At 53.4% G+C, this 115,343-nt stretch carries 108 protein-coding genes (2 of these 108 running past the window's edge); 71 read left to right on the top strand and 37 right to left on the bottom strand.

Annotation, left to right across the window (positions count from 1 at the left end; genetic code table 11):
* From K7H08_RS03250 to K7H08_RS03145, 22 genes are all read left to right on the top strand, one after another.
* A protein-coding gene (locus K7H08_RS03250) for a YfcC family protein (protein WP_198349195.1) crosses the window boundary here: on the top strand, positions 1-1,349 show its 3' portion. Its footprint begins 100 nt before the window's first position; the window shows 1,349 of its 1,449 coding nt (coding positions 101-1,449); its start codon lies off the left edge, out of view; its stop codon occupies positions 1,347-1,349.
* Between the two features lie 24 nt (positions 1,350-1,373).
* Positions 1,374-2,603 carry an arginine deiminase gene (locus tag K7H08_RS03245; RefSeq protein ID WP_231657171.1) on the top strand — a complete coding sequence of 410 codons (1,230 nt, stop codon included), beginning with the start codon at positions 1,374-1,376 and terminating at the stop codon, positions 2,601-2,603.
* Between the two features lie 18 nt (positions 2,604-2,621).
* Complete coding sequence (locus tag K7H08_RS03240; RefSeq protein ID WP_125749499.1) at positions 2,622-3,623, top strand: ornithine carbamoyltransferase; 1,002 nt, start codon at positions 2,622-2,624, stop codon at positions 3,621-3,623.
* On the top strand, positions 3,559-4,536 hold the full coding sequence (gene arcC, locus K7H08_RS03235; protein ID WP_442908333.1) for a carbamate kinase: 978 nt from the start codon (positions 3,559-3,561) through the stop codon (positions 4,534-4,536). The genes K7H08_RS03240 and arcC overlap by 65 nt, the downstream gene beginning before the upstream one ends.
* 9 nt (positions 4,537-4,545) lie before the next feature.
* Positions 4,546-5,946: a F0F1 ATP synthase subunit beta gene (gene atpD, locus K7H08_RS03230; protein ID WP_231657230.1), complete on the top strand. Its 1,401-nt coding sequence runs from the start codon at positions 4,546-4,548 to the stop codon at positions 5,944-5,946.
* Positions 5,943-6,356 carry a F0F1 ATP synthase subunit epsilon gene (locus K7H08_RS03225; RefSeq protein WP_089037525.1) on the top strand — a complete coding sequence of 138 codons (414 nt, stop codon included), beginning with the start codon at positions 5,943-5,945 and terminating at the stop codon, positions 6,354-6,356. Before atpD ends, K7H08_RS03225 begins: the two co-directional genes overlap by 4 nt.
* Positions 6,353-6,652 (top strand): AtpZ/AtpI family protein, encoded by a 300-nt coding sequence (locus tag K7H08_RS03220; RefSeq protein ID WP_089037526.1) that lies wholly within the window; start codon positions 6,353-6,355, stop codon positions 6,650-6,652. The genes K7H08_RS03225 and K7H08_RS03220 overlap by 4 nt, the downstream gene beginning before the upstream one ends.
* A complete protein-coding gene (locus tag K7H08_RS03215; RefSeq protein ID WP_231657170.1) occupies positions 6,633-6,944 on the top strand; it encodes a hypothetical protein in 312 nt (103 codons plus the stop codon). Before K7H08_RS03220 ends, K7H08_RS03215 begins: the two co-directional genes overlap by 20 nt.
* The gene (locus tag K7H08_RS03210; RefSeq protein WP_231657169.1) at positions 6,935-7,630 is read left to right on the top strand and encodes a F0F1 ATP synthase subunit A; all 696 of its coding nucleotides are present in this window, start codon (positions 6,935-6,937) and stop codon (positions 7,628-7,630) included. The genes K7H08_RS03215 and K7H08_RS03210 overlap by 10 nt, the downstream gene beginning before the upstream one ends.
* On the top strand, positions 7,627-7,914 hold the full coding sequence (locus K7H08_RS03205) for a F0F1 ATP synthase subunit C (protein WP_089037529.1): 288 nt from the start codon (positions 7,627-7,629) through the stop codon (positions 7,912-7,914). The genes K7H08_RS03210 and K7H08_RS03205 overlap by 4 nt, the downstream gene beginning before the upstream one ends.
* 3 nt (positions 7,915-7,917) lie before the next feature.
* Positions 7,918-8,691, top strand: coding sequence for a F0F1 ATP synthase subunit delta (locus K7H08_RS03200; RefSeq protein WP_231657168.1), 774 nt, complete (start codon positions 7,918-7,920; stop codon positions 8,689-8,691).
* Entirely contained in the window at positions 8,681-10,213 is a 1,533-nt protein-coding gene (locus K7H08_RS03195) for a F0F1 ATP synthase subunit alpha (RefSeq protein WP_231657167.1), read from the top strand. Before K7H08_RS03200 ends, K7H08_RS03195 begins: the two co-directional genes overlap by 11 nt.
* Entirely contained in the window at positions 10,197-11,087 is an 891-nt protein-coding gene (locus tag K7H08_RS03190; protein ID WP_231657166.1) for a F0F1 ATP synthase subunit gamma, read from the top strand. Before K7H08_RS03195 ends, K7H08_RS03190 begins: the two co-directional genes overlap by 17 nt.
* Positions 11,088-11,187: 100 nt before the next feature.
* Positions 11,188-12,087 (top strand): cation diffusion facilitator family transporter, encoded by a 900-nt coding sequence (locus tag K7H08_RS03185; RefSeq protein WP_231657165.1) that lies wholly within the window; start codon positions 11,188-11,190, stop codon positions 12,085-12,087.
* Between the two features lie 316 nt (positions 12,088-12,403).
* Positions 12,404-12,838, top strand: a complete 435-nt coding sequence (locus K7H08_RS03180; RefSeq protein WP_231657164.1) for a GNAT family N-acetyltransferase — start codon at positions 12,404-12,406, stop codon at positions 12,836-12,838.
* Positions 12,839-13,719: 881 nt separating this feature from the next.
* The gene (locus K7H08_RS03175) at positions 13,720-14,439 is read left to right on the top strand and encodes a hypothetical protein (protein ID WP_231657163.1); all 720 of its coding nucleotides are present in this window, start codon (positions 13,720-13,722) and stop codon (positions 14,437-14,439) included.
* 68 nt (positions 14,440-14,507) lie between these two features.
* Positions 14,508-14,996, top strand: coding sequence for a hypothetical protein (locus K7H08_RS03170; protein WP_231657162.1), 489 nt, complete (start codon positions 14,508-14,510; stop codon positions 14,994-14,996).
* 55 nt (positions 14,997-15,051) lie between these two features.
* The gene (locus tag K7H08_RS03165; RefSeq protein ID WP_231657161.1) at positions 15,052-15,684 is read left to right on the top strand and encodes a TRADD-N-associated membrane domain-containing protein; all 633 of its coding nucleotides are present in this window, start codon (positions 15,052-15,054) and stop codon (positions 15,682-15,684) included.
* A gap of 94 nt (positions 15,685-15,778) precedes the next feature.
* Positions 15,779-16,453 (top strand): hypothetical protein, encoded by a 675-nt coding sequence (locus tag K7H08_RS03160; RefSeq protein ID WP_231657160.1) that lies wholly within the window; start codon positions 15,779-15,781, stop codon positions 16,451-16,453.
* A gap of 93 nt (positions 16,454-16,546) precedes the next feature.
* The gene (locus tag K7H08_RS03155) at positions 16,547-17,188 is read left to right on the top strand and encodes a Shedu anti-phage system protein SduA domain-containing protein (RefSeq protein WP_231657159.1); all 642 of its coding nucleotides are present in this window, start codon (positions 16,547-16,549) and stop codon (positions 17,186-17,188) included.
* A 109-nt stretch (positions 17,189-17,297) separates the two neighbouring features.
* Positions 17,298-17,798 carry a hypothetical protein gene (locus K7H08_RS03150; RefSeq protein WP_231657158.1) on the top strand — a complete coding sequence of 167 codons (501 nt, stop codon included), beginning with the start codon at positions 17,298-17,300 and terminating at the stop codon, positions 17,796-17,798.
* Between the two features lie 408 nt (positions 17,799-18,206).
* Positions 18,207-18,686, top strand: a complete 480-nt coding sequence (locus K7H08_RS03145; RefSeq protein ID WP_095603245.1) for a CreA family protein — start codon at positions 18,207-18,209, stop codon at positions 18,684-18,686.
* 6 nt (positions 18,687-18,692) lie between these two features.
* Here K7H08_RS03145 and K7H08_RS03140 read toward each other — a convergent pair whose 3' ends face one another.
* Complete coding sequence (locus tag K7H08_RS03140; protein WP_231657157.1) at positions 18,693-19,271, bottom strand: CAP domain-containing protein; 579 nt, start codon at positions 19,269-19,271, stop codon at positions 18,693-18,695.
* A 387-nt stretch (positions 19,272-19,658) separates the two neighbouring features.
* On the opposite strand from K7H08_RS03140, the gene K7H08_RS03135 reads away from it, so the two are divergent.
* The 3 genes from K7H08_RS03135 (at position 19,659) to csiR (ending at position 23,352) form a co-directional block, all read left to right on the top strand.
* Entirely contained in the window at positions 19,659-21,104 is a 1,446-nt protein-coding gene (locus K7H08_RS03135) for an NAD-dependent succinate-semialdehyde dehydrogenase (protein WP_231657156.1), read from the top strand.
* A 40-nt stretch (positions 21,105-21,144) separates the two neighbouring features.
* Positions 21,145-22,416 (top strand): 4-aminobutyrate--2-oxoglutarate transaminase, encoded by a 1,272-nt coding sequence (gabT, locus tag K7H08_RS03130; RefSeq protein WP_120387353.1) that lies wholly within the window; start codon positions 21,145-21,147, stop codon positions 22,414-22,416.
* 225 nt (positions 22,417-22,641) lie between these two features.
* Entirely contained in the window at positions 22,642-23,352 is a 711-nt protein-coding gene (gene csiR / locus K7H08_RS03125) for a DNA-binding transcriptional regulator CsiR (protein WP_125749459.1), read from the top strand.
* Positions 23,353-23,449: 97 nt separating this feature from the next.
* Here csiR and K7H08_RS03120 read toward each other — a convergent pair whose 3' ends face one another.
* From K7H08_RS03120 to dctP, 3 genes are all read right to left on the bottom strand, one after another.
* On the bottom strand, positions 23,450-24,769 hold the full coding sequence (locus K7H08_RS03120) for a TRAP transporter large permease (protein WP_089037544.1): 1,320 nt from the start codon (positions 24,767-24,769) through the stop codon (positions 23,450-23,452).
* 128 nt (positions 24,770-24,897) lie between these two features.
* Positions 24,898-25,440, bottom strand: a complete 543-nt coding sequence (locus K7H08_RS03115; protein ID WP_038485821.1) for a TRAP transporter small permease subunit — start codon at positions 25,438-25,440, stop codon at positions 24,898-24,900.
* Entirely contained in the window at positions 25,433-26,452 is a 1,020-nt protein-coding gene (gene dctP, locus K7H08_RS03110) for a TRAP transporter substrate-binding protein DctP (protein ID WP_095603242.1), read from the bottom strand. Before dctP ends, K7H08_RS03115 begins: the two co-directional genes overlap by 8 nt.
* Positions 26,453-26,986: 534 nt before the next feature.
* On the opposite strand from dctP, the gene alr reads away from it, so the two are divergent.
* Entirely contained in the window at positions 26,987-28,240 is a 1,254-nt protein-coding gene (alr, locus tag K7H08_RS03105; RefSeq protein WP_231657155.1) for an alanine racemase, read from the top strand.
* 117 nt (positions 28,241-28,357) lie between these two features.
* On the opposite strand, the gene K7H08_RS03100 is transcribed toward alr, so the two are convergent.
* From K7H08_RS03100 to hutI, 5 genes are all read right to left on the bottom strand, one after another.
* Positions 28,358-29,704, bottom strand: coding sequence for a Na+/H+ antiporter family protein (locus tag K7H08_RS03100; RefSeq protein WP_231657154.1), 1,347 nt, complete (start codon positions 29,702-29,704; stop codon positions 28,358-28,360).
* Between the two features lie 75 nt (positions 29,705-29,779).
* Positions 29,780-31,330 (bottom strand): histidine ammonia-lyase, encoded by a 1,551-nt coding sequence (gene hutH, locus K7H08_RS03095; protein ID WP_231657229.1) that lies wholly within the window; start codon positions 31,328-31,330, stop codon positions 29,780-29,782.
* A 26-nt stretch (positions 31,331-31,356) separates the two neighbouring features.
* Positions 31,357-33,036: a urocanate hydratase gene (hutU, locus tag K7H08_RS03090; RefSeq protein ID WP_231657153.1), complete on the bottom strand. Its 1,680-nt coding sequence runs from the start codon at positions 33,034-33,036 to the stop codon at positions 31,357-31,359.
* A gap of 56 nt (positions 33,037-33,092) precedes the next feature.
* Positions 33,093-34,058, bottom strand: coding sequence for a formimidoylglutamase (hutG, locus tag K7H08_RS03085; protein ID WP_231657152.1), 966 nt, complete (start codon positions 34,056-34,058; stop codon positions 33,093-33,095).
* Positions 34,048-35,262, bottom strand: a complete 1,215-nt coding sequence (gene hutI, locus K7H08_RS03080) for an imidazolonepropionase (RefSeq protein WP_231657151.1) — start codon at positions 35,260-35,262, stop codon at positions 34,048-34,050. The genes hutG and hutI overlap by 11 nt, the downstream gene beginning before the upstream one ends.
* Before the next feature lie 341 nt (positions 35,263-35,603).
* Here hutI and K7H08_RS03075 point away from each other — a divergent pair, with 341 nt between their 5' ends.
* Entirely contained in the window at positions 35,604-36,926 is a 1,323-nt protein-coding gene (locus tag K7H08_RS03075) for a YjiH family protein (RefSeq protein WP_231657150.1), read from the top strand.
* Between the two features lie 34 nt (positions 36,927-36,960).
* On the opposite strand, the gene hutC is transcribed toward K7H08_RS03075, so the two are convergent.
* A complete protein-coding gene (gene hutC / locus K7H08_RS03070; protein WP_038485798.1) occupies positions 36,961-37,677 on the bottom strand; it encodes a histidine utilization repressor in 717 nt (238 codons plus the stop codon).
* 174 nt (positions 37,678-37,851) lie between these two features.
* Between hutC and K7H08_RS03065 the strand changes: the two genes are divergently transcribed.
* Both K7H08_RS03065 and K7H08_RS03060 read left to right on the top strand, forming a co-directional pair.
* Positions 37,852-38,823, top strand: a complete 972-nt coding sequence (locus K7H08_RS03065; protein ID WP_120386726.1) for a GlxA family transcriptional regulator — start codon at positions 37,852-37,854, stop codon at positions 38,821-38,823.
* A gap of 111 nt (positions 38,824-38,934) precedes the next feature.
* Complete coding sequence (locus K7H08_RS03060) at positions 38,935-39,882, top strand: ABC transporter substrate-binding protein (protein ID WP_038485792.1); 948 nt, start codon at positions 38,935-38,937, stop codon at positions 39,880-39,882.
* Here the strand turns inward: K7H08_RS03060 and K7H08_RS03055 are convergent.
* From K7H08_RS03055 to K7H08_RS03035, 5 genes are all read right to left on the bottom strand, one after another.
* Positions 39,873-40,706 (bottom strand): alpha/beta hydrolase, encoded by an 834-nt coding sequence (locus tag K7H08_RS03055; RefSeq protein ID WP_095603235.1) that lies wholly within the window; start codon positions 40,704-40,706, stop codon positions 39,873-39,875. The genes K7H08_RS03060 and K7H08_RS03055 overlap by 10 nt on opposite strands.
* Before the next feature lie 104 nt (positions 40,707-40,810).
* Positions 40,811-42,412: a BCCT family transporter gene (locus K7H08_RS03050; protein WP_038485786.1), complete on the bottom strand. Its 1,602-nt coding sequence runs from the start codon at positions 42,410-42,412 to the stop codon at positions 40,811-40,813.
* A 220-nt stretch (positions 42,413-42,632) separates the two neighbouring features.
* Complete coding sequence (locus tag K7H08_RS03045; protein WP_231657149.1) at positions 42,633-43,088, bottom strand: thioesterase family protein; 456 nt, start codon at positions 43,086-43,088, stop codon at positions 42,633-42,635.
* Entirely contained in the window at positions 43,088-44,044 is a 957-nt protein-coding gene (locus K7H08_RS03040) for an L-carnitine dehydrogenase (protein WP_038485780.1), read from the bottom strand. The genes K7H08_RS03045 and K7H08_RS03040 overlap by 1 nt, the downstream gene beginning before the upstream one ends.
* Positions 44,041-44,952 (bottom strand): 3-keto-5-aminohexanoate cleavage protein, encoded by a 912-nt coding sequence (locus tag K7H08_RS03035; protein WP_038485777.1) that lies wholly within the window; start codon positions 44,950-44,952, stop codon positions 44,041-44,043. The genes K7H08_RS03040 and K7H08_RS03035 overlap by 4 nt, the downstream gene beginning before the upstream one ends.
* 126 nt (positions 44,953-45,078) lie before the next feature.
* Between K7H08_RS03035 and K7H08_RS03030 the strand changes: the two genes are divergently transcribed.
* The 5 genes from K7H08_RS03030 (at position 45,079) to K7H08_RS03010 (ending at position 50,618) form a co-directional block, all read left to right on the top strand.
* Positions 45,079-46,575, top strand: a complete 1,497-nt coding sequence (locus K7H08_RS03030) for an amidase (protein ID WP_231657148.1) — start codon at positions 45,079-45,081, stop codon at positions 46,573-46,575.
* Positions 46,576-46,657: 82 nt separating this feature from the next.
* Positions 46,658-47,866, top strand: coding sequence for an amino acid deaminase (locus K7H08_RS03025; protein ID WP_231657147.1), 1,209 nt, complete (start codon positions 46,658-46,660; stop codon positions 47,864-47,866).
* Between the two features lie 89 nt (positions 47,867-47,955).
* A complete protein-coding gene (locus K7H08_RS03020; RefSeq protein ID WP_120386732.1) occupies positions 47,956-48,819 on the top strand; it encodes a methyltransferase domain-containing protein in 864 nt (287 codons plus the stop codon).
* The gene (locus tag K7H08_RS03015; protein WP_231657146.1) at positions 48,816-49,805 is read left to right on the top strand and encodes a methyltransferase; all 990 of its coding nucleotides are present in this window, start codon (positions 48,816-48,818) and stop codon (positions 49,803-49,805) included. The genes K7H08_RS03020 and K7H08_RS03015 overlap by 4 nt, the downstream gene beginning before the upstream one ends.
* Before the next feature lie 84 nt (positions 49,806-49,889).
* Positions 49,890-50,618: an SIMPL domain-containing protein gene (locus tag K7H08_RS03010; protein ID WP_193085710.1), complete on the top strand. Its 729-nt coding sequence runs from the start codon at positions 49,890-49,892 to the stop codon at positions 50,616-50,618.
* An 11-nt stretch (positions 50,619-50,629) separates the two neighbouring features.
* Here the strand turns inward: K7H08_RS03010 and greB are convergent, their stop codons facing one another.
* A complete protein-coding gene (gene greB / locus K7H08_RS03005; RefSeq protein WP_084183742.1) occupies positions 50,630-51,178 on the bottom strand; it encodes a transcription elongation factor GreB in 549 nt (182 codons plus the stop codon).
* A 178-nt stretch (positions 51,179-51,356) separates the two neighbouring features.
* Between greB and K7H08_RS03000 the strand changes: the two genes are divergently transcribed.
* The 6 genes from K7H08_RS03000 (at position 51,357) to cysN (ending at position 56,597) form a co-directional block, all read left to right on the top strand.
* Entirely contained in the window at positions 51,357-52,001 is a 645-nt protein-coding gene (locus tag K7H08_RS03000; protein WP_038485734.1) for a tetratricopeptide-like helical, read from the top strand.
* Between the two features lie 136 nt (positions 52,002-52,137).
* The gene (locus tag K7H08_RS02995; protein WP_198349156.1) at positions 52,138-52,824 is read left to right on the top strand and encodes an NUDIX domain-containing protein; all 687 of its coding nucleotides are present in this window, start codon (positions 52,138-52,140) and stop codon (positions 52,822-52,824) included.
* Between the two features lie 2 nt (positions 52,825-52,826).
* Positions 52,827-53,273: a DUF1249 domain-containing protein gene (locus K7H08_RS02990; protein ID WP_193061241.1), complete on the top strand. Its 447-nt coding sequence runs from the start codon at positions 52,827-52,829 to the stop codon at positions 53,271-53,273.
* Complete coding sequence (locus K7H08_RS02985; RefSeq protein ID WP_231657145.1) at positions 53,273-54,007, top strand: phosphodiesterase; 735 nt, start codon at positions 53,273-53,275, stop codon at positions 54,005-54,007. Before K7H08_RS02990 ends, K7H08_RS02985 begins: the two co-directional genes overlap by 1 nt.
* 178 nt (positions 54,008-54,185) lie before the next feature.
* Positions 54,186-55,145 (top strand): sulfate adenylyltransferase subunit CysD, encoded by a 960-nt coding sequence (gene cysD, locus K7H08_RS02980; RefSeq protein WP_089037579.1) that lies wholly within the window; start codon positions 54,186-54,188, stop codon positions 55,143-55,145.
* A gap of 12 nt (positions 55,146-55,157) precedes the next feature.
* Complete coding sequence (gene cysN, locus K7H08_RS02975) at positions 55,158-56,597, top strand: sulfate adenylyltransferase subunit CysN (protein ID WP_231657144.1); 1,440 nt, start codon at positions 55,158-55,160, stop codon at positions 56,595-56,597.
* 125 nt (positions 56,598-56,722) lie between these two features.
* Here the strand turns inward: cysN and K7H08_RS02970 are convergent, their stop codons facing one another.
* From K7H08_RS02970 to K7H08_RS02960, 3 genes are read right to left on the bottom strand one after another with little or no spacing between them, the layout of a single operon-like run.
* Positions 56,723-57,565, bottom strand: coding sequence for a substrate-binding domain-containing protein (locus tag K7H08_RS02970; RefSeq protein ID WP_231657143.1), 843 nt, complete (start codon positions 57,563-57,565; stop codon positions 56,723-56,725).
* A gap of 16 nt (positions 57,566-57,581) precedes the next feature.
* On the bottom strand, positions 57,582-58,328 hold the full coding sequence (locus K7H08_RS02965; RefSeq protein WP_193068148.1) for an ATP-binding cassette domain-containing protein: 747 nt from the start codon (positions 58,326-58,328) through the stop codon (positions 57,582-57,584).
* On the bottom strand, positions 58,325-59,029 hold the full coding sequence (locus tag K7H08_RS02960) for an ABC transporter permease (protein ID WP_231657142.1): 705 nt from the start codon (positions 59,027-59,029) through the stop codon (positions 58,325-58,327). Before K7H08_RS02960 ends, K7H08_RS02965 begins: the two co-directional genes overlap by 4 nt.
* Positions 59,030-59,192: 163 nt before the next feature.
* Between K7H08_RS02960 and K7H08_RS02955 the strand changes: the two genes are divergently transcribed.
* The 3 genes from K7H08_RS02955 to K7H08_RS02945 all read left to right on the top strand — a co-directional run bounded on the left by K7H08_RS02955 (position 59,193) and on the right by K7H08_RS02945 (position 62,132).
* Positions 59,193-60,080 carry a helix-turn-helix transcriptional regulator gene (locus K7H08_RS02955; RefSeq protein ID WP_231657141.1) on the top strand — a complete coding sequence of 296 codons (888 nt, stop codon included), beginning with the start codon at positions 59,193-59,195 and terminating at the stop codon, positions 60,078-60,080.
* 163 nt (positions 60,081-60,243) lie between these two features.
* Positions 60,244-61,362 (top strand): App1 family protein, encoded by a 1,119-nt coding sequence (locus tag K7H08_RS02950; protein ID WP_231657140.1) that lies wholly within the window; start codon positions 60,244-60,246, stop codon positions 61,360-61,362.
* 95 nt (positions 61,363-61,457) lie between these two features.
* Complete coding sequence (locus K7H08_RS02945; RefSeq protein WP_095603218.1) at positions 61,458-62,132, top strand: zinc metallopeptidase; 675 nt, start codon at positions 61,458-61,460, stop codon at positions 62,130-62,132.
* A gap of 93 nt (positions 62,133-62,225) precedes the next feature.
* On the opposite strand, the gene K7H08_RS02940 is transcribed toward K7H08_RS02945, so the two are convergent.
* The 3 genes from K7H08_RS02940 to cmoA all read right to left on the bottom strand — a co-directional run bounded on the left by K7H08_RS02940 (position 62,226) and on the right by cmoA (position 64,400).
* Entirely contained in the window at positions 62,226-62,474 is a 249-nt protein-coding gene (locus K7H08_RS02940; protein WP_231657139.1) for a GlsB/YeaQ/YmgE family stress response membrane protein, read from the bottom strand.
* A 167-nt stretch (positions 62,475-62,641) separates the two neighbouring features.
* Positions 62,642-63,655, bottom strand: a complete 1,014-nt coding sequence (gene cmoB, locus K7H08_RS02935) for a tRNA 5-methoxyuridine(34)/uridine 5-oxyacetic acid(34) synthase CmoB (protein ID WP_231657138.1) — start codon at positions 63,653-63,655, stop codon at positions 62,642-62,644.
* A 1-nt stretch (position 63,656) separates the two neighbouring features.
* Positions 63,657-64,400, bottom strand: coding sequence for a carboxy-S-adenosyl-L-methionine synthase CmoA (gene cmoA, locus K7H08_RS02930; RefSeq protein ID WP_038485692.1), 744 nt, complete (start codon positions 64,398-64,400; stop codon positions 63,657-63,659).
* Between the two features lie 114 nt (positions 64,401-64,514).
* On the opposite strand from cmoA, the gene pgi reads away from it, so the two are divergent.
* The 5 genes from pgi (at position 64,515) to serB (ending at position 73,986) form a co-directional block, all read left to right on the top strand.
* Positions 64,515-66,209, top strand: coding sequence for a glucose-6-phosphate isomerase (gene pgi / locus K7H08_RS02925; RefSeq protein ID WP_038485689.1), 1,695 nt, complete (start codon positions 64,515-64,517; stop codon positions 66,207-66,209).
* Between the two features lie 154 nt (positions 66,210-66,363).
* Complete coding sequence (gene parE / locus K7H08_RS02920; RefSeq protein WP_095603217.1) at positions 66,364-68,259, top strand: DNA topoisomerase IV subunit B; 1,896 nt, start codon at positions 66,364-66,366, stop codon at positions 68,257-68,259.
* A gap of 220 nt (positions 68,260-68,479) precedes the next feature.
* Positions 68,480-70,447, top strand: coding sequence for a methyl-accepting chemotaxis protein (locus tag K7H08_RS02915; RefSeq protein ID WP_231657137.1), 1,968 nt, complete (start codon positions 68,480-68,482; stop codon positions 70,445-70,447).
* Positions 70,448-70,521: 74 nt separating this feature from the next.
* Positions 70,522-72,777 (top strand): DNA topoisomerase IV subunit A, encoded by a 2,256-nt coding sequence (gene parC, locus K7H08_RS02910; protein WP_231657136.1) that lies wholly within the window; start codon positions 70,522-70,524, stop codon positions 72,775-72,777.
* 3 nt (positions 72,778-72,780) lie between these two features.
* Entirely contained in the window at positions 72,781-73,986 is a 1,206-nt protein-coding gene (gene serB, locus K7H08_RS02905; protein ID WP_038485677.1) for a phosphoserine phosphatase SerB, read from the top strand.
* A gap of 49 nt (positions 73,987-74,035) precedes the next feature.
* Here serB and K7H08_RS02900 read toward each other — a convergent pair whose 3' ends face one another.
* The 7 genes from K7H08_RS02900 to K7H08_RS02870 all read right to left on the bottom strand — a co-directional run bounded on the left by K7H08_RS02900 (position 74,036) and on the right by K7H08_RS02870 (position 80,856).
* Positions 74,036-74,869: a DUF6694 family lipoprotein gene (locus tag K7H08_RS02900; RefSeq protein ID WP_319618642.1), complete on the bottom strand. Its 834-nt coding sequence runs from the start codon at positions 74,867-74,869 to the stop codon at positions 74,036-74,038.
* Positions 74,870-75,012: 143 nt separating this feature from the next.
* Entirely contained in the window at positions 75,013-75,399 is a 387-nt protein-coding gene (locus K7H08_RS02895; RefSeq protein ID WP_038485670.1) for a Na+/H+ antiporter subunit G, read from the bottom strand.
* A gap of 28 nt (positions 75,400-75,427) precedes the next feature.
* Entirely contained in the window at positions 75,428-75,697 is a 270-nt protein-coding gene (locus K7H08_RS02890) for a K+/H+ antiporter subunit F (protein ID WP_038485667.1), read from the bottom strand.
* On the bottom strand, positions 75,691-76,188 hold the full coding sequence (locus K7H08_RS02885; protein WP_038485664.1) for a Na+/H+ antiporter subunit E: 498 nt from the start codon (positions 76,186-76,188) through the stop codon (positions 75,691-75,693). Before K7H08_RS02885 ends, K7H08_RS02890 begins: the two co-directional genes overlap by 7 nt.
* On the bottom strand, positions 76,185-77,696 hold the full coding sequence (locus tag K7H08_RS02880) for a monovalent cation/H+ antiporter subunit D (protein ID WP_231657135.1): 1,512 nt from the start codon (positions 77,694-77,696) through the stop codon (positions 76,185-76,187). The genes K7H08_RS02885 and K7H08_RS02880 overlap by 4 nt, the downstream gene beginning before the upstream one ends.
* A complete protein-coding gene (locus K7H08_RS02875) occupies positions 77,693-78,025 on the bottom strand; it encodes a Na+/H+ antiporter subunit C (protein ID WP_038485658.1) in 333 nt (110 codons plus the stop codon). Before K7H08_RS02875 ends, K7H08_RS02880 begins: the two co-directional genes overlap by 4 nt.
* On the bottom strand, positions 78,025-80,856 hold the full coding sequence (locus tag K7H08_RS02870) for a monovalent cation/H+ antiporter subunit A (RefSeq protein WP_038485655.1): 2,832 nt from the start codon (positions 80,854-80,856) through the stop codon (positions 78,025-78,027). Before K7H08_RS02870 ends, K7H08_RS02875 begins: the two co-directional genes overlap by 1 nt.
* A 159-nt stretch (positions 80,857-81,015) precedes the next feature.
* On the opposite strand from K7H08_RS02870, the gene K7H08_RS02865 reads away from it, so the two are divergent.
* Both K7H08_RS02865 and leuA read left to right on the top strand, forming a co-directional pair.
* On the top strand, positions 81,016-81,900 hold the full coding sequence (locus tag K7H08_RS02865) for an ion transporter (RefSeq protein WP_038485652.1): 885 nt from the start codon (positions 81,016-81,018) through the stop codon (positions 81,898-81,900).
* A gap of 16 nt (positions 81,901-81,916) precedes the next feature.
* On the top strand, positions 81,917-83,623 hold the full coding sequence (gene leuA, locus K7H08_RS02860) for a 2-isopropylmalate synthase (protein ID WP_231657134.1): 1,707 nt from the start codon (positions 81,917-81,919) through the stop codon (positions 83,621-83,623).
* 98 nt (positions 83,624-83,721) lie between these two features.
* On the opposite strand, the gene epmB is transcribed toward leuA, so the two are convergent.
* Positions 83,722-84,744, bottom strand: a complete 1,023-nt coding sequence (gene epmB / locus K7H08_RS02855; RefSeq protein WP_231657133.1) for an EF-P beta-lysylation protein EpmB — start codon at positions 84,742-84,744, stop codon at positions 83,722-83,724.
* Between the two features lie 119 nt (positions 84,745-84,863).
* Between epmB and efp the strand changes: the two genes are divergently transcribed.
* Together efp and epmA are read left to right on the top strand one after the other, a co-directional pair.
* Positions 84,864-85,430 carry an elongation factor P gene (gene efp, locus K7H08_RS02850; RefSeq protein ID WP_009721928.1) on the top strand — a complete coding sequence of 189 codons (567 nt, stop codon included), beginning with the start codon at positions 84,864-84,866 and terminating at the stop codon, positions 85,428-85,430.
* A gap of 147 nt (positions 85,431-85,577) precedes the next feature.
* Positions 85,578-86,558 carry an EF-P lysine aminoacylase EpmA gene (epmA, locus tag K7H08_RS02845; protein WP_231657132.1) on the top strand — a complete coding sequence of 327 codons (981 nt, stop codon included), beginning with the start codon at positions 85,578-85,580 and terminating at the stop codon, positions 86,556-86,558.
* 17 nt (positions 86,559-86,575) lie between these two features.
* On the opposite strand, the gene asd is transcribed toward epmA, so the two are convergent.
* The 3 genes from asd to rsgA are packed head-to-tail and all read right to left on the bottom strand — an operon-like array spanning position 86,576 to position 89,335.
* Positions 86,576-87,409 carry an archaetidylserine decarboxylase gene (gene asd / locus K7H08_RS02840; RefSeq protein ID WP_231657131.1) on the bottom strand — a complete coding sequence of 278 codons (834 nt, stop codon included), beginning with the start codon at positions 87,407-87,409 and terminating at the stop codon, positions 86,576-86,578.
* A gap of 10 nt (positions 87,410-87,419) precedes the next feature.
* Positions 87,420-88,262, bottom strand: coding sequence for a sulfurtransferase (locus K7H08_RS02835; protein ID WP_231657130.1), 843 nt, complete (start codon positions 88,260-88,262; stop codon positions 87,420-87,422).
* A gap of 53 nt (positions 88,263-88,315) precedes the next feature.
* Complete coding sequence (gene rsgA / locus K7H08_RS02830; RefSeq protein ID WP_038485630.1) at positions 88,316-89,335, bottom strand: small ribosomal subunit biogenesis GTPase RsgA; 1,020 nt, start codon at positions 89,333-89,335, stop codon at positions 88,316-88,318.
* A gap of 146 nt (positions 89,336-89,481) precedes the next feature.
* Here rsgA and orn point away from each other — a divergent pair, with 146 nt between their 5' ends.
* Positions 89,482-90,075, top strand: coding sequence for an oligoribonuclease (gene orn, locus K7H08_RS02825; protein WP_193061261.1), 594 nt, complete (start codon positions 89,482-89,484; stop codon positions 90,073-90,075).
* An 18-nt stretch (positions 90,076-90,093) separates the two neighbouring features.
* Here orn and queG read toward each other — a convergent pair whose 3' ends face one another.
* Positions 90,094-91,206, bottom strand: a complete 1,113-nt coding sequence (queG, locus tag K7H08_RS02820) for a tRNA epoxyqueuosine(34) reductase QueG (protein ID WP_038485624.1) — start codon at positions 91,204-91,206, stop codon at positions 90,094-90,096.
* Positions 91,207-91,301: 95 nt separating this feature from the next.
* Between queG and K7H08_RS02815 the strand changes: the two genes are divergently transcribed.
* From K7H08_RS02815 to K7H08_RS02765, 11 genes are all read left to right on the top strand, one after another.
* Positions 91,302-92,795, top strand: coding sequence for an NAD(P)H-hydrate dehydratase (locus K7H08_RS02815; protein ID WP_231657129.1), 1,494 nt, complete (start codon positions 91,302-91,304; stop codon positions 92,793-92,795).
* Positions 92,796-92,806: 11 nt separating this feature from the next.
* Positions 92,807-93,304 (top strand): tRNA (adenosine(37)-N6)-threonylcarbamoyltransferase complex ATPase subunit type 1 TsaE, encoded by a 498-nt coding sequence (gene tsaE / locus K7H08_RS02810; protein ID WP_231657128.1) that lies wholly within the window; start codon positions 92,807-92,809, stop codon positions 93,302-93,304.
* 50 nt (positions 93,305-93,354) lie between these two features.
* Positions 93,355-94,794, top strand: coding sequence for an N-acetylmuramoyl-L-alanine amidase (locus tag K7H08_RS02805; protein ID WP_051626579.1), 1,440 nt, complete (start codon positions 93,355-93,357; stop codon positions 94,792-94,794).
* 22 nt (positions 94,795-94,816) lie between these two features.
* Entirely contained in the window at positions 94,817-96,751 is a 1,935-nt protein-coding gene (mutL, locus tag K7H08_RS02800; protein WP_442908332.1) for a DNA mismatch repair endonuclease MutL, read from the top strand.
* Positions 96,752-96,793: 42 nt separating this feature from the next.
* Complete coding sequence (gene miaA, locus K7H08_RS02795) at positions 96,794-97,732, top strand: tRNA (adenosine(37)-N6)-dimethylallyltransferase MiaA (RefSeq protein WP_231657126.1); 939 nt, start codon at positions 96,794-96,796, stop codon at positions 97,730-97,732.
* Between the two features lie 151 nt (positions 97,733-97,883).
* A complete protein-coding gene (gene hfq, locus K7H08_RS02790) occupies positions 97,884-98,132 on the top strand; it encodes an RNA chaperone Hfq (RefSeq protein WP_009099947.1) in 249 nt (82 codons plus the stop codon).
* Between the two features lie 36 nt (positions 98,133-98,168).
* Positions 98,169-99,479 (top strand): ribosome rescue GTPase HflX, encoded by a 1,311-nt coding sequence (gene hflX, locus K7H08_RS02785; RefSeq protein ID WP_231657125.1) that lies wholly within the window; start codon positions 98,169-98,171, stop codon positions 99,477-99,479.
* 175 nt (positions 99,480-99,654) lie between these two features.
* Positions 99,655-100,917, top strand: coding sequence for an FtsH protease activity modulator HflK (gene hflK, locus K7H08_RS02780; RefSeq protein ID WP_231657124.1), 1,263 nt, complete (start codon positions 99,655-99,657; stop codon positions 100,915-100,917).
* Entirely contained in the window at positions 100,918-101,802 is an 885-nt protein-coding gene (hflC, locus tag K7H08_RS02775) for a protease modulator HflC (protein ID WP_089037614.1), read from the top strand.
* A gap of 199 nt (positions 101,803-102,001) precedes the next feature.
* Complete coding sequence (locus K7H08_RS02770) at positions 102,002-103,195, top strand: ATP phosphoribosyltransferase regulatory subunit (RefSeq protein ID WP_038485596.1); 1,194 nt, start codon at positions 102,002-102,004, stop codon at positions 103,193-103,195.
* Entirely contained in the window at positions 103,195-104,490 is a 1,296-nt protein-coding gene (locus K7H08_RS02765) for an adenylosuccinate synthase (RefSeq protein ID WP_038485594.1), read from the top strand. The genes K7H08_RS02770 and K7H08_RS02765 overlap by 1 nt, the downstream gene beginning before the upstream one ends.
* Before the next feature lie 131 nt (positions 104,491-104,621).
* Here K7H08_RS02765 and cobO read toward each other — a convergent pair whose 3' ends face one another.
* Complete coding sequence (cobO, locus tag K7H08_RS02760; protein ID WP_038485592.1) at positions 104,622-105,221, bottom strand: cob(I)yrinic acid a,c-diamide adenosyltransferase; 600 nt, start codon at positions 105,219-105,221, stop codon at positions 104,622-104,624.
* A 223-nt stretch (positions 105,222-105,444) separates the two neighbouring features.
* Here cobO and K7H08_RS02755 point away from each other — a divergent pair, with 223 nt between their 5' ends.
* The 4 genes from K7H08_RS02755 (at position 105,445) to K7H08_RS02740 (ending at position 110,426) form a co-directional block, all read left to right on the top strand.
* Complete coding sequence (locus tag K7H08_RS02755) at positions 105,445-105,930, top strand: YajQ family cyclic di-GMP-binding protein (RefSeq protein ID WP_038485589.1); 486 nt, start codon at positions 105,445-105,447, stop codon at positions 105,928-105,930.
* 84 nt (positions 105,931-106,014) lie between these two features.
* On the top strand, positions 106,015-108,645 hold the full coding sequence (pepN, locus tag K7H08_RS02750) for an aminopeptidase N (protein WP_231657123.1): 2,631 nt from the start codon (positions 106,015-106,017) through the stop codon (positions 108,643-108,645).
* Between the two features lie 39 nt (positions 108,646-108,684).
* Positions 108,685-109,644, top strand: a complete 960-nt coding sequence (gene yegS / locus K7H08_RS02745) for a lipid kinase YegS (protein WP_231657122.1) — start codon at positions 108,685-108,687, stop codon at positions 109,642-109,644.
* 41 nt (positions 109,645-109,685) lie between these two features.
* Entirely contained in the window at positions 109,686-110,426 is a 741-nt protein-coding gene (locus K7H08_RS02740) for a hypothetical protein (RefSeq protein WP_120386762.1), read from the top strand.
* 70 nt (positions 110,427-110,496) lie between these two features.
* Here the strand turns inward: K7H08_RS02740 and K7H08_RS02735 are convergent, their stop codons facing one another.
* Complete coding sequence (locus tag K7H08_RS02735) at positions 110,497-110,700, bottom strand: cold-shock protein (RefSeq protein ID WP_009721950.1); 204 nt, start codon at positions 110,698-110,700, stop codon at positions 110,497-110,499.
* A gap of 135 nt (positions 110,701-110,835) precedes the next feature.
* Here K7H08_RS02735 and K7H08_RS02730 point away from each other — a divergent pair, with 135 nt between their 5' ends.
* A complete protein-coding gene (locus K7H08_RS02730) occupies positions 110,836-111,492 on the top strand; it encodes a LysE family translocator (RefSeq protein WP_038485575.1) in 657 nt (218 codons plus the stop codon).
* A 33-nt stretch (positions 111,493-111,525) separates the two neighbouring features.
* Here the strand turns inward: K7H08_RS02730 and K7H08_RS02725 are convergent, their stop codons facing one another.
* On the bottom strand, positions 111,526-113,478 hold the full coding sequence (locus K7H08_RS02725) for a transglycosylase SLT domain-containing protein (protein ID WP_038485572.1): 1,953 nt from the start codon (positions 113,476-113,478) through the stop codon (positions 111,526-111,528).
* Between the two features lie 127 nt (positions 113,479-113,605).
* Here K7H08_RS02725 and K7H08_RS02720 point away from each other — a divergent pair, with 127 nt between their 5' ends.
* Positions 113,606-113,953, top strand: coding sequence for a YkvA family protein (locus K7H08_RS02720; RefSeq protein WP_038485568.1), 348 nt, complete (start codon positions 113,606-113,608; stop codon positions 113,951-113,953).
* A 102-nt stretch (positions 113,954-114,055) separates the two neighbouring features.
* On the top strand, positions 114,056-115,343 hold the 5' portion of the coding sequence (htpG, locus tag K7H08_RS02715) for a molecular chaperone HtpG (RefSeq protein ID WP_231657121.1). 617 nt of this gene lie beyond the right edge of the window; the window shows 1,288 of its 1,905 coding nt (coding positions 1-1,288); it begins with the start codon at positions 114,056-114,058; its stop codon lies beyond the right edge, outside the window.

Here is a 115,343-nt window from a genome sequence, read left to right as displayed (position 1 = left end):
CTGCTTTGACCTGGATTATTCCGGCCGGACAATATGATCGTGTCATGAATGAGGAGGTCGGGCGCGAAGTGGCCGTGCCCGGCACCTATCAAACCGTTGACCCCAATCCCCAGGGCGCGGTCGAGGTTATGCTGGCTCCCACCGCCGGGTTCTACGATCCGGACAGTTACGTGGCCAATGCCATTGATGTGGCGCTGTTCGTTTTGTTCCTGGGGGGCTTTCTGGGGGTAATGAACGCAACCGGCGCCATCGATACCGGTATTCGCAGTGCCATGAGACATTTGCAGGGCCACGAAATCTGGGTAATCCCTATCTTGATGACACTGTTCGCCCTGGGTGGAACGACTTATGGTATGGCGGAGGAAACACTCGCCTTCTACGCCATCCTGATACCGGTGATGCTGGTGGCTGGATACGACACTGTTACTGGTGTTGCCATTATTCTGCTCGGCGCCGGGATCGGTGTACTGGGCTCCACCATCAATCCCTTTGCCACCGTTATCGCGGCTAACGCCGCAGGCATACCGTTTACCGATGGTATCGTGCTGCGTTTTATCCTGCTGATTGGTGGCCTGCTGATCTGCATCGGTTATGTCATGCGCTATGCCCACCGTGTCAAAGCCGACTCCTCACGCTCGGTGGTGGCCAAGCAGTGGGACGCCCACCGTCAACTGTTTCTGCAAGGGCACGATGAAGAGAGCCATAGCGCAAGCCTGACCCGGACTCAGATCATTGCGCTGATTATCTTCGGACTGACTTTTGTCATCATGATTTGGGGCGTCTCCTCCCAGGGCTGGTGGATGGCGCGTATGGGAGCTCTGTTCTTTGGTGCTGCCATTGTGATTGGCCTCATTGCCCGGCTGGGCGAAAAGAAATTGACCGGTAGTTTCGTCGATGGCGCTCGGGATTTACTCGGAGTTGCACTGGTGGTGGGCCTCGCCCGTGGCATCGTGGTGATCATGGAGCAGGGTATGATTGCCGATACCATTCTGCACAGCGCAGAAACCTCGCTGGGTGGTCTGCCGGAGCTGGCGTTTATCAACCTCATGTTCTGGATTGAGGTCGGCATGAGTTTCTTCGTGCCGTCTTCCTCCGGGCTGGCCGTCCTATCCATGCCGATTCTGGCACCGCTGGCGGATTTCGCCAATGTGGGGCGCGATCTGGTAGTGACGGCTTTCCAGGCTGCCAACGGGCTGGTCAATCTAATCAACCCCACCTTTGCGGTGGTGGTTGGCGGACTTGCCATCGGGCGGGTGTCCTACGATCGCTGGCTCGCCTTTATCTGGCCTTTGCTGCTTATTCTGACCGTGTTTATCAGCGTGATTATCAGCATCGGGACACTGTTTTGAACACTGGTTAAAAGGAATTTTGTCATGTCGGAACAAACTCTTGGAGTGCACTCTGAAACCGGAACTCTGCGCCAGGTGATTGTCTGTCGGCCCGGGCTGGCCCATCGGCGGCTAACGCCGTCAAACTGCGACGCCCTGCTGTTTGATGATGTGTTCTGGGTTAAGCAGGCGCAAAAAGATCACGATGTGTTTGCCAATCTGATGCGCAGCAGGGGGACTGAGGTACTGGATGTCAATGAGCTACTGGCACAAACGCTGGAGATTCCCGAAGGACGGGGCTGGATTCTGGATCATCGGATTAACTGGAATCATATCGGCGTTGGCATGGTGTCGGATCTGCGGGCCTGGATGGACGAGCTGCCCGGTGGTGAGTTGGCGAAGTTTCTGATCGGAGGTCTTGAGGTAACGGATCTGCCTTTTGATTCGGCGGGGCTGTTTGGTAACCATCTCGGACCATTCGGATTTGTATTGCCTCCGCTGCCGAATTTCCTGTTTACCCGGGATAACAGTGCCTGGGTTTATGGCGGGGTAACACTGAACCCGATGCACTGGGCTGCCCGCCAGCCAGAAACCCTGCTGATGACCGCTATTTATAAATTTCACCCGAAATTTGCCGGCAAGGTGACGGTGCATTGGGGGGATCCGTTGCAAGACCATGGCCTAGCCACCCTGGAAGGCGGGGATATCATGCCACTAGGTAATCGCACGGTGCTGGTGGGCATGGGTGAGCGATCTTCGCCCCAGGCCATTGGTCAGCTGTCAAAGGCTCTGTTCGATGGCGGCATGGTCGATCGGGTGATTGCCTGCCAACTGCCCAAATCCCGCTCAGCCATGCACCTGGATACGGTATTCACCTTCTGTGGTGGCAACGTAGTGACGGCCTTCAAGGAGGTGGCGGATGCCGTGGTCTGCTATGACCTGAGGCCCGGCGAGGGTGGCAAAACATTGGCCTTTAAGCAGGATCGCCGACATCTGTTTGAGGTGGTGGCTGAGATTCTCGGGTTCCCGGCGCTGGAGGTTGTGCCCACGGGGGGGGATAGCCCGAAAGAGCGCGAGCGCGAACAGTGGAACGACGGTAACAACGTACTGGCACTTAGCCCCGGGGTGGTGGTGGGTTATGACCGCAACGACGATACCAATGCTGCGCTTGAAGCAGCGGGCATAGAAGTTCTGGCCATACCCGGCGCAGAGCTGGGCCGGGGCCGAGGCGGAGGGCGCTGCATGAGTTGCCCAACCATCAGGGATGCTGTCTGACTGCTAAGGAGAAGGTCCATGGCATTTAACCTCAAGAACCGACATTTTTTGACGCTGCGGGATTTTACGCCGCGCGAAATCAGTTTCCTGCTGAAGTTGTCCGCTGATCTTAAAACCGCCAAGTACGCCGGCACGGAGGTGCCAAGGCTGCAGGGCAAGGACATCGCGCTGATCTTCGAGAAGAATTCCACGCGAACCCGGGTCGGGTTCGAGGTGGCCGCCTATGACCAGGGTGCGCGAGTGACTTATCTGGGGCCCACTGGCACCCACATAGGCCACAAAGAATCGGTGAAAGACACCGCGCGGGTGCTTGGACGGGTCTACGATGCCATTGAGTATCGAGGTTTCGGGCAGTCGGTTGTGGAGGAGCTGGCGCAGTACGCTGGCGTGCCGATCTACAACGGTCTGACCAACGAGTTCCATCCGACCCAGATTTTGGCAGATTTACTAACCATGCAGGAGCATGTGGAAAAACCGTTGCGCGAGATAGCCTTTGTGTTTATCGGCGACGCCGCCAACAACATGGGCGATAGCTTGCTGATCGGTGGCGCCAAAATGGGTATGGACGTGCGGCTGTGCGCGCCTCAGGCCTGTTGGCCGAAACAGGTAGTGCAAGACGAGGCAAAGGCGCTGGCGGCGGAAACTGGAGCGCGCATCACCATCACCGATGATATTGACGCCGCCGTTGCCGGTGTCGACTTTGTTTATACCGATGTCTGGGTCTCGATGGGTGAACCACAAGAAAAGTGGGCCGAACGCATCAAGCTGCTGATGCCTTACCAAGTCAATGCGGCCCTGATGGCGAAAACCGGCAATCCTCGGGTGCGATTCATGCACTGTTTGCCAGCTTTCCATAACACCGAAACAGTGGTTGGCAAAGAGATTCAGGAGGCTCATGGCATTGATGCCATGGAGGTGACTGACGAAGTATTTGAAAGTCCGGCCTCCATTGTTTTTGATCAGGCCGAGAACCGGATGCATACCATCAAAGCCGTCCTCGTGGCGACCCTGGGAGACTGATATGTTGGTGGTCGCAGCTTTGGGCGGTAACGCTCTTCTGAAACGCAGCGAGCCGCTGACTGCGGTGGTTCAGCGCAACAATGTGAAAACGGCGGCACTGTCGCTGGCGGATATCGTTCGAGCCGGACACGACCTGGTGATTACCCATGGCAATGGGCCGCAAGTGGGGTTGCTGGCGTTGCAGGGCGCGTCCTACAAGCCGGATGAAGCCTACCCGCTGGATGTTCTGGGCGCGGAAACCGAAGGTATGATCGGCTATATGATCGAACAGGAACTGGAGAATGCACTGGAGCATGACCGGCCCGTCGCGACGCTGTTGACGCAAGTGGTGGTAGACCCGAAAGATCCGGCTTTTGCCAAACCGACCAAGTTTGTCGGGCCTGTCTATGAGCGCGAGGAAGCTGAGCGCCGGGCGGCTGGTGCGGGCTGGAGTATTGCGCCGGACGGTGACAAATGGCGGCGTGTGGTGCCCTCTCCCAAACCCCTCGAAATACCCGATCTGCGCGTGCTGCAGCTATTGCTGGAGCAGGGCGTGGTCGTGATCTGCACCGGCGGTGGCGGAATACCGGTGCTGCGGCAGGAAGACGGCAGCCTGATGGGCGTTGAAGCGGTCATCGATAAGGATGCCGCCAGCGCATTGTTGGCCAGAAAACTGGGGGCGGATGCGTTGCTCCTGTTGACCGATGTGGATGCAGTCTACCGAGACTTTGGCACCGATCAGGCGACACCGGTTTCCGCATTGACGGTGGCTGAGGCGCGAGCATTGGAATTACCTGCTGGCTCCATGGGCCCCAAACTGCGTGCCGCCTGTGAATTTGCTGAAGCAGGGGGGCTCAGCGGCATTGGCCGGCTGCAGGATGCCATTGCCATTCTTGAAGGATCGGCAGGCACGCGGGTGTCTACCGATGCATAGTACGTGATGATGACTCAACATGACGCCCACGACCGGGTCGAACCAGACAATGACACCGGGACTATTGTCGCCATTCGTGGGGGTGTCATCGATGTCAAGTTCGCGAAGCTGGTACCTGCTATCCGGGAGCTCTTGTATGTCGGGAAAACAGCCCTGGAGGTTGCCGGCCTTGAGGATAAGGGTATCGTTCGTTGCATGGCGCTGGGGCCGGTCAGGGGGCTAGGGCTAGGTATGTCGGTTCGGGCCACCGGCGCTCCGATCAGCGTGCCGGTCGGCGACGCTGTCCTGGGCCGCATGCTTAACGTGTTTGGTACGCCTATCGACCGCAAGCCCGCACCAGTGACGGTGGAGCGCCGCGCCATTCACCAAGCACCGCCACGGCTGGAAGATCGTGTCGTTCGCAGTAAAGTACTGGAGACCGGCATCAAGGCCATCGACCTACTGTCTCCCATCGAACGAGGCGGTAAGACTGGCCTGTTCGGTGGTGCTGGTGTGGGCAAGACCGTGCTGATCACCGAACTAATCAACAATACGGTGCAGCAATACAAGGGGGTGAGCCTATTTTGCGGCATCGGCGAACGTTCCCGTGAGGCGGAAGAACTCTACCGTGAAATGGGCGAGGCTGGCGTACTTGATAACACTGTCATGCTATTCGGGCAGATGAACGAGGCGCCAGGTGTGCGGTTTCTGATTGGCAAAACGGCTCTCACTATGGCGGAGTATTTCCGCGATGAGCAGCACCGAGATGTGTTGCTGCTGATCGACAATATTTTTCGCTTTGTCCAGGCGGGCTCTGAAGTATCTGGGCTGCTGGGTCGTATGCCCTCGCGGGTGGGCTATCAGCCGACCTTGGCGACCGAGCTGGCGGAGCTGGAAGAAAGAATCACCTCCACTCGCAGCGCAGCGATCACCTCGATCCAGGCCGTTTATGTGCCCGCCGACGATTTCACCGACCCAGCCGCTGCCCATATCTTCTCTCATCTTTCGGGCTCGGTCGTGTTGTCCCGTAAACGCGCCAGTGAAGGCTTGTATCCGGCCATTGATCCCCTGGCCTCGTCCTCAGTAATGCTCACGCCGTCGGTGGTGGGGCAGCGTCATTATGACATCGCTCGGGGCGTGCGCCGAACCCTGGCCGAATATGAGGAACTGCGCGATATCATCGCCATGCTGGGCATTGAAGAACTGTCAGCCGCTGACCGGGCAACCGTTGCCCGCGCTCGCCGGCTGGAGCGGTTCCTGACCCAACCCTTCTTCACCACGGCGGCCTTTACCGGTACCGAGGGACGACGCGTGACCACCGTTGAGACCCTAGAGGGTTGTGAAACCATCCTGAACCAGACCCATTTTGAGCGTAACGAAAGCGACTATTACATGATCGGCGCACTCTCCGATCTGGAGACGGTGGTATGAGCCAGTCAACCATGATGCAGGTGACCTTGAGACTGCCAGCCATGACCCTGCATCAGGGCCCGGCAAGTCGGCTGTTTGCCGTGGCGGAAAACGGTGCTTTCGGGATGCTGCCAAACCATATCGATTTCGTCACCGCCCTGGTGCCTTCGGTGTTAATCCTGACTCTAGCCGATGGTGAGGAGCAGATATTTGGCATCGACGAGGGGATACTGGTGAAAAAGGGCCATCAGGTCGAGATTGCTATCCGGCGAGGTGTCCAGGGAACGGATTTGGCCTCGCTGAAGGAAACCGTGCAAAGAAACTTTATTGAGGTAGATGAAGATGAGCGCGTGGCACGTTCCGCCCTGGCGCGTTTAGAGGCGGGCATGGTGCGGCGGTTTGCCGATCTGCAGCGACCCAAAACGCCATGACCAAGCCGCGAAAATCTCCGGTGGATGACATCGGCCGTCGTGCGAGACGTCTGAGAAAGGCACGGGAGGAGCCCGGTACGAGTCCCCTGCGGGGCCTGGGTGTATTCGGCATGATCGGCTGGTCGATCGCGGTACCCACCGTGGCAGGCGCCTTTTTTGGCCTGTGGCTTGATCGCAACATGCCGCAGGATTTTCAGTGGACCATTGCCTTGATTCTGGGTGGCGTAGCCCTCGGCGGCTTCATTGCCTGGGCCTGGGTCAGCAAGGAAAGCGGGAGTGACCGTAATGATGATTGATTGGCATGCTGTGATCATCGGCTTTGGCACCGGTGTTACCGTCAGTATCCTGTATTTCTTGGGCTTGGCACTGAGTGTCCGTCTGGCGCTGCGCCTGACACGCCCCGTCTCTTTCCTGCTGCCTAGTGCCGCGCTACGGATCGGCCTGCTGCTGTTGGCAGGCTGGCTGGTGACCGATGGGGGAACTCTGGGTTGGGCGTTCGCTGGTTATGTGTTGGCCTTCTTCATCGTACGTTTCACCGCCACCCTAATGGCCCGGTTACCCCGGGTGAAGGAGGCCAAATGCAACTGACACCCGACGAAACGACGGTCTTCACTCTCTGGGGCCTCGGTATTAATGAAACCATCGTCAACACTTGGATTCTCATGGCCTTGCTGACCGGCGCTTCGATCCTCGTGACCCGGAGACTACGGCCGGATGTACCGCCAAATCGCTGGCGAACCACCCTGGAAGTGATCGTCACCGGGATACAGAGGCAGATCGAGGAAATCTCGCCGCAGTCGTCTCGCCATGTCTTGTACTTTTCAGGCACGCTGTTTCTGTTCATTGCATTATCAAATTTACTACTCGTAGTGCCTGGCTTCACGCCGCCTACGGCTTCGCTCTCCACTACCGCCGCCCTGGCCTTGGCGGTGTTGATTGCCGTCCCGCTGTTTGGCATCACCCAACAGGGCATTCGCGGTTACCTGAGAACCTACATCCAACCATCGGTCATCATGCTGCCCTTCAACATCATCAGTGAGTTCTCTCGGGGCATTTCGCTGGCCATCCGCCTCTACGGCAACGTGATGAGCGGCGCGGTCATCGCCGGCATACTGCTCGGCGTGGCGCCGTTCTTCTTTCCCGTAGTGATGGACGTGCTGGGCCTGCTGACCGGTCTGATCCAGGCTTACATCTTCGCCATCCTAGCGACCGTCTATATCTCGTCGGCAACGGCCATTGTCAAGAAACCAGAAAACAAGGAGGAAGATCAATGACAGATGCAGCCTTTATTGCGGCCATTTCTATCTTCACTGCGGGATTGACAGTGTCGTTCGGCGCCCTTGGCCCGGCGCTGGGTGAAGGCCGCGCCGCAGCGGCCGCTCTTAACGCCATCGCTCAGCAGCCGGACTCGGCCTCCATGCTGTCGCGAACCCTGTTCGTGAGCCTAGCAATGATCGAATCTACCGCGATCTACTGTTTTGTGGTGGCGATGATCGTGCTGTTCGCCAACCCGTTCCTGGATCAGTTTATGCAAGCCACCCAAACGACAGCAGGCTAGGCCATGTCGATTGACTGGGTTACGGTTCTCGCTCAGATCGCCAATTTTCTGGTGCTGGTCTGGCTGCTCAAGCGTTTTCTTTACAAGCCTATTTTGAATGGCATCGATTCCCGCGAGGCCGAGATCGCGGAGCAGATGGGGGAGGCGGCACGCGCCCAGCAGAAGGCGGAAGCTGCTGAGGTGGATTTCGTAACACAGAAACAGCAGCTACTGGCCGATCAAACCGCTCTGGAGGCACAGGTTCGCCAGGAAGCTGAACAAAAGCGGAATGCCCTGTTGGTTGAGGCCCGGGAGACACTGGAGCAGGAACGGCTGGATTTGCAGGCGCACCTGGCGCGTGAGCAGGAACGCTTCACGACGGAGTTGTACAAAGCGAGTGCCGAAACGCTTTACCAACTGGCTAGCCGGGCGCTGCACGACTTGGCCGACGAACGTCTGGAGGCGCGCATTGCCCTACACGTCATCAGCCAGCTGGCGCCGCCGCTGTCGGAAGAGTTAGCCGCCGCGGCTAGCAATGCCGAAGGCGCAGTTGTCACCACTCATGCCCCGCTGCCGGAGGACGCACGGCAAGAGGTGGAAGCCGCTCTCCAGGGGTTAGTGCCCCGACTTCCCTTACGCTTTGCCACAGATGACAGTCAGTCCCCCGGGATGGTCCTGCGAATCGGCAGCATCCAGCTCGACTGGACGGTGGACAGCTATACCGACGAGCTGGTGGGTCTGCTGGAAGAGCGCCTAGCAAGTGGCGAGTCGGGCAGGGTGCACAATTATGGCGGATGAATCGCGGCTGCCTGGCGTACAGGGGTTTATCGACCTTCTGCTGGCCAGCTCGGCACCCTCGCCGGTACTGGACGAAGTAGGCACGGTGGCTGCAGTGGGGGATGGCATTGCGGTGGTAGCCGGGTTGGGGCGTGCCTTGGCGGATGAGCTGCTGGTGTTTGCCTCTGGGGTTCGCGGCGTGGTGCTGGATCTTGAGCCGGATCGGTTAGGGGTCGTTTTGCTAGGCCCTTCCGAGCAGGTGAGGGCCGGAGAGGATGTCTGGCGTACCCGCAAGGTAATCAGTGTGCCGGTGGGGCCGGGACTAATGGGACGTGTTGTCGATGCCACGGGCCAGCCCCTGGATGGCAAGGGCAAAGTGACCGCAGTGGCCGAACGACCAGTGGAAGCCCGGGCACCCGATATTCTCAGCCGTGCTGCTGTTAGCCGCCCCCTGGCGACCGGTCTCAAGGCGATCGATGCTGCGGTGCCTGTTGGTCTAGGGCAGCGAGAATTGATCATCGGTGATCGGCAGACAGGCAAGACGTCTATTGCCGTGGATACCATCCTTAATCAGGCCCGTTCAGAGGTCCTGAGTATCTATTGCGCCATCGGCCAGCGCGGGGATGCGGTTGCCAGAGTCATCGAAACGTTGAGGGAAAGCGGACAGATGGCGAAGACGATCGTGGTAGTTGCCGGTGATGAGAGCGCGCCAGGCCTTGCCTACATCGCCCCCTATGCGGCGATGACGATGGCGGAGTACTTCGCCGATCAAGCCCAGGATGTATTGGTCGTCTTCGATGACCTCACGCACCATGCACGGTCCTACCGTGAACTCTCGCTGCTGCTGCGGCGCCCGCCGGGACGCGAGGCATTTCCGGGGGACATCTTCTATGTGCATGCCCGGCTGCTCGAACGCGCCGGACAGTTCACCCCGGAGGCCGGAGGAGGTTCCATTACCGCCTTGCCCGTGGTGGAAACCCAGGCGGAAAATCTGTCGGCCTATATCCCGACCAACCTCATCTCGATCACCGACGGACAGATCTATCTGTCACCGCGGCTGGTGCGCAAAAACCAGTTCCCGGCAGTCGATCTCGGGGTGTCAGTTTCGCGGGTAGGCGGCAAGGCGCAGCACCGTGCGTTTCGGGAAGTTGCCGGTAACTTACGCGTCACCCTCTCCCAGTTCGAGGAGTTGGAAGACTTTGCCCGCTTTGGCACCCGGCTGGATGACGCCACCCGGGCGCGTCTGGTCCGAGGTACTGCGGTTCGGGCGGCTTTGCGTCAGCCTGAGCGGGACCCGATACCGGCGGTGGAGCAGCTAATGGTGTTGCTAGCGGCGATGGACGGCATGTTCGACGGGCTGTCGGAAGCCGAGGTGGTAGCTGCTATGGAAAGCGTCAGGGCGTCGGTGGGGGACACCTTGACAAGGATCGCAACGCGAATCGCCGATAACCTGCCTCTGGATGAGGATGACCGCGCTTCTCTGTTGAAGGTGGCACGTGCCGCCCTGAGTGTACCGGAGCACGGCCGTGACGCAGACACTTGAAGCCCTGACCCGCCGTGATGAGACGCTCACCAGCATTCGCGGGATCGTTCACACCATGAAGACCATCTCCGCCATCAATGCCATGCCCTATGAGCGTGCCGCCAGATCTATCGAGGCCTATCATCGGACGGTGCGAAGTGGGCTCAGAGCCTTTGTCGCCAGAACCGGCTCCATCGCCTTGCCACAAGCGGAACCTGTCGACACCATCGTGGTGGTGTTCGGTTCCGACCATGGTCTGTGCGGTAACTACAACGAGGTACTTGCCGAAAAGGTTCAGACCGAAATCGCGCCGCTAAAAGCAGCAACCTTGGGTGTTCGGATATTGTGTGTTGGCGCCCAGATGAATGATGCCCTGGCGGGGCAGGGGCTCAGTCCCGAAAGTGTTTTTTTGCCACCGGCCTCGGCGGATGGCATCGGACGCCTGGCGAGCAGCATCGTAACCCGGCTGGATGACATCGGGCACGGCGAGCCTCACAACCGGAAAGTCACGCTGGCCTTTACCCAGCGAGCCGGTCGCGGGCAGCACGAGCCGGTGCTGGTGCCGCTGTTACCCCTGGGGCAGGCGTTCCTGGCGGGGCTCGCCGACCGACCCTGGGAATCCCGCTCCCTGCCCGACTATTCAATGCCGCCACCCGAGCTGTTTGCCGCCTTGTTGCGCAGTCATATCTTCGCCAGTGTCTTTCGCGCCTCGGCGGAGGCCATGGTCACCGAAAATGCCGCACGGCTTGCCCTGATGCAGCAGGCAGAACAATCAGTAGACGACCGGCTGGACGAGGTCAAAGGGCAACTGAGGTCGGTTCGTCAGGATGACATCACCACTGAGCTGCTGGATGTCATCATTGGCTTCGAGGCGTTGCGCAGCAAGACGCGCTGAACCCAAGGCCATGAGTGCGGAGACCGATGCTACTGATGGTCAAGAAGGCTGTCACTGACGCATAAAGCCCCACACCCTTTACCCGCAAGGAAAAGAACTGATGGCTCACCATCACGATCATGCTCCCCGCAGTTTCGGCCGGGCGTTTACCATCGGGGTAACACTGAACCTGGCATTTGTGATAATCGAAGCTTTTTATGGCTGGAAAACTGGCTCCCTGGCCTTGCTGGCCGATGCGGCTCATAACCTGAGTGATGTAGGAGGGCTGCTGCTGGCCTGGGCTGCCTTTGGTGCGGCGCAATTGCAGCCTAATATGCGCCACAGCTATGGTTGGCGCAAAGGCTCCATCCTGGCCAGCTTTGTGAATGCGGTGGTCCTGCTGGTCGCTATGGGTTACTTAGCTTGGGAGGCCATTGATCGCTTGCAAATGCCGTCGCCAGTGGCCGCGGGTACCGTTATGGTGGTAGCCGGTATTGGGGTGGTGATCAATTCGGTGACCGCCTGGTTATTTCTGGCTGGCAGCAAAGGCGATCTGAATATACGAGGGGCCTTTCTGCATATGGCAGCCGATGCCCTGGTGTCCCTGGGTGTGGTGGTCGCTGGTGCTGCTTATCTTTGGCAGGGCTGGAGCTGGATTGATCCAGTCATGAGTCTGGTCATTGCACTGGTGGTGGTCGTCGGCACCTGGTCGCTGTTCCGCCGATCGCTGCATCTGCTCTTTGATGGTGTTCCCGAGGAAATTGATTTGGAGAAAGTACAAACGGAACTGCTGGAATTACCCGGCGTGGTATCCGTTCACGATCTCCACGTGTGGGCTATGAGCACAAGTGACAACGCCATCACCGCTCACTTGGTCATGGCAGACGGTGGAGTTAGCCATGACCAGCTGCTGGCGCTGGCGACAGATATGTTGCACGAACGTTTTGAAATCCGTCACACAGTGCTGCAACTGGAGGGCGAGGCCTATGCCGCAAATTGTCCCACCGCTTGCGGCTGTTAAGGGCGCCGCTAAGTCCCAAATCAGTTTAACGGTTTTGGCAAGAAGTGGTGGCAATGAAGCCGTGGCCGCGATGGCCTATCGACTGAATGAAACCATCTGCCAGTGATTCAAGTACACAGTTACCGACGCCCCCAGCCTCGATGACCTCGATAACGCCTAAGAATGACCTAGCTAGTGTATGACCAACGCCTCGCCTTTGTGCGGGGCGTTCGCATGCTAGGGCTAGGAATCCAAGCTCTGGCTGACGCCCACCCGTTCAAGCGGGAGAGACGCATGTGCTAATTTATAGCTATTATTGTTTTGGAGAAAAACAGCAATGGAAGTCACTATCGGTAATGATTCTGAGTTGATCAGGCTGGCTCAAGGTATTCGTTATCAGGTGTTTACACGTGAACAGCAGATTCCTGCAGAGCTGGAACTGGATGGACTGGATGAGAAATCATTCCACGCGCTGGTAACGGACAACGGTGAACCCATTGCAACGGCCCGGCTAACGGTGAAAGAAGACGGCTCTTCTACCATGGCCAGGATAGCGGTCAGTGAGGTATGTCGAGGAATGGGCGTCGCTTCAAAAGTTGTTCAGGCAATGATGCAATATGCCCAGGAGTTAGGTGTCACTTCCATTGAGATCCATGCCCACACTTACCTTAGAGATTACTACGAAAGGTTTGGATTTGAGTTCATCAAGGAAGTAGAAGTCGTTGGCGAACATCAACTGATTGAAATGCGGTATCAGACAGCGCATTCATAACCAAACATTCTCAAGGTCGCTCTATCGGCAGTTTTGACAGTCATAGGCGTTCGCCCTAACCGCGACCTACGGCGCGCTATCGCTTCGCAGCTCAGAAGATAAGATCCGTGGCCGCGAGTACACTGCGCTAAGCAAGGACGCTGCATCGGCGAAAGAAGCTGGTATGTGGCCAACTAATCGCCCCACACCGACCGCGACCCACGCCGCGCACTCGACACCCCGCCCCGCCCGTGCGCTAAATGTAGTGGTTTTTATGCACCCCTGTGCTCGCCGCCAAGCCGCGCCACTGCTGGGCTGGCTGGTGAAAAATGGGTGCATGAAAATCATGCGTTTTCATGCGGAGTTATGCACTTTCAACAGGCAAGAGGCAGAGAAATATTCTAAAGCCAGGCCACCGGCTGGCCGATAGTTTAGAAAGACATTCCTGATAAGACCCTGTAGAGCCGAAGCCTTCCGGCGCAGGATGGCCTAAAGTCGCAGCAGTACGGGTTGCACAGGCGTAAAGGAATAGGCAATACTGCTAAAAATAATTAAAGTTAAAATTGGGGTTTATGAGTATCAATTTACTTGCGGCCGGGGGGTGAAAATCACTAGCAATAGTAAGTGGTGCCGATGTCATCGTTTGATTACAGAAGCTAGTAGTTTTCTGTTCAGTGACCTGTCCACCCCAACTAGCAGCTGACATGCCAGGAAATGCAGTAGGCGCGCGAATTTTGGATATATATCCTAATTAAAATTAATATATTTAAAAATCATGGACTTAGAATAACCTAGCAGGCTGCATTTACCGGGAAAAAGTGCCAGCACGTTCATTCAATCATAGAGCGCGCCGTCTAATACGCTGTTACGTGTCCCATTAGATTAGAGCATGGAGTCTTGATTTGAAGTTTTCAGAAGATTTGCTGCGTGCCATCGCAAACTGGCAAAAAGGATGGAGGGAAGATCAATCAAGGCGGATTGAGCTATCTGAAAAGTTGTTGGAGTCCGCAAAGGGACTGGATCCGGCGTTTAAAAAAGTGCCTTCTATCTGCTACAGAAAACGCTTCCTGCATGAAGGGGAGCTCGTTGACATAATCCTCAAGGACGAAAAGAAGGAGGGTGTCGTTAGCTGGACCATAGACAAAGAGTTTGCTGAGCGATTCAAAGATCTTCAAAAAGAAGGGGCAGTCTCAGGGGCTATATTTGAACATCAGCCGCCAGATGAAGAGGTAGTTATTAATATCTGTGCGTTGTGGCAAAGTCAGGAATTTATAGAGGCGGCAAATAAATTTAAAGAGAATTATCCAGAAGATGCTAAGTCTTTATTTCACTTTAAAGATTCACAAGGTGAGGTTGTACTAACTTCGCCTCTTAAAGCATCGGAGATTATTGCCCTAACTGGTGCCTCTAGCCCATTTGATGATCTATGTGATCAAGCTGGGATACTGGAAAGCCAGAGAGATGACCTATTTAGAAAGCTGGTTCATGAAGGTCAACCACCTGGAGAGCTTAGATACACCTCTAGGGAAAGTGCTCAAAGAATTATTGATAATACAGTTCGTAAGATCTACGAGAAGGTCCAAGCTTATAAGGCCAATAATGCGGCTGCAAAAAACACGTAACAAGGCGCTGCTGTCGGACAAATTTTCGGCGTAGCTCCAAATTTGCCGCAGAGCGCGGCGTTAGGGAAATGATGGACACTCTTGAGAAATGGGCAGAGCGAGTTTACAGCGAGACCGACTTCGGCCGGAGTATTGCGACTTTTGTCTCCGGGGTAATCGGGCTGGTGGTATATCTTTTTAGTGATGATGTAGTGATAGCGGCGTTTTCCTCCCTCATCGCATTCCCGGTGTCCAGACTGATTTCCGCATCTTTGCATGAACGCTTTATGCGTAGTAGGGAAAGACGGATTGAAAGGCAAGAAGCCGAGAATGCCTATGACAGTCTTAGCGAAGAAGAGAAAGAGGTAGTACAGGCATTCGTTGGGGCTGGAGGATGCGTTCTAACCTGGACACAAGCTAACAATCTACCAATTTCAGGAAATGCTATTGATTCCTTGGTGCAGAGAGAGATGTTGTGGCCTTCAGTTACTGTAGATGGCATGCGGGAAACATTTAATCTCGACCCTATGTTGTTCACCATAGGGTTAGCGAAAAACAAAAGTAATGAGAGTCCCTAACAAGAAGGCCATGCACGCGACAAGCGCGTGATGGCAGCGTTATACGGATTGAAATATGTCGATATTGGATCAAGAATTTATCGGGTCAATTCTTGCTGGGATCACCGCCTCAATTGCCGCCGCGTCTCTATACGGTGCCCTTAAAGCCGGTGTGCTTAGAAAAATCCGGCTTGGAAGCTTTGAAATTGAAGGAAACAACAGTGATGTAATCGAGCTTAAGCGCGCCTTTGCCGAAGCGGCTGGGTCCGAAACGAAAGAAGTCCCTTTCGAAATCGAGCAGCTTGCTAACTATTACTCCCAGATTCTCGCGCAGTCGAAGATCAGTTTTTGGTTTAGTTTAATTTTCGCGTCTTTGGGATTTGCCGTAATTGTTGTTGCCGCGTTTCTATTCCAAGGTGTGGAAACCGGCTCTACAGTGGCTCAGTTCACAGCAGGTGTAATAATGGATGCAGTTGCAGGCCTTTTCTTTGTACAGTCACGCAACGCGCAAAAATCAATGGGTGATTTCTTCGACAAGCTTCGCAACGACAGAGCGCAAGCTGAATCGCGTGCAATTTGTGAAACCATTGAGAGCCCGGAAGCTAAAGACGCACTGCGAGTTCATTTGGCCCTTTATTACGCCGGAGTTGGCGGGCATGAAAGTATTGCTGACGGTATTACGGAAAATGTGTTCAAGAAATCCGTATAACTAATGCAGGCACGGCGACGCCCACTACATTGCGCCTTCGGCTCTATTCCAAGGGCGCGCATGCTGCAAGCGTTATACGTAAAGGTCGAGGATCGTGAAAGTTAGAAGTCTAATCAAAATCATAGAGGGCATAGACGGCGGTATTCACCTCACCTTCTTTCGTCCATCATTGTCGCTGCCATATGCGGCTAGAGACAAAGATCATGCAATAGAAGTAGCTCGCCGATTCTGCCTTGAAACCATCGAAAGAGAGGGGCGTCATTGGGTTGAGTCTTGGAAAGGCGGAGGGAAGAGCGTCAACTGCCCAGAAGGCTTTGTCAAACTACCCATTGATATGTGGTGCTGTAAGCTAACAGGCGAGGCCTGCAGTATCCAGGCCAGTATCAACCCTGAAGATGAATCAGAATTTAGGCGTGGCTGTCATGCTGATAGTGATAAGCAAGATAAAATCCTCAAAACGATACAAACAGGAAAATACGATGGTTTTCACCATGTTCCGGGTCGCTCTCTGTGTGTCGCTTGCGAGGAAAAGGGAGGAAAAAAAGAGTCATTTTATTATCACTTCCCTTGGGAGTTTGCGGAGTTGGATGTAGCTATCGGTCAAACGTACGAAGAAGCTATTAGGTTGCTATCTAGGAGCGGTGTATCTCGAAGTCACGTCATGTGCCCACTTTGTGCTTCATGCTGCTATGAAGTAGCAATGCGCTTCGATCCCGATCTAGATGGGCAGCTCAAGGTGCTGGAATTTGATGTATATTTCCGATCTTGAATCGCATAACAATTCGCGCCACCCGGACGCACTAAAGTGCACCGGTCTGCTCTGGCGTTAGGTCATTTTAGTGGTCTCAATTAAAAGGTGCATATGTCATTTGATGCAAAAGTAGTTAGGGCGCAACTTGATAGCGCTTTTGATAATGATTCGGAAGTTGAGTTACTTAGTATATTGAAGAAAAACTCATTTTTGTTTCACTCACTCTATGAGCGTAAATTTGGTATTCAACCAAACTTTTCCGAAGTTCCATTTGGGTCAAAGTTTAGATGTGACTTTTGCTGGTTAAATGATAATTCAGACGGCCCAGAGTGGGTGCTAGTGGAAATTGAGAAACCCAATATGAAGCTCTTTAATAAATCGGGAGATCCTTCATCGGCACTGAATCATGCAATTGAACAAGTTAAGTCTTGGGATAGGTACTTTCAGCAGCAACCAGCAGAAAAGAACAGAGTGTTTGGTGCTGTAAGTCGTTTCAGATATGTTCTTGTTGCAGGACGTAGAAGTGATTGGCAATCTAAAGAAGCTGCGCAGTGGCGAAGCCACCACAATGAATCGAGTAACATAGAAATACATAGTACGGATGTATTTTATGACGCAGTTGAACATTATGCTAAATTTAAAGATGGTTTTTGGAGTTTCGAGGAAAACCCTATATCGCTACCTGCGCGTAATTTGGAGTCTAATTGGTTACAATATGATTACATTGGGCGTTGGCGTAACCTACTGACCTAATAAGACGTTGAATACGTAACTATAAAAGTTGGTTAGGCTTTGCTTTGCTACACATTATAACCAACAATTTTAGTCCGCTTAACGTGGAGTTAGTTGCTATGAGGTATGAATGAGCTCATTAGAAAAAGATAAAAGTTATCGGGGGGCTTCGAGTCAGTTCTTTGTAGCTGGAGAGCTGTGCCGTCGTGGCTATGCTGCTGTTGTTACACTTGGCAATACGCCAAATACGGACGTACTTTGTAGCAACAGAGATGGAACAAAATTTGTCCACATACAGGTGAAGACCTTTGTGCCAGGGAGCAAGACGTGCAGCGTTGGGAAAAAGGCTGAGCGAATGTATGGATCAAATTTTTTCTGGGTTCTTGGAGGCATTCCTACACCATGCTCTGAGCTTCCATTTCGTTATTACATAGTCCCAAGCAATGAAATGGCGAGTAACGTTGCAGCGCGCCATCATGAATGGCTTTCAGCTCCCGGTAAAAAAGGACAGCAAAGAAAGGACAGCTCAGTTCGGGCAGTTGCTGTTAAAGAAGGCGCAGCATCATATTTCTGGAATGTGGCGGAATATGAAGGGCGCTGGGATTTAATTGAAGATGCGCTACGCAACTAACAATCGCAAACAGTGCGGCACTAAGGAATTGGGAGTAGCTTAGCTCCGCCCCTTTTGCGGCCTTATATCAGTGTTCACTAAAAGTATGCTTCTGGCAGTAAGCCGTCTATATGTGCCACAAATATAATTACTAGTGATTAATGATATTCAATGTAGGCTCTTCGGGCGTTGCAAGTAGGGGGGGATACGTAGTGGTATATTTTATTTTTTGAATTAATTTTTAGTTTTTTAAAATCATGGTGTTATATAGTTTTTTAGACTCCTGCCAGGTCCATAACCTCCCGCTTGATTCCTCCTTTGCCACCGCTTCCCATTTCGACATTCAGCCTTTCTTGACTGCCCCGGCTCTACCGGTATCAGGTATGCTCTTGGCTTGCCGTTTCTGCTGCACCTGCTAAGGACATTTCTATGCGTTTTTCTACACCGGTTGTTATTACGTCGCTTGTGATGATGTCTTCGTTGCTGCTGCCTACTTCGCTTTTGGCGCAGGATGCCCATATTGGCAGCGTGCGAACGGAGTTTAGGTTGATTGGCCCGAACAGTACGATTGAAGTGGAGCGCTTTGACGACCCAAAAGTACAGGGAATCTCCTGTTATCTCTCTTACTCTCAGGTGGGCGGGATTTCAGGTGCGGTAGGGCTTGCTGAGGAAGCTAGCGAGGCGAGCGTGGCTTGTCGGCAAACGGGAGAGATCGTCTTCGACCCTGATGAGGTAGACGAGCAAGAGGTCGTTTTTAACCAGCGCCGCTCTGCGTTGTTTAAGAATATGCGCGTGGTGCGCATGCACGATGCTGAAACCGAAACCTTTGTGTACTTAACTTACAGCACCAAGCTAGTGGATGGTTCACCAAAGAATGCGATTTCGGCGGTTCATTACGGTGGGTTTTAAGAAGGGTTAGCGGGGGTTCCCCAGCATCTGTGTCCAGAAGGTGGTATAGCGCGAATCAGCATTGCTGGCTTTGGCCATGCCCATTTCGGTGAAGGTGCCATTCATCATATTGCTGCAATGGCCTGGGCTCTCTAACCAGCCGTTTACCACGGCGGCGGCAGATGCGTGCCCAGCAGCAATATTTTCACCCAAGGCTTGCCACGTGTAGCCATGTTGATTAGCGCGTTGCTCAATTCCTGCGCCGTCAGTATCGGTATGGCTAACGTAGTCGTTGTTGGCCATGTCGCTGGCGTGCATTGCGGCAGCGGCCTCCAGTTGGCAGCTCCAGGTCAACGGGCTGACGGCTGGAAATGCTTGATCGCCACATTGACGGGCGTTGTTTCGTGCCTCGTTCACCAGCGTTAGCATTTCCTGTTGCAGCTCCGTCAGGCCACACGCGCTGTTGGTGCTGTCGCTATAAGGGCTGTCGCCGTGTGAATCACCAACGGCCTGCGTGCCGCTGCCTATCAACATCAGTGCTATCACGCTGAATAGTGCCCAGTGGGTAGGGCGCTTTAAGATGGGGTTAGTCGTTAAGTTGTTCATTTTCGCCGATGTAGGGGCGGCCTCTTTTTCAGATTGATTTTATCCGAAAGCGATACTCGATAAAGGCCTGCTTGCGGGTCGGAAATGGTGAGGCACGCGCCTTGATCGCTTTTTGTACCAATCCTGCCCGCAGCCTAGCTACCATTTTCGGTGTCATCCAACCCCACCGTCCAGTTTTTAGTGTATATGCTAAAAATATATTTTGACGTTTTTTATAAATGTAGATATTTTTGTTAGTCATTACGGTTGATGCTGCCTATCTGAAAATGAAGAAGCTGGCTCGCTAGTGCTTTCGGAAGTACAGGCAATGGCGTTGTAGCGAGTTCGTGGGAGGCGCGGCCAGCGTTTGAGAGCACGCTCTAATGTCATGGCAAAAAGGAAAACAAGATGAGTGAGTTACCCGATATTTTGATACCTGACGCATTTATTGGCGGAGAGTGGTGCGGTGCTGAAAAGCGCTTTGCGGTCACTAATCCGGCAAATGGTGAGCTATTAGCAGAAGTCCCTGACCTGGATGCGGATGGTGCACGAGCAGCGGTTGCCGCAGCGGAGGCAGCAGGGCCGGGCTGGAAAAAGCGTACTGCGAAAGAGCGTGCAACGCTGTTGCGCGCCTGGTTCGATGCCATCATGGCGCACCAAGAAGACCTGGCTCGGCTAATGACGTTGGAGCAGGGCAAGCCGCTGGCAGAATCCCGTGGTGAAGTGGCGTATGGCGCGTCATTTGTCGAGTTTTATGCCGAAGAGACCAAGCGCATGGCCGGTGAAACCTTGCCGGGCCATGGTGTTGATAAGCGCATTCTGGTGTTTCGCGAACCGATTGGCGTTGTGGCCGCCGTTACGCCCTGGAACTTCCCGCTGGCAATGATCACCCGTAAGTGCGCCCCCGCTTTAGCGGCAGGCTGTACGGTGGTTATCAAACCTGCAGAAGCAACGCCACTGACGGCGTTGGCGGTGGCGCGCTTGGCTGAACTTGCTGGCCTGCCCGCTGGGGTAATCAATGTGGTCACGGCTAGCCAGCCTGCGCCCATTGGCGAGGTGTTAACAACCGATCCGCGCGTGCGTAAGTTCTCTTTCACGGGCTCTACGCCGGTGGGTAAAAAGCTGCTTGCTCAGTGTGCCGGTACAGTCAAAAAAGTATCGTTGGAGTTAGGCGGTAACGCCCCTTTCATCGTGTTTGATGACGCCGACCTAGACGCCGCCGTTGAAGGGGCTGTTGCCTCCAAGTATCGCAACTCTGGCCAGACCTGTGTGTGTACCAACCGTTTCTTGGTGCAAAGCGGCGTTTACGAGGCATTTGTTGAGAAGTTTGCCAAGCGGGTGGCTGAACTGAACGTGGGCAATGGGCTGGATGATGGCGTCATGCAAGGCCCGTTGATCAATCAGGCTGCGGTCGAAAAGGTCGAGTCCCACATTGCTGATGCGCTGGAAAAGGGTGGGCGTTTGGTCTGTGGCGGCAAGCCTCACACGTTGGGCGGTACTTTCTTCGAACCCACGATTATTGCTGATGTGACCGACACCATGCGGGTTGCCCGTGAAGAGACGTTTGGTCCCTTGGCGCCTGTGTTCCGTTTCGAGACGGACGAAGAAGCCATTGCCATGGCGAATGCGACTGAGTTCGGGTTGGCAGCTTACTTCTATGCCCGTGACTACCGCAGAATTTGGCACGTAATGGAAGGGCTGGAGTACGGCATGGTGGCGGTTAACGAGGGCATTCTGTCTACCGAGCTAGCGCCCTTTGGTGGGGTGAAAGAGTCTGGGCTGGGCCGTGAAGGTTCACGTCATGGGCTTGATGAGTTTACTGAGTTGAAATACGTCTGTGTTGGCGGCCTATAAGCGATTTTCACTAATTAACTGAGGAATGCAGTAAATGAAGATGAGCAATGCACAGCTGAATGAGCTTAAACAGAAATATGTCGCTAATGGTGCCGCCAGCCCTGCAACGCAATTTGCGGACCGTGCTGAGAACGCGATTATCTGGGATGCGGATGGTAACCGTATTATTGATTTCGCGGGTGGTATTGGCGTGCTTAATATCGGCCATTGCCATCCCAAAGTCGTCGAAGCGGTTAGGGAGCAGTTGGGCCGGGTGATGCACACTTGCCAAACCGTTATTCCTTACGAAGGCTACGTGAAAGTCGCTGAAAAACTCAGTCAGCTCACGCCTGTGCGCGGCCATGGCAAAGTCATGCTGGTTAACTCCGGGGCTGAAGCGCTAGAGAATGCCGTTAAGATTGCGCGTGCCGCCACCGGCAAGAATAACGTGATCTGCTTCGATGGCGGCTACCATGGCCGTACCTTTATGACCATGGCAATGAACGGCAAAGTGGTGCCTTACTCGGCTGATTTCGGCAGCATGCCGGGGAATGTTTTCCGTGCGCCTTACCCCGTTCCGTTCCACGGGGTAAGCGAAGAAGACGCCATCCGCGGTCTTAAAATGACGCTGAAGACCGATGCCAACCCAAGAGATACCGCGGCTATCGTGATCGAGCCTGTGTTGGGTGAAGGCGGGTTCTATCCTGCACCGGCCAGTTTCCTTAAAGCGGTGCGTGAAATTTGCGACGAGCACGGCATGCTGATGATCGTCGATGAAGTTCAGTCTGGCTTTGGTCGTACCGGTAAGCTGTTTGCCATTGAACACAGTGGTGTTGAGCCTGACCTTATGACCATGGCTAAGAGTATGGCCGGTGGCATGCCGATTTCAGCCGTGGTGGGAACGGCTGAGCATATGGATGCGTGTGGCCCTAACTCGCTGGGTGGCACCTACTCAGGCAGTCCGGTTTCTTGTGCTGCCGTTTTAGCGGTGCTTGAAGTATTCGAAGAAGAAAAAATTCTTGAGAAGAGCCAAGCCTTAGGAGAGGTTCTGGGGCAGCGCTTTACCCAGTGGCAGCAGCGCTTTGCTTGTGTTGAAAACGTGCGTCACTTAGGTTCGATGGCGGCATTGGATATCGTTGCAGCTGATCAAACGCCCGACCCAGAACTCGCAGCGGCCATGTGCAAACGTGCCCGGGAGAAGGGGCTTATCCTGCTGTCGTGTGGGCTTTACGGCAATACGCTCCGCTTCTTGATGCCGGTCACTATTGAAGACAGCATCCTTGAAGAAGGTTTGACGATTGTTGAAGAATTGCTCGAAGAGCTTACAGCGTAATATCTAGCGTCTCATTGGTTAGTTAAGCGCCAATAGAAGCGTTTGTAGAGAGCGCTGATAAGTGTGCTGATATATAGAGAGTGTTGATAGAAGCCGGTGTAGCTAGTCTGCATCGGCTTTTTTTATTGCTTGTTGCACTTGTTATTGAGTGCGAGGGCGGAACACGTTCAAACAGCTGTTACAAGGTGTGCTATTATTTTGACCCACTTTGCAAAATGCATACTCATGAATTCATCTTTCTTCCCAGACGAAAAGGCGGATGCCAAGGAAAACTTGGGTATTCGTGCTTACAAGCTACTTAAAATAGATATTATTAAAGGCACTTTTCAGCCTGACGAAAAATTGCGCATGAGTGTGCTTAAAGCGCGCTATGACCTGGGTATTGGCCCTTTGCGAGAAGCACTTTCCCAGCTTGTTGCTGAGCATTTAGTGGTGGCAATTAGCCAGCGTGGCTATCGTGTAGCGCCCATGTCGCTCGCTGAGCTTAACGATATTTACGATGCCCGAGCGCAGGTTGAAGCGATGATGTTAGGGCTTGCAATCGAGCGCGGCGATGATGCCTGGGAAGCCAATATCCTGGCAAAGTCTTATCAATTAGCAAAGCTGACGGAAATGAACTCGCCAGAAGGGCTGTTAGATAGTTGGGATCGTCGGCATAGTGATTTTCACACCGCGATGGTGGTTGGCTGTAACTCTCCGCACTTGATGAAAGTGCGCGCTGGGCTGTTTGATAAAGTTCAGCGTTACCGCTTTTTGTGGCTTAAAGAAACCGTGTTTTCTGCTCAGGCCCTTGAAGAAAAGCGCCAAGAGCATGCCGCCTTAGTAGACGCCACCCTTGAGCGCCGCAAGGATGAAGCAGTGGCATTGATGCATGAACACTTGATGTCTCCTGTGCCGATTATTGCACAGGTGATGCGCCAACAAAGTGTCGCATAAGGCAAAAGAAGGCAGCGAATAAACGCTAAAAGAAAAGGCCCTAATCATTAGGGCCTTTTTAGTTGGGTTTCTGCCGATAGCCGTTTGATACGCTTGTTTAGAACAGTAAGTTTGGCAACCATAGCGCAATACTTGGGAATAGTACGATAATGGCTAATCCCACTATCTGTAGAGCAACATACGGCAGTGCTGAACGATAGATATCGACGATAGTAATGGACTTTGGCGCGACTGATCGCATATAGAACAGGTTATACCCAAAGGGCGGTGTCAGATAAGCGGACTGCATACTTATAATAAACAGCACCGCAAACCAAGTAGTATCGAACCCTAAATCACGTACGATTGGCACATAAAGCGGAATCGTGATGAACAGGATCGCAAAGTCATCGAGAAACATGCCCAGTGCAAAGAAGCTAATCAGCATGATGATGATGACGGTATAGGGCGACAGCGAGAAGTCATTAATAAAATCACTGACGATCATACCGGCGCCTAAGCCCATATAGATACGGCTAAAGAATACCGCGGCAATGGCAATCCAGAGCAACATACCGGTTATTTTGGCCGTGCTGAGCATCGCGTAGCGCAGCAGGCTCCAGTTAAGCCGACCTCTCAGCGCTGCAATAAGCATGGCACCGCCAGCCCCGACTGCAGAGGCTTCGGAAGGCGAGGTCACCCCTCCGATAATGCAGCCCAATACGGCAGTGACCAAAAGGCCAGGGGCAATAACATGGCGCAAAGACATCAGCTTTTCTTTGGCACTAAAGCGTTCTTCTACTGGCGCAGCGGGACCTAGAGAAGGGTTGATGCGGCAGCGTATCAATATATAGGCCATGTAAATAGCGGCAAGCATTAGGCCAGGCACTAAGCCAGCAGCAAATAGCTTTCCTACCGATTCACGGGCCAGAAACGCATAAACAATCATTAAGATGCTAGGTGGGATGAGAAAACCTAATGCCCCACCTGCCATGATAGTGCCGGTGACTAGCCGCTTGTGATAGCCCCGCTTGAGCATTGCCGGTAATGCAATGATCCCTAGGCTGACGGTAGCTGCCCCTGAGACTCCCGCCATGGCAGCGATAAGGGCGCAGATCAAAATGGTGCCAATTCCAAGCCCGCCAGGAAGGCTGCCCATCAGCTTATGCATCATCTCGAAAAGATCATCGGTAATACCGGAACGTTCCAGTACCAATCCCATAAAGATGAACAGCGGGAGGGCCACCAGGAGAAAGTTATCCATGGTGCTGTATGCCGACGATAGCAAGAAGTCCAAGCCACCAGGGCCAAACATCATGTAGGCACTTCCCATGCCCGATATCATCAACGCCCACGCTAGCGGAGCGCCTATTGCCATTAGGACGATCATGGAGAGAAACATGATCGCCGTAATTATCATGGGGTCTAAATTTAACATAGGGATACCCTTTGCATGGCATATCCACAAGGACGTGCCGGGGTGTGTCTCTTATTTTTCACGGTAAAACCACGTTGAAATAGAGCGAGGGTTAAGCAGCACTCTGTTTAAACAGAGTCGGGCTGTATTTAGTCAGCGTCGCTAATGTCGTCTCGCGGATCATCATAGGGAATGCCAAGTAAACGCACGATGGCCCTCACTAGCTCTGCTACGCTCTGCAGAATTAGCAATCCAACGGCAATTGGAATGGTCGCTTTTATCGGCCAAAGCGCTGGACGCCAAATGCTTCGGTTGGAATACTCACCAATTAGCCAGGAGCGGTGGGCAAATTCCACGGCCATGGTGAAAAATACGCTCAGCACCAAGATACCCAGTGAGAACACAATCACGTCACACAACGCCTGCATGCGGAAGGGCAGCAGGCGATAGATGACATCACTGCGCACGTGGCTTTGGTGGCGTAAGGTATAGCTGCCAGCCAGGATACTCAGCGCACCGAAGAACATCGTCGCTAGTTCGTGCCCCCACACAGTGGGGGCATTGAGTACATAGCGAGCGACTACTTCATAGAGCAGTACACCGATAATACCTAGCGTCAGCCAAGCGGTGACTCGTCCGACCCAGTCGGAAAGCCCATCCTGAAAGCGTAGATATCGGTTGATCTTACTCACTCAATCTTCCTTGCGCTTTGGCGTTGTTAATCAAGATTTCAACGGCTTGGGCATTTCGCTCAGAGCGTGCCGCCTCTTCTTCCCAAATCGGCAAAGATGCTTCGGCTAAGCGTTTTGAATCTTCTGCTGGCAGCGTGGCGAATTCAAACAGCTCACCTTCATCGATGATGCGTTGGTTGCCTTCTTCCAGCCAGTTGTGAACGTCTTCCAGGTACTGAGCCAGCTCATCTACCAAAATTTGCTGCTGCTCTTCGCTCATCCGTTCCCAGGTGCGAGGGTTGATGAACGCGTTTTCTGTCCAGCCTGGGTTGAGTAAGTTGATATCGGTGTAGTAGCCCGCCACTTCATTAATTCGCAGCTGTTCGTACTCAACAGGGCCACCGTAAATGGCACCGTCGATAACGCCAGTCGAAAGCGCGACGTAGAGTTCTTCACCTGGAATAAAGGCTGTTGGAATATCAAATTTTTCCAGCACCGTTGCAATGGAGCTGGTTGCGCGGATGCGCATGCTGGAAAGATCTTCCAGGCTGGAAACAGGCTCTCGGGTGACTAGACCATAATCGCTACCAAAGCCGCGGCCAATCAGCTTAACGCCTTGCTCTTCGTAAGCTTCTGCGATGAGCTCATCAAGACCTTGGTTGGCAAATATATCGTGTGCTTCTTCAGCGCTTACCCATGCTCCTGGTAGGCCCCCTTCGATTGTGCCGATACCCACCGTGCCAGGCCAGTAACTACCTACACCATGGCCGATATCAATGCTCCCACGGGCAACAGCTTCGACAAACTGGTCGCTGCTGACTAGCTCGCCGCCACGGAAAAATTGAATGTTGATAGTGCCATCACTCGCTTCACTTACCCGTTCCCGCAAATCAGCTGCAATCTGATCCACTTCGGTGCCATAAAACGTGTGCATGCGTAACCGAACGGTATCGGCATAGAGCGCTTGGCTAGCCATGATGGAAGCGGCGATGGACGTCGCTAGAGCGCATTTCACGGATGTTGAGAGCTTCATAAAACCTCTTTCTTGATAGCGTTTAGAGTTATAGAGGGCATCCATGCTTCAGTTTCGAAACCATGTTGCGCCCCCAGTTTAATCACACGCATGGTGCTCAGGCTATAAAAAATTTCTATAAAATCGTCTAACATCAACATTTTTACATTACGTTGACTGATGTCAAACCAAACCGAAACTGCGTCTATAAATTAATTTTTTATTAATTTTCATTGAGTTATTGTGTTTTTGAGCGATAGATTGCCGATCAGATGTATTAGATAAGCGTTGATAAACGGTGTAGCCAACAGATCGTCGAGTCTGTTAGTGGCCTAAACCTGCTTTGGAACAGAGCTTGAATACACGCAGAGCAGAAGAGTTGCGCCCCGCCGACAGTCAGAGCAATCAGCGAAAGATCTTTCCTTCTCATCAGGTTATTGCGTCCTAGTGCTGCTTTTTTTAATAAACGCGGCACCCGCTATCGTTAAGAATTGTTTAGTAGAGGTAGTGTGAGCAGTGGGGTCTTAACAATGAAAACGAATCAAGGATCTGATAATGAAATATCCACTAACCCTGTTAGCTGCCGCTGTTGCTGCCACCGTTACCACAACCAGCTATGCGGCGCCGTTGCTGAGCGACCAAGCATTGCTCGTCGATAGCCCGGAACACTTGAGTGCCAATGCCTGGGTAGAAATCTCGCAATCGGCTTTTGAAGGGAACGTGCGCGGTGTTCTGGAATTATTGGGCGAAGAAGCGGAGCTTTGCGCCATTATGAAAGCCGATGCCTACGGTCACGGCATTGCTAATTTAATGCCTTCCGTGATCGCGTTAGGTATTCCTTGTATTGGTGTGGCAAGTAACGAAGAAGCGCGGGTTGTTCGGGCGTCTGGTTTCGATGGGCGTTTAATGCGCGTGCGCAGTGCGACACCAGAAGAAGTGCGCGGTGCCTTCGATTACGGCATGGAAGAGCTATTCGGGGATATAACAGCCGCCCGCCAAGCATCCAGCGATGCAGCTGAGGCGGGGGTAACACTGCGCTATCATTTGGGGCTGAATGCTGGCGGTATGGGGCGCAATGGCATGGCGCTTGATAGTGAAGCAGGACGCCAGGAAGCGTTAGAGCTTCAAGACTTAGCGTCGTTAGAGCTGGTGGGCATCATGACCCACTTTGCCTTTGAAGATGAAGATTTTGTTCGCCAGGGGCTGGAAGCGTTTCACGAACAAAGTGACTGGTTAATCGAGACGGCTAACCTGGATCGCGAGGCGCTAACGCTTCACGCCGCCAACTCATTTACCACCATGGAAGTGCCTGAAGCTCGCCTTGATATGGTACGCCCGGGTGGCTTGCTGTATGGCGATCTACCCCATTATGAGCAGTTCAAGCCGGTGATGTCGTTTCGCACGCGGGTTGCATCGGTCAACGATTACGCGCAAGGCAGTGGCGTTGGCTACGATAATGTCAGGGTGTTGGAGCGCGATAGTTTATTGGCGAACTTGCCTGTTGGCTATTCTGACGGCTACCGCCGTGTTTTCACAGACGCTGCCTTTGTACTGGTCAACGGTGAGCGTGTGCCGGTCATGGGTAAAGTGTCAATGAACACGACCATGGTAGACGTGACGGATGTCGAGGGAGTGGCAGCGGGTGATGAAGTGGTGCTTTACGGGCTCCAGGGTGACGAGCGAATTACCATTGGAGAACTTGAAGACCTCAATGGCGCGCTACTTGCCGACCTTTACACGGTATGGGGAAACTCCAACCCGAAGGTGTTGCGTCCAAGCGATAGCGATACAGGTAGTGATAGCGAGTAATTATTGCCAATAAAGGTAGTAATGTACTGTGTTTGCTGACGAAGCCACCCCGCTCAACTGAGCGGGGTGGTTTCGTTTTGGGGAAGGGTTATTGCTGTGAAAAGCAGGGGCTGCGCGTCATAGGATCATGGCGGCTATCCAGCCAAAGGCAATCAGCGGAATATTGTAGTGCAGGAAGGTCGGTACAACGCTGTCCCAGATATGGTCGTGCTGGCCGTCGGCATTGAGACCGGCGGTCGGGCCAAGCGTCGAATCGGAGGCCGGGGAGCCTGCATCGCCCAAGGCGGCTGCGGTGCCTACCAGCGCCACGGTGGCTAGCGGCGAAAAGCCAAAATTCAGCGCAAGGGGTACGTAAAGTGATGCGATGATTGGGATTGTTGAGAAGGAAGAGCCGATACCCATGGTAATGAAAAGGCCCACAAGCAGCATAATCAATGCCGCTAATCCCTTGTTATCACCAATTATCTCTGTAGAACTGCTGACCAGCGCTTCAACCTCGCCACTGGCCTGCATCACATTGGCGAAGCCCGCCGCGGTGATCATGATGAACCCAACCAAGGCCATCATACGCATGCCCTCGGTGAAGATACCGTCCTGTTCGTGCCAGCGGAAGACGCCGCTTAAAGAGAGCAGAGCAAAGCCAAAGATCCCACCCAGAACCATTGAGCCGGTGTAGAGCTGAACGGCCACGGTGCCAACCAGTGCTATTGCCAGTACCGCTTTTTGCCAACCTTTTAAATGCTGGGCCGCTTGTGCTGGGGTTTCATCACCCTTGGCCAGGTCTCGGTCTTGGTAGTTACGCCCTTTGCGATAGCTAAACAATACGGCTACGGCAAGGCCCAATGCCATGCCACCAATAGGAATCACCATTGCCATGGGGACCATCTGACGGGTGATCTCCAGTCCAAATTCGGCACCACTTTCATTGAGGTTGGTGAGCAAAATATCGTTCAGAAAGATAGCGCCAAACCCTACTGGTAACAGCATATAGGGGGCGGTAATGCCGAAGGTAATCACGCAGGCGACGAGACGGCGGTCGAGCTGGAGGTGATTCATTAGCTTCAGTAACGGCGGAACCAGCACAGGAATGAAAGCAATGTGTACCGGAATAAGGTTCTGAGAGCTGACCGCCGCGGCCAATAGGGCGGCCAGTAGGGTATAGGTCACCATGCGGCGACTACTGCCAGAATCATCAACATGAAAACGCGCAATGGCGCGGTTTGCCATTACTTCGGTGATACCCGAGCGTGAGAGTGCGACGGCGAAAGCGCCCAGCACGGCATAGGCCAGGGCCACAGTAGCGCCGTTGCCGAGACCGTCGTTAAAGGCATCAAGGATGGCATTGATCGGCATGCCCGCATAAAGCCCACCCACCAACGTTGCGACGATTAAGGCAAAGACAACGGAAACGCGAGCCAAGCTGAGGCTGACCATCACTAAAATGGCCAAAACGATAGCATTCATGAATAGCTACTCTTGTCGTTGGAATTGAATGCGAGAGTTTCCCGCCACCCCTCGTAGCGGGAAAACGAGTGTCATTTAACGTTGGCTTGGCAGGGTGCCAGGCCGAATAAGCGGGCTCAAAGCTCTGCTTGCCAACAGCTCGCTTGCGGCTTCAATGTCTGGCGCAAAGAAGCGGTCCTGTTCGTAGTGGGTGACATGTTCACGCAGCAACTGCTTGGCTTGTTCCAGCGGTGCAGTGGTGGTTAAGCCGTGGCGCATATCCAGCCCCTGGCAGGCGCCGAGCCATTCAATGGCGAGAATGCCACGCACGTTATCGGCCATTTCCCATAAGCGTTTGCCAGCCGCTGGGGCCATGGAAACATGGTCTTCCTGATTGGCTGAAGTGGGCAGGCTATCCACACTGTGCGGGTGCGCTAGGGCTTTATTTTCACTGGCAAGCGCGGCTGCAGTTACCTGGGCGATCATAAACCCAGAGTTGACGCCGCCTTTCTCGACCAGGAAGGGCGGCAACTGGGACATGTGTTTGTCCATCATCAGCGAGATGCGTCGTTCCGCTAGTGAGCCAATTTCGGCAATCGCCAAGGCTAAGTTATCAGCCGTCATGGCCACCGGCTCGGCATGGAAGTTGCCGCCGGAGATGATGTCGTCGGTATCTTCAAACCCTCTGTCAGTAAAAACTAAGGGGTTGTCGGATACCGCGTTGATTTCTACGGCCAGTATGTCGGCAACATGGCGAATTTGGGTAAGCGCAGCGCCCATCACCTGCGGCTGGCAGCGCAAAGAGTAAGGGTCTTGCACTTTATCGCAGTTGGCGTGGGAGTTGCCGATGTCGCTGCTCTCGCCGAGTAAATGTCGGTAGGCCGCCGCCGCATCGATCTGGCCACGTTGGCCACGTACTTCATGAATGCGCGCATCGAACGGTGAGCGCGACCCTAGGGTGGCTTCAACTGTCAGTGAGCCGCAAACCGTGGCGGCAGCATAGAGGTCTTCGGCATCGAACAGGCCGCGTAGCGCGTAAGCCGTTGACACCTGGGTGCCATTGAGCAGCGCGAGACCCTCTTTCGGAGCTAGTGCAATCGGGCTAAGACCGGCGACTTTTAGCGCTTCTTCGGCACTGAGCCACTCGCCTTTGTAGCGTGCTTTGCCTTCACCAATCAGTACCACACTCATATGGGCCAGCGGCGCGAGATCACCTGACGCACCCACAGAACCTTTGAGCGGAATATGCGGATACACTTCGGCGTTGATCAATGCGATAAGGGCATCAAGCACTTCACGACGAATACCGGAAAAGCCGCGTGCCAGGCTGTTAACCTTAAGCACCATGATCAGCCGCACAAGGCTGTCATCCATCGCAGCGCCCACGCCGGTGGCATGAGAAAGCACTAACGAACGCTGCAGTGCTTCCAGGTCTTCATCAGCGATACGCGTTTGAGCAAGCAGCCCGAACCCGGTGTTAATACCGTAGACCGTGCGGTTTTCCTCAACTACCCGATTGACGCAATCGACGCTTTTTTGGATCGCCTCGTCGGCACTGTTAGGCAGGCTAACCGTGACGGGGGATTGAAAGACCTGGCGCGCCTGCGCCAGTGTCATTTTGCCGGGCTGAATATCGAGATGGGTCATCATGAGTGCTCCTTGAAGTCGTTGAATTAGTTCTTCAGCATCGGCAAATCGAGGCCGTTTTCACGGGCAGATTGTTTGGCAATGTCGTAGCCTGCATCGGCATGGCGCATAACGCCAGTGCCCGGGTCGTTGCGCAGCACGCGGCCAAGTCGTGCGTGGGCATCATCGGTGCCGTCGGCGACGATAACCACCCCAGAGTGTTGGGAATAGCCCATGCCGACACCACCACCGTGATGTAGCGAGACCCAGGTCGCGCCACCGGCGGTGTTAAGAAGGGCATTCAGCAGCGGCCAGTCGGAGACCGCGTCGGAGCCATCCATCATCGCCTCGGTTTCGCGGTTGGGGCTTGCCACGGAGCCGGAGTCCAGGTGGTCACGGCCAATCACGACGGGTGCTTTAAGCTCGCCGTTTTTGACCATCTCGTTGAAGGCTTGGCCAAGACGCGCACGATCTTTCAGGCCGACCCAGCAGATACGTGCCGGAAGGCCTTGGAAGCTGATGCGCTCGCGGGCCATATCCAGCCAGTTGTGCAGGTGCGGGTCGTCAGGGATCAGTTCTTTGACTTTTTGATCGGTTTTGTAAATGTCTTCCGGGTCGCCTGATAGCGCGGCCCAGCGGAAGGGGCCAATTCCCTGGCAGAATAAGGGGCGAATATAGGCGGGTACAAAACCAGGGAAGTCGAAAGCATTTTCAACGCCTTCTTCTTGAGCCATTTGGCGAATATTGTTGCCGTAATCGAAAGTGGGCACGCCCATTTTCTGGAAGTCGAGCATGGCTTGTACATGCACGGCCATCGACTGCTTGGCCGCTTTTACGGTGGCTTGTGGTTCGGATTTGCCACGTGCCACGTACTCTTCCCAGGTCCAGCCTGCAGGCAAGTAGCCGTGTAGCGGGTCGTGGGCACTGGTTTGGTCAGTCACCATGTCGGGCTTAACGCCACGCTTGACCAGTTCGGGTAATACATCCGCGGCATTCGCACACAGGCCAATCGAGACGGCTTTGCCTTCGGCAGTGTAGCGTTCGATACGCGCTAACGCATCGTCGAGATCGTCTGCTTGCTCATCTAAATAGCGCGTGCGCAGGCGGAAGTCGATGCTGGTTTGCTGACACTCGATATTCAGCGAGCAGGCGCCGGCCAGGGTAGCGGCGAGCGGTTGAGCGCCTCCCATGCCACCCAGGCCTGCAGTGAGAACCCAGCGACCTGTCAGGTTGCCGTCGAAGTGTTGGCGGCCTGCTTCCACAAAGGTTTCGTAGGTGCCTTGGACAATGCCTTGAGAGCCGATGTAAATCCATGAGCCTGCAGTCATCTGGCCGTACATCATTAGGCCTTTGCGATCCAACTCGTTGAAGTGTTCCCAGTTGGCCCAGGCGGGGACCAGGTTGGAGTTGGCAATAAGTACCCGCGGGGCATCTTTATGGGTTTCAAATACGCCTACTGGCTTGCCAGATTGCACCAACAAGGTTTGCGTATCTTCCAGGCGCTGCAGAGTCTCAACGATTTTGTCGTAGCACTCCCAATCACGCGCAGCGCGGCCAATGCCGCCGTACACCACCAAGTCCTCGGGGCGTTCAGCCACGTCAGGGTGGAGGTTGTTCATTAGCATGCGCAGCGGTGCTTCAGTCAGCCAGCTTTTGCAGCTGAGTTGGCTACCGGTGGGAGCAGCAATCTTACGGGAAGCGTCGTGACGTTTATCGTTTGGTAACATGATTTGGTTCCTCTGATTTGGCGGTTTTTTGTTAGTTGATTCGTTAATGCAAGGCGCTAGGTGTCGAGCGCTAACTGAAAGACAATCCGTGCTGCCGTGCGGGCAGTACGGCTATCGATATCGTGATCGGGGTTTAGCTCGGCGAGATCGGCTAAGCGCAGCTTGCCGCTGTCGCGGATGGTCTCAATCAGCGGTTCAATCAGCGCGAGTGAGACGCCGCGAGCGGCGGGGGCACTGACGCCAGGGGCTTCCCCTGCGGGCAGTACATCCAGATCGATGGTCAGATAGAGGTGATCGCAACGCACCATGAAGCGCTCCAGGTCGCGCCGAATGCACTCAAGGTGGGCCGGTTGAAATTCCCGGTCTTCACGAACCATGACGCCGAGTTCTGCTGCGCGACTAAACAGCGCGCGCGTGTTTGCAGCGCGGCTTACGCCTAAGCAGGCGTAGCGAAACGGCCAGCCGCGCTTGGCGCATTCATCAGCAATTTGCGTAAAGGGGGTGCCCGAAGAGCGCACATGAGAGGGATCGCGCAGATCGAAGTGGGCATCAAAATTGATAATGCCGATGCGTGGTGCTTTTTCACCGTTATCAGCGAGATGCTGGGCAAGCCCCAGCCAACTGCCGTAGGCCACCTCATGGCCGCCACCTAGCACAACGGGAAAGTGTTCAGCCTTAATTAACGCTGCTAATCGATCAGCGAGGGCTTGTTGGGCGGTTTCTAGGGCATCGCCTTCGCAGCGTACATTTCCCGCATCATAGGCCGGGCCTGTGCGGTGCCACGCCAGCGGTGCCAGCGCTTTACGCAGCGCCGAAAGGCCTTGCGCGGCACCGGTACGTCCCTGGTTTCTGGCTACACCTGCATCGCTTTCAAAACCTAATAAAGCACAGCCCGGCGCTGCCGTTGGGCTGAGCGGTTGGATCTTTTGATGCCAGCGCTCACTGTTGGGTTCAGGGTCTGTTCGGCCCGTCCAGAGTGACATGTCGAGTTCAGTGGCAGTGGCTTCACTGTTAATGGCCATGGGTAAGCACTCCCTGGAACATGCGCTGACGAAGGCGTCCTGGTTGTACGGCGTAAGCGAGCTCGGCGGGTGCATCGATATCCCATACACAGAGGTCGGCTTCTGCACCTTCGTGGATGCGCCCTTTGCCCGATAGGCCTAGCGCAGTTGCCCCATGAGTGGTCATGCCCGCCAGTGCCTCTTGGGGAGTCAGGCGGAACAGCGTGCAGGCTAGGTTGAGCATTAGCGTGGGCATAAACAGTGGGGAGCTGCCGGGGTTGGCGTCGGTTGCCACCGCCATCGGGACGCCCGCGGTGCGCAGCGCCGCAATCGGCGGTTGTTGCGTTTCACGGAGGGTATGGAAAGCACCTGGCAGGATTACTGCCACACTACCGGCCTCACGCATGGCAGCGATGCCAGTGTCATCCAGGTACTCAATGTGGTCAGCAGATAGTGCTCCGTGGCGCGCGGCCATGGCCGTTCCGCCCAGGTTAGAGAGCTGTTCGGCGTGTGCCTTTATGGGTAGGCCGTGGGCCTCGGCGGCTGCAAACACTCGCTCGCACTGTTCCACCGAGAAAGCGATTTTTTCGCAGAACACATCAACGGCATCAGCCAGGCCTTCAGCCACTGCTGCGGGGATCATTTCCTGGCAGACAAGATCGATATAGCCGTCGCTGTCATCTTTGTATTCTGGGGGGAGGGCATGGGCGCCCAACAGCGTCGTGACGACGTTGACTGGCAGCATCTTGCCGAGACGGCGCGCGACACGCAGCATCTTGAGTTCATCTTTGACAGTAAGCCCGTAGCCAGACTTAATCTCCACGGTGGTAATGCCGTCGGCAATCAGTGCTTCAAGGCGCGGTTTAGCGAGCCTTAGCAGCTCATCTTCGCTAGCCTCACGCGTGGCACGAACGGTACTGAGAATGCCGCCACCGCGTTTAGCAATCTCTTCATAGCTAGCCCCTTCAAGCCGCGCTTCAAACTCTTCAGCCCGAGAACCGCCAAATACAAGGTGGGTGTGGCAATCCACAAGACCAGGGGTCATCACACCGCCACTGCCCATCTCTGTGCAGTTATTGGCGAGTTGCTCGTCGAACTCACTCATGGGCGACAAGGTGATGATGTGTGCCCCTTCGGTAATAACGGCCATGCGGTCGGGCAATGTCCGCAAGCCATCGAAGACGCTGATATCGCGCCAGAGGCGACGATCCGTTGCATTCGGCATGAGGAGCTCCTTTCAAAGGCGATGTGCAAAAATTTATTTTCAAATCTTAATGTATATACAATTAAGGTCAATATGAGCCGATTCGTCAAGCTGCTTGTTACAAAATAGAGGGAAGGGTGAAATGCATGAAAAGATGAGGTTTTGTTGTTTTTGGTATTTTAAACAGTTTGTTATGTGTTTTTTGATGTTAATGAAGACTGTTTTTAGTCTGATTCATTAGACTAATGTCTATTTATATTGGCTGGTGGTGCTCTTCAATTGGTGTGTATATGTATATACATTAAGTGTTGAAGATACGTGGAAGGCTCTCTAAACGCTGTTACATAACAAGAGGCATGCTCATGCTCCCTCCCAATACTACAACCCGTCAGCGGCCCAGCGCCGCGCTGATCCTCAAACTGTTTTTGCCAAGTGCGCTGGGGATTTTGATTTTCTTCGTGCCTGTCGAAATTGGCGGTCGCAGCACTATATTGCTCGATCATATGGTGACCGGTGCCCGGAGCTGGCTAGGAGATGCAGGTGGCTTCTATGCGCTGGCACTGATTGCCGCTGGGGCTGCGTACCCGTTGATTCGAGGCTACTGGAATCGAAACGTTACCGAGCGCATTTTTACCGCACTAAAATTGCTCGGGGTAATGGCTGCCCTGATGGCGCTGACTGGCTGGGGGCCTGCCTTTCTGCATGAGCCAGATATGCTGCCTTTCCTGTTTGAGAAGCTGGTGATTCCCGTTGGTTTGATCGTTCCTATTGGCGCGATTTTCCTGGCCTTGTTGATCAGCTATGGGTTGCTTGAGCTTATTGGCGTGCTGGTTCAACCCGTAATGCGGCCCATTTGGCGAACGCCAGGACGCTCGGCAATCGATGCGGTCGCTTCATTCGTGGGCAGTTACTCTATCGGATTATTGATTACCAACCGGGTGTATCAGGCGGGGCAGTATTCCGCGCGGGAAGCGGCCATTATCGCCACGGGTTTTTCGACTGTCTCGGCGACGTTCATGATTATTGTGGCGCGCACGCTGGATTTAATGGCGGTGTGGAACGCCTATTTTTGGCTAACGTTATTGATCACGTTTATCGTCACGGCTGTCACCGTTCGTTTGCCGCCCTTATCGCGTATAGATGATAGTGCTGAAGACGGGGAACCTACGGCGGTAGCAGGCAAACGCTTGCTAACGGCATGGCATACCGGGTTGGAAGTGGCCGCCCGCGCACCGGCGTTGCATAAAAGTGTCGCAATTAACTTTAAAGAAGGGCTAGTGATGGCGATTAGCATTCTGCCTTCGATCATGTCGGTGGGTTTGCTAGGCTTGCTTGCGGCTAAATACACGCCGCTATTTGAGTGGCTGGGTTGGTTGTTTTACCCCTTTGTGGCCGTGTGGGGCATTGCTGATGCGGCTGCGCTTGCCCAGGCATCCGCTGCTGGCCTTGCCGAAATGTTTTTACCGGCACTGTTAATGGCAGAAGCGGACTTTGTTTCGCGTTTTGCTGCAGGCGTTGTATCAGTATCCGCTGTGCTGTTCTTCTCAGCCTCAATTCCTTGCATTCTTTCTACGAGCATTCCGCTTTCTGTAGGGCGCATGGTGGTGGTGTGGTTTATTCGCGTTGCATTAAGCTTGATGCTCGCCGTACCCACCGGGTATTTGGTACAAGCGCTTATTAGCTAGGTCTTTACCAGCTAAGTTTTTACCATCTAAGTCTTTATGACGCTTGGCGATGCACCGAGGAGCGCAGCTTGTAGCGGTCGCCTGGATGCAGTAAACGGGCATAGCTGATGAGCTGCTCGCCTGACCACGTGCGTCGTACCATACTCAGGCAGGGGGTTGCGGTATCAATAGCAAGCCAATCGGCAGTTTGCTGGTCGACAAGCACAGCTTCAACAGTGTGCTCTACGTCAGTAATCGGGCAGGCCGCTACCAATACTTCATTGGGTGTGTGCAGTGAGAAGTCGCTGGTTAAGTAGTTGGGTACCCAGCGAGGGTTAACATAACGGTTTTCAAGCTGAATAGGTGTGTCGTCTTCCAAATGCACCAGCAGCGTTTGAAACACGCGGCTACCCAAGCGAACGCCTAGCCGCAAAGCGACTTCGTCATCCGCTTCAATGGCTTCACATACCAGTACGTGATTACTGTAATGGTGCCCCCTGAAGCGCACTTCATCGGCAATGTTGTAGACCTCGACCAGCGACGACTCTGCCTTGCGATCTGTCACGAAGGTACCTAACCCAGGCTGGCGTGTAAGGTAGCCTTTTTGGACGAGATCACGAATCGCTTTATTAGCCGTCATTCGGCTTACCCCAAAATCTCGGGCAAGCTGCTCTTCGGGAGGGATCTGGTGGTGTGCTTGCCAGGCACCGCCCTGGATTTTTTCTAACAGGTGCTGCTGTATTTGCAGATAAAGTGGAGGAGCGCTGGTCATGAAGTGCCTTTCAAATGAATCTAATGTCTAACCATCTCCAGTGTACCTTGTGCAAAGGCCCAGGGCATCCTGTTGCTGGTTGGGCGTGTATTATGTACGAGGATTCATTGGCGTTGCCTGATTCGCTTAGTAATCGTCAGCATCGATAAGAAAGCGCTTATTTTAGGAGTTATTTTGCGCCTTAACTATTCTGGATCACTGCCAGAGCGCGTTGGTTTTTTATTATTACCGCGCTTTTCAATGATGGCATTTTTTTCTGCGGTAGAGCCGTTACGAATAGCCAATCGGATCAGCGGCCAAACGCTGTTTGAGTGGACGCTATTTAGTCGTGATGGTGAGCCTGTCACCGCAAGCAATGGTATGACGCTATTAGTCGATCAGTCGATGGGCGAGGGTCTCGACCTGCCATCGTTGGCGGTGTGTAGCGGCTTTGAGCCTGAAGATCATTTAAGCCGAGCGCTCATTTCATGGCTGCATCGGCTTGATCAAGCCGGATGTGCCCTGGGGGGGTTGGACACCGGAGGCTTTATATTAGCCGCCGCTCAGTTATTGAAGGGAGAGCGAATCACCTTGCACTGGGAGAGCTTGCCGGTATTCCGTGAGCGTTTTCCAACGATTGAAACAACCGACGAGTTATTTGAGATCGGGGAGCGACGTTTTTCCTGTGCGGGGGGAGCCGCAGCCATGGACATGGCCTTAGCAGTGATCGCCAGGCGTCACGGAACCAAGCTGGCGGTTGATGTTTCCGAGCAGCTTATTCACGAGCGTTTACGTAGCCGTAGCGATCAGCAGCGAATGTCGCTAGCTCAGCGTTTAGGCACCCACAATCGGCGTTTGGTCGAGGCCGTTGCACTGATGGAGAGGCATCTAGAAGAGCCTCTTCCATTGGCTGATATTGCCCACCGGAGTGGTGTGTCATCTCGCCAGTTACAGCGGCTTTTTGAACAGCACTTGAATGTATCTCCTCGCCAGTGGTATCAGCAACTTCGCTTACGCCGTGCCCAGCGGTTGTTGACGGAGACCGATATGAGCGTACTTGCCATAGGTGTGGCCTGCGGCTTTACTTCTAGTTCGAGCTTTGCCCGTGCGTTCCGTGCACACTATGGCCGCTCACCGATTGAAGCGCGCCAACAAGCAGATAGTTGAGTGTTCTCGGAGTGACTGTCGCTTTGTGTTTAAGTAATGTCGCTTTGTGTCGTTCCTGCTGCGGCTTAGCAGGCAAACTGATGTCGTATATCGATAAAAGAGGACATTACAATGAAGAACGCACACGGTGGTTTAAAGAGTATTTACACGCTTGGCGCCGCAGGACTGGCAGCGCTTGCGATTGCTGGTCCTGCCGCCGCTGAACTTGACGAAGTAAGTTTGGGCGTCCCCCCTTGGCCAGGTGTCACCGTGAAATCTGAAGTGGCAGCGCAACTGATGGAAGCGATGGGCTATCAAACAAGTCAGCGTGATTTGGCCGTAAGCGTTATTCTTGAGGGGCTAGCGCGTAACGATGTGGATGTTTATCTAGGGGGCTGGTACCCGGTGCAAACCGATATGGTTGAGCCACTGGTTGCTGATAATAAAATTGAAAAGCTGGTCTCCAATATCCAGGGGGCGAACTCTGGCCTGGTGGTTCCTCAGTACGTTTACGATGCCGGTGTGACATCGGTGGCCGACCTGGACGCCTACCGTGACCGTTTCGACGGTGATATTCAGGGCATCGAGGCGGGCACCGGGATTAACACGGCCATTCTGGCAGCTATTGATAATGATATTGCAGGCTTAGGAGACTGGCGTCTGCGTGAAAGCTCCACCGCCGCTATGTTGGCGCAGGCAGAGCAAAAGATGGCGGATGAAGAGTGGGTGACCTTTGTTGGTTGGGAGCCCCATTGGATGAACGTCAGTTTCGACATAGCTTATCTGGATGATGCCGATGAGGCGGGCATTGCCCAAATTGAGAGCACTGTTTGGACTATCGTTCCGGCCAATATGGCCGAAGATGATCCCCAGCTGCATCGTTTTCTTTCACAGTATGTAGTGGATATTGAGGATCAAAACGCGTGGGTGCATGACTACAGCTATGAGGATCGTCCCGCCAACGAGGTAGCGTCTGAGTGGATTAGCGCTAATTTAGACACGGTAGAGACATGGCTGGATGGCGTGACGACTAAAGATGGGCAGCCAGCGATACAGGCGGTACGTTCGACTTACCAGTAACCAATATTTCGTGTTAACCGTTTGTTAAGCGCTTGGCAAAAATCTTGCCAAGCGCTTTGCATTTCAGGCAGGTTCGCGTGGGCATGTAATGCCGCATGAACCATGTTTTTTGCACAGCGATAGCCTACCGGCATACCGTTGTTCCTCCAGTCCGCAATGGCTTTTTCGAGCGGTGCGGTCAAAGGGTCGTGCTCAACTGAAAGAACCTCAATCTGCGTTTCCGGTGGAAGTGTATCGAAGTGGTTCCCAATCCACGGGCAGTAGGGAATGAGTGACAAGACATCATGTCGGCTAAGTAACGGCGCATCGGCCCCCAGCGTTTGCTGGTTTAGTTTGCCGACCGGCGGATAGATAAGTCCTAGGGGCACGCAACGGTGCAGTAAGGGCGCTAAATCTATGGCTATGCGACCGCCAGCGCTGTCACCTACTACTGCGATGGGCTTTATAACCTCAGCGACCTTGAGGCAGTCTTCTAGCATGTTGTGGTAGCCCGCCTCCGGCGCTAAGCGATAGCTGACACTGATAACGTGGCGCTTTAGCTGCTCTGCAAGGCTTGCTGCAACGCCATGATGGCTGTCGATAGACCCCAGGGTAAATCCCCCCCCGTGAATGTATAGCACTTGGCCAGACTCAGCGGATGCAGGGATAAAGTGTCGGAGGGCTACGCTTTCCCAGGTTTCGTCAGTGATTGTCATGCCTGACGGATTAGGCGGCGCAAACGTTTGACATAATTGATCGTAGCGCTGTCGTGCTACTGCAGGAGAGCCATTTTCGATATCTTTTAAGCCCGCATCGAAGCGGGTTATAAAAGCGTTTATGTCCATTAGCGGCTCCACCAGTCAGTCGTTACTGCGTTGGTTTGATGCTGTCTCTCACTGACAGTCAGGCGCTGCCGTTAAGCACGCCTGATGTCATCGGGATGGTTAGATCAGCGTCTTTTGCGTCGTGCATCGAGCGTCTCGCGGAATAGCGAAAGTAGTACACCTGCGGTCATCACGAGTACAACAACACTTAGCGGTAAGGCAGCAGCAATAAGCGCTGTTTGCAGTGCGTTCAGGCCTCCGGCAACCAACAACACTGCCGCCACCAAACCAATCACCACGCCCCAGAACACTCGGAAGCGTTTAGGCGGTTCATTGTCACCTAATGATAAAATGGTGGTCAGCACTAACGTGCCGGAGTCTGAAGAGGTGACAAACCAGCTCATTAGCAGAAATACCATCATGGCGGAGAGTATCCAGCCAAACGTGCCGCTGCCGACAATGCCATCAGCCGTGGCAAACAGTGCTGAGGGTAGGTTCCAAGCGTTAACCAGCTCAATAATACCGGCGCTACCTGGGCCATTCGTTGCATATAACTCCTGATACATGGCGTTGCCGCCAAAGATGATCAGCCAAACAAAAATGATCAGGGTAGGTACTAACAGAACGCCCAATACAAACTCGCGTAACGTACGTCCTTTAGAAATTCGGGCGATGAAAAGACCGACAAAGGGAGCCCAGGCTAGCCACCAGCCCCAGTAGAAGATTGTCCAACCCTGTTGCCAAGCGGCGGTTCCTTCCTCATCAGCGTACCAAAGTCCCATGGGAATAAAATTGATAGCGTAGTCGAGCATGGTTTCGCCGAACGCCATGATGAGCCACAGCGTGGGGCCTGCAATTAGGAAAATGCTCACGACCACTAGGGACACCCAGATATTCATCTCGGAGATAAGACGAATACCGCCGCGTACGCCGGATACGGCTGAGAGTATTGAGATAACTGAAATACCCGCGATAAGTATTAACTGGGTATTTAGTCCTGGGTCGACACCTATTAGCCGTTCTAAGCCAACGGCCATTTGGCTAACCCCAAGCCCTAGCGAAGTAGCGACGCCAAAGACGCAGCCGAGCACCCCAAGGATATCAAACAGGTGGCCGATAGGGCCGAAGATGCGTTCGCCTATAAAGGGGTAAAGCGCCGAGCGCAGTGCTAGCGGCAACCCTTTTCGATAAGCAAAATACGCCAGCGACATACCGACAATCACATAGATGGCCCAGCCGTGAAGGCCCCAGTGAAAAACGGTAACGCGTAACGCATCGATAGCGCGCTCGTGACCGATGGCGGCGGCACCGGCCATATCGGCATGGGGGTTGTTGGGGTAGCCAAACGCACCGGTATCGTCAAGATAAAAGATTGGCTCAGCGACGCCAAAAAACAGGATGCCAATGCCGATACCTGCTGAGAAGAGCATCGAGAACCACGCAAAGTTACTGAACTCTGGGCGGCTGTCGTCAGCGCCAAGCCTTACGCTTCCATAGCGACTGAAGACAATGAAGGCGCAGACCGCTAGTAGCAGCATCACGGTAATCAGATAATAACCGCTAAACGTGCTCTCAATCCAGGCGCGTGTTGCTCCGAACACGCTGCCAGCTGTATCTGAGCCAAGCCCGGTGAAAAGTACGAAGAGCAGCACTAGGCCGCTAGCACTTAGCGTCATTCCCTTGTGCATGCCTTGGAAGAAACCGCCTTGGGCGAGCTCTGTCACCATGTAGTCTGTACTGAGTTCGGCCTTGGGTGAGTTGTTATGCGAAGGCGGCGTGGATCGATGAGGGAGAGTTGGCGTAGCGATATGCTTGTCCTCTTGGGCCGGACGTCGGGCCGGCAATCCCGGTCAACCGTCCGTGCTGGCGGACGGTTCTCATTATTTTTAGTTTTGCTTTGCTATGTGGTTTTGCTATTCCGTTTTGCTATTCCGTTTTGCCGTGTCGTTATCGCCGTATGGCAATTGTGCGGTTAGCCAGCTCTGGCCATGTTGATGGCGCTGCTAAAGGTAACGCAGAGATGACTTCCTCAACGGGGGATGGGAAAGGCGCAGGGCGAGCGGTATCGATATCAATGCCCATCAGCATCTGCTCGCTGGTGGCTAGCAGGTTGCCTGCTTCATCATTCAGCTTGAAAAAGACATGCAGGCGCTTGTTATCGCGATCCAGCAGGGTCAGCTCCACGCCGAGTGGCTGTCCTTCATGGGCCTCGCGGCGATAACAAAGATGCGTCTCAAGGGTGTAAATGGTATAGCCATGGCGGGCACGACCGGAGGTGTCCAGGCCGATATGTTCCATGAGTGCTTCTACCGCAAGTGAGAATACTCGGGCATATTCGGCGTCGTTCATATGGCCGTTGTAGTCGACCCACTCCGAGGCAACGCGGCTTTGTAAAATAATCATTAAATACGTCCTTCCAAGCCTTCGGCTTCAGGCCAATATTTTTGTACTAAGCCGAGCAGTTCTACCAGAAAGTCATCACGGCGGCGATCCAGCTCGGCCACTGAGCGACCAGCGGCTTGATGCTCGCAGCCTTCTACCACGCGATCAATAAGCTCGTTGGTAAGCTCGGGAGCTTCAAGCTTTGTCCACGGTAGTTTTAACGCCGGACCGAACTGTTCAAGCATGTGGCGCATCCCCGATTCACCACCAGCCAAATGAAAAGTGAGAAAGGTGCCCATTAATGGCCAACGCAAGCCACAGCCGTAGACGACGGCGGCATCTATCTCTTCGGTTGTCGCCACGCCATCATTGACTAGGTGGAGCGCCTCACGCCAGAGCGCTTCCATCAGGCGGTCAGCAATATGCCCCTCAATTTCTCGGCGCACGACCAGTGGGCGCATGGCGAGTGCTTGGTATCGCGCATGAGCACGCTCTAACTCGTCAGGCGTGGTGGCTTCTCCGCCAACGAGCTCCACTAGCGGTAGCAGATAGACCGGGTTAAAGGGGTGAGCCACGATAACTCGCCCAGGAGCATTGTGGCAGTCTTGCTGCAAGTCGCTGGGTTTAAAGCCAGATGTGGAAGAGCCGATAATGACGTGCTTTTCCGCAGCTGAATCCAGCGCCGCAAGCATTTCGCGCTTAAGCTCAAGTCGCTCAGGTACGTTTTCCTGAATTAAGTCAGCGCCAATAACCGCCTCTTCTACACTATCGACGAACCGTAAGCGTTTTGGGTTAGCGCTTTCTGCCAAGCCAAGACGCTGTAAAGAGGGCCAGGCATTGTCAATAAAGGCACGCGTGCGATCGGTTGCATTGGGGTCTGGGTCAAAGGCCACGACATCCCAGCCTTGTGCCAAGGCGCGAGCAATCCAGCCATTGCCAATGACGCCGGTTCCTATCACGCTAAGTTGGCGGCTCATACGTCACCTCCCGCGCTGATATTCCCGGTGTGTGGATCGCGTAGGGACAGGTGAGCGCGTGTCTCTGCAGGTGTCATCACTCGGCCACCAAGGTTGTCGATGACAGTGGCGGCTTTCTCAACTAATTGCCCATTAGTCGCCATTACGCCCTTTTTAAGATAAAGATTATCTTCAAGACCGACGCGGGCATGGCCGCCTAGTAGAACCGCCTGAGCCACCATGGGCATCTGATGTCGACCGATGCCGAAAGCTGCCCACTGAGCGTTTTCTGGCAGTTTATTGCGCATGGTCAACATCGTTTCAGTATCGGCTTCAGCGCCCCAGGGAATGCCCAAGCAGAGTTGATAAAGAGGATCGCCATCGATCAGCCCTTCCTGCTGTAGCTGGCGTGCGAACCAAACGTGGCCCAGGTCGAAACATTCAAGCTCTGGTTTGACGCCAGCAGCTTGCACCAGGCGGGCGTGCTCGCGTAGCCAGTCGGCAGGGTTTACGTAGACCATATCGCCAAAGTTGAGGCTGCCGCAGTCTAGGGTGCAGAGTTCGGGCAAAAGCTCACCGACTGGCTCATGGCGTTGGGCGGGCGTTTGAATGTCCGTGCCGGGGCCACCGCGGGTGGGATCCTGAGCGTCAGGAATCCAATCTCCGCCTCCACCGGCGGTAATGTTCATGACGATATCCACCTCGGCCTCGCGCACACGCTGCATCACCTCACGAAAATGCTCGAGAGAGTGGCTGATGCCGCCGGTTTTAGGGTCACGTACATGAATATGGGCCACGCTGGCACCGGCTTTTGCGGCGGTAATACAGTCGTTCGCGATCTGTTCGGGCGTGATAGGAACATTGGGGTTCTTGCTTGTGGTGTCACCTGCGCCGGTGACAGCACAGGTCAAAATAACGTTGCGGTTCATTGGCCGCTCCTTGACAGTAGCGATGGAAAACGTACTTAAGTATGGCGAGATAGCGAGATAGCGATTGTCATTAAGCGACGCTAGATGCGCATAAAGCGTCGTTGTTAATTAAACGGAGTTAATGCGATGCAACTTAAGGACTACCAGAAGTACGACGCCACCGGTCTTGCTGAACTCATTCGCCGCCGAGACGTCAGCCAGACTGAGGTATTCGACGCGGCGGTGACTGCGATTGAAACGCTTAACCCATCTCTTCATGCGGTGGTTAGAACGCGCTTCGACAAAGCGAAACACGAGCGTGACCAAGTGTCGGCAAACTCGATATTTGCTGGTGTCCCAACGTTAAGTAAAGATCTATTGATGGCATTAGCGGGTGAGCCGCTGGCATTCGGAAGTTCATCATTATCAGCGTGGTGTCCTAAGCAAGATTCGCTGCTTATTCAGCGTGTGCGGATGGCAGGGTTAGTGGTGGTGGGGCAAACGGCCACGCCGGAATTAGGACTAATGGGGATTACAGAACCTAAGGCATTTCCCCACCCGCAAAACCCATCTCGAAAGGGCTATTCCCCAGGCGGCTCAAGCGGAGGTGCAGCAGCGGCGGTCGCTAGCGGAATGGTGCCTATTGCGCTGGCAGGCGATGGTGGTGGTTCTATCCGCATTCCTGCCAGTTATTGTGGTTTGTTCGGTTTTAAACCTTCTCGCGGGCGGGTGCCGTTAGCGCCTGCCCACGGTGAAGTCTGGCAGGGCGCGGTGGTCGAGCACGCCATCACCCGTAGCGTGCGCGATAGTGCAGCGTTGCTAGAACAGATTAACGGCATGGCACCTTCTGGCCCTTACCCAGTGCCGCGGGAAACGGGCTATGTGGATGCCTTATCAGCCTCCACTAAGCCGCTACGCATCGCCGTGTCGCAGGGTGATTTTTTAAGTTACGGACTGGATACCCAATTAAGTGCAGATGTGAAAATAGCGGTTGAGAAGGCCGCAAAGGCACTGGCCGATATGGGACACGAGGTGGAGTGGTGTGATCCACCGGTTGATGGTGATGCCTTGGCCGATAGTTATCTGACGCTCTACCTTGGCCATTTAGCCGCTGACCTTCAGTGGATAAGCCAGCAAACCGGTGTGCCGGTGCATCGGTTAGCCATTGAGCCGTCTACCCGCGCCGTTGGTAGGCTGGGCGCTAAGCTTTCGGCAAAAGATTACGAGCTAGCAAAGCGCTATTGGCACGAGGCTGCCGAGCAGATGAGCCAGTTTCACCAGCGTTATGATGCTCTGGTGTTGCCGGTAGCCGCGGATACTGCTCCCAAAATAGGCGAGCTTTATCCCTCTGCGGCTCGCGAGCGATTAATGTCTCTGTTAGTGGTTCCTGGTGCATCAGCGCTGGCACTGAAAGCGGGGGTGTTAAAGCACCTGGCGGTGGATGCGCTTAGCCGTACCCCGTTTACGCAATTGGCGAATCTTACCGGCCAGCCTGCTATGTCGGTACCTTTCCATGTAGCGGCCAATGGGTTGCCCGTTGGGGTGCAAGTGGTAGGGCGCCTGGGTGAGGATAAGCAACTGCTACAGCTGGCGGCAGATATGGAGCGACATGGTGATTGGCAGTGTCGTGTAGGCCAACATTAAGGTTCGGTGTGTGGTGGTCAATGGCGCATACAGCAACTGTATAGCGTAAAAAGCAGATTGTTTTCTCAAGGATTATAGGTAAATGCATACAACGACGTTAGCGATGGATAAAGGCGGTGTGGAGCTGGGGCCGAATCTTTTGTCAGGCGTCAGCTTGCCCGCTGCGGTGGTGCATGAAGGCCCGCTGGCGCATAACATCACGTGGATGCAGCGATTCGCTGACGCTCATGGTGCTTACTTGGCACCCCATGGCAAAACGACCATGGCCTCTGCGCTTTTTCAGCGTCAGCTGCAGGCGGGGGCGTGGGGCATTACTTTGGCAACCGCGCCCCAGTGTCGTGCTGCCTACGCTAACGGCGTGACCCGATTGATCATGGCGAATCAGTTGGTCGGCCAAGCTAATATGGCCATCATCGCTAGCCTGCTTGAGCAGGGTGTGACGTTTTACTGTGTGGTCGATAGCCAGGATAACGTACGTCAGCTTGGGCGTTTCTTTGCCGAGCGAGGATTGACGCTAACGGTGCTCATTGAGGTAGGGGTGCCCGGAGGACGTTGTGGCTGTCGCAGCAAACAGCAGATTCTCTCGCTCGCGGAAGCCATTGCTAATGAATCCGCGCTCTCACTGGTGGGGCTAGAGGGCTATGAAGGTGTGATGCATGGCGATAACCCGGAGCCCCGTGTTCGTGACTATGCCAAGCAGTTGGTGGACGTGGCGGTAGAGCTTGAGGCCGCTGGACGTTTCTCAGAGGAAAATCCTATGGTCACCGCATCGGGTTCTGCCTGGTATGACGTGATTGCAGAAGCCTTTGATAGCGCACCGCTTCAAGGGCGATTTACCCCCGTGTTACGCCCCGGTTGCTATATCGTCCATGATCATGGCCTTTATCGTGACGCGCAATCTGCGGTGTTAAAACGTCGGCCAGATCTGCAGCAGGGGCTTGAACCAGCCTTGGAAGTTTTTGCTCAAGTGCAGTCGCTGCCTGAACCTGGGCTTGCTATTGTGGCGCTCGGCAAACGCGATATTGGCCACGACCAGTTCCCCATTGCTCTACGCCGTTATCGAGAGGGAAGTGAGGCCTCGCACCTTTTGTCAGTCGCTGGCTGGGAAGTGACGAAGCTTATGGATCAGCATACCTTCGTGCGCCTTCCTGAAGCATCTCAGGATGTTGAGGTCGGTGATATCATCGCTTTTGGTGCCTCCCATCCCTGTTTAACCTTTGATAAGTGGCGCCAGCTGCTGCTGGTAGACGACGAGTTAAACGTGAAAGAGCATTTGGCCACCTACTTTTAAATGTGGCTCGAACGGTAGGCGACTAGGCAAGCCTTCTGCTCTCAGGCAGGTTAAACTACGCGACTTTGAGTCAACGCTTGGCGCCATGCATGCATCCCCTTGATACATCAACAAGTCATATTTCAAACAGCCATATTGCAAAAGGCTATGAGCTAACCCAAGCGGGAGATCGTTATTTCGATGGCTTGGTCGATAAGTTCTCCCGTTCGCTTTATCAAGCGCCCCGTGGCGAGCTGCGACTGGCGATGCTGGATTATTTGCTGCCGCAAATGCTGCGCCTGACGGCACAGCCAGTGCTTGATGTTGGTGGTGGTTTAGGACAACTATCGGGGTGGTTTGCTGAGCGCGGGCACGCGGTCACCATGGCAGAGCCTTCCCAGGATATGTTGGCCCATGCAAATGCATGGCATGACGAGCGACGTGCTGCAGGTGCTTGGCCACCAGAACAGCTTCGCTATCTTGCCGCGCCGCTTCAGTCGCTGCCGCAGCAAGCGCCTGGGCCTTGGCCGCTCATCACCTGTCACGCTGTGCTTGAGTGGTTAGGAGAGCCTGAGCAGGCCGTGCAAACGCTGGCTAGTCTGCTTGCCCCTGGCGGGCAGTTAAGTTTGATGGTGTTTAACCGCGATGCGTTGCGCTTTTCCAACGTCATCAAAGGTAACTTAAAAAAAGCGCTTAGCGACCAGCTTGAGGGTAAAGGTAAGCGACAGCGGTTAACGCCTATCTCACCGGTCACCCACGACGAAGTGTGCCAGTGGGCAGCGAATAACGGCCTGCTCATGGATTCCGTTGCCGGGATACGAATTTTTCAGGATTATTTACGCCATCCCTCTGCAGAGGAGAGTGATCAGGCAACGCTGCTGGCGCTCGAAAAGCAGTATTGCCGCCAAGATCCTCACTGGCGGCTAGGACGCTATTTACTTTATACCTTCACCAAACCCGAGGCTTATGTATGAGCGCGCAACTGCCGGCTTGCCAACTTCTTGAACGTTTCTATGGCCAATCGGCTAACTTATGGCCTGTTGCGCCGCCTGCTGATGCCTGGTTGCAAGCCCATTCTACGGCAATGATAAGTGGGGATGTGGCGCTGCGTGAACACTGGGCATCCGGCGGTACAGCAGCCGCTAGCCCGTTTGATGCCCCCTTTATTCAGCAGGCTGGGCAGGTGGTGCTGTTTTGGCCGAAGGCTCATCAACTGGGAATCTGGTGGCTAACATGGCTATGTCACGTGTTGCCTGAAAATACTCCGCTTGATGTTGTCGGTGAGCATCAGGGAGGCATCAAGCGCGTGCCTAAGATATTGAGTGAGTTGGGCATGCGCTGCGATAAGCTTGATAACGCTCGTCGTTGCTCGTTGTTTGCTACGCGCACGGTAGCGATGGGGCAGCCAGATAATGCGTGGCAAACCTTTGAAGCGCTGGATTTAAAACTGGTGAGTCATCCTGGCGTCTTTGGTCACGGCAAGGTTGATGAAGGCACGCGTTTAATGCTCGAAAGCATAGCGACTAGCTTGCCCAAAAAGCCGCTCAACGTGCTGGATGTGGGCTGTGGCGACGGCATTATTAGTGCTTGGCTTGCAGCGCGAGGCCATCAGGTCACCGCTGTGGATGTCAGTGCGTTTGCAGTGGAAGCGTGCCGCCGAACGCTAGCAGCCAACCAGCTTAGTGGTCGGGTGCTTGAGAGCGACGTTTATTCAGCGCTTGAAGGTCAGCAGTTTGATCTGATAGTGAGTAACCCTCCGTTTCACCAGGAACGAGAGATTACCTATAGCCCTAGCGCACGCCTTATTTCAGAAGCGCCCAATCATTTATCGGCCAAGGGGCAGCTTGTGTTAGTGGCGAATGCCTTTCTTCCATACCCTGATGTGCTGGAAAGCACCTTCGGTGGTTTTGAGACCTTGGCAGATAATCGGCGCTTTAAAGTGTATCGAGCCGCTAAATAGCAAGCGCCACTGCTGAGACGACTATTTGCGTCTATGCTGCCAATAGTAAGCCGCGTTTCGGCTTTACGTGTAAAGGAGATGGAAATGACAGGAAGCGTTCGTACGACGGCCGTTATTGGCAGTGCGTTGATCTTGGGCGGTTTGCTGGCGCTGGGGCTCGTGTGGGGAGGCAGTTACTTCAAAGGGGCAGCGGAGGTTTGGCAGCAGTCTTCACGCAGTGTCACCGTGCGTGGCTTGGCCGAGCGCGAAGTGGCGGCGGATATGGTGCTATGGCCACTTAACTATACTGTTAATGCCAATTCGCTTTCTGACTTAGAGCAGCAACTCTCCAGCAATGAGCAGTTAATTCGCCAATTTCTGGAGGCCCGTGGTTTCGATATGGGCAACGTCAGCGTAACGCCACCGCGTATTACTGATCAATTTAGCAATATGTATGGTGGCGAACGCCCAGACGAGCGCTATCGCGCTGAGGCTACGTTGCTGCTACGTACTGATAATGTTAGTGGGGTGATAGAGGCGGTGCCCCAAGCCACTGCTTTGGTACGTCAAGGCGTGCTGTTGTCGCCTAGCTATGAATACCGCACTGAGTTTTTGTTTACTGGCCTAGACGCGATTAAGCCTGAAATGATTGCTGAAGCGACTGCTGATGCACGCAATGCAGCCCAGCAGTTTGCCGAAGATTCTGGTAGTGGTGTTGGGGGAATACGCCAAGCGACCCAGGGCTACTTTTCCATTGAAGATCTCGATAGCTATACACCCCATATCAAGCGAATCAGAGTCGTCACTACGGTAGATTACTCGTTAGAAGAGTAGTCCTTACCGCCTCAAGTAGACGGTGATTTCATGCCCGGATAACGGATCGCCGTGATGGTGTAGAACGTCTCGCCATTGGGTGTGAGTACCGTGATATCGTCGTCTACTTCTTTCCCGAGCAGTGCTTTGGCCATGGGAGCATCGATACTGATCCAGCGCTTTTTGGTATCGATTTCGTCGTGGCCAACAATTCTAAGATGAACCTGCTCTCCGCTTTCATCTTCCAAATCTACGTACGCGCCGAAAAAAACCTTGCTGGTGTCAGCGGGCAGACGATCAACAATCTGCAGTTCGTCCAACCGTTTTGTTAGGTAGCCAATACGCGCAATAACGCGGTTTAACTCTTTCTTGTTATAGGTGTAATCGGCATTTTCACTGCGGTCTCCTTGGGCGGCCGCTTCGCCGACTTTGGCCGAAATGGCGGGGCGTTTAACTCGCGATAAATGGTCCAGGACAGCGCGCAGGCGAGCCGCACCCTCTGCTGTGATCAGGTTGCTCTTAGGTTGTTGGCGCGGGTCTTTCGCTGGATCGCGCCAGCGCGTCATATTTCGGCCTTTCATTGCGTTTTTCACCTCCTCAAAGAGCACCAGCTTACGCTAATGGCAGTGTGGTTAACAAAGCGCTTATTTATTGGCGATTCATTCAAACGTTCGTTACATTATGGGTGTGGGTGATTTCAGACCCCAAAACCAAACGTATTACTTGTTAGAAAGCACAAAAATAAACCAGGAGCTTATTATGCGCACACCCCCTTTTTCTCGGTTACTCATTGCAGCGGCGTTAGGCAGCGCCTTAGCGCTAGCCCCATTAAGTGTGTCGGCTTATGAAGGCGACGTATTCTCGCTAAAAAATCGTTGGGAACACACCGTCACTGAGATGCCAGCTAACGAGCGCGAGAGCACGCTTAAAGCGCTGGCCAGTGAGGCTGAGCAACTGGCTAGCCAACACCCTGATCAAGCGGAAGTATTAATCTGGCAAGGCATCGTGCTGGCTTCCTATGCACGTGAACGCGGCGGGCTTGGTGCATTAGGCACCGCGGGCGATGCCCGCGATGTGCTGGAGCGGGCCATTGAAATCGACCCACAAGGCGGTAATGGTTCGGCTTATGTCACGCTAGGAGCGCTATACGACCGCGCCCCAGGCAGGCCATTAGGCTTTGGCAACAGCGATACCGCTGAGCGCATGTTTCAGCGCGCGCTAGAGATTCGCCCAGACGGTATTGATGTGAACTATTACTACGCGGCGTTCTTGAAAGAAGAAGGTAATACCCAAGCTGCTCGTGAGCATGCCCAGCGCGCGGTGAATGGTACTGCACGCGAGACCCGTCAAGCATCTGATGAAGCACTGCGCCGGGATGCCGAGGTATTACTCGGCGAGCTGTAGACTGTTAGCCAAGGCGTCTAGCGCTAAGGTTGATAGAAACGCTAAGGTTGATAGAAACGCTAAGGTTGATAGGCGCATTGGCATTCCCAGTGGTAAGCATTGATAATAGAACGATTGTTAACACTGGGAGTGCTTCATGGCATCTAGCCCTAATTCATTAGTGCCCGATGCGTCAGCGCCGCCTCAGTTAGGCCGAGACGATGTCGAGCTTATTCAGCGAGAGAGCCTTTATCAGGGGTTTTTCCGTTTGGAAGCCTTAGAACTGCGTCATCGTCTGTTTGAAGGTGGTTGGAGCGGCACGATGCGGCGTGAGGTGCATAACCGCTTCGACGCTGTTGGTGTGCTGCTTTACGACCCTGCTCGTGACGCGTTAGTACTTGTCGAACAGTTTCGTGCTGGCGCGATTGACGATCCGCTTTCCCCTTGGAAGTTAGAGTTGGTGGCGGGGCTGGCAGATAAAGACGAATCTCTTGAAGATGTTGCCCGCCGCGAAGCCATGGAAGAGTCTGGCTGCCAGGTTGGCGTGCTGACTAAATTACATACTTATTATCCAAGCCCAGGGGCGTGTAACGAGCGCGTGACGCTATTTTGTGGCTTAGTCGATACCCAGGGTATGGGGGGAATCCATGGCCTGGATGATGAGCACGAAGATATCCGTGTTCATGTGGTGACGTTCCCAACAGCATGGGAACTCCTGGAGCAGGGAAGACTCGATAACGCCATGTGTTTGATTGGGCTACATTGGTTAGCGAGCCAGCGCGCTTCGCTGCGTGCTGCTTCTCATCGAGCAGCGACAATGCCAAGCGAATCTGAAAAGGAGTGAACATGGCTAGAACCGCCTATGTCACCGATTTAAAGTCCCTGCAGGGCGAGTGTAGCGCCAACTATATGCGCATGCTTCGTTTGGTAGGTGATATGGAAAGTGGCCAGCGACGTGATATCGCGCTGCATGGCGATGACCAGCATTTCGGCGATTTACATCTTAAGATTCTGGAGCAGGCGCCCTATACCACGATGGTGGAAGTGACCCAGAGTGGGCCGCTAGATGCGGTTATTGAAGGCCCCAGAATGCGTGTCCATCTCTACCATGATGTACGTATGGCAGAAGTGACTGACTTTCAGCGTGAGCGCCACTTTAGTGGTCGCTATCGTTATCCGAATGCCAGAATGCACCAGCCAGATGAGAAGCTGCAGCTGAATCGCTTTCTAGGTGAGTGGCTGGCGCATGGCTTAGCCCATGGCCATGCCTGTGATATGCCGGAGTTACCCTAATGCGGCTGGTTCAGATAACTGATTCGCACCTGCATGCCGATAAGGCGGCTCGCTCACGGGCGGGAATTCCGTGGCAGCAGTTTGAGCGTGTGCTGGAAGCAGTGATTGCTGAGCGGCCCGATATCGTCGTATTTAGCGGTGATGTAAGCCAAGATGAAACGGCTGCCTCTTATGCGTTGGCATGCCAAGCGCTGGCATCATTGCCGTGCCCATGGTTCTGGATTCCTGGCAATCACGACCAGCTAGCATTCATGCAAGCGGAGCACCCGCTGGTGGAGGAAGTCGACCTGGCCCAATGGCGATTATTGCTGTTGGATACCCATGTGGAAGGCCAGCCGCATGGCGAATTGGGCGCTGAGCGCTTAAATGCATTGGCTGAGCGCCTAGAAAAAGATGATCGCCCTACCTTGATTGTGATGCATCATCCCCCCGTTGATGTGGGCGCTGTGTGGATGGACGCTATTGGCCTTCAAGATCGCGATGCGTTTTGGCAACTGTTAAACCGCCACCCTCAGGTTAAGATCATCCTGTTTGGTCATGCCCACCAAGCCTATGCCCAGTCGCACCGTACCGCGGATGGCAAGATTGACGTGCATGGTTGTCCTGCTATCGCTGACCAGTTCTTACCCGGCGCAGAGCAGTTTGCGATTGATGAAGCGTCTCGACCCGGCTATCGAATCATTGATCTTCATGGCAGTGATTGGCAGACCTGGATTGAGCGTGTCGCCGTATAGTCTGTGCCTGTGATGATACTGTTAGGCAATAAAGATATAAAAAGATAGTTATTAATTCTTTTGGGTTATTATTCACTCGGCGTTACCCTATCCTCAAATAACCGTCTTTCGGCAACGCTACCGTTAGGCGGCAAATAGCGTTTGCACGTGCAAGCACCGTTTTGTGAGGGAGTAGGTAATGAACCAGTTTTCTGCGCCGTCGGCGTCCCAGCGTGAGGTGTCTGCCACACCCGACGCGGCACGTTTGACCCATCTAAAGCAGCTAGAAGCTGAATCGATACATATTATCCGGGAAGTCGCCGCTGAGTTTAGTAACCCGGTCATGATGTACTCCATCGGTAAAGACTCCTCGGTAATGCTGCACTTGGCGCGCAAAGCCTTCTACCCGGGGACACCGCCATTCCCGTTGATGCATGTGGACACCACCTGGAAGTTTCGTGAAATGATCGAGTTTCGTAACCGCATGGCAGAAGAAGCGGGGATGGAGCTGATTGTGCATACCAATGAAGAGGGGCGGGCCGCCAATATCAACCCCTTCGACCACGGTAGTGCGAAATATACCGACATCATGAAAACTCAGGCGCTCAAGCAAGCGCTGGATAAGCATGGCTTTGATGCGGCTTTCGGCGGCGCACGGCGTGATGAGGAAGCCTCACGCGCTAAAGAGCGTGTCTACTCCTTCCGCGATAAATACCACCGCTGGGATCCGAAGAGCCAGCGTCCTGAACTTTGGAATGTGTATAACGCCAACGTTAACAAGGGCGAGTCAATTCGCGTCTTCCCTCTTTCGAATTGGACCGAGCTGGATATCTGGCAGTACATCTATCTTGAGTCGATTCCGATTGTGCCACTTTACTACGCCGCCAAGCGGCCTGTGGTTGAGCGTGATGGCATGCAGGTTATGGTTGACGATGATCGCTTGCCCCTGGCACCAGATGAAGTGCCTGAAGAGAAGTTTGTGCGCTTCAGAACGCTGGGCTGTTACCCACTGACCGGTGCGGTGGAATCAACGGCAGCTACACTGCCCGAGATTATTCAAGAGATGCTGTTGACCAAAACCAGCGAGCGTAGTGGCCGTGCCATTGATCGTGACCAGGTCGGTTCGATGGAGAAGAAAAAGCGCGAAGGCTATTTTTAAGGAGTAGGTCTAATGGCTCATCAATCCAATTTAATTGCTGACAATATCGAGCAGTATCTTCACGAGCACGAAAACAAAGACCTGTTGCGCTTTATTACCTGCGGCAGTGTTGATGACGGCAAATCTACGCTGATCGGGCGACTGCTGCACGACTCTAAAATGATCTTTGAAGATCAACTGGCGGCAATTACCCAAGCGTCTAAAACCAGTGGCACTACCGGTGACACAGTTGATTTGGCGCTGTTGGTAGATGGTTTGCAGTCAGAACGAGAACAGGGCATTACCATTGATGTTGCTTATCGCTTTTTTTCCACCGAAAAGCGTAAGTTCATTATTGCTGATACCCCAGGGCATGAGCAGTACACCCGTAATATGGCTACCGGCGCTTCAACGGCCAGCTTGGCAATTATTTTGATCGATGCCCGTTATGGGGTGCAGATCCAAACTCGTCGCCATAGCTTTATTGCCGATTTGCTGGGCATTCAGCACTTGGTGATTGCGGTTAATAAAATGGATTTGGTGGAGTTCTCCGAGCAGCGCTTCAACGAGATTGTTGATGAGTACCGCGCGTTTGCCACCAACCTTAGCGCGCCGGATATTCGCTTTGTACCCATGTCGGCACTCAACGGCGACAACGTCGTCAACCCAAGTGATCAGACGCCTTGGTATTTCGGCACGGATTATGAAGGTAAAACGCTGATTGAGCTGCTGGAAAGTGTCGAAATCAGCCGTGACCAAAACCTCACTGATTTACGTTTGCCGGTACAGTACGTTAATCGCCCAAATCTGGATTTTCGCGGTTATTGCGGCACATTAGCGGCAGGTATTCTGCACCCAGGCCAGGAAGTAAAAGCGCTGCCATCGGGTAAAACGTCACGGGTTGAGCGAATTGTGACGTTTGACGGCGACTTAAGCGCCGCTTATCCAGGCCAGGCAATAACTGTCACCCTGGAAGATGAGATTGATATTTCCCGCGGTGATTGGATTGTCAGTGCCGACGCCGACTTACCGCTTTCTAATGCGTTCATGGCGGATATTGTATGGATGCATGAAGATGCACTGGCGCCGGGAAAACTGTATGACTTTAAGCTCGCCACCCGAGATCTATCTGGGCAGGTAAGTGCCATCGAGTACCAGATTGACGTTAATACACTTGAAAGACATGCCACTGATTCGCTGGGGTTAAACGCGATTGCTCGCTGTGAGGTAGAGTTAACAGCCGCGATTCCAGTGGATGACTATCGCACCAGCCCTGGTACTGGTAGCTTTATCATCATCGACAGATTGACTAACGTAACGGTTGGCGCTGGCATGATTCGCGGGACAGCCGATGCCCGCGAGCAGGTCAGTGGCGCTACTGACTGGGCAGCCTTTGAGCGTGATTTGAACGCGCTAGTGCGTAAGCATTTTCCGCACTGGGAAGCGAAGGATGTGCGCGACTTACTACGTTAACAGGTGCTGTTAGCAAGTGCTGTTAGCAAGTGCTGTTAGCAAGTCCTGGTAAGCAGGTACGTGAGCTGAACCAAAAAGCCGCCTTGGTCACCGAGACCAAGGCGGCTTTTACGTAAGGAGCAGCGCTACTGTGTGTTAGACGAAGACTGCGCGTTAGGGAAAAATAGCTGTTGGCCGTTGACAGTAAAATCGGCAATCGCTTGCTGTCCTTCTTCAGACACCAGCCACTGGTGCCACTGGGCCGCTAAATCATGCTTCAAGTGCGGGTGTCGCTGTTCAGAAAGCAGCAGAGTGCCGTACTGATTAAACAGCGCATCGTCGCCTTCAAATAACAGTGTTAAGTCTTGCGGGTTTTCAAACGCTACCCAAGTTGCGCGGTCAGTGAATGTGTAGGCGTTCATCCCTGCAGCGGTGTTTAGGGTTGGGCCCATACCGCTACCTAACTCGCGATACCATTCACCTTGAGGGGTCACCTCTGCACCTTCCCATAAACGCAGTTCGGCACGGTTGGTGCCACTATCATCTCCACGGGATGCAAAGGGCGATTCGCTTTCCGCGATACGTGCAAACGCCTCGGCGACGTTGGCACTACTGCTAATGTCTGCAGGGTCATCGCTGGGCCCGACAATCACAAAGTCGTTATACATGACGTCCAGGCGCTCGCTGGCGTAGCCATCGGCGACAAACTGCTCTTCGCCCGCCGTGTCATGCACCAGCAGGCTATCGGCATCTCCTCGGCGGGCAATCTCAAACGCTTGTCCTGTTCCTACAGCGACCACACGCACATCAATGCCAGTGGCATCGGTGAAGGTAGGAATAATCGCGTCAAATAGCCCTGAGTTTTCAGTGGAAGTGGTTGACGCTAAGGTGATGAAATCATCGTTAGCGAGCAGTGAGGCACTCCACGAGAGGCCTACTAATCCTGAGGTTAATAAGCTAGCGGTAGCCAACGTTGTGGTTTTTTTCATAGGGTTTCTCCTGGGGTTACCAAACAAGTTCGCCGCGAATAAAGGCTCCCGCTTGTGTGGAAGCTGGCGTGTCAAAAAAGTGTTGGGCCTGTGTGTGCTCTAGCACTTGACCGCTATACATAAACACCACCTCATCAGCCAGGCGGCGTGCTTGATGCAGGTCGTGGGTCGTCATAATGATGCGGGTGCCGTTCTGGTGAAATTCATTTACCGCATCTTCAACCGCCTTGATAGCAGCAGGGTCTAGAGCAGATGTAGGCTCATCTAAAAACAGCACGGCAGGGTTAAGTAACCAGGCACGAGCAAGCGCAAGGCGCTGCTGTTCGCCGCCGGAGAGCACCCGGGCAGGACGCTTAGCAAGCGCGACTAAGCCAAATTTTTCGAGTGCCTGCAGGGCCATGTGTTTGCGCTGCCGACGTGGCACTCCGCTAACTGCCAGGGCATAGGTCAAATTATCGATTGCCGAGCGGCGCAGTAGCACCGGGCGCTGGAATACCATGGCTTGGGCAGGCGGCTCTCCCTGCCAACTAACGTGGCCACTGCTGGGGGAGAGCAGGCCGTGGGCCAAACGCATTAACAGGCTCTTTCCCGCACCGTTGGGACCCATAATAAGTGTGCGTTGGCAGCCTGAAAGTGTCAGCGTGGTGGGAGCGAGTAAACGATGCCCGCGATGCTCAAAACTGACCTGATCAAAATGCAGTGAAGGCACGGTCGTCATAAGAGACTGGGGAAAACTAGCTGGTGGAAAAACAGACGCGTTCATCCTAACCGCCTCTTAGCCGTCTCACTAACCGTGTGAGTCAATGCATTAATCAGCGTCACAAGGCTAAGCAGCACTATGCCTAATCCCAGCGCGAGGGGGAGGTTGCCTTTACTGGTTTCCAACACAATGCTGGTAGTCATTACGCGGGTGACGCCATCGATATTGCCACCGACAATCATCACTGCACCGACTTCAGCGCTAGCGCGGCCAAAGCCTGCGAGTATCACGGTTAATAGTCCAAAACGTGCGTCCCACAGCAGAGTAGGCATCATGCGTAGCGGCTTCAGGCCAAGAGAGCGCAGCTGTTCGGCATACTCGTTATGCAGTGTCTCTACTTGTTGGCGAGTAAGCGCGGCAATAATCGGGAATACTAAAATGACTTGTGCAATCACCATGGCCGTTGGCGTAAACAGCAGCCCAAACTGACCTAGTGGCCCCGCGCGGGAAAGCAGTAGATAAACACATAGCCCAGCGACCACTGGGGGAAGACCCATGAGCGCGTTAAGCAGCACGATCAACGCGTTGCGGCCAGGGAAGCGCCAAAGAGCCAGCGCTGCGCCCAGTGGTAATGCCAGTGCACTAGCGAGCAGTACTGCAAGCAACGATACCTGCAGCGACAGCGTCACGATATCGATTAACCCCTGATCCATGCCCAGAATCAAGGCAAACGCTGTGTAAAAGGGGTTCTCACTTGGGGACATTGCTGTTCGCACCCTCATTTTTGTAATTCAGCATCGTTTTAACAACCGACATCATGTGAGTTCAATCATCTTAGGTGCATCTGCTAGCATAATGTACGCAAACTTGATGTAATGCACTTTAGCCTGAAATATATGCAGCTATATGCAGTAAATTGCGAGGCACATGAGCATGTTAAGGGAGTTCCTCACCACGGCAGAGGTGGCCGACTACCTGCGCTTAAAAGAGCGAAAGGTGTATGACTTGGTGCGCCAGGGTCAGATACCTTGCAGCCGCGCTACCGGAAAATTGCTCTTTCCTCGTCAGCATATCGATATGTGGGTGCTTAGCCATTTAGAAGGTGACCAAGCGTTGCGTTCGCCGCTGCCGTTGATAGTGGCGGGTAGCCAAGATCCACTGTTGGAGTGGGCGGTTCGCGAAAGCGGTAGTGATTTGGCTTCACTGTGCCACGGCAGTGGTGATGGCCTGCGCCGCTTGATGGAAGGAAAAGCGATGCTGGCGGGTATTCACTTACTCAACTTTGAATCCGGGCGCTATAACGAGCCAGCGGCACTAGGGCTGGGAGGTGTGCGGGACTTAATCGTGCTGCATTGGGCGAAGCGTCAGCAAGGGTTGCTAGTGGCGCCGGGAAATCCACTGGGCATTCAAACGCTTAATGATATTTCTCGGCAGAAGGCTGCGCTTGCCCACCGTCAGCCTGATGCAGGTGCGGCGCAGTTACTGCGTTGCCTGCTACAGCGGTCAGCGATTGAACCGAACAGACTAAATTTGGCAGCTAACGTTTCGTTGAGCGAAGATGATTTAGCCCTTTCCATTGCTCAAGGTGAAGCGGACGTTGGACTTGGGGTCGAAGCAGCAGCCCGTCGTCAACACCTACACTTTATACCGCTAATTGAAGAATCATTTGACTTGGTGATGCACCGCCGAAGTTACTTCGAACCAGCGGTTCAGGCGCTTATCTCATTTACTCGCCAGGAGCGTTTTATCCAGCGGGCGGGGGCTTTGCAAGGCTATGACGTGAGCGGCTTGGGAGAAGTGTTGTACAACGCTTAGCAATATGGCTTTTGGCGGTTGAGGGACACCCGCCATTACGCCACACTGGTGACCGTTTAGCTATTTAACAGAGCCATCACAGGAAGTGAACAATGTTGGGAATGACGCAAAATATAGCGGTTGCCGATGACGTGGCTGAGTGTTTTTCGTGTGGGTGCCAATAATGGCGTGGTACCACCAGTGGGCAAGCTTTGCCAAGCGGTTGGCTCACGTGGTGGCACAGCCGATGAAGCGCGACAGCGGTCATGGGGGGATGATGGTGCACCCCTACCGTGGTTATGGTTCCCAGCAAGAGGTGTTTGTGATGGGGCGCGTGTTTCGTCAGGCCGCATTAGGTAGGGCGATACCTCGGCGAGGTATGTTGCGAGACACTGCAGATGTTGCTCGACGTATCTTTCGACGCGGCCTCGCTAATGCCAAAGTGGATATACGCATTGGCGATAATCAGCTGTGCCTAACGACTGACCGCGACGGTTACTTTGACGCTCACTTGCCGATCAGTACTGCGTTACCGGTTGATGTTTCCTGGCATCGTGCCGATATCATGGTTCATGCTGACGGCCACCCGCCAATCCGGACCAGCGTCGAAGTTTACGTGCCGCCTCCCGAAGCAGATTTGTTGGTGATCAGTGATATTGATGACACCGTCATGTTCACTGGTGTCGCTGAAAAGCTCAAAATGCTGTATCGCTTGTTTGTCCGTAAGCCGCATCGACGCACGGCTTTTCCTGGGGTGGCATCGCTTTATCAGGCGCTGTATCGAGGGGAAACTGAGAAAGCTGAACGGCCTATTTTGTATGTTTCCAGAGGGCCCTGGGCAATCTATGAGATGTTGGAAACCTTCTTTCAACTCAATCGCATACCTGTCGGGCCCATTCTGTTTCTACGCGAGTGGGGGATTTCTCTGCGCCGCCCGTGGCCGCGGCGGGCCGAAGCGCACAAGCGTGATTTGATCGACCGCATGTTAGCGCTCTATCACGATATGCCCTGTATTTTGATTGGTGACAGCGGCCAGCACGACCCAGAGGTTTATACCGAGGTGGTGAAGGCATATCCGACACGAATCAAAGCGATCTATATTCGTCGGGTTGATAAGGATCCTCAACGGGAAGAGGCGATTCAGCGTTTACGGGATGAACTTGCCCATACTGATTGTGAATTAGTACTCGCTGCTGACAGTATTTTGATCGCCAAACATGCCTACTCTAAAGGCGATATTTCTGCCAGAGGGCTGCAGGCTGTGCAGCGGGATGTAGACGCGCATCACCATGACCCTGAATAGTTGCAGGTGAGTGCGCCTATTTTGTGCTCATGGTAAAACTAAACACGGGTTAGCGGGTCGTTAATTTAGGCTCTTAATCAGCGGTGAGTGTGATCATGGTCATTGTGTTAATCGTATTGGCGCTGGCCATTTTTGTTCTGCCTAACTTATGGGCAAAATGGGTGTTGAAACGCCACACCCGTGGACGGGATGACTATCCGGGTACCGGCGCGGAGCTTGCTGAGCATCTGCTACGCCGTTTGGGTGTTGACGGTGTGAAAGTTGAGCGTAGCGAATTTGGTGATCATTACGACCCGGAATCGCGCTGCGTACGTCTCACCCCGGACCACTATGATGGCCGTTCACTGACGGCGGTGACCGTAGCTGCCCACGAGGTCGGGCACGCTATTCAACACCATGAAGGCTACGCGCCTCTGCTAGCCCGAAGTCGTTTGGTTCAAGTAGCGCAAAAGGCAGAAAAGCTGGGCGCTATTTTAATGATGGCCGCACCGTTTCTGTTTGTGCTCACAAGACTGCCTGGTGGGCTGGCAGCGGTTATCGCCATGGCCGTTATTAGTTTTGGCACCGCCGCGCTGGTGCATCTAGTGACGCTGCCCGTTGAGTTCGATGCCAGCTTTAACCGTGCACTGCCACTGCTTAAAGAGTACGTGCCGCCCTATGACATGCCCGGCGCTCGCCATGTGCTTACCGCCTGCGCGTTCACCTACGTTGCTGCTTCGTTAGCCAGCGTGATGAACCTTGGCCGTTGGCTGGTGATTTTGCGGCGTTGAGATTGGCTAGAGCTTGGGAAGCCACGATGAGTAACAAAAAAGCCGCTCAACATTAGAGCGGCTTTTCATCGTTGTCGCTGAGATGCGGACGAGTTACTTCTTAATCATCCGGTAACCAGCCAACAATACCAAAGCACCTACAATAGCGGTCACAAAACTGCCAAAGCTAAAGTCGCCCATGGTGCCAAGCCCAACCAGTGAGCCAATCCAGCCACCGACAAAGGCGCCAGCAATACCGAGAAGAATGGTAACGATAAGGCCACCTGGATCTTTACCAGGCATAATCATTTTTGCAATCACACCGGCGATAAGACCGAACAAAATCCACGCTAAAAAACCCATCTTTACTCCTTGATTAATATCCCATTAGTGAGCTTGTGCCTATATGAGCGATGACATTATGGGCTATCCCATAACGATCTAAGTAATTAAGAACTGTTACAAAAAAACGTGTTATTAACAGTACGATCATTACAAGCTTGATTGACACAAGCGTACGACACAGCCCATCAATACTCGTTTCGATTGGCGATAATCACCGCTCGACGTGGGGCGGGGTAGCCTTCAATGGTGCGGGTTGGGTCGCTGGGGTCGAGGAAATCCGCTAGCGATTGATAGGTCATCCACTCGGTTGAGCGCTGCTCGTCAAGTGTTGTTAGCGCTTCGTCGACCACTCGCACATTGGTAAAACCGCACCGTTCTAGCCAGTGACATAGCGCTTTTGAAGAGGGCAGGAAGTAAACATTAGGCATCGCGGCGTAGCGTTCGCCGGGTACAAACACGGTTTGCTCATCGCCTTCCACCACTAGTGTTTCTAGCACCAGTTCACCGCCAGGGGCTAACGCCTCTTTTATTTGCTGCAGATGCTCAAGAGGCGAAGGACGGTGGTAGAGCACGCCCATGGAAAATACCGTATCGAAAAATCCCAGCTTTTCCGGCACATCTTCAATGCCTACCGGTAGAAACTGCGTGCGGCCGCCGTCGGCATTGCCAACGAAGTGGCGCACCGCCTGAAACTGCCAATAAAAGCGTGGTGAAGGATCAATCACAAGCACAAAGGCTGCGCCTTCTCCGGCCATGCGCCAAGCGTGGTAGCCGCTGCCACCGCCAACATCCAATACCTTACGGTACTTTAGCGGCGCAAGATGCGGGGCGACTCTTTGCCATTTCCAATCGGAGCGCCATTCGGTGTCGATATCAATGCCACCCAACCGAAAGGGGCCTTTGCGCCAGGGCGACAGTTTGCGCAGCAGGTTAAAACACTGGCGCTTTTGGCTATCACTCAAAGCGACATCAACGCTCACTGTATCGCTGGTAAGATCGACGTGGCGCTCTTCGGGTAGAGCAGGTAGTTTGGCAACTGCCTTCTCCCAGGCGGACAGGTCGCCATGGCGCTGGCGATCTAGCCCATTGGCCAGCTGTTCAGGCAGCTTGGCAAGCCAGGGTGTCAGTGCGGCATCCTGGCTGGCTTGATCTAAAAATGCCTGATAAAGCGCGCGATGATCATCGGGTAACAGCGGCACCTTAATCCTCCTTGAAGGCGATCAGCGAGGTAAAGTTCAAGTACTGGAACCAAGTCATTGAGCGAGGAAAGCCCGCTAGGGCTAAGCGGCCATGTAAGGCATCAAGCGTGTCGGGAATCAGCACGTTTTCCAGCGCTGTGCGTTTTTGGCTGATTTCCATATCGCTGTAGCCATTGGCACGCTTGAAGTCATGGTAGCGCTCGACTCGCCATGCGTTATCCCGCTCATCGGCATCGATGGTTTTCTCCGATAAAATCAGTACGCCGCCCGGTTCAAGGGCATCGTAAAGCCGCTTCAGCAGCGCATCGCGATCGGCAGGGGGCAGAAACTGCAGCGTAAAATTAAGAATGATCATGCCGGAAGGTGCATACTCAAGCGTGCGTATGTCGGCCTCCTCGATCTGCATGGCATGGTCTGGGCACTCTTCTGAAAAGGTTTGCTTGGCCCTAGCCACCATGGCGGGTGAAAGATCCACACCGGTATAACGAAAGGCATCGGCGGGAAGTGCACCCGCCAGTGCCAGGCCGGATGCGCCCAGCGAGCAACCTAGGTCGTAAACGTGAGCGCCATGGCGCAAATGGCGTTGGGCAATTAAGCTCAACATGCCGAGGATTTGCCCGTAACCGGGCACTGAACGGCGGATCATATCAGGGAAGCACGCAACGACCTGTTCGTCGAAGGAGAACCTTGCCACCTTATCTAAGGGTGTTGAAAAGATAGCGTCGCGGTAAGATGCATCACTCATGGGCAAGCCAGGATTATTAATGAGGCTGCGTAGTTTACGCGCCCTTGATACACCAGAACAGACCTGTTTATAACAGATTCCTGCTGCATGGAATGGCGCCACAGGAGAAGGCATATGGCTTCAGCAACACGCACAACCCCCGATACACTACCCGCATGGCAGACGTTGAAGCATCATGCTGACACGCTACAACAGGTACACTTAAAAAATTTGTTTGGTGATGATGACAGTCGCTGGTTGAACTTCACGCGCCAAGTGGCAGGTTTAACCTTGGATTTATCTAAACAGCGTTGGGATGATGACACCCTTGAACACTTGCTGGCGCTGGCGCATGAGGCGGGAATGCCTGGGGCGATTGATGCGCTGCTAAGCGGAAAGCGTGTCAACGTCAGTGAAAATCGCCCCGCACTACATACAGCTTTACGGTTACCTGCTGATGCCACGCTTGAAGTAGAAGGGGAAGATGTGGTGGCCGCTGTGCATGACAGCCTTGCCCAAATGGAGTGCTTGGTGCAGCGCTTACAGGCGGGGCAGTGGCGTGGTGCAACCGGTAAGCCGATCCGGCATGTGGTGAATTTAGGTGTCGGCGGCTCGGATCTTGGCCCGTTAATGGTCACCCATGCGCTGGCAGATTATCGCCCAAAAGAGGGGCACCCATTGGACGTGCACTTTGCGTCTACCATGGATGGCTCCCAGCTGGCGGATTATCTAAGTCGCTTTAATCCTGAAACAACCTTGTTTGTTTTATCGTCCAAGTCGTTTACCACTATCGACACGCTTTCCAATGCTAATACGGCCAAAGACTGGCTATTAGGAAAGCTTTCTGAGCATGGCGATCTTCCCAATGCCGCACCATTAAGCGCAGAGTTAATTGTTCGCCAGCACTTCATTGGTGTGTCGGCGAGCCCTGAAAAGATGAGTGAGTGGGGTATTTCCTCAGATCACCAACTGATGTTCTGGGACTGGGTCGGCGGGCGTTACTCCTTGTGGGGCACCATCGGCCTCCCGATTGCGCTCGTCGTAGGTATGGATAACTTCCGTGAACTGTTGGCGGGTGCCCATGCAATGGACTGCCACTTCCGTGATGCACCGATGGAAGAAAACCTGCCAGTACTGCTGGGGTTAGCTGGTATCTGGAACGTCAATTTCCTGGATATTCGTGCCCATTCGATACTGCCCTATGATGGACGCTTAGAGTACTTTGCTGCCTATCTTGAACAGCTTGAGATGGAGTCCAACGGTAAGTCGGTGACGCGCCAAGGCCAAGCGGTGAATTATTCAACGTGCCCAGTGCTTTGGGGGCAGCTTGGTCCCAACGCTCAACACGCCTTTTATCAGTTACTTCACCAGGGCACCCAGCCGGTCGTATGCGATTTTATAGCACCGCTGAAGCGCTACGATGAGGTAGAAGACCCGGATACACGTCGCCATCTAAAAGCACAGCACCGCCTAGCGTTGGCGAACTGCTTTGCTCAGTCACGAGTGCTGATGCTGGGGGATGACGCTCTAGAGGATGAAGGCCCTCGCCCAGAGCACAAGCGCTACCGTGGGAACCAGCCCTCTACAACGGTCCTGTTGGATAAGCTAACACCCTTTACGCTGGGGGCACTGATCGCCCTGTATGAGCACAAAGTGTTTGTACAGGCGGTTATTTGGGATATTAATCCGTTTGATCAGTGGGGCGTTGAGCTAGGTAAGAAAATTGCCACCGACACCCAGGCGATCATTGATGGAGGCGGTGATATTTCCCGTATGGATGCTTCCAGCCGCGGCCTGATTGAGGCGTTTTGGGCGGCAGAGCAGGAGTAGCACGCTATTCTGATTTTCATGGCTGGATATACAGCTTTTTGCTTTTCCGCTATCCTGTGCCCTTTTGTAAGCCGCCAAAGACTCGTTTCAGTACGCTTTGTTTCAAGTACTTAAGAGCGGCTGCTAGCGCTATTTTTTTAGGAACCGATGTTACATGACCCAGTTTGATGCCTCCCAGTACGGCGCGAGTTCCATCGAAGTCCTGTCAGGGCTCGAGCCGGTGCGTAAGCGTCCCGGTATGTACACCGACACCTCGCGGCCTAACCACCTCGCTCAAGAGGTTATCGATAATAGTGTTGATGAAGCCCTTGCAGGGCATGCATCGGCTATTAGCGTGGTGCTGCATTCCGATGGTGCCATAGAAGTGCAGGATAACGGCCGTGGCATGCCGATCGATTTGCACCCTGAACATGGCGTGTCGGGCGTCGAGCTAATCTTTACCAAGCTCCACTCGGGTGGCAAGTTTTCCTCCTCCAGCTATCGCTTCTCGGGCGGTTTGCATGGGGTTGGCGTATCGGTGGTTAATGCCTTATCGCGCCGTTTAGATGTTGAAGTCACTCGTAATGGCGCGCGCCATGCCATGGCCTTTGAGTTTGGCGAAAAAGTCGAAGAGCTACACGAAATTGGTAAAGCGGCAAAAAAAGCGACGGGCACTCTCGTGCGTTTTTGGCCAGATGAGAGCTACTTTGACAGCCCAAAGCTTGCCCTTTCAAAGTTAAAGCACTTGTTACGTGCCAAGGCAGTACTGTGTCCTGGACTGGCGGTTACGCTGGTAGAGCCTGATGGCACCAAAACTGAATGGGCCTATGCCGATGGCTTAAAGGACTACCTGGCTGAAGCTACCGATGGCTATGAAGTGGTGCCGAATGAACCCTTTGTAGGCCATTTTAGCGACGACGAGCATGGCGTTGACTGGGCGATTCAGTGGTTGCCCGAAGGTGGCGACGCGTTGTTGGAAAGCTACGTAAACCTGATTCCCACGCCCCAGGGCGGCACGCATGTTAATGGCTTCCGTTCAGGGTTGTTGGAAGCGCTGCGGGAGTTCTGCGAATACCGCAGCCTGTTGCCCCGCGGCATTAAGCTGACCGCCGACGATTTATGGGAACGAGCCTCTTTTGTGCTTTCGGTTAAAATGCTTGATCCTCAGTTTGCTGGGCAAACCAAAGAGCGGCTCTCCTCACGCACGATTGCGGGCTTCGTGTCTGGGGTGTTGAAAGATGCTTTCTCGCTTTGGCTTAACCACCACATTGAACAGGCCGAACAGCTGGCCGAAATGGTGATCAGCGCCGCTCAGCAGCGCCAGAAAAAGTCCAAAAAAGTCGCCCGTAAAAAGGTGACTTCTGGTCCCGCGCTGCCAGGCAAGCTCGCCGACTGTTCCGGCCAGGATCCTGCCCTAAGTGAGCTGTTTTTAGTCGAAGGCGACTCGGCAGGTGGTAGCGCCAAACAAGCGCGCAACCGTGAAACTCAAGCCATTCTTCCGCTGCGCGGCAAAATCCTCAATACCTGGGAAGTCGATACCCACGATATCTATGGCTCTCAGGAAGTACACGATATCGCCGTGGCGATTGGTGCCGACCCCGGCAGTGCAGATCTTGAAAAACTGCGCTATCACAAAATCTGCATCCTGGCGGATGCGGACTCCGATGGCCTGCACATTGCGACGCTGTTGTGCGCGCTGTTTGTAAAGCACTTCCCCAGCCTGGTGGATGCCGGGCATGTGTTCGTCGCCATGCCGCCGCTTTATCGAATCGATTTAGGTAAAGAAGTGCACTATGCCCTGGATGAGAGCGAGAAAGCCGCCATTCTCAAGCAGTTGGCGAAAAAGCGTGGCACGCCCAATGTTCAGCGTTTTAAAGGCTTGGGTGAAATGAGCCCGCTACAGCTGCGTGAGACCACCATGTCAGTGGAAACCCGTCGCCTAGTGCAGTTAACGCTGGAAGAGGGCGATGGCACGATGGAAATGATGGATATGTTGCTGGCCAAGAAACGCGCCGGTGACCGCAAAAAGTGGCTGGAAGATTACGGCAATCTCGCTGATGTAGAGGTGTAGTTACAGATATAGAGGCGTCATCAGTCTGGTTGTAATGACTGTTTTAGCGACTGTTTTCGCAACAGTTGCAAAGCCAGTTATAAAGACCGGAGGGGGGAGCCCAATCTGCTAGGCAAACGTTAACAGGCATTATTACAGTGCCATGCTATTTGGCCGATAGTTGAATAGGTAGCTTACATACTAAGACGCGTAAAAAACGCTCATAGACAGGGGAATAGCTTTGTTCAACACAATCTCTCGGCAGTTAACGTTGTCTGCAGTGGTGCTCACACTACTAATGGCTGTCAGTATTTACGGCGTGATGGCATGGCGTGGTCAGCCGCTGGTGATCGATGCAAGTCAGTCATTGATTGAGCGTACGGGCGGCTCTATCGTGAATGCGCTGAATGGCCAGCTGGCTCGCGTCGAGGGGAATACCTCGAGCTTAGCAGCGTTGGCCGAGTCGCTTCCTCAAGATGAAGCGATTTACCAGCAAGCACTGCCCAATGTGGTCGATGATAACGGCAATATGACGATTGCCGGAGGCGGTATTTGGCCTGAGCCAGGCGCATTTTCGCCGGGTGTCGAACGCTTCAGTTTTTTCTGGGCACGTAATGCTCAGGGAGCGTTGGAGTTTCTAGATGACTACAACGCAAGCACTATTGCGCCATACCACGACGAAGCATGGTATAGCAGTGCTCGCGATGCGACGCCAGGGCAGTGCGTTTGGTCTGCCGCGTACCGCGACCCAGCGACGGGGGTTGCCATGGTGACCTGTAGTGTTCCGTATTATATCGATGACGCTTTTTCCGGAGTCGCCACCATTGATATGCAGCTAGGCGGCGTGGCCGAGTTTCTTGCAGAAAATGGCGGTGGTACAGGCGGTTACGCCTTTGTACTGGATAATGAGCGCAATGTCATTGACCTGCCGGGGGTAGAGCAAGCCTCTGATGAGATGAAAGGTTTAGCTGACGTTGCTCGTGATATGCCTTGGCTCCAGCCCGTTGTTACGGCGGTAACTGCTGGGCAGGAACAAGCGAGTGTCGAAAGCGCAGGCGTGTTAGCAGAAGCTGCAGAGGTGCGCCTATTTGATATGCCACGTACGGGGTGGACGCTGGGGTTAGTAACCCCTAGCGAGCAAGTCACGGCTTTGGCACGTACGTTAACACGTGACCTGCTGCTATTTATTGTTCCCTTGCTGGCACTCTTACTGGGGCTTGGGTGGTGGGGTGGTCGTATTTTGCTAGCGCAAATACGCAGTACTACGCGTCAAATCGATCAACTGGGTCAGGATGACTCAAGTCGCGAGCTAACCATCTATCGCGAGGATGAGATTGGCGAACTGCGCCGTGCTGTTAATCGATACTCGGAGAAGCTACAGCGGCTATTTGGTGATGTGCGGAGCGTGGCCGATGCCATCGCCAGCGAATCCACCGAAATAGCGGCAGGCAATACGGAGCTTTCTAGCCGAACAGAACAACAGGCGGCTTCTCTTCAGGAAACGTCATCAACGATGGAAGAGATGGCGGCTACGGTGAAGCGAAACGCTGATAACGCTCAAGAGGCCGACCTACGGGCAAAAGAATCAGCAGATAAAGTAAAGCGTGGCGGCCAACAGGTATCGAGGCTGGCGCAATCCATGGAAGCGATCAACGAAAGCTCTGTTGAAGTCGCTTCAATTGTTCAAGTAATTGAAAATATTGCTTTTCAAACCAATATATTAGCGCTTAATGCCTCGGTAGAGGCAGCGCGTGCGGGTGAGCACGGAAGAGGCTTTGCGGTGGTTGCCAGTGAAGTACGTGAGCTTGCCTCGCGCAGTGCTGCATCGGCCAGAAACATTAATGGGCTGATCAAAACCACGTCTGAGCAGATCGCGACGGGCAGCGGTTATGCTCAAGAAGCTGAGTCCGCTATGAAAGAGATTGTAGTTGCCATTGAGGAAGTAACGGCACGCATTAGCGAAATCAGCCAAGCTTCCAGCGAACAAACCAATGGCATTGACGAGATTAACAGTGCGGTAACGCAGATGGATACGGTGACCCAGCAGAATGCGGGCTTGGTTAGCCAGGCCGCAGGGGCTGCTAATGAACTGTCGTTACAGGCCCAGCGCTTAAAAGGCTTGCTGGACGAGTTTCACGGCGGTGCGCAAGCGGTATCCCAGGCTCCAGCACTGTCGAATGCATCGCATGAAAAGTATCAATTAACATAGCGTGCCATGCTAAGTGGCCGCGTGTCCGCTTATCAGCCGCCCCGACTGGGGCGGTTTTGTTGTTAAGGTAGGATATGATCGACATGGATATTCAAGTAGCAGAGGGTGACGTCGAACGGCTGTCCCTGCGCGATTACACCGAAAAAGCGTACCTCGACTACTCGATGTACGTCATTTTAGACCGCGCCTTGCCCAATATTGGCGATGGGATGAAACCTGTGCAGCGGCGCATTATTTACGCCATGCGTGAACTGGCGCTGCACGCCAATGCCAAGTACAAAAAGTCGGCGCGTACCGTCGGTGATGTGCTGGGTAAGTTTCACCCCCATGGCGACAGCGCGTGCTATGAAGCAATGGTGCTAATGGCCCAGTCGTTTAGCTATCGCTATCCGCTGGTGGATGGGCAAGGCAACTGGGGTAGCCCTGATGACCCCAAATCCTTTGCTGCCATGCGCTACACCGAAGCCAAGCTGTCTAAGTTTGCAGAAGTGCTGCTCAGCGAGTTAGGCCAGGGCAACGTGGATTGGACCCCCAACTTCGATGGCACGATGCAAGAGCCGGTAGTGCTTCCCGCGCGTTTGCCGCACGTGTTACTCAACGGCGGTACCGGCATCGCGGTTGGGATGGCAACCGATATTCCACCTCACAACGTGACTGAAGTGGTAGAGGCGACCTGTCACCTGTTGCGGAACCCGGAAGCGACCACTGTCGACCTGATGGAATTTGTACCGGCACCCGATTTCCCCACCGATGCCGAAATCATCACGCCGAAAGAAGACCTGCGCAAGCTCTACGAATCAGGCCGCGGTTCGGTCAAACTGCGCGCTCGTTATGTGCGCGAAGAGACCAATATCGTGATTACCGCTGTGCCTTATCAGGTCAGCGGTGCCAAAGTATTGGAGCAGATCGCTGCACAAATGCAGGCCAAAAAGCTGCCGATGGTAGCCGACCTGCGTGATGAGTCCACCCATGAAGAGCCTACTCGTCTGGTGATTGAGCCACGCTCTAACCGCGTGGATGTTGAATCGCTGATGGCGCACCTGTTCGCCACCACGGATTTAGAAAAGAATGTGCGGGTGAACATGAACGTGATCGGCCTGGATGGTCGCCCCCGCGTGATGCCGCTACCCGATATGCTGAGCGAGTGGCTGCGCTTTAGGCGAGCGACCGTGCGCCGCCGCTTAGAGCATCGTTTAGGTAAAGTCGAAGACCGTCTGCATATTCTTGAAGGCCTGCTGACGGCTTACCTCGACCTTGATGAAGTGATCCGTATTATTCGTGAAGAGGATGAGCCTAAGCCAGCATTGATCGCTGCGTTTGGTCTTTCTGAGCGGCAGGCAGAGGCGATCCTAGAGCTGCGATTGCGCCATCTTGCTAAGCTGGAAGAGATGAAAATTCGCGGCGAGCAGGATGAACTGGAGAAAGAGCGCAAGTCACTGCAAGGCTTGTTGGGTAGTGAAGCTAAGCTAACCACGTTAATTGAAAAAGAGATCCGCGCGGCGGGTAAAGAGCATGGTGATGCGCGTCGTTCGCCGCTGGTTGAGCGTAGTGAAGCAAAAGCGCTCTCTGAAGTAGAGTTGTTAGGCGCTGATCCGATTACCGTCGTGTTGTCGGAAAAAGGCTGGATTCGTGCGGCGAAAGGCCATGATATCGATCCGGAAGGGCTCTCCTATAAGGCCGGCGATAGTTTCCAACTGGCGGCTCGTGGTAAAACCAACCAACCTTTGGTGTTGCTAGACGACACTGGCCGTGCTTATACCCTAGCAGCGCATAATTTGCCTAGTGCCCGAGGTCAAGGTGAACCGGTTACCGGCCGTGTCAACGTGTCGGCAGGTGCGCGCATGGCAGGGCTAATGCTGGCGCCGCCCACCAAACGATACGTATTGGCCAGTGATGGTGGTTATGGTTTTGTCGCGCAGCTCGAGGCGCTGACAGGCAAAAATAAAGCCGGTAAAGCGGTACTGAGTGTTCCTAAAGGGTGCAGCGTTATGGCCCCAGTGGAAGTGCCGGAAGGCGAAGGCCATTGGGTTGCATCGGTTTCCAATGAAGGCAGGCTGCTGCTGTTCCCGTTAGACCAGCTGCCTGAAATGGCTAAAGGAAAAGGCAATAAAATGCTCGATATTCCCGGCCCGCGTGCGGCTCGACGTGAAGAGTTTGTGCGCGATATTGCCGTTGTGGCAGAGGGCGGTGAACTCATTATTCATGCCGGTAAGCGTAAGCTAACCCTGAAAGCCGACGATCTCGCGTATTATCGTGGTGAACGCGGTAGGCGAGGCAGCAAACTGCCCCGCGGTTTCCAAAAAGTAGATTGTTTAGAGGCAGGGGAGTAAGTCATGGCAACACGTTATTTGATTCGTGCAACCGGGGTTGCGCGCCCAGGGCAGTTAGCTGGCCTGGGTAATGCGTTGGCGGCTGGGCGTGCCCGGCTGTTGGATATTAATCAAAGCGTGACGTTTGGCATGCTCTCTTTGGAAATGCTGGTGGGGCTTGATCAGGACAGCGCTTTGGAAGCCGCTCTTAGTGAAGCGGGAGATACGCTCGGTTTAGACGTGCAGGCAATTGCGGTGAGTGGCGACGACTATCAGCGCTGGAGTGAGCAAGCCAGCCAACCAAGACTAATCTTAAGCCTGCTAGCCCCCAAGCTGCCTGCCGGCATATTAGCTGAAGTAGGATCGCTGACCGCAGAGTTTGGTCTCACTGTTGAGCTAATTCACCGTCTTTCAGGCCGCGAAGCGCTTGAAGGTGACTCGCCTGCTAACGGGGCTTGCGTTGAATGTTGGCTCAGAGGCAGTGATGTAGAGCTAGAAGCCCTACGCGAAAAGGCGCTCGCGCTAGGTGCCCAGCATGGTGTCGATATTGCTATTCAAGAAGATACTATCTGGCGTCGGCATCGTCGTTTAGTGTGTTTTGATATGGACTCGACGCTGATCAAGACTGAGGTGATTGACGAGCTCGCTCGCCGCCATGGGGTCGGAGATGAAGTCGCCGACGTGACCGAACGAGCGATGCGTGGCGAGCTGGATTTTCAAGAAAGCTTCCGCGAGCGTATGAGTAAACTAGCCGGTTTAGACGAGTCGGTCTTAAAAGAGATTGCTGCCGAGCTGCCATTAATGGACGGCGTTGAGCGACTAATGGCGAACTTAAAGCGCTTTGGTTACCGCACGGTGATACTGTCTGGGGGCTTTACTTACTTTGCTCGCCATCTTCAGGAAAAGCTCGGTTTTGACGAAATCCACGCCAACGAGCTGGTCATTGAAAATGGCAAAGTGACCGGCGATGTGAAAGAACCGATTGTCGATGCGCAGCGCAAAGCCGACCTTTTAGAGCAAATTGCGTTACGTGAAGGTTTTACCTTAGAGCAGACCATTGCCGTTGGTGATGGTGCCAACGATCTGAAAATGCTGGCAAAAGCGGGGCTTGGTATTGCATTTCGCGCCAAGCCGATGGTTCGCGCACAAGCTCGTCAAGCAATTTCAACGTTGGGAATTGATGCGGTACTGTATTTAATTGGCTATCGGGAAGCAGATTTGATCGACTGACTGATAGCGCTACCAAGTGAACAGGCGGTGCCTTAGCACCGCCTTAGCCCTAGTTGGCAGTATGAGCGTTAACACCGCCATACTCCGCACGCAGGGCTTCTAGCTTAGCGACCTCATTTTCGCTAAGCGATGGTGAGTTCCAAAGTGGCTCACCTTGCGCGTTATTTATCCCCAGTAGCGTTAAGGTTAGCTGTGAATCGCGGGGAATCTGATCATTACCCCAGGGGCCGAAGCGGTTGGGGGCAAGACTCCATTGTGCGGTTTCACCGGGGGCTAGGCCGCCAGCAATAACATAGTAAAACGTTTCATCGACCCACGCTGTTTCGCGTCCTGGGCTGGTCAATACGCCATGTAAAAACAGTTCTGATACCTCTTGGTCAGAACCATTCGTTACCTGAAGATCAATGACAGGTTCGAATGCGCCATAGGGGCTGGTACTGATGTAGTAATCGGCACTTTCAATGCTCACTTGGGCGCGCTGTTGTTGATCGTGTTCGGCCCGCGCTTGTTTGGTTTCTAGACGATCAAGCGTTTGCAGCGCCTGCTCGCGTTCGCGGGCACGGCGTTCGCGCAGCATTTTATCGGCGCGCTCTATAATCTCATCACCCGTTAGGCCATGCATGTAGGCATTCGCTGACTCGGCAATTTCGGCGGCATTCATACGTTGGGCATTGAGTAAATCGATGCCGCTAAACGATGACATGGCAATGATCGTTAATGCTTGATCAAACTCATCGCGCTTGTAGGCGGGGAGTGAGTCGCGCACTTTCTCAACCGAAACTACGGCGGCTGGCATTGAGCTTGTGTCTATTTTGGGGTCTGAGCAACCCGCTATCATCAACGTGGTTAATGACAGTGCCGACAACCTAAGCAGGCTCCACATATAATTACCTCAAAACAGGCTAACAAAACGCAAGGAGCTTACCGGAAAGTGTCGCTTCCCACTACTATCTCGCGTCGTTGACATATAAAAAGCGCTGGCGTTTCAGCCAGCGCTTAGCGATCAAGAACGGATGTTCCTGCCTTTTAGCCATGTCCCTTGTCAGGGTGCGGGACAGGTTTTTCACCGACTTCTTCTGAGCGGAGTTCTACCGGTTTGCCCTGGGTTTTATCTACGTGCTTGAGCTGCATGTGAAGACCCGTTTTGGCGAGCAAGTGAGCGCTAACCGGTGCGGTAATGAATAAAAACAGCGTGATTAGCAGTTCTTGTACGTCAGGCTTGCCATCGATACTCCAAAAGTAACCCATTGAGGCGACAAGCATGCAGCCTATGCCGAGTGTGGTGGCCTTGGTAGGGCCATGGAGGCGCATGTAGAAGTCTCTTAGGTGAGCGAGACCCAGTGAGCCGATAAAGACGAAAATACCGCCTGCTACCAGCAGTAGTGAAATCAGCGCTTCGACAAAAAACGACATTAGCGCATCTCCTGAGACGTTACACGGTTCATTCGATAATATCCCCGCGTAAAATGTACTTACATACGGCCACCGTGCTGATAAAACCGAGCATGGCAATTAACAGCGCAGACTCAAAGTAGGTCTTGCTGTTGAGCCACAGCCCCAGCAGTACGATCAGCGCAATTGAATTGACATACATAGTGTCGAGCGCCAGCACGCGATCTGGCAGGTCGGGGCCAATGGTTAGGCGATAAAGATTCATCAGTAGCGCCATTACCACTAGCGCTAAAGTGATCACGAGTGCGGCGCTTAGCATTCGTAAATCTCCTTAAGGGGGCGCTCATAGCGCTCGCGAATTTGGGCAATTAGGGCGTCCTCGTCGTCTACATCAAGTGCATGAATGAGCAACGATTTTCCGTCCATCCTCAAATTCGCTGAAACTGTTCCTGGGGTTAGGCTAATGGTGCTTGCGAGAAGTGTAATGGTGAAGCGTTCTTCAAGCATCAGCGGGTATTCAATAAAGTGTGGTTTGACTTTACGCCAGGGGTTAGCAATTAAGTACGCAACTTCGAAGTTGGCGATGACGATATCGCCTAGTACGCGAAACGCAAAACGCAAGAGTTTAAGCGGTTTACCAATGCGGGGGCGTGCGTCCCAAAAGCGATGGGTCAATAACGGAATGAGGATGGCCAGCGCGCCGCCGAGCACAATCTGACCAAATGCAAAGCTACGCACAAGTAATAGCCATACTAACAGCAGCAGCAGCGATAGTACCGGCGTAGGGAGCCAAGCGCGGGGGGCAATCATTGGGCGTCTCCAGCATCAGGCAGAAGCGAATTAATCAACAGCTGCGGGTTGGCCAACTGCTCTCCCGTGGCCTGGGTATAGCTACTCACGGGCCCTGCAAAGGCGACCATTAGTGGTGCCGCGCTAAGCAGCCACAGCATGCCAATCCATTGGTAGCGAGAGAGGTTGCTGCCGCTTGGGCTGCCACGGTGGCTGCGCCAAAACAGCGTAGAGCCTGCACGAGATAGCGCAATTAACGACGCCAGGCTCGTTAATAGTAATAGCGGCCAAAGCCACAGGCGCTCACCACCTTCGGCGGCGTTAAGCATGAGTGCCTTCCCTAACGCACCGGATAGCGGTGGTAGCCCGGCCACGGCAATAGCTCCGATAAAAAAGGTAAGCGCCAGTGCATTGCCTTGTACCAATGGTCGGCCTTTAACGATGCGCGTGCCGGGTTTCCCCCGCTGTAGGCCAATCATCTCCGCTAGCAGGAAAAGTCCCCCGGTAATCAGCGTGGTGTGAATGAGATAATAGAGAAGTGCTGATGTCGCGGCAGGTGAGCGCATGCCAATGCCAGCCAGTAACGTGCCTACCGAAATAAGCACCAGATACGCGACCAGCAGGCGTAAATCACGTGCGGCGATAACGCCAACACCCGCTGCGGCTAGCGTTGCTAGCGCTAACCACCATACCCAGGGCTGTTCCAGTGCGACTAGACCAACTGCCTGATCGCTGAATATCAGCGAATAAACGCGCAAAATCGCGTAAATCCCCACCTTTGTCATAATGGCGAATAACGCTGCCACTGGTGCGGGAGCTGCTGCATAAGCGCGGGGGAGCCAAAAGTAGAGAGGCAAAATAGCCGCTTTTAAACCGAAAACTACCAGCAGCATCAATGCCCCTGCGGTGACTAAGCCTTCGCGCTCAGCGGGTAGATTGGACAGCTTGTGTGCCATATCAGCCATGTTCAGCGTGCCCGTTGCACCATATAAAATGCCCACAGCGATCAGGAACAGTGAGGAGCCCGCTAAGTTAAGCACGACATAGTGAACACTGGCTTGGATACGTGCTTTACCACCACCGTGCAGCAGTAATGCGTAAGAGGCCAGGAGTAACACTTCGAAAAATACGAAGAGGTTAAACAGGTCGCCGGTTAAAAAGGCCCCGTTAATGCCTAGCAATTGCCATTGAAATAGGCCGTGGAAGTTACTGCCTTTTTCATCGTCACCGCCGCAGGCAAAAATGACCGCACCGACCGCTAAAATAGCGGTGACTAACACCATCAATGCCGACAAGCGATCCAGCACCAGCACCACGCCGAACGGTGGCTGCCAGTCGCCCAGCGCGTAGTAAGTAATGTCACCACTCGCCGCTTGGTTGACCAGCGCTATTGAGACGAACAGCAGAAGTATCGAGGCGACAACGCTGACGGTGCGCTTATAGCGCACCAAGCCCTGGCGTTGATAAAGCAACAAAATACCCGCGACTAACGGTAGCACCACGGGTAATACAATCAGATGCTGGATCATTCGTGGTCTTCCTTTTTGCCGTCGACATGGTCGTTACCTACTTCGCTGCGTGCACGCATGGCCAGGATGACCACAAAGGCGGTCATCGCAAAACCAATCACGATCGCTGTTAATACCAGTGCCTGGGGCAGTGGGTCAGCAATGTTCGTGCCTTCATTTACCAGAGCAGCGCCATCCGTGGTTAAGCCTCCCATGGAAAACAAAAATAGGTTGACCGCGTAGGAGAGCAGCGTCAGACCAACCACAACGGGGAACGTACGCCCGCGCAGTGTTAGATAGAGCCCGCACGCAGTTAATATGCCCGTTGTAATGGCATAGAGCATTTCCATTAGTGGGACTCCTTGTTATTAGGCGTACTCGAATCATCGCTTGCTTTGGGTTCGGTGACGGGGCGGTGTGGCGTGGTGACTTTACCCAGGTTGGCCAGAATCATCAGCGTTGCACCTACAACCGCTAGATAAACGCCAAGATCAAAGAGCAGAGCGGTAGCCAGTTCAAAGGTGCCAATCAGTGGTAGCGTAAAATAACCGAATGATGACGTCAGGAACGGATAGCCCAAAAGCCAGCTACCCAGCCCTGTAAGTGTTGCAATGGCAACGCCTACCACGGCCACTGGCTGGAAGGGGAAGTTTAGGCGCTCTTGTGCCCACTCAACGCCGCGTGCCATATACAGCAAGATAAGCGCGACAGCCGTAATCAAGCCGGCGATAAATCCGCCGCCAGGTTGGTTATGGCCGCGTAAGAAGATAAACGCAGAAACCAGCAGCGCCAGCGGCAGTAACGTCATAGAAATCGACGTTAAAATGGCGGGGTAGCGATCAGGCGACCAAACACGACCTTCGCCATCGCTATGTGGGATAAACAACCGTAGTCGGTTTAATAGTTTAAAGATGGCTAGGCCAGCAATGGCCAGCACCGTAATCTCGCCAAGCGTATCGAAACCACGGAAGTCGACCAAGATCACGTTGACGACGTTGTACCCGCCGCCGCCAGGTTTACTGTTTTCAACGAAGAACTCAGAAATCGACAGCGTCTCACGTGTCATCACCGCATAGTTAAGGCTAGCCACCACTAAGCCTAATGCGCCTGCCAGTAACATGTCCCGTACGTTGCGCTTGGGGCTCGATTCACGCGGCGTTTTTTGGGGTAAGAAAAATAGCGCTAACATCAGCAGTATCATGGTAACAACCTCTACCGATAGCTGAGTCAGTGCTAAGTCTGGGGCAGAAAAGCGTGCAAAGGTGAGGGCAACGAATAAGCCTACGACCGAAAGCATCAGTAGTGAGATTAACCGGTATCGATGGGTAGCAGCCGTCGCTACTCCCCCGAATATCAGCATGCCAGCACCTAATAAAACAATACCATCAATTGGCTGATTGCCTTTCGAGCCAGTTAAGCCGTCAATGCTTGCCAAGCCAATGACACCCATCAGTAATGCCGCAAAAAGTAGCCAGCCCATATAGCGCTGAAGAGAGTTGCCTTCAAGCTTTGTGATGAGTTGTTCGGCACGATAACCAAGGGTAACGATAAAGCGTTCAAAGACGCGACGCGCATCAATACTGGGGAATGGTTGCACAAAACGGCGTAGATCCGCATGACGCCAATACAGTGTGATGCCTACAACAAAGGCCAGCCCACTCATCATCAATGGCAAGTTGATGCCGTGCCAAATAGCCAAGTGGAAATCAAGTGGCTCGCCCAATACGGCTTGTGTCGCTAGTTGTAAAATGTCAGTGGCAAAAAAGGCGGGGAAAAGCCCGACTAAGACACAAAGCGCTACGAGGATTTCCACCGGTAACCGCATCAAATGAGGAGGTTCGTGAGGCGCTTTAGGCGTTGCTTCTGTAGCAGGTTTATAAAATACCGCATGCACTAAGCGCACCGAGTAGGCCACAGAAAGAATGCCTCCTAACGCTGCTAGCGCAGGGAGTAGCCAGCTAAGCCCACCTAGTACAGGGGTTGCTAACGTCTCGGTAAAGAACATCTCTTTGGAAAGGAATCCGTTAAATAACGGTACACCTGCCATGGCAGCAGCGGCCAATGTGGTAAGCAGTGCTGTAACAGGCATCGCCTTTTTTAGGCCGCCTAATTGCTTGAGCTCTCGGGTGCCTGTTTCATGGTCGATGATTCCTGCGCTCATAAACAGGGCCGCTTTGAAGGCCGCATGATTCAAAATATGAAACAGAGCTGCTAACACCGCCATTGGGCTACCAATACCCAATAATACGGTGATCAAGCCTAGGTGGCTGACGGTTGAGAACGCCAGAATTCCTTTTAGGTCAGTCTTAAACAGGGCAAACCAAGCGCCGTAGAGTAGCGTGATAGTACCTATGAGCGGCACCACTACGCTCCAAAGCTCGCTGCCAGCAATCGCAGGGTGTAAGCGTGCCATCAGAAAAATACCCGCTTTCACCATAGTGGCAGAGTGCAGATACGCTGAGACTGGCGTTGGAGCCGCCATGGCATGAGGTAGCCAAAACTGGAAAGGGAACTGAGCTGACTTGGTAAATGCACCGAGTAGAACCAGCCCAAGCATCAGCGGATAGCGAGGATCGGCGACGATGGCAGCACCGCTGCTAAGTACATCGTCCATTCGATAGCTGCCGGCCATATCACCCAGCAGTAGGAGACCCGCTAGTAGGGCCAAGCCGCCAGCGCCGGTAACGGTAAGCGCCATGCGGGCACCTTTACGTGCATCACTACGGTACGACCAAAAGCCAATCAGCAAAAATGACGAAAGACTGGTTAGTTCCCAGAATAACCAGAGTAAGATGAGGTTGTCTGACATCGAAATGCCCACCATCGATGCCATAAACAGCATCAGGAAGGCATAAAAACGTCCGAATGGCTCATCTTTGTCTAGGTAAAAATGTGCATACAATAAAATCAGCAGACCGATGCCAATAATCAAAAGATTAAACAGCAACGACAGGCCATCTAAACGAAATGCCAGCTCAAGGCCTAGCTCAGGCATCCATGCCGCGTTAAAACGCAGTGCTTCGCCTTTTAACAGGGCGGGGATCTGCAACAGTGTCAGCAGCAGGGCAACAGCAGGCAGTATGCTTGTCGCCAGCGAGCACAGGGTGCGGCCGCGCTTGGCATTTAATGCCGGCACCAGCACGCCTAACAGGGGCAGTAAGGCTATCCACAGCAGTGTCATGGGCTTATCCAGCGCAAAAAAATCGTGAAACACCAAGGTGGCAATCGCTACCTGGGTGGCGGAGATACTTCAAGTGAAACAACAGGATATCACTTGTATAGTAAGTACGTGATTTTAGTATAAAGTGATGCCGTTAACCGTTTAGAGACTCCCTGTTCCATGAGTGAACCATTCAATACCTGGCAAGCCCGCTTCGAAAAGCTGCGCTCAAACAAGCTGTTTGAAGGCGCCGTGATTTCCATCATTGTGATTTCTGCCTTGGTAATAGGCGCGAAAACCTATGAGGAAACCTCCCGAATAGAGCAGTGGCTGCTTTATCTTGATATTGCCGTAACCGTGTTCTTTCTGATTGAGATTTTGATCAGAATGGCAGCCGAGCGCAACTTAGTCAGCTTTTTTAAGAAGGGTTGGAATGTTTTCGATTTTCTGATAGTGACCGCTAGCCTGATCCCCATGGACGACTCGGAGATGGTACTGCTGGCACGCTTGCTGCGAATTTTCCGTGTTTTGCGCTTGGTGTCGATGATTCCAGAGCTACAAATGTTGCTGGGAGCGTTGGTGAAGTCGGTCCCCCGGATGGGCTATGTCGTACTGCTGATGTTTATCATCTTTTATATCTATGCTGCCCTGGGTAGCTTTTTATTCCATAACGTTGACGACTTTTTATGGGGTAACATTTCCGTAGCGATGCTCACGCTGTTTCGCATCGCTACGTTTGAAGATTGGACTGACGTTATGTATGCCACCCAAGAGGTCTATGCTTGGAGTTGGATCTATTATTTGACGTTTATATTTCTTACCGCGTTTATTTTCCTCAATATGATGATTGGTATCGTGCTCGATGTTATGCAAAAGGAGAGTGCGCAGATGGAGTTGGATAGCGGCGAAGGCGACTCAGCTCAATTGCAAGCTCTGCGTAGCGACGTGCATACGTTAAAAGCGCAGCTTGATCGTATGGAGGCTGCCATGGCCCATAAAGGCACTCTATCAGCTTCAAGTGACCAAACCGACCAACCTAATACAGGGTTGCCAAAAACAGATTAACGACAGGAGCGACGTCATGATGTTGTCCGATCCCTCTAAAAAATATCGCCCCTTCGTGGCCGTTGAATTGCCTGACCGCCGTTGGCCTAGTCAGCGTATCGAAATGCCTCCTATATGGTGCAGTGTAGATTTGCGCGATGGCAACCAGTCGTTAATCGACCCCATGGATCAAGAACGCAAACAGCGTTTGTTCGATCTACTGCTGAACGTTGGTTTTAAAGAGATTGAGGTGGGCTTCCCATCGGCATCACAAACTGACTTCGACTTTGTCCGTTCGTTGATTGAGCAAGATAAAATTCCTGATGATGTGACGATTCAAGTGCTGACCCAGGCGCGTCCGCATTTAATTGAACGCACGTTCGAAGCCCTTAAAGGCGCTAAAAACGCCATTGTGCACGTCTACAATGCCACCGATCCGATGTTTCGGCGGGTAGTGTTTAATGTAGATAAAACAGAGTGCGTGCAGATCGCCGTTGATGCAACGGCGCAAATCCGCGATTTAATGGCCGCTAATCCAGAGACTCACTGGACCTTCCAGTACTCGCCTGAACTATTCACCACCACGGAGATGGACTTTGCGGTGGAAATTGTCGAAGCGGTGATGGATACCTTCGGGCCTAGCATTGATAACCGGATGATCGTTAACTTACCGGCCACCGTCGAAGTCGCAACACCCAATAACTATGCTGATCAAATTGAGTGGTTCTGTCGTCATGTTAAAAAGCGCGACACGCTGATTGTCAGTGTGCACCCTCATAATGACCGCGGTACTGGCGTGGCGGCGGCAGAGTTGACGCTAATGGCCGGTGCTGACCGGGTGGAGGGTACGCTGTTTGGCAATGGCGAGCGTACTGGGAACGTAGATATCGTGACGCTTGCGATGAACCTTTATACTCAAGGCGTTCACCCGAACCTGGACTTCTCCAACATTACGCCCATTATGCGCGAGGTCGAGTACTGCAATCAGTTACCCGTCCATCCGCGCCATCCCTACGTTGGCGATTTAGTATTTACTGCGTTTTCAGGCTCGCATCAGGATGCGATTAAAAAAGGCATGGCAGATCGTCGTGCTCATCCTGAGGCGCCTTGGGATGTACCCTATTTACCTATCGACCCGCTGGATGTGGGGCGTAGCTATGAAGCAGTAATTCGTGTTAACAGTCAGTCTGGAAAAGGCGGTATTTCCTATCTGCTGGAACAGGAGCACGGCATTGAACTGCCGCGCAGGCTGTCGATTGAGTTTAGCCAAGTAGTGCAGGAAGTCGCTGACCGAACTGGGCGCGAAATTACCTCACAAATGATTTACCAGGCGTTTGCTGATGAGTACTTGGAGCAGTATTCGCCGCTGGCGCTGATAAGCCATCGCCTTTCCTCTGAGCCAGAAAGCCCTAAAGTTGCGCTTGAAGCGATACTGGAAAGCGGAGGTGAGCGCCAAACAGTAACCGGTGAGGGCAACGGCCCCTTGGCCGCGTTTGTGAAAGCGCTGGTGGCTAGCGGCCAAGAGGTGGAAATAATTGATTACCATGAGCACTCCCGCGGACAAGGGGCCGATGCTGAAGCAATCGCCTATGTTGAGGTGCGCATTGATGGTAAAGCAGTGTTTGGTGTTGGTACCGACGAAAGCATCACCAGCGCGTCGATGAAAGGTGTGCTTAGTGCCATTAACCGTCATCACTCTACCCAAGCGCCGGCTGCCAATGTCACTGCAGAAACGTTAGGGTAAATACCCGATTGAACGTGATCGCTAGCAGACCTATAAGGAGGCGTTGGCCTCCTTATCGTTAGCTAAGGTGGTGATGACAGCTAGCGTGGTTATGGGAACTACAGCGGCGTCTTACTAGTCTTGCCAGGCACTTCGCGCACTAAGCGTGGCATTAAGAAACCTGGCAAGTGTTCAAGTAACTGCTTAACCAGTGTTTTGGCTTCCTCATCGGGGACATCAAAATGGGCGGCACCTTGTACGGGGTCGACCACATGCAGATAGTAGGGCAACACTCCCGCTTCAAACAGGCGTTCGGACAGAGTAGCCAAGGTGCTGACGCTATCGTTAATTCCGCGTAGTAACACGCTTTGGTTGAGCAGCGTCACACCCGCTTGCTTTAAGCGTGTGCAGGCATCAATGACCGCTTGGTCAATCTCATTGGCGTGGTTAATATGCAGTACCATAACTTTTTGCAAGCGTGTCGCCGCTAGCCAGCCAAGAAGGGCATCATCAACCCGGTCGGGGATCACTACGGGTAGACGTGTATGAATGCGCAGCCGCTTGAGATGCGGAATATTTTCAAGCTGCTCCACCAGCCACGCCAGCTGACGATCGTTGGCGGCCAACGGGTCTCCGCCAGAAAGAATCGCTTCATGAAGGGTGGTGTCGGCGCGCAGGTAGTCCAGTGCTTCCTGCCACTGCGCTCTGGAAGGGGAGTTGTCACTGTAGGGGAAATGGCGCCGGAAGCAGTAGCGGCAGTTGATTGCACAAGCGGGGCTGGCAATTAACAGCACGCGGCCAGCGTACTTATGAATGAGCCCCTTAACAGGCTGATGCTCTGCTTCTTCTAGCGGGTCGGTGACGTAACCTTGCGGTGTTGAGGCTTCATCGCTTACCGGCAGTACTTGGCGGAGCAGAGGGTCATTGGGGTCGTTGGGGTCAATGCGCGTAAGATAGGCGTCGGGAACACAGATCTCAAACAGCTGGTGCCCAGTAGAAGCACCAGGCAGCCAGCTGTCGTCCAAGTTTAAGCGCTTGCACAAAGTGACTGGGTCGCGAATCGCTTGGGAAAGCTGCCGCTGCCATGACGCGTAAATCTGGGTAGACGGGCGCTTATCAGCGATAATAATGTTCTCCTGCAAAAAAGCCCTCCTTCGGGTTATCATGCGCGCACTTATTAGACGACGTTTACAACGACATTATCAACGGCGAAGCATGGCTTCGCGCACTATGTTACTGAAATAAAACACTGAGAGGCATCATGGCGAACTATTCTACCAATGAATTCAAAGGCGGTTTGAAAGTAATGCTCGACGGCGATCCTTGTTCTATCGTCGAGAACGAACTAGTAAAGCCAGGCAAGGGGCAGGCATTTAACCGCGTTAAGCTACGCAACCTGATGACTGGCCGTGTTGGCGAGCGTACTTTCAAATCCGGTGACTCACTGGAAGGTGCTGATGTCATGGATTTGGAGATGGAATATCTCTACACCGACGGCGACATGTGGCACTTCATGAAGACGGATGGTTCCTTCGAGCAGTACGCCGTTGAAAAGAAAGCGTTGGGCGATACTGAAAAATGGCTCAAGGAGCAGGTGCCTTATATTATTACGCTTTGGAACGATAAAGCGATTTCCGTTACGCCGCCTAACTTCATTGAACTGGAAGTGGTTGAGACGGACCCAGGTTTGAAAGGTGACACTGCCCAGGGTGGTTCTAAGCCTGCCACACTTTCATCAGGTGCGGTTGTGCGCGTACCGTTGTTTATCAACCAGGGTGAAGTGCTGAAGATTGATACGCGCTCTGGCGACTATGTTTCTCGAGCATAAGTGTTTCTCGAGCATAAGTGTTTCTCGAGCCTAAGCGTTTTTCAAACATAAGCGCTGCCGAGTGACCGGTAGTTAGCCGCGAAAGCATCTACTTTATAAAGCCACGTGATGACCATGCGTGGCTTTATAGCATTGGAGGGGACGTAAATGACGGCTAGCTGGCAGCCAACGGCAAGTATCGAAACGTTGCGCGAGCGTGCACGCATACTCGCTGGGGTGCGTGCATTTTTTGCTGAGCGGGATATGCTGGAGGTGGAAACACCGGTGTTGGGGCAGGGTGGTAGCACCGATGTGCACTTAGTCTCGCTCGCTAGCATGGCGCGTACGGATAAAGGCCAGCGTAGGCTTTGGCTGCAAACGTCGCCCGAGTTTCATATGAAGCGCCTGCTGGCCGCAGGTAGTGGGCCGATATTTCAACTAGCTAAAAGTTTTCGTGATGGTGAAATTGGCAGCCGCCATAATATTGAATTTACTATGCTTGAGTGGTACCGCCCAGGGTTTACTCTGGCACAGCTGATTGATGAGACGGCCACGCTGGTTGCTAACGTGCTGCCGAGTTTTGCAGGCCCCGTGGTGCACTATCGTTACCGGGAGCTGTTTCATACCTACTTAGCGGTAGACCCCTTCACGACGTCTATTGACACATTGCGTACTTTGGCTGCAGAGCGTGGCCAGATGCCGGCACATGCGCTAACAGAAGAGAGTCGCGATACTTGTCTCGACCTGTTAATGAGCATGGTAATTGAACCAACGCTTGGCCAAAACGAACTGAGTGTTGTGTTGGATTATCCTGCCAGCCAAGCGGCCTTGGCGCGCCGCCATCAAGACGCAGATGGTGAGTGGGTCGCTTCTCGCTTTGAGCTTTATCTCAATGGTGTTGAACTGGCGAATGGCTATGATGAGCTGATTGATGCTGAGGAGCAGCGGCTGCGTTTCAGTGAAGATAATGCCGAGCGTCGCCGTTTAGGTTTACCTGAGGTGGATGTTGATGAGCAACTGCTAGCAGCGCTAGACCATGGAATGCCAGAAAGCGCTGGGGTGGCATTGGGCATAGATCGGCTTATTCAGCTGGCGCTGGGTAAAGCACGCCTGGAAGACGTGCTTACATTTTCAACAGCTAATTGTTAGCACTAATTTCTCGCGTTTTAAGGCTCGCCCAGTGTTTGGCCCATTTGTACCTTGGCGCCTAGCGGGTTGTCTTCAAAAGTCACCGGCTTGGCAAAGCACATCACCACCGTTGAGCCCAGTTTGAAGCGGCCCATTTCAGCGCCTTTTTCAAGCGTGATTGGTTGCCCGAAACGCATGCGCTGAGGGTGGCCTGAAAGCGGCGTCACCTGGCCTGCCCAGACAGTCTCGATAGCCGCGACGATCATTGCACCTACCAATACCATGGCCATTGGGCCGTGCTCGGTATCGAAGATACACACCAATCGCTCGTTACGAGCAAATAGCCCTGGCACGTAGTTAGCGGTTGCTTGGTTGACCGAAAAGAGCCGCCCTGGCACATAAATCATCTCGCGCAGGGTGCCTGTAACCGGCATATGTACGCGGTGGTAATCTCGAGGAGAGAGGTAAACAGTCGCAAAACTGCCGCCCATAAACTCTTCGGCTAGCGCGCTGTCGCCACCTAGCAGGGTTTGGGCAGAAAACGTGTGGCCTTTCGCCTGTACTAACTGGCCTGCCTGTAAACGCCCGAACTGTGACAGGGTGCCATCAGCAGGGCTTAGCAGGCCCTCTCCCAATGGACGAACATCGGCTTTCAAAGCGCGGGTGAAAAAGTCATTAAACGTTGCATAAGCGGTGGGGTCTGGCTCCAGCGCTTGGCTCATATCCACATTAAAACGTTTGATAAACGCCTTAATTAACCTGTTCTTCACCGCGGGAGCGTCGCACTGGGCGAGCTTACCTGTTAAGCGCGAAAGCGCATGGTGAGGGAGTGGGTACTGAATTAGGGAAAACGCTTTTTGGGAAACAGTCACAGTCGTATCTTCACTTCTCTATCGGTGTGTCGTCGCGGTTGCCCCATTCGCCCCAAGAGCCCGCATAACCACGTATATTAAAGCCCAGCGCTTTACCGACTAACCACGTGAAGCTGCTGCGATGATGGCTTTGGCAGTGAGTAGCAATTTCCATTTCGGGCGTTAGGCCGAGCGCGCCTAGTTCGGTCATTAGCTCAGCGTAATCGCGGATGCGAAGTGCGCGATTGCGATCCATGACGTTGAGCCAGTCCATGTTGACCGCTCCCGGAATATGACCAAGGTGCTTATTGTTGCCTTTTTCACCATCAAACTCGCCTTTAGAGCGAGCATCCCAAACGGCGAACTGCTTATCTGCGAGCTTTTGTTTGATTTCATCGCAGGTGATTAAGGCGTGCGGGTTTAAGATCTCCGCTCGGTACTCACTTGGTGTTGGGGCGGTGGATTCAGTGCTTTCTACCAAGCCGGAATCTCTCCAGGCATGGATGCCGCCATTCAAATACGAGTAACGGGTGTGGCCGATTAGCTCCAGTGTCCATAGCAGTCGTGCCGCCCAGCCGCCGCCCTCATCATCATAAGCGACGACGTGAGTATCCCGGGTTAGGCCAAGTGCGCTGAACAGTCGTGAGAGAAAATCAGCGCTCGGCACATCATTGGGTACCGGTCCTTCGCCACGCATTAGGTAGCGAAAATCAAGGTAAATGGCACCCGGTACATGGCCTTGGCGATAGCTATCGCCATTCACTGGTACATCGATAACCAGCAGCTGTGGATTATCCAGATGTTTTTGAAGCTGCTCGGGCTCAACAATCAGCGGCAGTAGGTTGGTTTCCGATGAATGGCTAGCGGTGCTCATTGACAGCTCCCTATGCTTAGCAATTGACATATCAGGCATCAAGCTAATAAAAATTATGCGTTTAAGCTATCGAGAATGCGCCGATAGCTGGCAAAACGTTCTGGATGGATCTTGCCTGCCTCGACTGCTTCAAGTAAAGCGCAGCCCGGCTCATTGCGGTGGCGGCAATCTCGGAAGCGGCAATGGCCAATGAACGGATGAAACTCAATAAATCCATCGGTAACTTCCTGTTCATCAAGATGGATCAAGCCAAACTCGCGAATACCCGGCGAATCAATGAGCTCGCCGTCAGTCACTTCGTCACTACTCATCGCATAAAGCCGAGCGGTGGTGGTGGTGTGGGTGCCTTTACGCGAATCTTCTGACAGAGCGCCAATACGCAAAGTTTCATCGGGTAGCAGAAGATCAATCAGTGATGATTTGCCCACGCCACTTTGACCGACAAACACAGATGTTCGCCCTTCAAGCTGCTGGCGTAGATCATCTAAGCCAGCTTCATTAGCAGTGGTGGTGCGCACCACGGTGTAGCCCAGAGAGTGGTAGCGCTCAAGCAATTCTCCCAGTTTGCCACCATCTTCTGGCAGCAAGTCGGTTTTGTTGAGCACCAGCACGGGGGCAATACCTGTTGCTTCGGCAGCGACCAAATAACGGTCAATCAAATTGGGGTGAGGAGCGGGCTCTACCGCAAAGACGATCAGCAATTGATCGATGTTGGCCGCCACAGGCTTAAGCTGGCCCCGCGGGTCTGGGCGCTTTAGCACGCTGTCGCGCTCCTCGCGGGCCACGACGACGCCAGAGCCGTCCTGGCCTGCTCGCCAAATCACCCGGTCGCCGGTGACTAAGCCATCTAGGTTGGCGCGAAGGTGGCAACGCACGGGCGTACCATCGGCATCGCGCACTTCTAGTGTTCGCCCGAAGTGAGCCATAACTCGGCCTGGTTGTTCGGCACCATATTCGCCAGCGGCAAGTTTTTCAGCGTCTTTCACATCGCGCTTTTCAGCACGTTGGGCACGTTCCGCTTGGACTTTATCGACTCGCCACTGTTGCTGGCGACTTAATTTACGTTTGCTCATGACCACCTGATGCTCGGTACAATAGTGGCATTGTACTCACCTGGGCAGTCTACTGTCCTGTATTGGGTGCTGGTTAAGGCAATATAAGCCACACTTTAACTCTAATCGCCGTATTAAGTGGCGGTACTGGCCAAGGAATGAATGTAATGAGCGAGCAAACTGCTGACAACGCCACCCCGCGAGATGATTTGCTAGTGTGGATAGACTTGGAAATGACCGGTCTGGATCCAAACAAAGAGCGCATCATTGAAGTGGCCACATTGATTACCGATGCCGATTTAAACGTCGTAGCGGAAGGGCCGGTGATTGCGGTGAAGCAGCCTGATAGCCAGCTGGCACAAATGGATGACTGGAATCAGAAGACCCACGGGGAGAGTGGTCTGGTTGCGCGCGTCAAAGCGAGCACCGTGACTACCGCTGAGGCCGAGCAGCAAACGCTCGATTTTCTTCGCCACTATGTGGTCTCTGGCTCATCGCCTATGTGTGGCAATAGCATTCACCAGGATCGGCGTTTCCTTGAGCGTGAAATGCCGGATCTTTGGGCGTTTTTCCATTACCGTAATTTGGACGTGTCGACCGTTAAGGAGTTGGCAAAACGCTGGAATCCAGGTGCCTTAGCAGGATTTAAGAAGCAGAATGTCCATCTGGCAATGGATGACATCAAGGAGTCGATTGCCGAGTTGGCTCACTATCGCAGTACGTTCTTACGCCTCGAAACGGTAACAGATGAAGAGGAGTAAGGTAGTTTAGAAAAGTGGCTAAGCGCCATCAGTGGCAATTTTCGCCCCGCGCTTGAGGCGCTGCTCCTCAAGCGCCCAAGCAACGTGCTCACGCACTAAACTGCTGGGATAGGCTCTTCTTGCCCACAAGGCTGCCTCTACCGCGCGACTCCAGGGTGCATTGCCCAGGCCGATGGCGAGATTGCGCAGCCAGCGTTCGTAGCCAATACGCCGAATGGGGCTGCCTGCTGTTTTATCCAAAAATTCGTCTTCGCCCCAGGCAAACAGGCTGAGGAGGTCGGCGCGGTCAAGGTCATGGCGCGGCGCAAAGTCATCTTCCTGGGTAACGCGGGTGAAGCGAGTGAAAGGACACACCAACTGACAGTCGTCGCAACCGTAAATACGGTTGCCCATGGCGCGGCGAAACTCCGTGGGTATCGCGCCATGCAGTTCAATAGTGAGATAAGAGATGCATTTGCGTGAGTCGACGACCTTGTCATCTACAATGGCACCGGTTGGGCAGGCGGTACGACAGGCGCTACAGCTGCCACAGTGTTCCTGAGTAAAGGGTGCATCGATAGGCAGCGGCAAGTCGGTATACAGCTCGCCGAGGAAAAAAAGCGAGCCCGCCTTGGGGTTAAGTAACATGGCATTTTTACCAAACCAGCCAAGGCCTGCTTTTTGCGCTAAGGCGCGCTCCATAACGGGCGCTGAGTCGACAAATGCGCGATAACCAAACGCGCCGACTTGCTGCTCGATTTTTTTAGCTAGTTGCGCCAAACGTTTGCGCATTAATTTATGATAGTCGCGGCCCAGTGCGTAGCGTGAGACATAGGCACGGCTAGGTTGGCCCAGCACTTTTGTACTTTCTACTTCAGCGGGTAAATAGTCCATGCGCACGCTGATAACTCGCTGGGTGCCAGGTTCAAGCTCCTCCGGGCGGGTGCGCTTGGTACCATGTTTCGCCATAAAGCTCATGTCACCGTGGTGACCTTTTTCAAGCCAAGCATCTAGGTGTTTTTCATGAGCTGCTAGCTGAGTGTCTGTAATACCTACTTGCTGAAAACCTAACTCTCGACCCCATGTTTTGATTAGGGCCGCAAGACGCGTTAAGTCATCATCAGATAGTGAAAAGGTGGTGGAGTTTTGCATGGTAAATCAACGGTAGCGCGTTAAGCGCGCTATGCTAACGCATAAGTGGTTATCAACCTACTAGCGCCCAACTGTCACCAGATTAAGGAGAGATCGTGCCCACGTTAAGTACTTCCTCGCTACGCCCCCTTTATACAGCGGCTCAAGTGCGTGAGCTTGATCGGCGTACGATTGCCGGCGGCATTGAAAGTTTTGCCTTGATGCAGCGAGCAGCCTCCAGTGCATGGCACAGTTTCCGCTCCCGCTGGCCGCATGCACGAAGCGTGACAGTGATTTGTGGTAGCGGTAATAACGGTGGTGATGGCCATGTGCTTGCGGCGTTGGCCATGCAGTCCGGGCTTAAAGTACAGCGCATCTCACTTAGGCCTTTAGAGGCGTTGACGGGGGATGTTGCTCGCGCTGCCGAGCTGGCATCGGCGGCGGGCGTTGGTTTGGACCAGTGGCAGTCAAGTACCACCTTGGTTGGTGAAGTGATTGTTGATGCACTGCTCGGCACCGGGCTGTCGGGTAATGTTGCCGAAGAAATAAGGCCGGTGATTGAAGCGATCAATACGTCGCATCAACCGGTATTGGCGTTGGATATTCCCTCTGGCATCTCGGCAGACACGGGTGCCGTCATGGGGCTGGCCGTCAATGCGGCCTGCACGGTGACGTTTATAGGCGACAAAATTGGCCTGCATACTGGCGATGCACCTGCTTATACCGGCGAAATTGACTTCCGTCCGTTAGGTGTCAAGGCGCAAGCGTTTTTTGATATACCGCCCAGCGCATGGCGTTTGGACGATGAGCTTTTGGGTGAGGTATTCACGCCGCGCTCCCGTATCAGCCATAAAGGTGATCTGGGGCATGTCGTGGTAATGGGAGGTGCACCAGGGTTTGGTGGTGCGGCGTTGCTCGCTTCTCAAGCGGCCGCGCGTTTAGGCGCCGGTAAGGTCAGCTTGGCAACGGCACCTGAGCATGTGACTGCTAGTTTGATGCGCTGCCCTGAGGTAATGGCCCATGGTGTTCGCGGTGGCGCCGATGCAGGCCAATTGCCTTCCCAGGCAGATGTAATCGTTGTTGGGCCGGGGCTGGGGCAAGAGGCCTGGGGGCAAGCGATACTGCAGAGTGCCTTGAAATTAGATGTGCCATTAATTGTTGATGCGGATGCACTCAACCTGTTGGCCAGCCGCTGGCCTGATGAGCGTCGTAATAATTGGGTATTAACACCGCACCCAGGTGAGGCGGCTCGGTTGCTAGGCTGTTCCATTGCGGATATTCAAGCAGATCGTCCAGCGGCTGCCCGAGCCTTACAGCGAGCGCGGGGCGGCGTCGTAATTTTAAAGGGGGCGGGTAGCTTAGTGGCTGGCCCCAGCGGGTTAGTAATCTGCCCCTATGGCAATCCTGGTATGGCCAGCGGCGGCATGGGGGATGTGCTGAGCGGTATGCTAGGTACACTGGTTGCTCAGAACGACAATATGGAGCGTGGAGCGTGGCTTGGGGTGATGGTGCATGCGCTGGCCGGCGATGAAGCGGCTAAAGCAACGGGTGAACGTGGCTTGCTGGCAAGTGATCTGGCATCCTATGCACGAGTGTTAATTAACCCGTGAAGGCGGCCTACATGCAAGTGCAATTGAATAATGAAGTGTCTCACGTTGCCTTTGGTGAGGCATTAGGGCAGGCGCTGCAAGGTCACGGGCGTGTTTATTTAGAGGGCGACTTAGGCGCAGGAAAAACAACATTGACGCGTGGTATATTGCGAGCTTATGGCTACCAGGGGGCGGTTAAAAGCCCTACTTATACTCTGGTAGAACCCTACGAACTGGGGGCGCAGCGCATTTATCATTTAGATCTGTATCGTTTAGCAGATCCTGAAGAGCTTGAGTTTATCGGCGGACGAGATGTGCTTGCCGATGACGCGCTCTGTTTGATTGAGTGGCCGAGCCGAGGTGAAGGTTGGCTCCCCGCGCCTGATTTGCGAGTGGCGCTGGAGGTAGCTGATCCTGGTCGCTTGGTTACGCTAACCGCAGAAACTGACTTGGGTGAACGGGTGATCAGCGAGATGGTTAGCAGGCATGGCAGTGAACAGCTTGAAAGTGGTGTGATTCAATGGCTATAAACAGCGCACTAAACTATCTGGCACGCAGTGTGTCGTTTGGCTGTGTTCTTATGGTGGCAGGCGTGTCATCGCTGCAAGCGGCAACGGTAGAGAGCATGCGGTTGTGGGCAGCTCCTGATCATGCGCGTTTGGTGTTTGATTTGACGGCAGCAGCAAACGCTAATGTATTTTCCCTTGAGAACCCGTCGCGGTTGGTCATTGATCTTGATGAAAGCTATCTAGACACCGATGTGTCTACGCTGCCATTGGATGGGAGCGCTATTGATGAAGTACGAACGGGTGTTCGGGACGGCGGTGGACTTCGTGTTGTTCTGGAGCTTAACCGTGAAATATCCCCACGTCACTTTGCATTGCCACCCAACGACCAGTATGGGCATCGCTTGGTGGTCGATCTTGAGTACCCGGGCGAGAGCGCGGTTGAAAACCCTATTGATCCCATCGAGGCGATGATTCGTGACCAAGAAATCCTTGCTCAAAGAGCTAATGCTCAGGCTCGGGCACAGGGGCAGTCACAGGGGCAAGTGGTAGCTGAAGAGGTGGTGTCGCCAGCGGTAGAGCCAACGACTACCGCGGTTCAGCCAGCTCAACCGCATCCGCAACGGGATATTATTATTGCTGTTGATGCTGGGCATGGCGGCGAAGATCCTGGCGCAATAGGTCCTTCTGGAACACGCGAGAAAGATGTAGTGCTGGAGATTGCACGACGTCTTGCCGCAGAGGTAAACGGTACGCGCGGCTTTAAAGCGGTACTCATTCGCGATGGTGATTACTACTTGGGTCTTCGTCAGCGTACCCAGCTTGCTCGGGATCAAAAAGCAGACTTTTTTGTATCGATACATGCCGACGCATTTACGAGTCCGCGGCCCCAGGGGAGCTCTGTTTACGCACTTTCCCAGCGAGGTGCAACGTCTGAAACTGCTCAATGGCTGGCTGATAGCGAAAACCGCTCTGACTTGATTGGTGGTGTTGATGGCAACCTTTCATTGCGCGACAAAGATCAAGTACTGCGAGGTGTGTTGCTAGACCTCACGATGACGGCAACGTTAAACGATTCGCTATCGATTGGTGGCCAAGTGCTCGACCAACTAGGTCGTATCAACCGTCTCCATAAGTCTCGTGTTGAACAAGCGGGTTTCATGGTGTTGAAATCGCCCGATATTCCATCGCTACTTATCGAGGTTGGCTTTATTTCTAACCCTGATGAAGAGCGTCGCCTGCGGGATCCGGTCCATCAGCGTGGGTTATCAACGGCTATTTTCAATGGTTTGCGTGATCACTTCGAGCGTAATCCGCCGCCAGCAAGTCTATTGGCATGGCAGCGCGACAATCAGCGTCGTCCGAGCGGTAACGAGTACCGTATTCAGTCGGGAGATACATTGTCAGCTATTGCCGTGCGCCATGGTGTGCCAGTGAATCAACTGAAGCAGGCCAACGATATTAACGGTGACGTTATCCGTGTTGGTCAAGTGCTGCGCATCCCACGTTCATGATTATAGGTTTCCGAGGTGACGGTTGTCTGAATTGATCTCTTCGCCAACGCGCATTCATGTGCTTGATCCTCGTTTGGCAAACCAAATTGCCGCGGGGGAAGTTGTCGAGCGCCCTTCGTCAGTGACGAAAGAGCTGATAGAGAACGCCATTGATGCTGGTAGCCAGCGAATTGAAGTAGAGATAGAGCAAGGTGGCGCTCGGCTTATTAAAGTGCGCGACGATGGCATTGGTATTGGTGAGCAGGATTTGCCTCTGGCGCTTGCTCGTCATGCGACCAGCAAAATCAATAGCCTGGAAGATTTAGAGGGTGTGAGTTCGCTGGGGTTTCGTGGTGAGGCGCTGGCCTCGATCAGCTCTGTCTCGCGACTGGAGCTGATCTCTAATGCCGAAGAGGACCCCCGCCAAGGGTGGCGAGTCGTCGCTGAGGGGCGTGGTATGGAGGCGCGGGTCACGCCTGCGCCACACCCCCGTGGTACCAGTGTCGCGGTACGGGATCTGTTTTTTAATACCCCCGCGCGGCGCAAATTTTTACGCACCGAAAAAACAGAATTTGCCCATGTTGAAGAAGCTTTTCGTCGCCAGGCGTTATCACGTTACGACGTAGCTTGGGTGCTGCGCCATAATCAGAAAGTGGTGCATCAATTGCCACCAGGGGTGACGCCAGCCGCACGCGAGCGGCGCATTGCTTCGCTATTGGGTAAAAACTTTATTGAGCATGCTCGCTACATTGAACGTGAAGCGGGTGGGTTGCGTATTAGTGGCTGGGTCGGCTTGCCCACGCACTCTCGTTCTCAGGCGGATCAGCAATACTTTTTTGTCAATGGCCGCGTCGTTCGTGATCGTTTGGTTGCCCATGCTGTTCGTCAGGCTTATCGCGACGTGTTGTATAACGGTCGTCATCCGGTGTTTGTGCTTTACCTGGAACTTGATCCTGATGTCGTCGACGTCAACGTACATCCAACGAAGCATGAAGTGCGGTTTCGCGATGGTCGGATGGTGCACGACTTCCTTTACTCTAGCCTGCACCATTGTCTTGCTTCTTCTAAGCCTGCTGAAGAAGAACAGAACACCGCTTGTGGGCATGAAGGTGAAGTAGCAGAGGTAGGTGCTGCGGGCAACACTAATGAGGCCGACGTTCAAACGCCGACTCCCCGTTGGCAGCAGCAAGGCATGGCGCTATCAGACTCACCTGAGCGCCACCCTGGGGCAGAGCGAGTGCGGCGTTTTATGCAGGGCTACCAAGCGCTGCATCCGGATCATGAAGAGTCGCTATTAACGCCGCAGCCAAGCGCGCCAAGCATTAATACATCAAAAGCGACAGAAGTGCGTGAGGTTACGCAGGCGATGCCTGAGCATGATGCAACCACGGCGCCGCCGTTGGGCTTTGCGCTAGGGCAGTTGCACGGTGTTTATATTTTGGCCCAAAACGCGCAGGGGTTGGTGCTTGTAGACATGCACGCTGCTCACGAGCGAATTGTTTATGAACGCATGAAAAACCAACTGGCCGCAGCCGATGGGATTGATACACAGCCGCTGCTGGTGCCAGTTTCCCTGGCCGCCAGTCGCGCCGAAGTGGCAACCGCCGAAAGTGAGCGCGATGCCATTGCCCAGTTAGGCGTTGAGCTAGATGTGGCGGGTCCAGAAACTTTGCTAGTCCGGCAATTGCCAGCTCTTTTGGCTCAGGCAGATCCAGAGACCCTGATACGTCAAATGCTCGAAGAGCTGTCGCGGTTTGGCCGAACTCATCAGGTTGAAGCACGCATTCATGAGTTGCTGTCGACCATGGCATGCCATGGTAGTGTCCGTGCAAATAGACGCTTAACCATTGATGAAATGAACGCTTTGCTGCGAGATATGGAGCGCACTGAGCGAAGCGACCAGTGCAATCATGGCCGTCCAACGTGGACGCAAATGAGTATGAAAGCACTCGACCGCCTGTTCTTACGTGGACAATAGCTGCGTGGTTAGTTAAGACAACGAAGGGAGTGCTAAGAGCAGATGGTTGACACACGCCCCTGGGCGATTTTTCTAATGGGGCCCACGGCAGCTGGTAAAACCGACACGGCGATGGCTCTGCATGAGCGTTTGGGGCATGAGCTGATCAGCGTCGACTCAGCGATGGTATATCGCGGGATGGATATTGGCAGTGCTAAGCCGAGTGCTGCCGAGTTGGCGCGTGCGCCGCATCGTTTGATTGATATTCGTGATCCGTCTGAGCCGTATTCAGCCGCTGATTTTCGGGAAGACGCGCTGCAGGAGATGCGGCAAATCAGCGCGGCAGGCAGCGTGCCATTATTGGTTGGCGGGACGATGCTCTACTTTAAGCGTCTGGTGGAAGGCGTTGCTAACTTGCCTGCCGCAGACACCGCCATACGTCAACGGTTGGAAGCTGTTCGGCAGAATGAAGGGTTGGCAGCGCTTCATCGTATGCTGGCTGAAGTGGATGCCGATTCAGCGCAGCGCATACATCCCAATGATCCACAGCGCTTAATGCGCGCGCTTGAAGTATATTATGTAAGTGGGCGTCCTATGAGTGAGCTATGGGCGGAACAGCAGCCAGAAACCTTTCCCTGGCGGGTGATGTCGATAGCGTTAGCCCCTAGTGATCGCCAATTGCTACACAACCGCATTGCGGTGCGCTTCAAAACAATGTTGGCTGAGGGCTTGATAGATGAAGTAGCCGCCCTCAAACAACGATCTGACATTCATCTTGGCTTGCCAGCAATGAAGAGTGTTGGCTATCGTCAAGTATGGGAGCACTTAGACGGTAAGTACGACGAAAACGAGTTGATTGAACGTGGCGTGATAGCAACTCGCCAGCTCGCTAAGCGGCAGCTTACGTGGTTAAGAAGTTGGCCGTCGCTTACGTGGGTAGACTCACAGCAGCCTGACGTACTGGATAAGGTGCTGAAATTCGTGCGTGAAAGCGGTGCTTAGCGTAAGATAGTGATTTCGTAAGCAAGTGTTTTCGAGTGGCCGGCTGGCTCTTTTGACAACCCCAGGCCTTTCGGGCAACAAGATTGCGGCGCAGCACCAGTAGGGCGCGCCATTTATAACCAACCCCAACGACAGTTTTAGGGAGAGCAACATGTCCAAAGGGCAGTCCCTTCAAGACCCGTACCTGAACATTTTGCGCAAGGAGCGCATTCCGGTCTCTATTTTCCTGGTGAACGGCATTAAATTGCAGGGCCAGATTGAATCATTTGACCAGTTTGTCATTTTATTGCGCAATACCGTCAGTCAGATGGTTTATAAACACGCTATTTCCACGGTAGTGCCTTCGCGCAACGTGCGTTTGCCGGCACAAGATCCAGCCGCGCCCGACGCGGACATCTAACACCGTTGGATAGCTAGAGAGTCCACGAGGTATTGATTGTTTTTTGAGCGCCCAGATGCCGGTGAAACGGCAGTACTTGTTCACGTTGACTTTCATGATGAGCAAGCACGTGAAGACCCGGGTGAGTTCTTAGAGCTCGTGCGCTCTGCTGGCGCAGAGCCCGCGACATTACTCACTGCTAGCCGACAGCGCCCTGACTCCCGAACGTTTATCGGGTCAGGCAAGTTGGAGGAGCTGCGAGCACTGCTCGCAGCTCACCAAGCAGAACTGGTAATCTTCAACCATAGCTTAAGCCCCTCCCAAGAGCGCAACCTTGAGCATGAGCTCAAGTGTCGAGTGCTTGATCGTACCGGTTTAATACTCGATATTTTCGCGCAGCGGGCACGAACCCATGAGGGTAAGCTGCAGGTAGAGCTTGCCCAGCTTGAATATATGTCTACTCGCCTAGTGCGCGGCTGGACCCACTTAGAGCGTCAGAAGGGCGGTATCGGTTTACGCGGCCCTGGTGAAACGCAGTTAGAAACCGACCGTCGTTTGCTGCGCGGGCGCATTAAGTCGATTCATAAACGGCTCGATAAAGTACGCAGCCAGCGCGACCAGAACCGCCGCGCACGTTCACGTGCCGAGATTCACAGCGTTTCATTAGTTGGCTATACCAATGCCGGTAAATCGACGCTGTTTAACGCGCTTACCAATGCTGAGGTATACGCAGCTGACCAGTTATTTGCCACGCTTGACCCGACACTTCGTCGTCTTGAAATTGCAGACGTTGGCCCTGTGGTGATGGCCGATACAGTTGGTTTTATTCGCCATCTGCCTCACAAGTTGGTTGAAGCTTTCCGAGCAACGCTTCAAGAGGCTGCGGAAGCATCGCTGTTGGTGCATGTAATAGATGCTGCTGATCCTGATCGTGATGCCAACGTTGAGCAAGTCGATCGTGTACTCAAAGAGATAGGCGCTGATAGCGTGCCAGTTCTCAAGGTCATGAATAAAATCGACCGTCTTGATAGTGCACCGCGAATTGAGCGCGATGGCCACGGCGTTCCTGAGGTTGTGTGGCTCTCAGCTCAGCAAGGGCAAGGCCTTGATTTGCTGCATGAGGCGCTAACCGAACGTTTAGCAAATGATGTTATTGGCTTTTCGCTTACACTCTCTTCGGAGCAGGGTAAGCTGCGTGCTGGTCTACATGAGTTGAACGCAGTTCGAGAAGAATATTTTGATGAGCAAGGACAGTCTGTTTTAGACGTGCGCTTGCCTAGGCGTGATTTCAATCAGCTCATGGCTCAACTTGGTGAGCGTGCTAATACCTATTTACCCGTCGCTTTACGCGAAATTGACGAGTGGTAGTCACGTAGGCTGCATCGCATATATAGGCTTAAATATAAATGAGCTTGGGTATGTGAAGCCTATGTGAACTCGGGTAGAAGTATGGTACAAAATTTATATAGTAATAATATTAAAAGCACCGTGCCTTGCTAACTGTGAGGCTAAGTGCAGGTGAACACCTGAGTGGAGAAGATGTATGGCCTGGAATGAGCCTGGTGGTGGCAACCAGCACGACCCCTGGAGCAGTGGTGGCCGACGTGGTAATAACGGCGGTGATCGCGGTGGAAGTAATGGTGGAGGTAATAATGGTGGCAATAATCAAGGTCCGCCCGACCTCGATGAAGCACTAAAGAAATTCCAAGATAAGTTAAACGGAATGCTGGGTGGCGGTGGCAAAAAAAGCAGTGGCGGTAACGGGAGTGGTAAAAGCGGTGGTGGTAAGCCGCGTAACTCTCTAGCGCTACCTGGTTTGCTGGTCGTTGTCGCTTTAGCTATCTGGGCCGCATCCGGTTTTTATCTGGTCGACCAGTCTGAGCGTGGCGTCGTGCTGCGTTTTGGTGAGTATCAGGGCATCGTAGACCCAGGCCTGCAGTGGAATCCGCCGCTAATTGACGATGTTCGTATGGTGAACGTGACCCGTGTTCGGTCAGTTTCCCAAACGCAGTCTATGTTGACGCGTGATGAAAACATCGTTGAAGTGGAAATTTCTGCTCAGTATCAAGTGGCTAATCCCCGTGACTTCGTATTAAACGTACGCGATCCAGCACTTTCTATCGAGAATGCCTTGGACTCCGCCTTGCGTCACGTTGTCGGTGGCACTGACATGATCGACATTTTAACCTCTGGTCGTGAAATTTTAGGTAGCTCTGTGGCAAGCCGCCTTCAATCTTATTTGGATGCTTACGGCGCTGGTATTCGTCTCCAGACAATTAACATTGAGTCAACCTCTGCGCCTGCACCCGTTATCGATGCTTTCGATGACGTTATTCGTGCACGTGAAGATCGTCAGCGTACGATCAACGAAGGGATGGCCTACGCTAATGCCATTATCCCGGCGGCTCAAGGCCAAGCGCAGCGTGTCGTTGAGCAAGGTCAAGGTTATAGAGAGTCGGTCGTGGCTGAAGCGCAAGGTCAGGCTAACCGCTTTAACGCATTGTTGACCGAGTACCGCAACGCGCCTGACATCATGCGTGAGCGTATGTACCTGGATGCGATTGAAGACGTCTTTGGGAATACTCCCAAGGTACTGCTGGATGTAAGTGAAAATGCGCCTTTGATGTATTTGCCATTAGATCAAATGCGTGGCGGTAGCGCCGCTGGCAGTAATGCTTCTTCCAGTAACAGTGGTGATGGTAGTAGTGAGTCGATTGATCCGCGGGTGCTTGATTCGTTGCGGGGAAGCCAGAGTGGCTCCTCATCCTCGTCATCAAGTAACCCCATTCGCAGGGAGGGCCGCTAAATGATTAATAATCGATCCCTGCTAATCGTAGGTGGCTTGGCCGCTGTGGCTTGGCTAGCTAGTAATAGCTTGTATGTAGTGGATGAAACTGAGCGTGCCGTTAAGCTGCGTTTTGGTGAAGTCATCGAAGAGAATATTCAGCCAGGACTGCATGTCAAAATACCGATCGCGCAAACGATTCGTAAATTCGATACGCGTCTGCTGACTCTTGATACTGATACCAGCCGTTATCTGACCCTTGAGCAGAAAGCGGTTATTGTCGACTCTTACGTCAAGTGGCAGGTGATAAATCCCACGCGTTACTACGAGGCGACTGCAGGCGATGAAATGATGGCGATTCGCCTGATTCAGCCGCGCGTAGATGAAAGTTTACGTAACGAGTTTGGTCGCTTGAATCTTCAGGAAATTATCGCCGAACGTCGCGATGATCTGATGACAGGGCCTACCGCTGAACTAGATGAGCTGATGCGTGATGAGCTTGGTGTGGCGATACGTGACATTCGCATCAAGCGTATCGACTTGCCAGAAGATGTATCGGCAGCGGTATTCGAGCGGATGCGTTCTGAGCGTGAGCGTGAAGCTCGTGAATGGCGTGCGCAAGGTCAGGAAGAGGCTGAGCGTATTCGCGCTAACGCAGATCGTCGGCGTCAGGTACTGCTCGCCCAGGCCAATGAGCGTTCTGAAACGCTGCGTGGTGAAGGCGATGCAGAAGCAGCGGCAATTTTCTCCCAGGCTTATGGTCAGGATCAGGAATTCTTCGCTTTCTGGCGCAGTTTGAACGCTTATCGTGAAAGCTTCGCAGGTGATAACAACCTGCTGGTGCTGGAGCCGGATAGTGATTTCTTCCGCTATTTGCGTAGTGCGGTTCCTAGTAACGGAGAGTAGTTATATGTGTGCTCAGCCCCGCAAGGTTATGCAGTCCTAGCGGGGTTCATCTGGCGCACAAACGTGATAGACTTAATTAACCGGGCGTCGCCCGGTTTTTTTGTGGCCCTCATTTCACTAGCGCTTGTCCATGAACGCCTAAAACGCGTCATGATGTAGCTGCTTGTTTGGGCCTTCATTGTCTCGCAGGATTGTTCACATGACCATCGCTGACCGCTGGCTATTGCCCGACGGCATGGATGAGGTGCTGCCGCCTCAGGCAAGCCGCATGGAAGAGCTGCGCCGTGCGCTGCTTGATCTCTACCATTGCTGGGGCTACGACCAAGTAATGCCGCCGCCGGTGGAGTTTTTGGACTCCTTGCTTACCGGTACCGGTACCGATCTAGATCTTCAGACGTTTAAATTAACTGACCAACTAACGGGTCGCATGATGGGGGCATCTGCCGATGTAACTCCTCAGGTGGCGCGTATGGATGCCCACTCGCTGAAGCGGCAAGGGCCGGTTCGATTATGCTACTGCACGAATGTTCTGCGCGCTAAAGCCGACCAGCACCAGGGGGGGAGAAGCCCTGTGCAGGTAGGGGTCGAGCTGTTTGGTCACGCAGGTTTAGAAGCTGACAGTGAAATTATTCATTTGGCACTGGCCAGCTTAAAAGCAGCGGGCGCTGATGAAATTCACCTGGCGCTGGGCCATATTGGCATTTATCGTAGCTTTGTCGAGGCAGCTGCGCTTAGCGATGAGCAGGAGCGGGCGCTGTTTGAAGCACTGGCGCTGAAATCGCCGGGCCAGTTAGCTGAGCTCGTTCACCGCAGTGTCAGCGACCCAGCCTTGGCAGATATGCTGATAGCGCTTGGTGAGCTGCATGGTGATGCAAGTGTGTTAGGGCAAGCACGAGACCGTTTTGCCGGTGCCCCCGCACCGGTGAGGGCGGCACTTGACCAGTTGGAAGCACTCTATAAAGGTGTATTGGCGCGCTTTGACGTTTCGCTCTATTTTGATTTAGCGGAGCTGCGTGGTTATCAGTACCACACTGGTATGATGTTTGCTGCCTATGTGCCTGGTTATGGCCATGCATTGGCCAAAGGTGGGCGTTATGATGACACTGGCCGTGCTTTTGGTCGTGCGCGTCCGGCGACCGGTTTTTCTATGGATTTAAAACAATTGGCATCCCTGGCTCTGGCTTCACCCAGCCAGGGGGCTGTTTGGGCGCCTGCCCAAGAAGAAGAGTCGCTTAACGCTGCCATTGCTGCGCTGCGTGAGCAGGGTGAACGCGTGATTCAAGCGCTGCCTGGGCAGCGTACTGGGCCGGCGGAGCACAGTTGTGACCGCCGTCTTGAGTTTATTGACGGTCGTTGGCAGACAATGACCCTGACACAAGAGACGAGTGCATAATGGGTAAGAATGTCGTAGTCCTGGGTACCCAATGGGGTGATGAAGGCAAGGGCAAGATTGTTGACCTGCTCACCGAATCAGCCTCAGCAGTGGTGCGCTTTCAAGGCGGTCATAACGCAGGCCATACCTTGGTGATTGACGGTGAGAAAACGGTTCTTCACCTGATTCCCTCTGGTGTGCTGCGTCCAGGTAAAACCTGTGTGATCGGTAATGGCGTCGTATTGTCGCCTGAAGCGCTGATCAAAGAGATCCGTGAGCTTGAAGAGAAGGGCGTGCCGGTACGTGAGCGCTTGCGCCTGTCACCAGCTTGTCCGTTAATCCTGCCTTACCATGTGCGTTTGGATCAAGCACGTGAAAAAGCGCGCGGCATTGCTAAGATCGGCACCACTGGTCGTGGAATCGGGCCAGCTTACGAGGATAAAGTTGCCCGTCGTGGTCTGCGTTTAGGCGATATGCTTCACCGTGAGCGTTTTGCCTCGAAGCTTGGTGAGGTATTGGACTACCACAACTTTGTGTTGGTGAACTATCACGGCGAGCCGGCGGTGGACTTCCAGGAAGTACTGGATACCGCTATGCAGATGGCCGAAGAGCTACGGCCTATGGTCACAGACACCGTTAGTATGGTGCACGATCTGCGTAAAGCCGGTGAGAACATCCTATTTGAAGGTGCTCAAGGCTCGCTGTTGGATATTGATCACGGTACCTATCCCTACGTCACCAGCTCTAATACCACCGCTGGCGGAACGGCTACCGGTTCAGGTGTTGGCCCGCTTTACCTGGACTACGTACTAGGTATCACCAAAGCCTATACTACCCGCGTTGGCTCTGGCCCATTCCCGACCGAGCTTTTTGACGACCATGGCCGTCATTTAGCCGAGCGTGGGCATGAGTTTGGAGCAACCACGGGTCGCGCGCGCCGTTGTGGCTGGTTTGACGCCGTAGCGTTGCGTCATGCGGTGCAGATCAACTCAGTCTCTGGTATCTGCTTAACCAAGCTTGATGTTTTGGATGGCCTGGAAAATATTCGTGTGTGCGTGGGCTATCGTAGTAAAGATGGCGATGTGCTAGATAATCCGGTTGATTCAGAAGGCTACGAAGCTGTTGAGCCGCTGTACCATGATCTACCGGGCTGGAAAGAATCTACCCTGGGCGCCAAGAAAGTTGAGGATCTGCCTGCCAATGCACGTGCATACATCAGCTTCTTAGAAGAGCAGGTAGGTACCAGCATTGATATTATCTCAACTGGCCCTGACCGTATGGAAACCATTGTCCTGCGTAACCCGTTTGAAGACTAAGCTAGCATTCATGCATAAATAATTTGTGTGTTTGTAAGCTGCTGAGATGATTGAGTAGTTGAAAAAATTGAGTAGCTGAAAAAAGGGGCGATTAAATCGCCCCTTTTTGCTTTTTAGCATCCGTATTAAAACTAGAAGTCGATGCCGCGACGGGCTTGCAGGCCATTGTTAAACGCGTGCCGTACCTCTTGCATCTCTGTCACTGTATCCGCCATTGCCACTAAATCTCGATGAGCATTGCGTCCGGTAATAATCACCGTTTGTTCTTGCGGTCGATTGATCAGTGCTTGCTTAACCGTATCAATATCTAAATAACCGAACTTCAACATGTAAGTAATTTCATCCAGGACAACAAGATAGGTCGCTGGGTCTGCGAGCATTTTTTCAGCTTCTTGCCATACTGCTTGGCAAGCTTGGGTATCTGACTCGCGATTCTGGGTATCCCAGGTAAAGCCCGTGGCCATGATGGCAACACTGAGGTTTGCGTCTTCCTCTAGCCGATTGCGTTCACCGCACTCCCATAATCCCTTAATAAATTGCACGACACCAACTTTATAGCCATAGCCAAGCGAGCGAGTGACGGTGCCCCAGGCGGCAGTCGTTTTACCTTTGCCATTGCCCGTATTTATCAGCAACAGCCCACGCTGCTCGGTAGCGTTGGCCACTTTCTCGTCAACGCGGGCTTTCAGTTTTTCCATCGACGCTTTGTGACGTGCATCGCGATCGCTCATGGTCGGTATCCATCGGCAAGTGATTAAGTAAATGATGGCTAGGTTAATTCATCCAGCGGCAATTTAATATTGCTGTGGTTAAGTTTTGTATAGTTAATGGATAATTCTGTTCAAGTTTTGGGGGTGCCGAAGTTAGCGCTGCAAGACACATTATGTAAGAAATTGGCCGGGTGGGGGCTAGCTGCTCTAGAATAGTGGGTCATGTCTTACTAGGAATGATGCCATGCCCTCATTTGATATTGTGTCAGAGTTTGATCAGCACGAAGCGTCCAATGCTATCGACCAAGCAAATCGTGAAGTGCAGTCGCGCTTTGATTTCAAAGGTGTTGATGCCAGCTTTTCACTTGAAGGAGAGAAAGTTCAGCTTGAGGCTGAGGTTGATTTCCAACTAAAGCAAATGCTCGATGTGTTGCGCAATCGGCTGATTGCACGTGGAATTGATGCCCGTTGTATGGATATTCAAGACCCGGTGTTGTCTGGTGTGAAAGCCCGACAGGAGGTCGTTCTAAAGCAGGGGCTTGATCAGGCTGAAGCAAAAGATGTGGTTAAGCGTATCAAAGCCAGCAAGCTAAAAGTACAGGCTCAGATTCAGGGTGAAAAAGTGCGCGTTACGGGTAAAAAACGCGACGATCTTCAGAGCGTGATGGCGCTTTTACGTGGCGAAGAGGGGCCTGAACTACCATTACAATTTGATAACTTCCGTGATTAATTAACTCGATCGACAGTAATACGATGGTGCAGCGTTAGGCGCTGCCTCATCAAATAATTTATAAGCTTACAGGAGTCACGCACTATGTCTGATCCGCAGCCGGTTTATTTAAGCGACTACCAGCCGCCCGCCTACCTAGTTACCCATACCGAGCTGACGTTTGATCTTGACCCTGCAGCAACCCGCGTAAAAGCACGTCTGCAAATAGAGCGTCATCCAAGCGCTGATTCACAAGCGCCGTTAGTGCTTAACGGTGAACATCTGACGCTGATATCACTCGCTATCGATGGTAGCCCTTTGGCTGATGCTGCGTATCAGTTAACGGATGAGGTGCTGCACATAGCGGATGTGCCAGAGACCTTCATGCTGGAGAGTGAGGTGGAGCTAGCTCCCAGCAGCAATACTGCGTTGGAAGGGCTGTACCAATCTAACGGCATGTATTGCACCCAGTGTGAAGCAGAAGGCTTTCGGCGAATTACTTATTACCCCGATCGTCCTGATGTGATGGCCACTTTTAAGGTAACGGTGATTGGTAACGCCACCAGTGAACCAGTGCTACTCGCCAATGGTAATCCTGTTGATCAAGGTGCATTGGAAAATGGCCGCCACTTTGCGACCTGGGAAGACCCGCACCCGAAACCCTGCTATCTGTTCGCTTTAGTTGCCGGGAATTTGCATAAAGTGGAAGATTCTTTTGAGACTGTGAGCGGCCGCAACGTGACGCTGCAGTTATGGGTCGAGCAAGAAAACCTAGATAAAACCGAACATGCGATGGCCTCTCTTAAGCGTGCTATGGCATGGGACGAACAGACCTATGGCCGTGAATACGACCTTGATCTGTTTATGATTGTGGCAGTGAATGATTTCAATATGGGGGCAATGGAAAACAAAGGGCTTAATATATTTAACTCCGCTGCGGTATTAACTCATCCCAATACCGCGACGGACGCAGCCTTCCAAAATGTGGAAGGGATTGTTGCCCATGAATATTTCCACAACTGGTCAGGCAATCGAGTGACTTGCCGTGATTGGTTCCAGCTCTCTTTAAAGGAAGGTTTTACTGTATTTCGTGATCAGTGCTTTTCCGCCGATACCAACTCGGCTCCCGTTAAGCGCATTCAAGATGTGTCGTTTTTCCGCACTGCTCAGTTCGCTGAAGATGCTGGGCCAACGGCGCATCCGATCCGGCCAGACCACTTTATTGAAATCACCAACTTTTACACCCTGACGATTTACGAAAAGGGCGCAGAGGTTGTGCGCATGCTGCGTAATTTACTGGGTTGGGAAGACTTCCGTCGCGGCTCAGATCTTTATTTTGAACGTTTTGATGGGCAGGCAGTGACCATTGAAGACTTTGTGGGCTGCATGGCCGAGGTGTCTGATGTAGACCTTAGCCAATTTATGCGTTGGTACTCCCAGGCAGGCACGCCTGAAATCGATGCGCATGGTGAATACGACTATGCCCATGGAGAGTATTATCTCACTCTGCGCCAACGTACCCCCGCGACTCCTGGGCAATCAGACAAGCTACCGTTACACATTCCCATACGTATGGGGCTAGTGGGCACCAAGTCGGGACAGGACCTGACATTAACACTGTCAGGTGAGAAGCTAGGTAACGACGCTGTTATTCATCTCACTGAAGATGAGCAGACGTTTGTCTTTACTGATGTTGCTGAAGCGCCTGTTCCTTCACTGCTGCGCGATTTTTCTGCACCCGTAAAGCTACACTTTCCCTATTCGCGTGAAGACCTTGCGTTTTTGCTGACGCATGACAGCGATGGCTTTAACCGTTGGGATGCCGGTCAGCGGCTTGCTATGCTGGCGTTAGATGATCTAATCGCTGCACATCGTAATGGTGTTGAAAAGGTCATGGACAGCCGTGTTGTGGAAGCCTTTAGAACGCTGCTTACTAGTGCTATGAGCGATAAAGCGGTGCTGGCAGAAATGCTGACGCTACCCTCTGAAGCCTATATTGCCGAGCAGCAGCCGATTGTAGATGTGGACGCAATACACGCTGCTCGCGAATTCGTGCGCCAGTCGTTAGCCGTTGCGCTGCGTGATGAATTTGTCGCCGTGTATAAAGCGAACCAAAGCGATAAACCCTACGCGCCAACGCCTGAACAGATCGCCCAGCGTAGCCTCAAAAACGTCGCCTTAACTTATTTAATGGCGATTGAGGACGAAGAGGGCATTACGTTTTGCGAAACGCAGTTTGCTGCGGAACATAACATGACCGATGTTCGTCATGCGCTGACCTTGTTGGTTCATAGTGACCGTGATGATATCGCGTCTCCAGCACTGAAGGCCTTTGGCGAAAAATGGGCACATGACCCGTTGGTTATGGATCAGTGGTTCACCATACAGGTGTCACGCCCGCAGCCAGATGTTCTTGAACGTGTTCAATATCTAATGCAGCACCCAGCATTTTCAATTAAGAACCCTAATAAAGTGCGTGCCCTGGTCGGAGCATTTGCCCAAAATCGGATTAATTTCCATCGTTTAGATGGTAAAGGATACGCGCTGTTAGCCGATGTGGTGATTGAGCTAAATCGCCTGAATCCCGAAATAGCCGCACGGCTGGTGACACCGTTAACCCGTTGGCAGCGTTTCGACGAAGAACGTCAGCAGTTAATGCGCGATGAGCTTGTGCGTATTAAGCAGGAGCCTTTATCGTCAAACGTATTCGAAGTTGTTGAGAAAGCGCTGGCATAAGGTAAGCCAGCGAACTAACCATGGAGAGGGAATGCGCCGGTGACAGATACACAGCAGCACTATTTACTGATTATTAACGGTAAGTCTGCCGGTAACCCGGCGCTGCGCGAAGCTGTTGAAGAGCAGCGCAAGGCAGGGATGTCGATCATCGTACGTTCGACCTGGGAAGGCGGCGATGCCGCTGAGTTCGCTGCCCAAGCGGTCGAGCTGGGCGCTACGCGGGTCATTGCCTGTGGTGGCGATGGTACCGTTAATGAAGTGGTTAACGGACTCATGCGGATTGCTCATGATCTGCGACCAGCACTAGGCATTGTGCCGTTAGGCAGTGCCAACGATTTTGCTACTTCCCTCGGTTTGCCGCTGGAGCCAGGGCCAGCCCTTGAGGCTGCAAGGCACTTGTCTCCATCGCCGATTGATGTGATCAGAATGACCGCTCAGTCAGGCGCAGAAGAAGCGGTTAGTTATTACGTCAACATGACAACTGGCGGATTTGGTGCCGAAATTACCTCATCAACCCCTAAAACGCTAAAGCGCATGTTAGGTGGTGGCGCATACTCCCTAATGGGCGCTTTGAAAGCATGGCGGCACCGTAGTTATTGCGGCACGTTGCATTGGGGGGACCAGCAGCAAGAAGCGTCGCTGTTACTTCTCGCGCTGGGCAATGGTCGCCAATCTGGCGGCGGGCAAGTATTAGCGCCAAGAGCTAAGCTCGACGATGGCCGTTTCGATGTGCTACTGGTCAAGGACTTTTCATCAGCGGCAGAGTTGCCGACGTTGCTGAGTGAGTTGCAGCAGTTTCCAGCCGAAGGGCGCTTTGTGCGCTATTTTACCGCCAGCCAGCTGTCGGTAACAACTCAGCCAGATGATGAACCTTGGCCGTTAACCTTAGATGGAGAGGCGCGTCGCTATGAGCGATTTTGCGTCGAAGTAGTGCCGCTTGCGCTGAAAGTGCTGCTGCCGGAAGGGTGCTCACTATTGACGGCTAATGATCGCCACTAAGTGTTTTTTATTATTTGAATCACTGTTAAGGAGAAAATCCAATGGTAAATCGCTTTTGGATGCCGCTACTAGCCAGTCTCGCGCTGCTGCTAAGCGCCTGCGGCGACGCACAGGAAGATACTACGACTACAAATGAGCAGGACACCTCTAGCAGTGACGTGGATGCTCAACAAGCACCTACTGCTGCAGATGGCAGCGAAGAGACGGATGAAGCCGCTAGTGCGGATGATATCGAAGAGGACATTGAAGCGCGCCAAGCGGCAGAGGAGCTAGAGGAAGCAGAGGCACTGAGAGATGACAGTAATGATGCATCGGAAGCCTCAATCTCGCCCAATAACGAAGAGGTGCAGGCGGATGAAGACACGCTTGCAGCGGACCCTGAAGATGCTCTCGATGAAGCCAGTGCTATGCCTGGCGAAACCACTCGTTCAGATGTCGATGACGTTATTGCTGAGACCGAGCGCCGTTTTGAAGAAGCCCAGCGCCGCTTAGATGAGCAGTTTAAAGAAGTCGAGCAGCAGACACCGGCCTTGGAGCCGATGGATGGCGACGCTCCAGCTCCAAGTTGGGAAACGGAGTCCAGCTTACCCGGTACGTCTGACTTAGATGATAATTTGGAAGCTACCGACGTAGATGCGCTGATTGAAGACACTGAGAGACGTTTTGAAGAAGCGCAAAAGCGTTTAGAAGAGCAGTTTGAGGCCCTCGAGAGTGAGCAGCCGATCAGTGAAAGTATAGACAGTGTTGGTGAGGAGCAAGAAGCTGAGCGTGCCCAGGAGTAATGTGCTTACATAATCAGTGAATATGAATAAGGCCCGCTGCATGAGTGGGCCTTGTTTTATTCCTCTGGCGTTAGACCGGACGAATGTTAGAAGCCTGAAGGCCTTTTTTACCCTGTGTTACCTCAAAGCTGACTTTTTGACCGTCTTGCAGGGTCTTGAAACCTTCAGCTTGAATTTCGGAGAAGTGGGCAAATAGATCGTCACCGCCGTCATCAGGAGAGATGAAGCCGTAACCTTTGGTCTCGTTGAACCACTTGACAGTGCCAGTCGCCATCGTCCATATCCTTAACATGCTTAATGATTGGGCAAGCATCCATTGTGAATGCCTGCCAAAATTAATGTAGAAGCAAATAGTTCAGGCGTCCAGTTGCGGACTTAAGATTTTTTAACTTTTGGTGGGCTTCCTCTCATGACGCAAATCGGCTTTATCGATGCTCAGTTTGTCTCGTTCCTTGTGGCGATAACGCTGCTATCAATAAGCCCTGGCGTTGATACGCTGCTTGTCATCCGCAACACTGCCCGCGGTGGTGTTCGAGATGGTGTTGCAACAAGTATTGCTATTTGCTGCGGACTGTTCGTCCATGCGACTATTTCAGCGCTGGGTATTTCACTGATACTGCTGCAGTCGGCCTGGGCATTTCATATGCTAAAACTGGTGGGGGCGGCTTACCTGATTTGGCTGGGTGTCTCCAGCTTGCTGGCGGCGCGTCGTGGCACCCCCTTGCCTGTTCAAGGCGTGATGACAAGCGGCTCACCAGTGCCATTTTGGCAACCTATCAAAGAAGGCCTGCTGTCCAATGTCTTGAACCCCAAAACCGTGGTGTTCTACATGGCATTTTTACCCCAATTTATTTCGCCTTCTGATCCAGCACTGCTGAAATCATTATGGCTTGCGGGGGTTCATTTCGTGATTGCCAATATCTGGCAAATTAGCGTAGTGCTAATGGTGGGTGGGGCAAGTAAGTGGTTGGCCAGCGCTCGTTTTGCACAAACGCTCAATGCCGCTACCGGTGTGGTGCTGGTGGTATTTGGCGTTCGTTTAGCGCTAGAGCAGCGCCCGGTATAACCGGGCGCTGTATCAGTGGAGGGTCTGTCGAGGTTATCGGCTTACAAGCAGCGCGTGGTCATAGCGAACGGCCTGTTCACTCTCACTAAGCAGTGAGACGCCCTCGCTGTTGCCGCCGTTTGCCAGGCTTTCGAAAATGACCCGGTAGCTCAACACGGCTTGTACATAATCTCGGGTTTCCCGGAATGGAATGCTTTCTACAAACAGGTCAAATGATTCCATGCTGTTGTTGCCTAGCCATTGATCTACTCGGCCTGGCCCGGCGTTATAAGCGGCGGTGGCGGCCAACCGATTGCCTTGATAGCGTTCCAGCTTGTCACGTAAGTAGGTGCTACCTAAGCGAATATTAAGCTCAGGCTCTAAAACGCCGTAAGGTCCTGGATCATTTAGCCCCAGTTGACGACTAACTTGGCTTGCCGTGCCTGGCATTAATTGCATTAACCCCCGAGCACCGGCAGGAGAAAGGGCGACTGGGTTGTAAGCACTTTCACGACGGGTAATGGCCATCAGTAAATAAGGGTCGACGCCGGTTATGCGGCCCCAATGTAGGAAGCTATCACGATAAGCCGCTGGGAAACGCCAATCCAGCGCGTCCCACATTTCAGCTGCAATCGTGGTTTGCACTAAGCGAGCATGCCACTGCTGGTGAGCGGCGTAATCGGCGAGCGCCCGCGCCTGATAAGGTGTGCCATTCTGTACGGCATACAGCCACTCGCTGTTGGCTAGACCATCTTCGCCAATACGTAGGAGTGCTTCGGTGCGCTGAACCACCGGCAGGCGTGCCGTTTGTGCCCTGGTAGCTTCGTCAAAATGGTTGCGTTCTAAGTTGAGCTGGTAGGGTTGGTTGAGTTTTTCGGCAGCAGCAAAGCCATAGAAACTTCGGTCGGTTGCTGCTTGTTGGTAACGCGCTAACGCTGCGTCACGATTACCCAGTTGCTCATTGGCCCTGGCTAGCCAGTACTGCCAGCGGCTACTTTCCTGCTGGCTACTAGGCATTTCGGTGATCCAGTGGACGACATCGGTCCACTGTCTTTTGGCCAGAGCGTCGCGAACACGCAGTTCTAATACGCGCTCGCTGTTCAGCGAAGGCAGTACGCTGTCGACCCAGGAAAGGGTGCCAGGAACGTTGCGTACGAGTGCATAAAACGCAAGTTCTTCTTCGATCGCTTGGCGGTCAGTATGGGCTAAGTTGAGGCGTGGCCCAATGGCTTGCCACGTTGAGAAGGCTGCGGGGGTGTTTTCTCGCGTGTAGCGCTGCATGGCGGCTTTATAAAACGCCGCCGTGGCAGCGCATTCAGGGCCAAGACAGGTAGGCGCTGAGGCAAGTGCGCTTGGTGAGTTATTGACCGTTTCGGCTGTATTCAGTGCTGTTTGCCACTGACTGTTCAGTAACCCGCCTAGATAGTTGCTTAAGCGCTCTTCGCCCGCCTGCCAAGCGAGCATTTTACGCTCCCAAATTGCCGTGGCATCAATGGTGCCATCCGCGCGAAGGCGATTGAACAGCGGGTCGCAGGCATCCGGCTGGGAGCTACCTACAAGCCACAGTTCAAGCCCCGCTTCGCGAGCTTCAGCAGGTGCTCTATCCAAGAGAGCAGTGTAGTAGTAACACTGACGAGCAGTGCCTGCTGGTACGCCGTCAGCAACGGCAAGCAGGTCGCCAAATCGACCCGCATAGCCATACTTTGCGATCGCTTGGCCACGCATCCATTCTGATAGCGGTGAATCAGCATGGCGCTCGATAAACTGCAGCACTTGGCTGGGGGCTGCATTAGGCAATTGGCTACGTAGGCGATGGTAGTCAACATAGCCGCTAAGGATATGCCCCTCTATCGCGCGGTCATTGATCTGTTGCCACTGCTGTTGGCGTGCAGCTTCAAGTGCCTCGCGCATCGCTGAGTCAGACGTTGCCCAGGAGGCAGTTGGTAACCCGATGAGCATCGCCGCACATAGGCTGCGAAATGTTAATCGAAATGGCGAAGCTTGCATGGCACTCCCTCTTGCTCGCTAATGGTATCTAGCCGCTATGTTGCTAGAACTGTATTGCTGGGTTGATGATGAACTAAATGTGCAAAAAATGTTCTGACAATTACGATACCTGGAGGATTCAATAACGATGGCACGAATGTCTACGTGGTGGCTGTTTCGACGGCTCAAAACACGTGTATGGGCAGTGAAACGCATTGGCCGAGCACTAAAGCTGTTTCTGCCTATGACGCGTGACGTGCTGCGAGGCAGTTTTCGCCCTATTCCCTGGTCGGCCTTTGGGCTGATGGCGCTAGCACTTGCTTATCTTGTCATGCCTTTTGATCTTATTCCCGACTTTCTCGTAATGATTGGCATTGTTGATGATGTTTTGATCGTAGGTTGGTTACTTAATCGTGTCGATGCCCACCTGTCAGAATATCGTAATTGGAAATATGCAGAAGAAACGCCAGCCGCTTCTTCTCACTCACCTTCTTGAAATCCCGCCGCTTATCCCCATATTGAGTTCACAACCTTTTCCGCTCCTGCGTAACGTTAGGCAGGAGCGCCAAGCACAACGTGATTAATGAGGGCTAAGCGCATGACGACGGCAACCCAGGAAGAAACTCTTGGCTTTCAAACGGAAGTTAAGCAACTCCTAAATTTAATGATTCACTCCCTGTACTCTAACCGGGAGATATTTTTACGCGAGCTGATCTCTAACTCGGCTGATGCCTGTGACAAGCTGCGTTATGCCGCACTTGATAACGATGCGCTTTATGAAGGTGACAGCGAGCTGCGCATTGAAATTGAGCATGATCGCGAGGCTAACACCATCACGCTACGTGATAATGGCATTGGCATGAATCGCGATGATGTCATTGCGAATCTGGGTACTATCGCACGCTCAGGTACCGCAGAGTTCCTTAAGCAGCTCTCTGGCGAGCAGCAAAAAGACGCTAAGTTAATTGGCCAGTTCGGGGTAGGATTCTATTCTGGATTTATCGTTGCTGATGAAGTAACGGTACGCACCCGCAAAGCGGGCACTGACGCCTCAGCAGGGGTCGAGTGGCGCTCAAAGGGTGAGGGTGAATTCACCGTTGCTGATATTGAATGTGAACGTCACGGTACTGAAATCACGCTGCATCTTAAAGACGATGCTAAAGAGTTTGCCGACGACTATCGCCTGCAAGGGCTAGTGCGCAAATACTCCGACCACATTGAAGTGCCCGTGCGTATGCCTAAAACCGAAACGGCGAAGGACGACGAAGGCAACGATATTGAAGGCAGTGAAATCACCACGTGGGAAACGGTTAACGAAGCGACTGCGTTATGGGCTCGTCCGAAAAGCGATGTCACTGAGGACGAGTACAAGGCATTTTACAAGCACGTTGCCCACGATTTTAGCGACCCGCTGACCTGGAGCCACAATAAGGTTGAGGGCAAGCTGGAGTATACCAGCCTGCTGTATGTACCGGGCCGTGCACCGTTTGACATGTTCGATCGTGATGGCGCTAGAGGCGTTAAACTGTATGTTCAGCGTGTGTTCATTATGGACGACGCGGAGCAGTTTTTGCCCCTGTATCTGCGCTTTATCAAGGGCGTATTAGATACCCGCGATCTCTCTCTGAACGTTTCTCGTGAGCTGCTCCAGCAAGACCCCAAAGTCGATAAGATCAAGGGCGCGTTGACCAAGCGTGCGCTGGATATGCTCAAGAAGTTGGCGAAAGACAATGAGCAGTACCAGACCTTCTGGAATACATTTGGCAGCGTGCTAAAAGAGGGGCCAGGTGAAGACGCCGCCAATCGCGAAAAGATTGCTGGCCTGCTCCGTTTTGCTTCAACGCATACCGATACTGCCGCCCAGGAGCACTCTCTGGTCGACTACG

Origin of the sequence: Halomonas sp. IOP_6, from assembly GCF_021151565.1 — a bacterium.
Lineage (GTDB): Bacteria > Pseudomonadota > Gammaproteobacteria > Pseudomonadales > Halomonadaceae > Vreelandella > Vreelandella alkaliphila.
Note: the sequence above shows the minus strand (reverse complement) of the source record. Positions and strands in the feature narration are given on the sequence as shown.

Coding starts and splice junctions, on each gene's coding strand:
- K7H08_RS02765 (WP_038485594.1), top strand. CDS start 103,195: ATGGGTAAGAATGTCGTAGTCCTGGGTACCCAATGGGGTGATGAAGGC.
- K7H08_RS03000 (WP_038485734.1), top strand. CDS start 51,357: ATGCGCACACCCCCTTTTTCTCGGTTACTCATTGCAGCGGCGTTAGGC.
- K7H08_RS03140 (WP_231657157.1), bottom strand. CDS start 19,271: ATGAACAACTTAACGACTAACCCCATCTTAAAGCGCCCTACCCACTGG.
- K7H08_RS03170 (WP_231657162.1), top strand. CDS start 14,508: ATGATGGACACTCTTGAGAAATGGGCAGAGCGAGTTTACAGCGAGACC.
- K7H08_RS03060 (WP_038485792.1), top strand. CDS start 38,935: ATGAAGAACGCACACGGTGGTTTAAAGAGTATTTACACGCTTGGCGCC.
- K7H08_RS02865 (WP_038485652.1), top strand. CDS start 81,016: ATGAGTGAACCATTCAATACCTGGCAAGCCCGCTTCGAAAAGCTGCGC.
- K7H08_RS02755 (WP_038485589.1), top strand. CDS start 105,445: ATGCCCTCATTTGATATTGTGTCAGAGTTTGATCAGCACGAAGCGTCC.
- K7H08_RS03040 (WP_038485780.1), bottom strand. CDS start 44,044: ATGAGCCGCCAACTTAGCGTGATAGGAACCGGCGTCATTGGCAATGGC.
- K7H08_RS03240 (WP_125749499.1), top strand. CDS start 2,622: ATGGCATTTAACCTCAAGAACCGACATTTTTTGACGCTGCGGGATTTT.
- K7H08_RS03220 (WP_089037526.1), top strand. CDS start 6,353: ATGACCAAGCCGCGAAAATCTCCGGTGGATGACATCGGCCGTCGTGCG.
- K7H08_RS02725 (WP_038485572.1), bottom strand. CDS start 113,478: ATGCAAGCTTCGCCATTTCGATTAACATTTCGCAGCCTATGTGCGGCG.
- K7H08_RS03035 (WP_038485777.1), bottom strand. CDS start 44,952: ATGAACCGCAACGTTATTTTGACCTGTGCTGTCACCGGCGCAGGTGAC.
- K7H08_RS02885 (WP_038485664.1), bottom strand. CDS start 76,188: ATGATTGCCCCCCGCGCTTGGCTCCCTACGCCGGTACTATCGCTGCTG.
- K7H08_RS02900 (WP_319618642.1), bottom strand. CDS start 74,869: ATGTGGAGCCTGCTTAGGTTGTCGGCACTGTCATTAACCACGTTGATG.
- K7H08_RS03165 (WP_231657161.1), top strand. CDS start 15,052: ATGTCGATATTGGATCAAGAATTTATCGGGTCAATTCTTGCTGGGATC.
- pgi (WP_038485689.1), top strand. CDS start 64,515: ATGGCTTCAGCAACACGCACAACCCCCGATACACTACCCGCATGGCAG.
- rsgA (WP_038485630.1), bottom strand. CDS start 89,335: ATGAGCAAACGTAAATTAAGTCGCCAGCAACAGTGGCGAGTCGATAAA.
- K7H08_RS03010 (WP_193085710.1), top strand. CDS start 49,890: ATGACAGGAAGCGTTCGTACGACGGCCGTTATTGGCAGTGCGTTGATC.
- K7H08_RS02735 (WP_009721950.1), bottom strand. CDS start 110,700: ATGGCGACTGGCACTGTCAAGTGGTTCAACGAGACCAAAGGTTACGGC.
- cobO (WP_038485592.1), bottom strand. CDS start 105,221: ATGAGCGATCGCGATGCACGTCACAAAGCGTCGATGGAAAAACTGAAA.
- orn (WP_193061261.1), top strand. CDS start 89,482: ATGAGCGAGCAAACTGCTGACAACGCCACCCCGCGAGATGATTTGCTA.
- K7H08_RS03020 (WP_120386732.1), top strand. CDS start 47,956: ATGCATCCCCTTGATACATCAACAAGTCATATTTCAAACAGCCATATT.
- K7H08_RS03195 (WP_231657167.1), top strand. CDS start 8,681: ATGGCGGATGAATCGCGGCTGCCTGGCGTACAGGGGTTTATCGACCTT.
- hutI (WP_231657151.1), bottom strand. CDS start 35,262: ATGCCGAATGCAACGGATCGTCGCCTCTGGCGCGATATCAGCGTCTTC.
- K7H08_RS03120 (WP_089037544.1), bottom strand. CDS start 24,769: ATGTTAAATTTAGACCCCATGATAATTACGGCGATCATGTTTCTCTCC.
- K7H08_RS02940 (WP_231657139.1), bottom strand. CDS start 62,474: ATGGGTTTTTTAGCGTGGATTTTGTTCGGTCTTATCGCCGGTGTGATT.
- gabT (WP_120387353.1), top strand. CDS start 21,145: ATGAGCAATGCACAGCTGAATGAGCTTAAACAGAAATATGTCGCTAAT.
- epmA (WP_231657132.1), top strand. CDS start 85,578: ATGACGGCTAGCTGGCAGCCAACGGCAAGTATCGAAACGTTGCGCGAG.
- K7H08_RS02835 (WP_231657130.1), bottom strand. CDS start 88,262: ATGAGCACCGCTAGCCATTCATCGGAAACCAACCTACTGCCGCTGATT.
- K7H08_RS03015 (WP_231657146.1), top strand. CDS start 48,816: ATGAGCGCGCAACTGCCGGCTTGCCAACTTCTTGAACGTTTCTATGGC.
- hutG (WP_231657152.1), bottom strand. CDS start 34,058: ATGGCCATTAACAGTGAAGCCACTGCCACTGAACTCGACATGTCACTC.
- K7H08_RS03100 (WP_231657154.1), bottom strand. CDS start 29,704: ATGAATGCTATCGTTTTGGCCATTTTAGTGATGGTCAGCCTCAGCTTG.
- K7H08_RS03210 (WP_231657169.1), top strand. CDS start 6,935: ATGCAACTGACACCCGACGAAACGACGGTCTTCACTCTCTGGGGCCTC.
- K7H08_RS03030 (WP_231657148.1), top strand. CDS start 45,079: ATGCAACTTAAGGACTACCAGAAGTACGACGCCACCGGTCTTGCTGAA.
- K7H08_RS02895 (WP_038485670.1), bottom strand. CDS start 75,399: ATGTCGTTTTTTGTCGAAGCGCTGATTTCACTACTGCTGGTAGCAGGC.
- K7H08_RS02730 (WP_038485575.1), top strand. CDS start 110,836: ATGACGCAAATCGGCTTTATCGATGCTCAGTTTGTCTCGTTCCTTGTG.
- K7H08_RS02990 (WP_193061241.1), top strand. CDS start 52,827: ATGGCTAGAACCGCCTATGTCACCGATTTAAAGTCCCTGCAGGGCGAG.
- K7H08_RS03075 (WP_231657150.1), top strand. CDS start 35,604: ATGCTCCCTCCCAATACTACAACCCGTCAGCGGCCCAGCGCCGCGCTG.
- hfq (WP_009099947.1), top strand. CDS start 97,884: ATGTCCAAAGGGCAGTCCCTTCAAGACCCGTACCTGAACATTTTGCGC.
- csiR (WP_125749459.1), top strand. CDS start 22,642: ATGAATTCATCTTTCTTCCCAGACGAAAAGGCGGATGCCAAGGAAAAC.
- K7H08_RS02970 (WP_231657143.1), bottom strand. CDS start 57,565: ATGAAAAAAACCACAACGTTGGCTACCGCTAGCTTATTAACCTCAGGA.
- K7H08_RS03045 (WP_231657149.1), bottom strand. CDS start 43,088: ATGATTATTTTACAAAGCCGCGTTGCCTCGGAGTGGGTCGACTACAAC.
- K7H08_RS03150 (WP_231657158.1), top strand. CDS start 17,298: ATGAGCTCATTAGAAAAAGATAAAAGTTATCGGGGGGCTTCGAGTCAG.
- alr (WP_231657155.1), top strand. CDS start 26,987: ATGAAATATCCACTAACCCTGTTAGCTGCCGCTGTTGCTGCCACCGTT.
- hutC (WP_038485798.1), bottom strand. CDS start 37,677: ATGACCAGCGCTCCTCCACTTTATCTGCAAATACAGCAGCACCTGTTA.
- K7H08_RS02945 (WP_095603218.1), top strand. CDS start 61,458: ATGGTCATTGTGTTAATCGTATTGGCGCTGGCCATTTTTGTTCTGCCT.
- parC (WP_231657136.1), top strand. CDS start 70,522: ATGATCGACATGGATATTCAAGTAGCAGAGGGTGACGTCGAACGGCTG.
- miaA (WP_231657126.1), top strand. CDS start 96,794: ATGGTTGACACACGCCCCTGGGCGATTTTTCTAATGGGGCCCACGGCA.
- K7H08_RS03185 (WP_231657165.1), top strand. CDS start 11,188: ATGGCTCACCATCACGATCATGCTCCCCGCAGTTTCGGCCGGGCGTTT.
- leuA (WP_231657134.1), top strand. CDS start 81,917: ATGATGTTGTCCGATCCCTCTAAAAAATATCGCCCCTTCGTGGCCGTT.
- K7H08_RS03180 (WP_231657164.1), top strand. CDS start 12,404: ATGGAAGTCACTATCGGTAATGATTCTGAGTTGATCAGGCTGGCTCAA.
- greB (WP_084183742.1), bottom strand. CDS start 51,178: ATGAAAGGCCGAAATATGACGCGCTGGCGCGATCCAGCGAAAGACCCG.
- K7H08_RS03025 (WP_231657147.1), top strand. CDS start 46,658: ATGCATACAACGACGTTAGCGATGGATAAAGGCGGTGTGGAGCTGGGG.
- queG (WP_038485624.1), bottom strand. CDS start 91,206: ATGCAAAACTCCACCACCTTTTCACTATCTGATGATGACTTAACGCGT.
- K7H08_RS02955 (WP_231657141.1), top strand. CDS start 59,193: ATGAGCATGTTAAGGGAGTTCCTCACCACGGCAGAGGTGGCCGACTAC.
- K7H08_RS02985 (WP_231657145.1), top strand. CDS start 53,273: ATGCGGCTGGTTCAGATAACTGATTCGCACCTGCATGCCGATAAGGCG.
- parE (WP_095603217.1), top strand. CDS start 66,364: ATGACCCAGTTTGATGCCTCCCAGTACGGCGCGAGTTCCATCGAAGTC.
- K7H08_RS02805 (WP_051626579.1), top strand. CDS start 93,355: ATGGTGGCAGGCGTGTCATCGCTGCAAGCGGCAACGGTAGAGAGCATG.
- hutH (WP_231657229.1), bottom strand. CDS start 31,330: ATGACCCATCTCGATATTCAGCCCGGCAAAATGACACTGGCGCAGGCG.
- K7H08_RS02770 (WP_038485596.1), top strand. CDS start 102,002: ATGACCATCGCTGACCGCTGGCTATTGCCCGACGGCATGGATGAGGTG.
- K7H08_RS03205 (WP_089037529.1), top strand. CDS start 7,627: ATGACAGATGCAGCCTTTATTGCGGCCATTTCTATCTTCACTGCGGGA.
- serB (WP_038485677.1), top strand. CDS start 72,781: ATGGCAACACGTTATTTGATTCGTGCAACCGGGGTTGCGCGCCCAGGG.
- K7H08_RS02960 (WP_231657142.1), bottom strand. CDS start 59,029: ATGTCCCCAAGTGAGAACCCCTTTTACACAGCGTTTGCCTTGATTCTG.
- K7H08_RS03155 (WP_231657159.1), top strand. CDS start 16,547: ATGTCATTTGATGCAAAAGTAGTTAGGGCGCAACTTGATAGCGCTTTT.
- dctP (WP_095603242.1), bottom strand. CDS start 26,452: ATGAAGCTCTCAACATCCGTGAAATGCGCTCTAGCGACGTCCATCGCC.
- cysN (WP_231657144.1), top strand. CDS start 55,158: ATGGCTCATCAATCCAATTTAATTGCTGACAATATCGAGCAGTATCTT.
- hflC (WP_089037614.1), top strand. CDS start 100,918: ATGATTAATAATCGATCCCTGCTAATCGTAGGTGGCTTGGCCGCTGTG.
- tsaE (WP_231657128.1), top strand. CDS start 92,807: ATGCAAGTGCAATTGAATAATGAAGTGTCTCACGTTGCCTTTGGTGAG.
- K7H08_RS02965 (WP_193068148.1), bottom strand. CDS start 58,328: ATGAACGCGTCTGTTTTTCCACCAGCTAGTTTTCCCCAGTCTCTTATG.
- K7H08_RS02740 (WP_120386762.1), top strand. CDS start 109,686: ATGGTAAATCGCTTTTGGATGCCGCTACTAGCCAGTCTCGCGCTGCTG.
- K7H08_RS02720 (WP_038485568.1), top strand. CDS start 113,606: ATGGCACGAATGTCTACGTGGTGGCTGTTTCGACGGCTCAAAACACGT.
- cysD (WP_089037579.1), top strand. CDS start 54,186: ATGAACCAGTTTTCTGCGCCGTCGGCGTCCCAGCGTGAGGTGTCTGCC.
- K7H08_RS02880 (WP_231657135.1), bottom strand. CDS start 77,696: ATGATCCAGCATCTGATTGTATTACCCGTGGTGCTACCGTTAGTCGCG.
- cmoA (WP_038485692.1), bottom strand. CDS start 64,400: ATGAGTGATGCATCTTACCGCGACGCTATCTTTTCAACACCCTTAGAT.
- K7H08_RS03225 (WP_089037525.1), top strand. CDS start 5,943: ATGAGCCAGTCAACCATGATGCAGGTGACCTTGAGACTGCCAGCCATG.
- K7H08_RS03135 (WP_231657156.1), top strand. CDS start 19,659: ATGAGTGAGTTACCCGATATTTTGATACCTGACGCATTTATTGGCGGA.
- K7H08_RS02995 (WP_198349156.1), top strand. CDS start 52,138: ATGGCATCTAGCCCTAATTCATTAGTGCCCGATGCGTCAGCGCCGCCT.
- K7H08_RS03055 (WP_095603235.1), bottom strand. CDS start 40,706: ATGGACATAAACGCTTTTATAACCCGCTTCGATGCGGGCTTAAAAGAT.
- K7H08_RS02950 (WP_231657140.1), top strand. CDS start 60,244: ATGGCGTGGTACCACCAGTGGGCAAGCTTTGCCAAGCGGTTGGCTCAC.
- efp (WP_009721928.1), top strand. CDS start 84,864: ATGGCGAACTATTCTACCAATGAATTCAAAGGCGGTTTGAAAGTAATG.
- K7H08_RS03245 (WP_231657171.1), top strand. CDS start 1,374: ATGTCGGAACAAACTCTTGGAGTGCACTCTGAAACCGGAACTCTGCGC.
- pepN (WP_231657123.1), top strand. CDS start 106,015: ATGTCTGATCCGCAGCCGGTTTATTTAAGCGACTACCAGCCGCCCGCC.
- hutU (WP_231657153.1), bottom strand. CDS start 33,036: ATGTTACCAAACGATAAACGTCACGACGCTTCCCGTAAGATTGCTGCT.
- K7H08_RS02875 (WP_038485658.1), bottom strand. CDS start 78,025: ATGGAAATGCTCTATGCCATTACAACGGGCATATTAACTGCGTGCGGG.
- K7H08_RS03050 (WP_038485786.1), bottom strand. CDS start 42,412: ATGGTGACAGAGCTCGCCCAAGGCGGTTTCTTCCAAGGCATGCACAAG.
- K7H08_RS03200 (WP_231657168.1), top strand. CDS start 7,918: ATGTCGATTGACTGGGTTACGGTTCTCGCTCAGATCGCCAATTTTCTG.
- atpD (WP_231657230.1), top strand. CDS start 4,546: ATGACTCAACATGACGCCCACGACCGGGTCGAACCAGACAATGACACC.
- K7H08_RS02890 (WP_038485667.1), bottom strand. CDS start 75,697: ATGCTAAGCGCCGCACTCGTGATCACTTTAGCGCTAGTGGTAATGGCG.
- K7H08_RS02870 (WP_038485655.1), bottom strand. CDS start 80,856: ATGACACTGCTGTGGATAGCCTTACTGCCCCTGTTAGGCGTGCTGGTG.
- hflK (WP_231657124.1), top strand. CDS start 99,655: ATGGCCTGGAATGAGCCTGGTGGTGGCAACCAGCACGACCCCTGGAGC.
- K7H08_RS03145 (WP_095603245.1), top strand. CDS start 18,207: ATGCGTTTTTCTACACCGGTTGTTATTACGTCGCTTGTGATGATGTCT.